108 protein-coding genes, 1 tRNA gene and 1 riboswitch (1 of these 110 running past the window's edge) are annotated in these 115343 nt (G+C 58.7%); of the genes, 39 read left to right on the forward strand and 70 right to left on the reverse strand.

Going from position 1 to position 115343, the window contains the following annotated elements:
• Positions 1-250: 250 nt before the first annotated feature.
• The 10 genes from ACR0AL_RS18515 to ybgC all read right to left on the reverse strand — a co-directional run bounded on the left by ACR0AL_RS18515 (position 251) and on the right by ybgC (position 9716).
• The gene (locus ACR0AL_RS18515; protein ID WP_480648911.1) at positions 251-829 is read right to left on the reverse strand and encodes an MOSC domain-containing protein; all 579 of its coding nucleotides are present in this window, start codon (positions 827-829) and stop codon (positions 251-253) included.
• A gap of 105 nt (positions 830-934) precedes the next feature.
• Positions 935-2851 (reverse strand): ATP-dependent zinc metalloprotease FtsH, encoded by a 1917-nt coding sequence (gene ftsH, locus ACR0AL_RS18520; RefSeq protein ID WP_170362401.1) that lies wholly within the window; start codon positions 2849-2851, stop codon positions 935-937.
• Positions 2852-2927: 76 nt separating this feature from the next.
• A complete protein-coding gene (tilS, locus tag ACR0AL_RS18525) occupies positions 2928-4181 on the reverse strand; it encodes a tRNA lysidine(34) synthetase TilS (RefSeq protein ID WP_170414251.1) in 1254 nt (417 codons plus the stop codon).
• Positions 4178-5008: a tol-pal system protein YbgF gene (ybgF, locus tag ACR0AL_RS18530; protein ID WP_170399274.1), complete on the reverse strand. Its 831-nt coding sequence runs from the start codon at positions 5006-5008 to the stop codon at positions 4178-4180. The genes tilS and ybgF overlap by 4 nt, the downstream gene beginning before the upstream one ends.
• Positions 5009-5012: 4 nt before the next feature.
• Positions 5013-5522 (reverse strand): peptidoglycan-associated lipoprotein Pal, encoded by a 510-nt coding sequence (gene pal, locus ACR0AL_RS18535; protein ID WP_170351705.1) that lies wholly within the window; start codon positions 5520-5522, stop codon positions 5013-5015.
• A gap of 88 nt (positions 5523-5610) precedes the next feature.
• A complete protein-coding gene (gene tolB, locus ACR0AL_RS18540) occupies positions 5611-6930 on the reverse strand; it encodes a Tol-Pal system beta propeller repeat protein TolB (RefSeq protein WP_170351706.1) in 1320 nt (439 codons plus the stop codon).
• On the reverse strand, positions 6927-8027 hold the full coding sequence (locus ACR0AL_RS18545; protein ID WP_170362404.1) for an energy transducer TonB: 1101 nt from the start codon (positions 8025-8027) through the stop codon (positions 6927-6929). Before ACR0AL_RS18545 ends, tolB begins: the two co-directional genes overlap by 4 nt.
• A gap of 9 nt (positions 8028-8036) precedes the next feature.
• Complete coding sequence (gene tolR / locus ACR0AL_RS18550) at positions 8037-8513, reverse strand: protein TolR (RefSeq protein WP_170351708.1); 477 nt, start codon at positions 8511-8513, stop codon at positions 8037-8039.
• 2 nt (positions 8514-8515) lie between these two features.
• Positions 8516-9211, reverse strand: coding sequence for a protein TolQ (tolQ, locus tag ACR0AL_RS18555; protein ID WP_170351709.1), 696 nt, complete (start codon positions 9209-9211; stop codon positions 8516-8518).
• A gap of 109 nt (positions 9212-9320) precedes the next feature.
• The gene (gene ybgC, locus ACR0AL_RS18560) at positions 9321-9716 is read right to left on the reverse strand and encodes a tol-pal system-associated acyl-CoA thioesterase (RefSeq protein ID WP_170351710.1); all 396 of its coding nucleotides are present in this window, start codon (positions 9714-9716) and stop codon (positions 9321-9323) included.
• Positions 9717-9896: 180 nt separating this feature from the next.
• Between ybgC and ACR0AL_RS18565 the strand changes: the two genes are divergently transcribed.
• Positions 9897-11603 (forward strand): SulP family inorganic anion transporter, encoded by a 1707-nt coding sequence (locus ACR0AL_RS18565; RefSeq protein WP_480664198.1) that lies wholly within the window; start codon positions 9897-9899, stop codon positions 11601-11603.
• Positions 11604-11606: 3 nt separating this feature from the next.
• On the opposite strand, the gene ACR0AL_RS18570 is transcribed toward ACR0AL_RS18565, so the two are convergent.
• The 4 genes from ACR0AL_RS18570 to ruvC form a co-directional block, all read right to left on the reverse strand.
• The gene (locus ACR0AL_RS18570) at positions 11607-12230 is read right to left on the reverse strand and encodes a hypothetical protein (RefSeq protein ID WP_368040042.1); all 624 of its coding nucleotides are present in this window, start codon (positions 12228-12230) and stop codon (positions 11607-11609) included.
• A gap of 62 nt (positions 12231-12292) precedes the next feature.
• On the reverse strand, positions 12293-13312 hold the full coding sequence (gene ruvB / locus ACR0AL_RS18575; RefSeq protein ID WP_058283170.1) for a Holliday junction branch migration DNA helicase RuvB: 1020 nt from the start codon (positions 13310-13312) through the stop codon (positions 12293-12295).
• A gap of 4 nt (positions 13313-13316) precedes the next feature.
• Positions 13317-13994, reverse strand: a complete 678-nt coding sequence (gene ruvA, locus ACR0AL_RS18580) for a Holliday junction branch migration protein RuvA (protein ID WP_170351713.1) — start codon at positions 13992-13994, stop codon at positions 13317-13319.
• Positions 13991-14488, reverse strand: coding sequence for a crossover junction endodeoxyribonuclease RuvC (ruvC, locus tag ACR0AL_RS18585; RefSeq protein ID WP_170351714.1), 498 nt, complete (start codon positions 14486-14488; stop codon positions 13991-13993). The genes ruvA and ruvC overlap by 4 nt, the downstream gene beginning before the upstream one ends.
• Positions 14489-14817: 329 nt before the next feature.
• Between ruvC and ACR0AL_RS18590 the strand changes: the two genes are divergently transcribed.
• Positions 14818-15030 carry a DUF1127 domain-containing protein gene (locus ACR0AL_RS18590; protein WP_170351715.1) on the forward strand — a complete coding sequence of 71 codons (213 nt, stop codon included), beginning with the start codon at positions 14818-14820 and terminating at the stop codon, positions 15028-15030.
• 100 nt (positions 15031-15130) lie between these two features.
• Here the strand turns inward: ACR0AL_RS18590 and ACR0AL_RS18595 are convergent, their stop codons facing one another.
• The 4 genes from ACR0AL_RS18595 to ACR0AL_RS18610 all read right to left on the reverse strand — a co-directional run bounded on the left by ACR0AL_RS18595 (position 15131) and on the right by ACR0AL_RS18610 (position 20025).
• Positions 15131-15475, reverse strand: coding sequence for a hypothetical protein (locus ACR0AL_RS18595; protein WP_170351716.1), 345 nt, complete (start codon positions 15473-15475; stop codon positions 15131-15133).
• A gap of 98 nt (positions 15476-15573) precedes the next feature.
• Positions 15574-16452, reverse strand: a complete 879-nt coding sequence (locus ACR0AL_RS18600) for a 50S ribosomal protein L11 methyltransferase (protein ID WP_480664200.1) — start codon at positions 16450-16452, stop codon at positions 15574-15576.
• Positions 16453-16518: 66 nt separating this feature from the next.
• Positions 16519-17751, reverse strand: a complete 1233-nt coding sequence (locus tag ACR0AL_RS18605; protein ID WP_170399256.1) for an MFS transporter — start codon at positions 17749-17751, stop codon at positions 16519-16521.
• Between the two features lie 78 nt (positions 17752-17829).
• Complete coding sequence (locus ACR0AL_RS18610; RefSeq protein WP_170351719.1) at positions 17830-20025, reverse strand: primosomal protein N'; 2196 nt, start codon at positions 20023-20025, stop codon at positions 17830-17832.
• A 90-nt stretch (positions 20026-20115) separates the two neighbouring features.
• Here ACR0AL_RS18610 and fsa point away from each other — a divergent pair, with 90 nt between their 5' ends.
• From fsa to ACR0AL_RS18630, 4 genes are all read left to right on the forward strand, one after another.
• The gene (fsa, locus tag ACR0AL_RS18615) at positions 20116-20769 is read left to right on the forward strand and encodes a fructose-6-phosphate aldolase (protein ID WP_170351720.1); all 654 of its coding nucleotides are present in this window, start codon (positions 20116-20118) and stop codon (positions 20767-20769) included.
• Positions 20770-20967: 198 nt separating this feature from the next.
• On the forward strand, positions 20968-21675 hold the full coding sequence (locus tag ACR0AL_RS18620) for a DUF484 family protein (RefSeq protein ID WP_170351721.1): 708 nt from the start codon (positions 20968-20970) through the stop codon (positions 21673-21675).
• Positions 21672-22592: a tyrosine recombinase XerC gene (locus ACR0AL_RS18625; protein ID WP_170351722.1), complete on the forward strand. Its 921-nt coding sequence runs from the start codon at positions 21672-21674 to the stop codon at positions 22590-22592. Before ACR0AL_RS18620 ends, ACR0AL_RS18625 begins: the two co-directional genes overlap by 4 nt.
• Positions 22593-22675: 83 nt before the next feature.
• On the forward strand, positions 22676-23389 hold the full coding sequence (locus ACR0AL_RS18630) for a CDP-alcohol phosphatidyltransferase family protein (RefSeq protein ID WP_170351723.1): 714 nt from the start codon (positions 22676-22678) through the stop codon (positions 23387-23389).
• On the opposite strand, the gene ACR0AL_RS18635 is transcribed toward ACR0AL_RS18630, so the two are convergent.
• The 10 genes from ACR0AL_RS18635 to ACR0AL_RS18680 form a co-directional block, all read right to left on the reverse strand.
• Positions 23374-23841 carry a hypothetical protein gene (locus tag ACR0AL_RS18635; RefSeq protein WP_170351724.1) on the reverse strand — a complete coding sequence of 156 codons (468 nt, stop codon included), beginning with the start codon at positions 23839-23841 and terminating at the stop codon, positions 23374-23376. The two genes, ACR0AL_RS18630 and ACR0AL_RS18635, sit on opposite strands and share 16 nt — an antisense overlap.
• 75 nt (positions 23842-23916) lie before the next feature.
• Complete coding sequence (locus tag ACR0AL_RS18640) at positions 23917-24372, reverse strand: methylated-DNA--[protein]-cysteine S-methyltransferase (protein WP_170351725.1); 456 nt, start codon at positions 24370-24372, stop codon at positions 23917-23919.
• 75 nt (positions 24373-24447) lie between these two features.
• Entirely contained in the window at positions 24448-27360 is a 2913-nt protein-coding gene (gene ileS, locus ACR0AL_RS18645) for an isoleucine--tRNA ligase (RefSeq protein ID WP_480664202.1), read from the reverse strand.
• A 165-nt stretch (positions 27361-27525) separates the two neighbouring features.
• On the reverse strand, positions 27526-30213 hold the full coding sequence (locus ACR0AL_RS18650; protein ID WP_480664204.1) for a DUF2339 domain-containing protein: 2688 nt from the start codon (positions 30211-30213) through the stop codon (positions 27526-27528).
• 93 nt (positions 30214-30306) lie between these two features.
• Positions 30307-30786: a DUF2269 family protein gene (locus ACR0AL_RS18655; RefSeq protein WP_480648935.1), complete on the reverse strand. Its 480-nt coding sequence runs from the start codon at positions 30784-30786 to the stop codon at positions 30307-30309.
• Complete coding sequence (locus tag ACR0AL_RS18660) at positions 30786-32093, reverse strand: SDR family oxidoreductase (RefSeq protein ID WP_480664206.1); 1308 nt, start codon at positions 32091-32093, stop codon at positions 30786-30788. Before ACR0AL_RS18660 ends, ACR0AL_RS18655 begins: the two co-directional genes overlap by 1 nt.
• Positions 32094-32186: 93 nt before the next feature.
• The gene (locus ACR0AL_RS18665) at positions 32187-32897 is read right to left on the reverse strand and encodes a VIT1/CCC1 transporter family protein (RefSeq protein ID WP_480664208.1); all 711 of its coding nucleotides are present in this window, start codon (positions 32895-32897) and stop codon (positions 32187-32189) included.
• Positions 32898-32951: 54 nt separating this feature from the next.
• The gene (locus ACR0AL_RS18670; protein WP_480664210.1) at positions 32952-33941 is read right to left on the reverse strand and encodes a YcjF family protein; all 990 of its coding nucleotides are present in this window, start codon (positions 33939-33941) and stop codon (positions 32952-32954) included.
• Positions 33934-34389 (reverse strand): GNAT family N-acetyltransferase, encoded by a 456-nt coding sequence (locus ACR0AL_RS18675; RefSeq protein ID WP_170362419.1) that lies wholly within the window; start codon positions 34387-34389, stop codon positions 33934-33936. The genes ACR0AL_RS18670 and ACR0AL_RS18675 overlap by 8 nt, the downstream gene beginning before the upstream one ends.
• On the reverse strand, positions 34386-35798 hold the full coding sequence (locus tag ACR0AL_RS18680; protein WP_480664212.1) for a YcjX family GTP-binding protein: 1413 nt from the start codon (positions 35796-35798) through the stop codon (positions 34386-34388). Before ACR0AL_RS18680 ends, ACR0AL_RS18675 begins: the two co-directional genes overlap by 4 nt.
• Positions 35799-35905: 107 nt before the next feature.
• Here ACR0AL_RS18680 and truA point away from each other — a divergent pair, with 107 nt between their 5' ends.
• Entirely contained in the window at positions 35906-36673 is a 768-nt protein-coding gene (gene truA, locus ACR0AL_RS18685) for a tRNA pseudouridine(38-40) synthase TruA (protein ID WP_480664214.1), read from the forward strand.
• On the opposite strand, the gene ACR0AL_RS18690 is transcribed toward truA, so the two are convergent.
• The 3 genes from ACR0AL_RS18690 to ACR0AL_RS18700 form a co-directional block, all read right to left on the reverse strand.
• Complete coding sequence (locus tag ACR0AL_RS18690) at positions 36670-37617, reverse strand: nickel/cobalt transporter (RefSeq protein ID WP_480664216.1); 948 nt, start codon at positions 37615-37617, stop codon at positions 36670-36672. The genes truA and ACR0AL_RS18690 overlap by 4 nt on opposite strands.
• Entirely contained in the window at positions 37602-38249 is a 648-nt protein-coding gene (locus tag ACR0AL_RS18695; RefSeq protein WP_170379019.1) for a DUF1007 family protein, read from the reverse strand. Before ACR0AL_RS18695 ends, ACR0AL_RS18690 begins: the two co-directional genes overlap by 16 nt.
• 73 nt (positions 38250-38322) lie before the next feature.
• Positions 38323-39129 carry a thioesterase family protein gene (locus tag ACR0AL_RS18700; protein ID WP_480664218.1) on the reverse strand — a complete coding sequence of 269 codons (807 nt, stop codon included), beginning with the start codon at positions 39127-39129 and terminating at the stop codon, positions 38323-38325.
• A 152-nt stretch (positions 39130-39281) separates the two neighbouring features.
• Between ACR0AL_RS18700 and ACR0AL_RS18705 the strand changes: the two genes are divergently transcribed.
• The gene (locus ACR0AL_RS18705) at positions 39282-40217 is read left to right on the forward strand and encodes a 2-hydroxyacid dehydrogenase (protein WP_480664220.1); all 936 of its coding nucleotides are present in this window, start codon (positions 39282-39284) and stop codon (positions 40215-40217) included.
• 7 nt (positions 40218-40224) lie between these two features.
• On the opposite strand, the gene ACR0AL_RS18710 is transcribed toward ACR0AL_RS18705, so the two are convergent.
• The gene (locus ACR0AL_RS18710) at positions 40225-40581 is read right to left on the reverse strand and encodes a hypothetical protein (protein WP_170351738.1); all 357 of its coding nucleotides are present in this window, start codon (positions 40579-40581) and stop codon (positions 40225-40227) included.
• A 363-nt stretch (positions 40582-40944) separates the two neighbouring features.
• On the opposite strand from ACR0AL_RS18710, the gene ACR0AL_RS18715 reads away from it, so the two are divergent.
• The 4 genes from ACR0AL_RS18715 (at position 40945) to ACR0AL_RS18730 (ending at position 48488) form a co-directional block, all read left to right on the forward strand.
• Positions 40945-41268: a hypothetical protein gene (locus tag ACR0AL_RS18715; RefSeq protein WP_170351739.1), complete on the forward strand. Its 324-nt coding sequence runs from the start codon at positions 40945-40947 to the stop codon at positions 41266-41268.
• A gap of 54 nt (positions 41269-41322) precedes the next feature.
• The gene (locus tag ACR0AL_RS18720; RefSeq protein WP_480664222.1) at positions 41323-42309 is read left to right on the forward strand and encodes a type I glyceraldehyde-3-phosphate dehydrogenase; all 987 of its coding nucleotides are present in this window, start codon (positions 41323-41325) and stop codon (positions 42307-42309) included.
• A 294-nt stretch (positions 42310-42603) separates the two neighbouring features.
• Positions 42604-44409, forward strand: a complete 1806-nt coding sequence (locus ACR0AL_RS18725; RefSeq protein ID WP_170351741.1) for an autotransporter assembly complex protein TamA — start codon at positions 42604-42606, stop codon at positions 44407-44409.
• Complete coding sequence (locus ACR0AL_RS18730) at positions 44406-48488, forward strand: translocation/assembly module TamB domain-containing protein (protein ID WP_480664224.1); 4083 nt, start codon at positions 44406-44408, stop codon at positions 48486-48488. Before ACR0AL_RS18725 ends, ACR0AL_RS18730 begins: the two co-directional genes overlap by 4 nt.
• Here the strand turns inward: ACR0AL_RS18730 and ACR0AL_RS18735 are convergent.
• From ACR0AL_RS18735 to ychF, 7 genes are all read right to left on the reverse strand, one after another.
• The gene (locus tag ACR0AL_RS18735) at positions 48485-48997 is read right to left on the reverse strand and encodes a thioesterase family protein (protein WP_170351742.1); all 513 of its coding nucleotides are present in this window, start codon (positions 48995-48997) and stop codon (positions 48485-48487) included. The genes ACR0AL_RS18730 and ACR0AL_RS18735 overlap by 4 nt on opposite strands.
• The gene (locus ACR0AL_RS18740) at positions 48990-49778 is read right to left on the reverse strand and encodes a cyclase family protein (RefSeq protein WP_170351743.1); all 789 of its coding nucleotides are present in this window, start codon (positions 49776-49778) and stop codon (positions 48990-48992) included. The genes ACR0AL_RS18735 and ACR0AL_RS18740 overlap by 8 nt, the downstream gene beginning before the upstream one ends.
• Positions 49779-49890: 112 nt before the next feature.
• Positions 49891-52674 (reverse strand): formate dehydrogenase subunit alpha, encoded by a 2784-nt coding sequence (fdhF, locus tag ACR0AL_RS18745; protein WP_480664226.1) that lies wholly within the window; start codon positions 52672-52674, stop codon positions 49891-49893.
• 13 nt (positions 52675-52687) lie between these two features.
• The gene (locus ACR0AL_RS18750; protein WP_480664228.1) at positions 52688-54391 is read right to left on the reverse strand and encodes an NAD(P)H-dependent oxidoreductase subunit E; all 1704 of its coding nucleotides are present in this window, start codon (positions 54389-54391) and stop codon (positions 52688-52690) included.
• An 85-nt stretch (positions 54392-54476) separates the two neighbouring features.
• The gene (locus ACR0AL_RS18755; RefSeq protein ID WP_170399292.1) at positions 54477-55358 is read right to left on the reverse strand and encodes a LysR family transcriptional regulator; all 882 of its coding nucleotides are present in this window, start codon (positions 55356-55358) and stop codon (positions 54477-54479) included.
• Between the two features lie 95 nt (positions 55359-55453).
• Complete coding sequence (locus ACR0AL_RS18760) at positions 55454-55912, reverse strand: hypothetical protein (protein ID WP_480664230.1); 459 nt, start codon at positions 55910-55912, stop codon at positions 55454-55456.
• 217 nt (positions 55913-56129) lie between these two features.
• Complete coding sequence (ychF, locus tag ACR0AL_RS18765) at positions 56130-57227, reverse strand: redox-regulated ATPase YchF (protein WP_170399188.1); 1098 nt, start codon at positions 57225-57227, stop codon at positions 56130-56132.
• 198 nt (positions 57228-57425) lie between these two features.
• Here ychF and ACR0AL_RS18770 point away from each other — a divergent pair, with 198 nt between their 5' ends.
• The 7 genes from ACR0AL_RS18770 (at position 57426) to ACR0AL_RS18800 (ending at position 63437) form a co-directional block, all read left to right on the forward strand.
• Positions 57426-57911, forward strand: coding sequence for an acyloxyacyl hydrolase (locus ACR0AL_RS18770; protein WP_480664232.1), 486 nt, complete (start codon positions 57426-57428; stop codon positions 57909-57911).
• A 79-nt stretch (positions 57912-57990) separates the two neighbouring features.
• On the forward strand, positions 57991-58782 hold the full coding sequence (gene trpA / locus ACR0AL_RS18775; RefSeq protein WP_170378995.1) for a tryptophan synthase subunit alpha: 792 nt from the start codon (positions 57991-57993) through the stop codon (positions 58780-58782).
• 138 nt (positions 58783-58920) lie between these two features.
• Positions 58921-60102, forward strand: a complete 1182-nt coding sequence (locus tag ACR0AL_RS18780; RefSeq protein WP_480664235.1) for an alpha-hydroxy acid oxidase — start codon at positions 58921-58923, stop codon at positions 60100-60102.
• Positions 60103-60331: 229 nt separating this feature from the next.
• The gene (locus ACR0AL_RS18785; protein WP_480664237.1) at positions 60332-60988 is read left to right on the forward strand and encodes a 50S ribosomal protein L25/general stress protein Ctc; all 657 of its coding nucleotides are present in this window, start codon (positions 60332-60334) and stop codon (positions 60986-60988) included.
• Between the two features lie 138 nt (positions 60989-61126).
• Positions 61127-61807 carry an aminoacyl-tRNA hydrolase gene (gene pth / locus ACR0AL_RS18790; RefSeq protein WP_480664239.1) on the forward strand — a complete coding sequence of 227 codons (681 nt, stop codon included), beginning with the start codon at positions 61127-61129 and terminating at the stop codon, positions 61805-61807.
• 82 nt (positions 61808-61889) lie between these two features.
• Positions 61890-63053: a serine hydrolase domain-containing protein gene (locus tag ACR0AL_RS18795; RefSeq protein WP_480664240.1), complete on the forward strand. Its 1164-nt coding sequence runs from the start codon at positions 61890-61892 to the stop codon at positions 63051-63053.
• 9 nt (positions 63054-63062) lie between these two features.
• Positions 63063-63437: a DUF2237 family protein gene (locus ACR0AL_RS18800; protein ID WP_170351755.1), complete on the forward strand. Its 375-nt coding sequence runs from the start codon at positions 63063-63065 to the stop codon at positions 63435-63437.
• A gap of 42 nt (positions 63438-63479) precedes the next feature.
• Here the strand turns inward: ACR0AL_RS18800 and ACR0AL_RS18805 are convergent, their stop codons facing one another.
• The 8 genes from ACR0AL_RS18805 to rpsA all read right to left on the reverse strand — a co-directional run bounded on the left by ACR0AL_RS18805 (position 63480) and on the right by rpsA (position 70403).
• Complete coding sequence (locus ACR0AL_RS18805; RefSeq protein ID WP_480664242.1) at positions 63480-64625, reverse strand: slipin family protein; 1146 nt, start codon at positions 64623-64625, stop codon at positions 63480-63482.
• Positions 64626-65098: 473 nt separating this feature from the next.
• Positions 65099-65171 (reverse strand) — tRNA-Gly (locus tag ACR0AL_RS18810).
• A 293-nt stretch (positions 65172-65464) separates the two neighbouring features.
• Positions 65465-66712: a tryptophan synthase subunit beta gene (trpB, locus tag ACR0AL_RS18815; protein WP_480664244.1), complete on the reverse strand. Its 1248-nt coding sequence runs from the start codon at positions 66710-66712 to the stop codon at positions 65465-65467.
• 67 nt (positions 66713-66779) lie between these two features.
• Positions 66780-67115: a hypothetical protein gene (locus ACR0AL_RS18820; RefSeq protein WP_170351758.1), complete on the reverse strand. Its 336-nt coding sequence runs from the start codon at positions 67113-67115 to the stop codon at positions 66780-66782.
• Between the two features lie 47 nt (positions 67116-67162).
• Positions 67163-67804: a phosphoribosylanthranilate isomerase gene (locus tag ACR0AL_RS18825; protein WP_170351759.1), complete on the reverse strand. Its 642-nt coding sequence runs from the start codon at positions 67802-67804 to the stop codon at positions 67163-67165.
• Between the two features lie 9 nt (positions 67805-67813).
• On the reverse strand, positions 67814-68167 hold the full coding sequence (locus ACR0AL_RS18830; RefSeq protein ID WP_170351760.1) for a lipopolysaccharide assembly protein LapA domain-containing protein: 354 nt from the start codon (positions 68165-68167) through the stop codon (positions 67814-67816).
• Positions 68168-68170: 3 nt separating this feature from the next.
• Entirely contained in the window at positions 68171-68455 is a 285-nt protein-coding gene (gene ihfB, locus ACR0AL_RS18835) for an integration host factor subunit beta (protein ID WP_037310872.1), read from the reverse strand.
• Positions 68456-68726: 271 nt separating this feature from the next.
• Positions 68727-70403, reverse strand: coding sequence for a 30S ribosomal protein S1 (rpsA, locus tag ACR0AL_RS18840; protein WP_010438032.1), 1677 nt, complete (start codon positions 70401-70403; stop codon positions 68727-68729).
• A 308-nt stretch (positions 70404-70711) separates the two neighbouring features.
• On the opposite strand from rpsA, the gene ACR0AL_RS18845 reads away from it, so the two are divergent.
• A complete protein-coding gene (locus ACR0AL_RS18845) occupies positions 70712-72175 on the forward strand; it encodes a sulfatase family protein (protein ID WP_254429618.1) in 1464 nt (487 codons plus the stop codon).
• 187 nt (positions 72176-72362) lie between these two features.
• Here the strand turns inward: ACR0AL_RS18845 and ACR0AL_RS18850 are convergent, their stop codons facing one another.
• Together ACR0AL_RS18850 and ACR0AL_RS18855 are read right to left on the reverse strand one after the other, a co-directional pair.
• A complete protein-coding gene (locus tag ACR0AL_RS18850; RefSeq protein ID WP_170351761.1) occupies positions 72363-74048 on the reverse strand; it encodes a tryptophan halogenase family protein in 1686 nt (561 codons plus the stop codon).
• 220 nt (positions 74049-74268) lie between these two features.
• Positions 74269-74793 carry a hypothetical protein gene (locus ACR0AL_RS18855; RefSeq protein WP_170378974.1) on the reverse strand — a complete coding sequence of 175 codons (525 nt, stop codon included), beginning with the start codon at positions 74791-74793 and terminating at the stop codon, positions 74269-74271.
• 218 nt (positions 74794-75011) lie between these two features.
• On the opposite strand from ACR0AL_RS18855, the gene ACR0AL_RS18860 reads away from it, so the two are divergent.
• Positions 75012-75491: a YHS domain-containing (seleno)protein gene (locus ACR0AL_RS18860; protein WP_170351763.1), complete on the forward strand. Its 480-nt coding sequence runs from the start codon at positions 75012-75014 to the stop codon at positions 75489-75491.
• A gap of 18 nt (positions 75492-75509) precedes the next feature.
• On the opposite strand, the gene ACR0AL_RS18865 is transcribed toward ACR0AL_RS18860, so the two are convergent.
• The 10 genes from ACR0AL_RS18865 to miaB all read right to left on the reverse strand — a co-directional run bounded on the left by ACR0AL_RS18865 (position 75510) and on the right by miaB (position 86040).
• Positions 75510-76127, reverse strand: coding sequence for a (d)CMP kinase (locus ACR0AL_RS18865; protein ID WP_480664246.1), 618 nt, complete (start codon positions 76125-76127; stop codon positions 75510-75512).
• The gene (gene aroA / locus ACR0AL_RS18870; RefSeq protein WP_480664248.1) at positions 76124-77470 is read right to left on the reverse strand and encodes a 3-phosphoshikimate 1-carboxyvinyltransferase; all 1347 of its coding nucleotides are present in this window, start codon (positions 77468-77470) and stop codon (positions 76124-76126) included. Before aroA ends, ACR0AL_RS18865 begins: the two co-directional genes overlap by 4 nt.
• 68 nt (positions 77471-77538) lie before the next feature.
• Entirely contained in the window at positions 77539-78249 is a 711-nt protein-coding gene (gene trmB, locus ACR0AL_RS18875; protein WP_170351766.1) for a tRNA (guanine(46)-N(7))-methyltransferase TrmB, read from the reverse strand.
• Positions 78250-78381: 132 nt separating this feature from the next.
• The gene (gene metK / locus ACR0AL_RS18880) at positions 78382-79563 is read right to left on the reverse strand and encodes a methionine adenosyltransferase (RefSeq protein WP_480664250.1); all 1182 of its coding nucleotides are present in this window, start codon (positions 79561-79563) and stop codon (positions 78382-78384) included.
• Between the two features lie 5 nt (positions 79564-79568).
• Positions 79569-79617, reverse strand: a riboswitch (SAM-SAH riboswitch).
• Positions 79618-79659: 42 nt separating this feature from the next.
• Positions 79660-81156: an apolipoprotein N-acyltransferase gene (gene lnt / locus ACR0AL_RS18885; protein ID WP_170351768.1), complete on the reverse strand. Its 1497-nt coding sequence runs from the start codon at positions 81154-81156 to the stop codon at positions 79660-79662.
• Entirely contained in the window at positions 81153-82043 is an 891-nt protein-coding gene (locus ACR0AL_RS18890) for a hemolysin family protein (protein ID WP_480664252.1), read from the reverse strand. The genes lnt and ACR0AL_RS18890 overlap by 4 nt, the downstream gene beginning before the upstream one ends.
• 35 nt (positions 82044-82078) lie before the next feature.
• On the reverse strand, positions 82079-82573 hold the full coding sequence (gene ybeY, locus ACR0AL_RS18895; protein ID WP_170351770.1) for an rRNA maturation RNase YbeY: 495 nt from the start codon (positions 82571-82573) through the stop codon (positions 82079-82081).
• A gap of 33 nt (positions 82574-82606) precedes the next feature.
• Positions 82607-83629, reverse strand: coding sequence for a PhoH family protein (locus ACR0AL_RS18900; protein WP_170351771.1), 1023 nt, complete (start codon positions 83627-83629; stop codon positions 82607-82609).
• Positions 83630-83773: 144 nt separating this feature from the next.
• A complete protein-coding gene (locus ACR0AL_RS18905; protein ID WP_480664255.1) occupies positions 83774-84538 on the reverse strand; it encodes an outer membrane protein in 765 nt (254 codons plus the stop codon).
• Between the two features lie 182 nt (positions 84539-84720).
• Entirely contained in the window at positions 84721-86040 is a 1320-nt protein-coding gene (gene miaB, locus ACR0AL_RS18910; protein WP_480664257.1) for a tRNA (N6-isopentenyl adenosine(37)-C2)-methylthiotransferase MiaB, read from the reverse strand.
• Positions 86041-86160: 120 nt separating this feature from the next.
• Here miaB and ACR0AL_RS18915 point away from each other — a divergent pair, with 120 nt between their 5' ends.
• Entirely contained in the window at positions 86161-87024 is an 864-nt protein-coding gene (locus tag ACR0AL_RS18915; RefSeq protein WP_480664259.1) for a hypothetical protein, read from the forward strand.
• 7 nt (positions 87025-87031) lie between these two features.
• Here the strand turns inward: ACR0AL_RS18915 and ACR0AL_RS18920 are convergent, their stop codons facing one another.
• Positions 87032-87829: a phytanoyl-CoA dioxygenase family protein gene (locus tag ACR0AL_RS18920; protein ID WP_480664261.1), complete on the reverse strand. Its 798-nt coding sequence runs from the start codon at positions 87827-87829 to the stop codon at positions 87032-87034.
• An 87-nt stretch (positions 87830-87916) separates the two neighbouring features.
• Here ACR0AL_RS18920 and ACR0AL_RS18925 point away from each other — a divergent pair, with 87 nt between their 5' ends.
• A complete protein-coding gene (locus tag ACR0AL_RS18925) occupies positions 87917-88807 on the forward strand; it encodes a LysR family transcriptional regulator (protein ID WP_480664263.1) in 891 nt (296 codons plus the stop codon).
• 2 nt (positions 88808-88809) lie between these two features.
• Here the strand turns inward: ACR0AL_RS18925 and irrA are convergent, their stop codons facing one another.
• Positions 88810-89226 carry an iron response transcriptional regulator IrrA gene (gene irrA, locus ACR0AL_RS18930; RefSeq protein ID WP_170517682.1) on the reverse strand — a complete coding sequence of 139 codons (417 nt, stop codon included), beginning with the start codon at positions 89224-89226 and terminating at the stop codon, positions 88810-88812.
• 188 nt (positions 89227-89414) lie between these two features.
• Between irrA and fabA the strand changes: the two genes are divergently transcribed.
• From fabA to ACR0AL_RS18950, 4 genes are read left to right on the forward strand one after another with little or no spacing between them, the layout of a single operon-like run.
• Positions 89415-89924, forward strand: a complete 510-nt coding sequence (gene fabA / locus ACR0AL_RS18935; protein WP_480664266.1) for a bifunctional 3-hydroxydecanoyl-ACP dehydratase/trans-2-decenoyl-ACP isomerase — start codon at positions 89415-89417, stop codon at positions 89922-89924.
• A 31-nt stretch (positions 89925-89955) separates the two neighbouring features.
• On the forward strand, positions 89956-91185 hold the full coding sequence (gene fabB, locus ACR0AL_RS18940; protein WP_170351778.1) for a beta-ketoacyl-ACP synthase I: 1230 nt from the start codon (positions 89956-89958) through the stop codon (positions 91183-91185).
• 5 nt (positions 91186-91190) lie between these two features.
• The gene (locus ACR0AL_RS18945) at positions 91191-91982 is read left to right on the forward strand and encodes an enoyl-ACP reductase FabI (protein ID WP_170378949.1); all 792 of its coding nucleotides are present in this window, start codon (positions 91191-91193) and stop codon (positions 91980-91982) included.
• Between the two features lie 59 nt (positions 91983-92041).
• The gene (locus tag ACR0AL_RS18950) at positions 92042-92227 is read left to right on the forward strand and encodes a hypothetical protein (RefSeq protein WP_480648986.1); all 186 of its coding nucleotides are present in this window, start codon (positions 92042-92044) and stop codon (positions 92225-92227) included.
• A 23-nt stretch (positions 92228-92250) separates the two neighbouring features.
• Here ACR0AL_RS18950 and ACR0AL_RS18955 read toward each other — a convergent pair whose 3' ends face one another.
• A complete protein-coding gene (locus ACR0AL_RS18955; protein ID WP_170351781.1) occupies positions 92251-92679 on the reverse strand; it encodes an FKBP-type peptidyl-prolyl cis-trans isomerase in 429 nt (142 codons plus the stop codon).
• Positions 92680-92806: 127 nt separating this feature from the next.
• Between ACR0AL_RS18955 and ACR0AL_RS18960 the strand changes: the two genes are divergently transcribed.
• The 9 genes from ACR0AL_RS18960 to ACR0AL_RS19000 all read left to right on the forward strand — a co-directional run bounded on the left by ACR0AL_RS18960 (position 92807) and on the right by ACR0AL_RS19000 (position 100979).
• Entirely contained in the window at positions 92807-93493 is a 687-nt protein-coding gene (locus ACR0AL_RS18960) for a haloacid dehalogenase type II (RefSeq protein ID WP_480664268.1), read from the forward strand.
• Positions 93493-94320 (forward strand): alpha/beta fold hydrolase, encoded by an 828-nt coding sequence (locus ACR0AL_RS18965; RefSeq protein WP_480664270.1) that lies wholly within the window; start codon positions 93493-93495, stop codon positions 94318-94320. Before ACR0AL_RS18960 ends, ACR0AL_RS18965 begins: the two co-directional genes overlap by 1 nt.
• The gene (locus ACR0AL_RS18970) at positions 94317-95291 is read left to right on the forward strand and encodes a threonine ammonia-lyase (protein ID WP_170351784.1); all 975 of its coding nucleotides are present in this window, start codon (positions 94317-94319) and stop codon (positions 95289-95291) included. Before ACR0AL_RS18965 ends, ACR0AL_RS18970 begins: the two co-directional genes overlap by 4 nt.
• Positions 95292-95350: 59 nt before the next feature.
• A complete protein-coding gene (pcaD, locus tag ACR0AL_RS18975) occupies positions 95351-96139 on the forward strand; it encodes a 3-oxoadipate enol-lactonase (protein ID WP_170351785.1) in 789 nt (262 codons plus the stop codon).
• A 12-nt stretch (positions 96140-96151) separates the two neighbouring features.
• Positions 96152-96874: an alpha/beta fold hydrolase gene (locus tag ACR0AL_RS18980; RefSeq protein ID WP_170351786.1), complete on the forward strand. Its 723-nt coding sequence runs from the start codon at positions 96152-96154 to the stop codon at positions 96872-96874.
• Positions 96875-96945: 71 nt separating this feature from the next.
• Positions 96946-98145, forward strand: coding sequence for a TCR/Tet family MFS transporter (locus ACR0AL_RS18985; protein ID WP_480664272.1), 1200 nt, complete (start codon positions 96946-96948; stop codon positions 98143-98145).
• An 81-nt stretch (positions 98146-98226) separates the two neighbouring features.
• Positions 98227-99321 carry a Zn-dependent alcohol dehydrogenase gene (locus tag ACR0AL_RS18990; protein WP_480664274.1) on the forward strand — a complete coding sequence of 365 codons (1095 nt, stop codon included), beginning with the start codon at positions 98227-98229 and terminating at the stop codon, positions 99319-99321.
• Positions 99322-99345: 24 nt separating this feature from the next.
• Positions 99346-100578, forward strand: coding sequence for a mandelate racemase/muconate lactonizing enzyme family protein (locus ACR0AL_RS18995; protein WP_480664276.1), 1233 nt, complete (start codon positions 99346-99348; stop codon positions 100576-100578).
• Positions 100579-100691: 113 nt separating this feature from the next.
• Positions 100692-100979, forward strand: a complete 288-nt coding sequence (locus ACR0AL_RS19000) for an ArsR/SmtB family transcription factor (RefSeq protein ID WP_170351829.1) — start codon at positions 100692-100694, stop codon at positions 100977-100979.
• Here ACR0AL_RS19000 and ACR0AL_RS19005 read toward each other — a convergent pair.
• Complete coding sequence (locus ACR0AL_RS19005) at positions 100976-103972, reverse strand: ABC transporter transmembrane domain-containing protein (protein WP_170553786.1); 2997 nt, start codon at positions 103970-103972, stop codon at positions 100976-100978. The genes ACR0AL_RS19000 and ACR0AL_RS19005 overlap by 4 nt on opposite strands.
• A gap of 244 nt (positions 103973-104216) precedes the next feature.
• Between ACR0AL_RS19005 and ACR0AL_RS19010 the strand changes: the two genes are divergently transcribed.
• Complete coding sequence (locus ACR0AL_RS19010) at positions 104217-104576, forward strand: DUF3307 domain-containing protein (protein ID WP_425081593.1); 360 nt, start codon at positions 104217-104219, stop codon at positions 104574-104576.
• 13 nt (positions 104577-104589) lie between these two features.
• On the opposite strand, the gene ACR0AL_RS19015 is transcribed toward ACR0AL_RS19010, so the two are convergent.
• From ACR0AL_RS19015 to ACR0AL_RS19045, 7 genes are all read right to left on the reverse strand, one after another.
• Positions 104590-105321, reverse strand: a complete 732-nt coding sequence (locus ACR0AL_RS19015) for a hypothetical protein (RefSeq protein ID WP_170351791.1) — start codon at positions 105319-105321, stop codon at positions 104590-104592.
• A 52-nt stretch (positions 105322-105373) separates the two neighbouring features.
• Entirely contained in the window at positions 105374-106678 is a 1305-nt protein-coding gene (locus ACR0AL_RS19020; protein ID WP_480664278.1) for an NAD(P)/FAD-dependent oxidoreductase, read from the reverse strand.
• On the reverse strand, positions 106675-107349 hold the full coding sequence (locus ACR0AL_RS19025) for a TetR/AcrR family transcriptional regulator (protein WP_170351793.1): 675 nt from the start codon (positions 107347-107349) through the stop codon (positions 106675-106677). Before ACR0AL_RS19025 ends, ACR0AL_RS19020 begins: the two co-directional genes overlap by 4 nt.
• Entirely contained in the window at positions 107350-108903 is a 1554-nt protein-coding gene (locus ACR0AL_RS19030; protein WP_480664279.1) for a trimethylamine methyltransferase family protein, read from the reverse strand.
• Positions 108903-111305: a GcvT family protein gene (locus ACR0AL_RS19035; RefSeq protein WP_480664281.1), complete on the reverse strand. Its 2403-nt coding sequence runs from the start codon at positions 111303-111305 to the stop codon at positions 108903-108905. The genes ACR0AL_RS19030 and ACR0AL_RS19035 overlap by 1 nt, the downstream gene beginning before the upstream one ends.
• 110 nt (positions 111306-111415) lie before the next feature.
• Positions 111416-112045 (reverse strand): glutathione S-transferase family protein, encoded by a 630-nt coding sequence (locus tag ACR0AL_RS19040; RefSeq protein WP_170351796.1) that lies wholly within the window; start codon positions 112043-112045, stop codon positions 111416-111418.
• A 16-nt stretch (positions 112046-112061) separates the two neighbouring features.
• Positions 112062-112517 carry a class I SAM-dependent methyltransferase gene (locus ACR0AL_RS19045; RefSeq protein WP_254428615.1) on the reverse strand — a complete coding sequence of 152 codons (456 nt, stop codon included), beginning with the start codon at positions 112515-112517 and terminating at the stop codon, positions 112062-112064.
• A gap of 275 nt (positions 112518-112792) precedes the next feature.
• Here ACR0AL_RS19045 and ACR0AL_RS19050 point away from each other — a divergent pair, with 275 nt between their 5' ends.
• Positions 112793-114565, forward strand: a complete 1773-nt coding sequence (locus ACR0AL_RS19050; protein WP_480664283.1) for an ABC transporter ATP-binding protein — start codon at positions 112793-112795, stop codon at positions 114563-114565.
• A protein-coding gene (locus ACR0AL_RS19055; protein WP_480664285.1) for an ABC transporter substrate-binding protein crosses the window boundary here: on the forward strand, positions 114558-115343 show its beginning. Its footprint extends 1125 nt past the window's final position; 786 of the gene's 1911 nt are visible here — the first part of the coding sequence; it begins with the start codon at positions 114558-114560; its stop codon lies off the right edge, out of view. The genes ACR0AL_RS19050 and ACR0AL_RS19055 overlap by 8 nt, the downstream gene beginning before the upstream one ends.

Consider the following 115343-nt stretch of genomic DNA (forward strand, 5'->3'; position numbering starts at 1 on the left):
ACTGGAGATGCCAATTTTCGCACCGATTTCCTGAATCGGCTTCTTGTTCGCCTCACGGGCGATTTCGATGTCGGATTTGTAGCTCATTGGGCAGGGTCCCTGATTGAATGCCGTGCGTGCCGACGCAATACGTCGGTGCTGATCAATCCATACCGTCGTGTACAATCGCAATGGATATGAATTCCGACATAATCATGGCGTGAAACGGCGTTGACCCAGTTCTGGCGCTGTTAGCGCAACATTCCGAGGCTTATGAGGGTTCCCACGCGCGCTGATCCGGCACAAAAAGCGAGACGGAGTCGTTCAGCTTCAACGTTCCCGGACGTTCGATCCAGGCCGTGACGCCGCGACGGCCCCTGGCGGCGGGTTTGAACGTCTTGCCATAGCCTGGAATGTCAGATTCGATTTCTTTCCCTGGATAGATGCAAGGGCGGTTCTCCATATCAACGGTCATCGTAAGCCCATCGAGGGCCTGCAGCCGCGATGAGGGCGGAATATGGGTAAAATCCGGTATTCCCTTTAGCACGATTGACGCCCCCAAATAGGTGGGGTCGAGCGTTTCCAGCCCCATTTCACTTGCGATCTCGTCCATTTCTTCGGACGACAGAATCGTCAACTGACGCACATTTCGAATTTCAGTATCTTCGGGGTACAGGTTCTTCATACGCATACATGAGGCTCGATTGACCCCTGCGTGACGGGCGCCTGTTTCCCCGGCAAAATCAAGATCCAACCGATCGACCGGACGGGCGCGCAGCGAGCCACCTGACGGTACATGCCCCAACCAGACAACCTGCGCCGAATACTCGGTTTTTCGCATCACCGGCATGTGGGGCCTCGCTCCAAATTCCTGACAACGGCTCTTCGCACCGTACGTATCCCGACTGTGAAGTGAAGCAAAAAAGACCCGGGACAATGCCCGGGTCTGATGTACTTAAGCTGAAGGTTCCGGCTCCATCCCGCCATCGGGCGGAGACTTCTTGACCTTTGTCTTGGGAATCGCCGTCACGCTGGGCGCGCTGCCCTCGTCGGGATTGTCACCATCATCATCACCCTCGCTGGGCGATTCACCGTTCATGACGCGTTTGATCTCGTCCCCGGTCAGCGTCTCATATTCCAGAAGACCCTGTGCCAGACGCTCCCATTCCTCGTTCTGTTCGGTCAGAATCTGGTGGGCGCGCTCGTAACCCTGCTGGATCAGACGCTTCACCTCTTCCTCGATCAGCTCTTTGGTATGGGCCGAAACCGAGAAACCGGCGGTATTGCCAGAGTATCCATCATGCGCCTCGGCATAGTCGATATTGCCGACCTTGTCCGACATTCCCCAGCGCATCACCATGGCGCGCGCCAGTTGGCTGGCCTGCATGATGTCACCGGCAGGACCGTTCGAAACGTGGTCTTCGCCGTACTTGATCACCTCTGCGGCTTTGCCCGCCATGGTCATGGCCAGCTTCTGCTCACATTCGTCACGGTGATAGTTCAGGCGATCCATTTCCGGCAGCGAAACAACCATGCCCAGCGCACCACCGCGCGGGATGATCGTCGCCTTGTAGACCGGATCACACAGCGGCAGAGTCAGGCCGACAACGGCGTGACCGGCCTCGTGATAGGCGGTCTTTTCTTTCTGATCCTGGGTCAGCACCATCGAGCGACGCTCGGCCCCCATCATCACCTTGTCCTTGGCATTCTCAAAATCTTCCATGGTGACAAAGCGACGGCCCACGCGCGCGGCCATCAGCGCGGCCTCGTTCACGAGGTTCGCCAAATCCGCACCCGAGAAGCCCGGCGTACCACGCGCGATGATGCGCAGGTCCACATCGGGGCCCAGAGGCGTCTTGCGTGCGTGAACGCCCAGAATCTTTTCGCGGCCTTTGATGTCGGGGTTGCCGACGGTCACGTTGCGATCAAATCGGCCCGGACGCAGCAGCGCAGGGTCCAGAACATCCTTACGGTTGGTGGCCGCCAGAATGATCACGCCTTCGTTGGCCTCGAACCCGTCCATCTCGACCAGCAACTGGTTGAGGGTCTGTTCGCGTTCATCATTACCACCGCCATAACCAGCACCACGATGGCGGCCCACGGCGTCGATCTCGTCGATGAAGACAATACAAGGCGCGTTCTTCTTGGCCTGTTCGAACATGTCGCGGACACGGGATGCACCGACACCAACGAACATCTCTACAAAGTCGGAGCCCGAGATGGTGAAGAACGGCACACCTGCCTCACCCGCAATGGCACGGGCCAGCAGCGTTTTACCGGTACCCGGAGGGCCAACCAGCAGCGCGCCCTTCGGAATCTTACCACCCAGACGGCTGAATTTCTGCGGGTTGCGCAGGAATTCCACGATCTCTTCCAATTCCTCCTTGGCCTCATCAATGCCCGCGACATCGTCAAAGGTCACGCGGCCATGCTTTTCGGTCAGCATCTTGGCCTTGGACTTGCCAAAGCCCATCGCGCCGCCTTTGCCACCGCCCTGCATCCGGTTCATGAAGTAAATCCAGACACCGATCAGCAGCAGGAAAGGCAGCAACGTGATCAGGAAGGACTGAAACCCGGATTGCTGCTGTTTCACGGCCTGAACGGGAATGTTCTCATCGATCAGCAGCTTGGTGACTTCGGCATCGGCGGGTTTGATGGTGACATAGGTCGCGCCGCTTTGCGTGGAATAGCGAATCTGTTCACCGTCCAGCGTCACATTTTTGACTTCGCCGCTTTCAACTGCGCTGACAAAATCGGAATAGGTTCTTTCATTGCTCTGAAGCGTTCCGCCCTGACCACTAAAGAAATTGAACAGTGCAAGGATCAGCAGAAACAGAACGACCCAGAAGGCGATGTTACGAGCGTTGCCCAAGGAATATCTCCCAAAAGATTTCGGCAGGTGGGGGTCTGCCGGTTTGCCCTATAAAATAGAGATGATTCAAGCATGTTCAATGCGATAAAAGCGAAGAGTAAAACTCGGGCCTTTGTGGGGCCATTTCGGCTGTCCAACCGTTGGAATAATCAACTAGGGGTGCAGCAAGCAGGTTTTCACCGCTCCACACGGCAGGCGAGGCCAAAAGCGCCATACGTGGTTTGCCCAATGCGCGCCATTCCGGCACCTGCGGCAAACCAGTCTCACCTAGCGCACGCACCTCGGCGCCCACGGCCCGAGGGCCGGACAGAACCCAGCGGTCATCCCAAAGCTTTTCCGGGGCGGTGATTTCTGTCGCCACGGCGTTTAGCTCTCTGCAAAACCACATTTTATCGCCGAGTGGGATCAACAAACAGCCCGCCAGAGTCAGGGTCTTTGCATCCCGAACGGCTGCCACAGCCTGATCCACGGCAGCCCCGCGCGGCGGATAGCCCGGTCCTGTAATCCACGCGGTGATTCCAACGATCAGCCGTCGTTGGATCTCTGCCGGAAGCCGTTCAAAGCCGTTGCGGTCCACGCAGATGTCCCCGCCATCAACTGCAGTAACCCGTCGTGCGGATTCCTGCGTATAACGCGCCAGTGCTTCACGCGCTTGTGCAAGATTTTCGGCCACGCGCGACAGCGATTGTGCAGAAATCCCCAGCGGTTCCAGCCCTGTCAGGGCTTCACGCGCTTTGATCCGGTCGAATTTAAAGTCCTGATTCGACGGGTCCTCGATCCAACTTGCGCCGATCCGCGACAGGTAGCCGCGCAGGGTTTGCCGAGTGATTCCCAACATCGGGCGCAGCAGCGACACGCCGTTTTGGTCCCGCACCCAAGGCATCCCTGACAATCCTGTCACACCGGCCGCCCGGCCCAACCGCATCAGAACAGTCTCGGCCTGATCATCGGCTGTATGTCCCAAAGCAATCGCCGATATGTCATTCCGGTTCGCCCAGTCGGTCAACAATCGATACCGCGCCTGACGGGCCTGATCCTGCAGATTGCCCGCACCATCCCACCCCTGCCACCGCAGCGTTTCGTGCGGGATATTCAATCCAGCGGCCTGTTCGGCCACGCAAATAGCCTCAGATGCCGATTCGGGGCGCAATCCATGATCCACGGTGGCAGCGAACAGATCGACCTGCTCGGACCGCGCGATTTCATGCAACAGATGCATCAGCGCCACCGAATCCCCGCCACCAGACACGGCGATACCCAAACGTGGCGGCAGTCGGTCAGGCAGCCGCGTGCGGAGTTCAGATCGAAGTGTTTCGGCCTCGCCCGTCAAGAACAGCCCAGCGACGCCATTTCCTGAGTGGCGGCGGATACTGTGGCCGAGGCCGGGAACCGCACGCCAACCTCTGTCAGGGTGATACAGGCCTGTTCGGTTTGTCCCAGACGCCCCAACGCGGCACCCAGTTCAAACAGGGCCTCGGGGGCAAACGCACCCTCGGAATCGCCGGTAAAGCTGGCCAAGAACGCCCGTGCGGCCTCACGCGTGTCACCCAATCCGTCCAGCGCCTGCCCGCGCTTCAAATGTGCTTCGGGCGCAAGCGGGCTGCCTGGATACGACGAATCGAACTGCGCGAACTGGTCGGCTGCGGCCTGAAAATCCCCTTCGGACAGGGCCAGCGCAGCAGCTTCGAAGTCTGATTGTTCGCCGATCGCCAGTTCCCCCTGCTCGCTTACCGAAGAGGGCGTTGGTGAAATGGGTACCGCAGAACCGACCGTAGCTCCTGAATCACCACCCAGGGTCGAGGTTTCGCCAAGCGTACTCAGATCTCCGCCTTCCAGTTCGACCAGACGGAACTCCAGGTCGCCGATCCGGTTGGTGCCATCGGTCACGACGTTCTGAACCCGCTGATTTAGCTGCTCGGTCTGGCTCGTGAGGCGTTGCAACTCGGCCTCGATCGCGTCGACCCGTTCCAGAATGGAACTGCCAGACAGGTTCGGCGCCGGAGATCCGGTCGTCGAAAACTCACGCTTTAGGCGTTGAATCTCCACGTGCAGCACTGTCAATTCCTGACGGATATCCGCCAGCGTCTGCTGATCCTGTGCTTGTGCCACACCGGCGGTCGCAATAACTGCGGCCAGAACCCATCCTGCAAGTCTCATCGTTTTACCCCAAGGTTGAACCGGTCAGCACCGTAACCGCGCGGCGGTTCTTGGAATAGCATTCCTCGGTGCTGCAAATCTCAATCGGGCGTTCCTTGCCGTAGCTGACTGTTGTCAGGCGGTTCCCTGCCACCCCGCGCGAGATCAGATAGTCGCGGGCCGCATTCGCCCGTTTCGCGCCCAGACCAAGGTTATACTCGCGTGTGCCTTGTTCATCTGCATGACCCTCGATAGTAGCCACGAAATCCGGGTTGGCCAAAAGCCAGTCTGCCTGCCCCTGCAAGACCGTTTGCGCCTGTGGCGTCAGTGTGGACTGATCCACTGCAAACAATACCCGGTCGCCAACAGTTTGCTGGAAATAGGCGGGCGAGCGCGGATCGCTGGGCGAGCCCGGCGCAATGGCACCATTTGCGCCATTTCCAAAACCGCCACCCAGTGCCGATGGATCGTTGTTGGTACAGGCGGCGATTACACTCAGCGCGCCTATAGCCAGAACTTTGCCCAATACGTTCATTTCAAGTGCCTCGTTGTTTTATCGGTTTATTGCCGTCTCTGTATCACAGTGCAGGATTTTTGTGAACTTTTCCAACCGCCTGCCCCGATCAATTCTGCAATGGCCCCCAAGACGGATCGCTGCCGCCATCCGGAGTGCGCACCGGATGCAAGTTCCGCCCCGAAATATCCACGGAATACAGCGTCGCCCGCCCGCTGGCCCCCTGCGTTTCGCGGGTAAACATGATGACGCGGCCATTGGGGGACCAGGTCGGCCCCTCATCAAGGAAGGATGAGGTCAGCAGTCGTTCTTCACTGCCATCCGTACGCATGACACCGATGTGAAAACGGCCCTTGTTTTGCTTGGTAAACGCAATCAAATCGCCACGCGGCGACCAGACCGGGGTGCCGTAGCGGCCTTGACCAAAGCTGATCCGTGTTGCCTCACCCCCATTGGCGGGCATGATATACAGCTGCGGTGTGCCCGAGCGGTCGCTTTCAAACACGATCTGCGAACCGTCCGGGGAATAGCTAGGCGCGGTTTCAATGGCCGTCGTATTGGTCAGTCGAACGCTTTGGCCCGAGGCCAGGTCCATCTTCCACAGGTCGGTATTGCCGCCCTGAATCAGCGAATAAACAATCGAGCGGCCATCGGGCGAAAAGCGTGGGGAAAAGCTCATCGTGCCTTCTTGCGTCTGCAATTCGGTTCTTTTCACTCGGTCGACGTCCAGAACATAGATGCGTGGCTGACCGGTTTCATAACTGGTATAGAGCAACCGATCGCCCGACGGCGAAAAGCGCGGGGCAAGGACGATGGCGGCACTGTCAGTCAGGTACTGCACGTTGGCTCCGTCATAATCCATGATCGCCAAACGTTTCAGGCGCTGATCCTTGGGCCCGCTTTCGGAAACAAAGGCCACGCGGCTGTCGAAATATCCGCCCTCTCCCGTGATGCGGCTGTAAACCTGATCGGCTACTTTATGCGCCATGCGTCGCCACCCTTCGGTAGTGCCTGCAAATTGCAGACCGTTGCCCAGTTCCTGACCCGAAAACACATCCCACACCCGGAATCGCACAGTCAGCCGGTTGCCGGAGACGTTCACAGCACCCGTCACCAGCGCATCTGCGTTGATGGCTTTCCAGTCGGCAAACTGGACCGGCGCATCAAAACTACTGACCCGACTGATGAATGCGTCCGATGAGATTTCGCGGAACAGCCCCGTACCGGTCAGGTCGGCGGCTACGACTCGAGAGATGTCGTTGGCATATTGCGCCGCGGCTGGCCCGTCAGGCACAAAATTCGGAACCGCAAAAGGCAAGGGTTCAATGATCCCCTGATCCAGTTCCAGACGCAGCGGTCCGCTCTGTGCGTATACCGGCGCTGTCATAATCGTCAGGCCAAGCAATAGGCTGGTCAGAAATCTCATCATTTGATCCGCATCCTCTCGGGATTGAATGTAATCTCAATATCTTGCCACTGAGCATATTTGTCAGCAGGCAGGTCGTATCCTTTGGCGCCACAGCGCAATATTGCCCGTCTGGCAGCTTCGTAAGCTTGTTTAGCAGACGCCGTTGTTCCGCCCGAGCTATCGATCATACGCAGGCTACCGCCTTCCACCTTCCCTTCACGGGTCAATGAAAATCCAACGACTACAACCGTTTGCAAGGCATCCGTGGACAATGACCCCACGTTCCAACACTGTGACACAGCCAGACGCATTGCATCTTTTTCACCGCTTGTCAGTGGAGGACCAGCAGGCTCACTACTCTCTTGCAAAGCCTCGGCCAAAGCATCTTCAACGGCGCTTTCGTCAACTTGTGTTGGTGGCGTCGACTCCTGCTCCTCAGGTTCTGCCACTACCGGATCTGCCGGTGGCGCGGGTCGGTTTGGCCGCACCTGCGGTCGCGGGGACGTACGCGGAGCGTTCTCTTTGGTTTCCTCGGCTTCGGTCACGATCTGATCCGTGGCCTCTTCCGGAGCGGTTTGATCCTGCTGTTCCTGCTGGGTATCCGCACCCTCATCCAGCGACACAGCGGGCGTTTCCACTTCGTCCGGTTCCGCCTCGGGCGGTGGTGGCGCAATGGGTTCCGGTGCAACCTTGTCAGCGGGGCGCGGCTGCGCCTCGGGGCCCGGAGCCACGGGCAGCACTTCGGTCACTGGCTCGGGCTGATCCAGTGTCGGCGCTTCGTCGACCACTTCGGGTTCTGGCGGAGCCTCGACCGGTTCGGGTACGGGATCGGGCTCGGGTTCAGCTGGGGTCACAACCTCGGGTGGGGTTTGTTCTTCTTCAACCGGTGCGGGCGGTGTCACATCTTCGGTGGGCACTTCGGGCGGTTGCAGGGCAACGGGTGTCGACACCTCAGGCGCGGTGCGCTGTGCGGTTAAAGCATCGAACTGATCAACCGAGACCACCGACACCTCCTGCACAGCCATAGGCAGGGGGTCGGACCGGAACGTGCCGCCGAAAAAAGCCCATCCAATCAAGACGACATGGGCAATAGCCGAGATCTTGGTGCCGGTATCCACCGCGCGGCCTCACTCTCCACCTTCGTCCAGGGCCGGCCCGCCGCTATCGGTCACAAGACCCACATTGGAAAACCCACCCGCATTTAACGCACCCATTACCTGCATCACCTGCGCGTAAGGAATCGCCCCGTCGGCCCGCAGGAACACGCGATCACTGCTGCGTTCTGCCGCAATGGCGCGCAGTTTGCCAATCAACTCTTCGCGCACCACGTCCGTCGTCTGGATCTGCACGCGTCCATCCGCGGTCAGTGTTACGGTCAGTGGTTCTTCGTTATCGCCGGGCAAGGCACTGGCCGCCGTTTTCGGCAAGTCTACAGGCACCCCAACGGTCAAAAGCGGGGCCGCAACCATGAAAATAATCAGCAACACCAGCATGACATCCACAAACGGCGTCACGTTGATTTCGGCCATTGGCTGCGCCCGGCCGCGACGCCGCCCGCGTCTGCGCCCGTTCCCACCACCGTTTTGCTGAACTGCCGCGCCCATCGTTAGCTGTCCAACTGTCGCGACAGGATGGTGGCGAACTCGTCAGCAAAGGCTTCGTACCCGCCAACGATCCGGTCACTATCCGCACTGAGCTTGTTGTAGAAAATGACCGCCGGGATCGCCGCCAGCAGGCCCAGACCCGTGGCCAGCAACGCCTCGGCAATACCCGGCGCCACAACGGCGAGGTTTGTGTTCTGTTGCTCGGCAATCTCGATAAAGGCGTTCATGATGCCCCAAACGGTTCCAAATAGACCAATAAACGGCGCGGTCGAGCCGACGGTCGCCAGAATAGGAAGGCCCTTTTGCAGCGTCTCAGCCTCTTTCGCGATGGCAACGTCCATGGATCGGTCGATCCGCGCCGTGGCCCCGGCGATCAGCCCGCCATCAGTGCGATGAGACCGCCGCCATTCGATCATACCGGCGGCAAAAATCTTTTCCGAACTGCCATCAGGCTGCGTTCCAATCTGTTCGAACAGCTCATCAAGGGGGTTCCCTGACCAGAAGCTTTCATCAAACACCTGGGCCTCACGTCGTGCCGCGCGGTAGTTGATCAGCTTTTGAATGATGATGCCCCAGGACCAGATAGATGCGCCGATCAGCATCAGCATCACCAGTTTGACGATAAAGGTCGCGCGGGCATACAGCCCCCACATGGAGAAATCGATCTCCTGCGCCAGCGCCAGCGTTTCAGCTTCCATGAACCTGCTCTTTGTTTTGCCTGTTGGCCGTTCGTTTGGCCTTGTTTTGTCAAACGCTAACCCAGATGGTCCTGAAAAGCCAACAGAACCACCCCAACGCCGCAATTTGTTACAGCAATGCGCGAATCTCTGCCGGAAGCCGCACCGGTTTGCCCTGTGCATTCATGCAAACAGCGGTGACAGTGGCACGAAAAATCTCGGTTTCGCCTCTTTTTACCAACTGCCCCATCGTAAGCCGAACGCCCGAGCGTGAAATGAAATGAGTTTCGATGGTCAACTCATCGTCGAACTTGGCCGGGGCCAGGTAATCCGCCTCAATCCGCCGGATGACCCAAACTATCCCATCATCGCGCATCGCATTTTGGTCATTGCCCAACCGGCGCACATAGTCCGACCGGGCGCGCTCGATGTATTTCAGGTAATTCGCGTGATAGACCACGCCGCCCATGTCGGTGTCTTCATAATAGACCCGAACCGAATAGATGTGCTTTTGCGGGTCGGTCATACTGGCATTCCATCCTGTTGAAATCTTTGGAACGGGGCAGGACATGCCTCACACAGATACAGGCCAACGCGCAATCCCTATAAGGTTACAAAAAATCTGGTCACCCAACACTTGGTATCGAAATTTATCCCCTAGCTGGTTAGGCTGACCAAATAGAGGTTTGAATTTAAAGGGGATCCCATGGCCACCCCCCACCGAGAAGAGGGCAAATTCCCACTGCCCATCCTGCAGGGTATCGTGCCGATCAAGCGGTCGTCCCTGCCGACTGAGGTTCTTGCCGGACTGACCTTTGCCTGTCTCGCGATCCCCGAGGTGATGGGCTACACCAAAATCGCAGGCACCCCTGTGGTGACGGGACTGTACACGATCCTGATACCGATGGCGCTGTTCGCCCTGTTCGGATCATCGCGGCATCTTGTCGTGGGGGCGGATTCCGCCACGGCGGCCATAACTGCGTCTGCTCTGGCGGGTATGGCGGTGTCAGGATCTTCGGAATATCTGGCGCTGGCCTCTCTGCTGGCGCTGATGGCAGCAGTGCTGTTGATTGCCGCGCGCCTGATCGGCCTTGGCTTTCTAGCCGATTTCTTATCTCGGACAGTACTGGTTGGCTTTCTGACTGGCGTAGGCATTCAGGTGGCCACGGGAGAGGTGCCCGGAATGCTGGGGATCGAGGCGTCGGGCCACGGAACGCTGGCCAAACTTCAGGGCTTGATACAGCACTATGACCAGACAAGCTGGCCAACGATCGCGGTATCCTTGTCCGTTCTGGTCGTCGTCATTGGGTGCAAAAGTTTATCGCCCAAAATACCCGGCCCGCTGATCGCAATTTTGGGCATCATCCTTTGCAGTTGGACTTTCCAGTTCAGCGCGGCGGGCGTCACCGTGCTGGGCGCAGTTTCCGGTGGCCTGCCCGCCCTTTCAATCCCGGATGTGGATTGGAACTGGGCTCTGTTCAAGCAACTGACCCCTACCGCCCTGTCGATCTTTGTGGTGATCCTTGCCCAGAGCGCCGCAACCTCGCGCGCTTATGCGGCCCGGTACGAGGACAAGTTCAGCGAAAACACCGATCTTGTCGGGTTGGGTTTGGCCAATCTCGGCGCGGCCTTTACTGGCACTTTCGTCGTCAACGGCAGCCCCACCAAAACCGAGATGGTGGCCAGCGCCGGAGGCCGCAATCAAATCGCGCAACTGACGACGGTGGCGATTGTTCTGGTGGTGATCCTGTTTCTGACCGGGCCGCTTGCGTTCCTGCCCAATGCCGCGCTGTCCGCGGTAGTTTTCCTGATCGGTGTAAAGCTAATCGATTTGAAGGGCCTTGCTGCCATTTATCGTCAGGCACGGTCAGAATTCTGGATCGCGGTGGCCACAGCAGGTGTTGTGGTTCTGATCGGGGTCGAGCAAGGGATCATCTTTGCCATGGTTCTGTCGCTGATCGACCACACGCGCCGGGGATACCACCCCAAGAACGCGATCATCGCCCAAAGCCCTGATGGCGGCTGGCAGATAAGTCCCGTCACCACGTCAAACCAGTTCAAACCCGGCCTGGTGATCTATCGCTTTTCCCACAGCCTCTATTACGCCAACACGCAACGGCTGTCGGACGAGGTCGCTTCAATCGTCAATAGGGCCGACCCCAAGTTGCGGTGGTTCTGCATCGAAGCTTCTGCCATTGATGATGTGGATTTCACCGCAGGTTACTCATTGCGAAATATCCACAACTTGCTGCAGTCCAAAAACATTCGACTGGTTTTTCTGCTGGTCGAACCGGATGTCCGCAAAGAACTGGACCGCTACGGTGTCACCGATCTGGTCGGGCCTGACGCATACTTTGACACCGGCAGCGATCTAATTAAGGCGTTTCAGCACCAGAGCAAACCACTTGCCTAGGCTTTATTGCGGCGCTTGTAGCCGCGCAAACAGCCTCAGCGCGTGTGACGCATCCTGCGCAGCCCCGGGCAGGATCGGGTCATAGGCCGCGCGGATCACCTCGGCGATTTCGGGTCGCAGAACGGTTGTTTCCCCGGCAACAGCCAATGGGGATTGGGTCCGAAATGCGGTGTCCGACCACAGCAAGATGGTCTGCACCACCTGGCTAAGCGCGAGTGTTTCCGCCGGAACCTTGGACAGTTCCTTGTCCATTCTCAGAAAAACAAAAGCCGCGCGGATCGCTCCGTCTTCTTCAAAGCGGAAAATCCGGTACTGGTTGGCATCCGCAGCCACCAGACGATCCACCAGGGGTGCCAGATCGGGGATCAGCCGATCCAGATCGGGAACCTCCAGCAACTCTTGCCAGTCGCGGAAAAAGAACACCATGCAATTGGCGCCTAGTTCCGGATCCGTTTCGGCCATCTTGTGCCCGGCCAATGCCACCACGGCCTCGATCGCGCCTTTGACGGTTGCCAGTGTTTCATCCTCAACACCAAAGACAATCGGCACGATGGGGCGCCCCCAACGGGCAAACAGAAACTCACCACTTTCGCGCGTAAACAGCGCCTCGATCTGATCGGGTGTCACGCCCTGCCCCTTTTCTGAATCAAATACGGCCGCCGGTGGCATAAAATCTAATGGTGCGTACTTCAACCAAACAGATCGCTCTGTCCCTTCGGTGCAGCCATGCCCAGATGCGTCCATGCCTTTTGCGCCAACATCCGGCCGCGCGGGGTGCGTTGGATTAGACCCTGTTGCAACAAGAAGGGCTCGATCACCTCTTCCAGCGAATCGCGGCTTTCCGACAGCGCCGCCGACAGGGTCTCAATCCCCACCGGACCACCTGCGTAATTCTCGGCAATCAGCTTCAGATAGCGCCGGTCTGCGCCATCCAACCCCAGATGATCCACGCCCAGCCGCGTCAAGGCCCCGTCCGCCAGTTCGCGCGTGATCCGGCCGTCGCCTTCGACAATGGCGAAATCGACAACCCGCCGCAGCAGCCGCCCAGCAATCCGCGGTGTTCCGCGCGAACGTCGCGCAATCTCACGCGCACCGTCATCATCCGCAGGTGCCCCCAGTTTTCGGGCGTTGCGGGTGACAATCTCATGTAACTCGTCGACCGTATAAAACTGCAGCCTGGTCGGTATCCCGAAGCGGTCGCGCAGCGGCGTGGTCAGCAGACCCATCCGCGTGGTCGCACCGACCAGCGTAAAGGGCTGCAATTCAATCCGAACGGTCCGGGCGGCAGGGCCTTCGCCGATCACCAGATCCAGTTCGAAATCCTCCATCGCCGGATACAGCACTTCTTCGACCGCTGGGTTCAGACGGTGAATTTCGTCGATAAACAGCACGTCCCGCGATTCAAGATTGGTCAGGATCGCCGCCAGATCCCCCGCCTTGGCCAGCACCGGCCCCGAGGTCATGCGGAAATTCACCCCCAACTCACGCGCCATAATCTGCGCCAGAGTGGTTTTCCCCAGCCCCGGAGGGCCGTGAAACAACGTGTGATCCATTGCCTCGCCCCGCTGACGGGCGGATTGGATGAAGATACGCAGATTGGCGCGTGCCTCGGCCTGACCGATGAATTCGTCCAGACCCTGCGGACGCAGGGCGCGGTCATTATCCTCGGGCATCGGCTCGGGCCGCAGGGTGGGATCTGCATCTACCATTCAATCACCCCTTCGGAGCAAGCAGTTTCAGCGCTGCTCGGATCAGATCAGCCTCACCCGCGTCAGGCAGGTTGGCTGCCGCTTCGGCCACGGCGGATGCCGCGTCAGACGGCCCATACCCCAGATTTGACAGCGCCGACAACGCCCCTGCCGAGGCCGCCGCAGCCCCCGAAGCCTGCTTCACCGCTCGCTTCGGCGCAGGTGCCGGTTCCGCCAGTTCGACAACCTCTAGCTCTGGGCCGTCCATTGCCTCGGTTACGGTTCCGCCCATGGCCATCACACCCGGCGCCTTGTCCTTGAGGTCCAGCACAATGCGCTGCGCGGTCTTTGGTCCGACACCCTTGGCCGCCTTAACCGCGCCCCAGTCGCCCAGAGCAATTGCACGGCTGACCCCATCGGGGCCCAATGCCGAAAGGATAGCCAAAGAAACCTTGGCCCCAACCCCCTGCACCGAGCACAGCAGCCGGTGCCATTCCTTTTCGACCAATGACAGAAAACCATAAAGCTGCATCAGGTCTTCGCGCACCACCATGTCGGTGTAGATCGAGACAGCCTCACCCACCCCCGGCAGCGCCGCCATCGTCCGATCCGAGCAATAGACGAGGTAACCCACGCCGCGCACGTCGATCAGCACGTGATCCGCCGCGCGATAATCTAGCCGCCCCGTCAGTTTCCCAATCATGCCCGCACCTCTTTCATGCGCGCCTGTGGCGCTGTGCCGTAATACGAATGACAGATTGCAATCGCCAGCGCATCCGCCGCATCCGCCCCTTTGGGCTGACACCCAGGCAGCTGTAGTTTGACCATGTGAAGTACCTGCTCTTTTTCGGCATGACCGACACCCACAACCGTTTTCTTGACCCGGTTGGGTGCATATTCCCCCACCGGCAATCCGGCCTGCGCCAGTGTCAGCAAGGCCACTCCGCGCGCCTGACCAAGCTTTAGCGTTCCGGCCCCATCTTTGTTGACGAAGGTCTGTTCGATAGCTGCCTGATCAGGTTGATGCTCGGCGATGACCTCGACGATCTGATTGTGCAGTGACAACAACCGCTCACCCAGATCATCCCCGTCCGACTTGCACAAACCGTTGGCAACATGGGTCAGACGGCTGCCATGTGATTCGATGACGCCCCATCCCAGGGTCCTTAGCCCCGGATCAATGCCCAGAATTCGCATGTCGTGCCTCGGCCTGCTCGGGTTTTTTGTGATCTTTGTTTCCGATTAGCACGAAGCGTGAACATTTTCCAAGCGAATTGACGCGAAGTCTGAAAACGACACACCTAACCCACCCGCGACAGCGCGGCCTGTTTGCGACAGCGAAATGCCTGAATTCGACACGTTTCATGACCGTTAAATGGCTAATAAATTAAGGCTTTTTTAGAAATAATCACCCTTGCAAAAATTGCATAGGACACATGCAATTTCTGCTCTTGCGCGGCCAAATCCACGTCACTAGATGCCCGCTTAGTATCAAAACTGTAACACCAACCAGAAGGAAACAGGATATGGCTGCATTGGACACCACCCGCGCCACCACTGGCTCATTCGGCCTCGTCGGCCGTATCGGCGCAACTTTCGCATCGGTCGTAAACGCCGTCGCAGAATGGAATGACGCCCGTGTAACCCGCAACACGCTGAGCGGTCTGACTGATCGCGAGCTGGAAGATATCGGCCTGTGCCGCGGCGATATTGACGTCGTGGTGGAAGGTCGTCGGTAAGACGCAACCATCACTCATTCGCCCCTTTCCTCGCTCAGGGGCACAAAAGAACGCCGCGCATTTCACGATGCGCGGCGTTTCATTTCAAAGCTGACCGAATTCAGCGAATGAGGCTATTGATATTCGTCGCCAAAAACTCTGACACGGGGTCAATCTGCATGACCCAGGCGCCGGCCTGTTCAACCGACGTACCCTGCGCCAGACTATCAACGCGATATTGATAGGCCGAAGCGCCAAGGCTGGTTAGCAAAAAGGTCTTGAATGCAAACAGCCCAGCAAGACAGATCAAAAGCAGCTTAGCCGGAACCGCAGATTTGACTCGCTGCGGTTTCATCACCACCAGGCCATCTTTGCGCATCGTGGCGCGATAGCCCCGGCTGAGCTTGGCGTGTTTCTTGTTCAGGCGATGAACGCGCTGACCAAATTCCAGTTGTTTTCCCGTCATGGCAGCCTCCAATAAACCGCCCCCGTAACCACGTCCTGACGGTAGTTACAGATTGCGACAAAAAAGAGGCAAGAATCCATGAAACTCCTGAAAATGGTCTAAATTACGCCCTGTTTGCTTAAGATTAGCGTTGTCCATTCACCAATCTCATCTCTTTTAGTCAAATTGAACCCGTTTTGTAGATAAACCGAGATCACATCATCGGCCTGCTCATTGAGGATTCCCGAAAGAACTGCATATCCTCTGGCCCGCAGATTCGCTCCGATTTCGGGGGACAAGGCAACCAGTGGGCCTTTAAGAATATTGGCAAAAATCAGGTCGTAAGGGGCGTGCGACTGCAGATCCGGGTGATCGAATCCAGCGGCTTCGATGCATTGAACCCTACCGGCCATATCGTTGGCTTTCAGATTGGCTTCGGCCACATCTACCGCAACCTGATCTATGTCGCTGGCGATGATATCACCGTCCCAAACCCGCGCGGCGGCCATGGCCAAAACGGCAGTCCCGCAGCCGATATCGGCAACTTTGGATGCCGTGAATCCATCGTCCAGCAGGAAATCCAGCGCCTTGAGGCAACCCAAGGTCGTGCCATGGTGACCGGTGCCAAAGGCCATCGCGGCCTCGATCAATAGCGGGATGCGCCCTTCGGGCAGCTTATCGGCATCGTGGCTGCCATAGACGAAGAACCGCCCTGCCTCGACCGGGGCGAGTTCGCGGCGCACATGGGCAACCCAATCGGTTTCGGGCAGTTCCGAAACCACAAACGGCTTGGCCTCGAAGGCCGCGGCCAGAACGGCCAATGCGGTGTCATCGGGGGCTTCGGTAAAATAACCACCAACTTCCCACAGGCCCGAGCCGTCTTCGACCTCGAACACGCCGACACCGGTGGGTTCCGGTTCTAGCCGCTCCATCGCTTCGCCCAGACCTTCGGCGGCTTTCCTGCCGGTCAGAGTGGTAAGCGCAGTGAATGTGGGCATGGGGGCCTCCTGTCTCAGTTGAAACAGCGCCTAGGGCGTGGGCCCGCCAAGGTCAAGCAGTTGCACTTATTCTGCTGGGGCCGGGGCGTATTTCGACAGGATGGTTTCGTTGCCAGCCTCAGGATGGCGCGGGATCAGCAGCGATAAGCCCAGCGACACCATCGCCATCGCGGCGGCCAGTGCAAAGACCGCTCCAGGCGAGGCCACCCAAAGCAGGCCCAGCAACGCAGGCAGGAACACTGCCGCGATGTGGTTGATGGTAAAGGCCACAGCCGCCGTGGGCGCGATATCGGCCGGATCGGCGATCTTCTGGAAATAGGTCTTCAGCGCCAAAGCCAGCGCAAACAAAACGTGGTCGATCACATAGAGGGTTGCGGCCAGTATGACGCCCCAGCCAAACCAGTAGATGCCGCCATATGCGGCGAACACGATGGCCAGACCGGCATATTCAAAGATCAGCGTACGCCGTTCACCGAACCGTGCCACCGCCTTGCCCAGCAACGGGGCGGCCATCATGTTGATCATCAGATTGATCAGATAGAGGCTGGTCAGTTCATGCACTTCAAATCCGAACTTCTCGACCATCATAAAGCCTGCGAAGACGACGAAAATCTGCCGCCGAGCGCCAGCCATGAACTGCAAGGCATAATACAACCAGTACCGGCGACGCAGGACCAGTTTCTTGGTCTGCGGCGTAGGCGCATCAAATTGTGGGAAAGCGAACAAGCAAAACAGCGCCAGAAGGGCCGTTGCTCCACCTGCCGCCATAAACACGAAGTTATAGGACAGATCGAACCGTTCCCAGGTCAGCACGATCAAACCATACACAACCGCCGTAGCTGCCGAGCCCATTGCAACCAGCCAACCCAGTACCTGCGGTGCGCGGTCCTTAGGCAACCATTGCAGTTGCAGCGATTGGTTGACGGTTTCGTAGTAGTGAAAGCCTATCGAACTGAACAGGGTAACGAACAGCAGCCCGCCCAAACTTGGGAACCACGCCGTCACCGCCGTTGCCACACCCAGCATCATCAGCGAGATCATCGCCAGCACTTGTTCGCGGATAAAGATGATCACCGCGATCACGCCGATGGCAAGAAAGCCAGGAATCTCACGAACCGTGTGCAACAGGCCGATATCTGCACCGTCGAAATTGGCAACTTCGATCACGAAGTTGTTCAACAGCGCGCTCCACGCGTTGAAGGCAATGGGCATGGTCAACGCCATTACGAACAAGAGCGTCACCGGGCGGCGCCAGAACGGAAGGCTCTGTGCCTCAGCAAGGGGCATGGGTTTCAGCATGAGACCCCTCTACGCCCATTTATGCTGCTTGGCGAGAGGAAAGCTGCACATGCACAATCGCTCTGCGCCAGTGCAGAGTCAGTAAAAGCTCTGCGGGTCGATGTCCACAGTCAGTCGGATGTCGCCTTTCAGGCGCAATGGGGCGATCCAACGGGCGATAGCGTCTTGAATAGGCGCACCTTTCGGGGCTTTGACCAGCAGGCGTACACGGTGTCTGCCCCGGATACGCGCGATGGGCGCGGGGGCCGGGCCGAACACGTGCGCCCCAATCTCGCGCAGCGGTGCATCGTTTCGGGCCATGGCATTGCCGATATCAAAGACAGGGCCGACCTCGGGCCCGGACAAAACGATCCCGGCCATGCGCCCGTAAGGCGGCACGCCAGCCGCCTGCCGCCCTGCGGCCTCGGCCTTCCAGAAACCTTCCTCGTCACCCGACAGAATGGCGCGGATCACCGGATGTTCTGGCTGAAACGTCTGTAACAACGCCTGCCCCGGCTTGTCCGCGCGCCCAGCCCGACCTGCGACTTGTCGCATCAACTGGAACGTGCGTTCGGCGGCGCGCAGGTCGGCGCCATGCAGGCTGAGATCAGCATCAATAACTCCCACCAAGGTCAGTTTGGGAAAGTTATGTCCCTTGGCCACCAGCTGCGTGCCGATAATGAGGTCGGCATCCCCCTCGGCGATCTCCTCGATCTTGGCCTTCAACGCCCGCGCCGATCCGAACAGATCAGAGCTGAGCATCGCGATCTTAGCTTCGGGGAATGTCGCCTCGGCCTCTTCTGCCAACCGTTCGATCCCGGGCCCGACCGGGGCCAGCTTGCCTTCGACACCGCACGAGGGGCAGGCGCCAGGCATCGGTTTGGTCTCACCACATTGATGGCACATCAGACGCTTGAGAAACCGGTGTTCAACCATCCGCGCATCACAGTGATCGCAGGCAATCTGTTCGCCGCATGCCCGACACAACGTCACCGGCGCATAACCGCGGCGGTTGATGAACAAAAGCGACTGCTCGCCCCTTTCGATCCGCTGCCCCACCGCCTGCCGCAAGCTTGGAGAAATCCACGTTCCCGGCTGCATCTGCTCGGCCCGCATGTCGATCGGCTTCATCTCAGGCAGTACTGCCGCCCCAAACCGCGATGTCAGGTCGAGCCGCTCATACTTCCCCGCCTCGGCATTGGCCCAGCTTTCCAGCGACGGCGTGGCGCTGGCCAGAATCACCCGTCCTCCGCAAATGGCTGACCGCAGAACCGCCATGTCACGGGCGCTGTAATGTACTCCGTCTTCCTGTTTGTACGAGGTGTCGTGTTCTTCATCGACCACAACCAAACCCAAATCCCGAAACGGCAGGAACAACGCCGAACGCGCGCCCACGACCAGTTGCGCGTCACCCTGCCCGACCATCCGCCAAACCCGGCGGCGTTCGGTCATTGTCGCACCCGAGTGCCACTCGGCCGGGCGCGCGCCAAACCGCGCCTCAACCCGCGTCAGGAATTCGGCGGTAAGGGCAATCTCGGGCAGCAACACCAGCGCCTGCCGACCCATCCGCAACGCCTCGGCCACAGCTTCCAGATAGACCTCGGTCTTGCCTGAGCCGGTCACCCCCTTCAGCAATGTCGTTCCATAGTCGCCGGTACGCTGACCGGTCTGCAACTTAGCAACCGCTGCCGCCTGATCCTCGGTCAGGGTCTTGCCCGGCAGATCCGGATCCAACTGTGGATAGGGCAAATCGCGCGGGCTGTCCTCCTCGCGCACGGCACCCTGTTTCACCAAGCCTTTGACAACTGACGATGTCACACCAGCCTGTTCCGCCAATTCCTTCAGCGTAAATGCCAACCCGCCATAGTCCTGCAGAACCTCCAGAACGCGGGTCCGTGCGTCGGTCATCCGGTCTGGCTCACCTTGTCCAAGGCGGTAAATCTTGCGCATTGACGGTGGATCACCCAGTCCAGGCGCGCGCGTCGCCAACCGCAGCATTGATGGCATCGGCGTCAGCGTGTAGTCAGCCACGCGCCCCAGAAACACGCGCATCTCTTCGCGCATCGGCGCAACCTCAAGCACGCGGATCACCGATCGGGCCTTGCTTAGATCAAAGCCGCCCTGCCCTGGCCCCCACACCACGCCTAGAACCTTGCGCGGGCCCAGCGGCACCTCGACAAACGCGCCCAGAAAACACCCGCCCTCGGGCGCCTTGTAATCCAGCGTCCGGTCCAGCGGCTGTGCGGTCAGCACGGCCACCAGCTCACCTTGGTCGAAATACTCCTGAGTGCTCAATGCATATCCTTGGGCCAGGGGGTTTCAGCATGGGTCTCTTTGAGGTAAAGGCATCCGCGACCAAGGCCAACCCATCAAAGGACTGCCCTCATGAAATTCTTCGTAGACACCGCCGAGATCGACGCCATCGCCGAACTGAACGATCTGGGCATGGTGGACGGCGTAACCACCAACCCCTCGCTGATCCTGAAATCGGGACGCGACATTCTGGAAGTGACCAAAGAGATCTGCGATCTGGTCGACGGCCCCGTGTCCGCCGAAGTGGTTGCGACCGAAGCCGACGATATGATCGCCGAAGGGCGCAAGCTGGCCAAGATCGCGCCGAATATCGCTGTCAAAGTACCGCTGACATGGGCCGGCCTGAAGGCCTGTAAAACGCTGACCGACGAAGGCCAGATGGTTAACGTGACCCTGTGCTTCTCAACCAATCAGGCGATTCTGGCTGCCAAGGCGGGTGCAACATTCATCTCGCCCTTTATTGGCCGTCTGGATGACATCAACCTCGACGGCATGGACCTGATTGCCGACATCCGTCAGGTCTATGACAATTATGGGTACGAGACCGAGATTCTGGCGGCTTCGATCCGCACCGTGAACCACGTGACAGATAGCGCCCGCATCGGTGCAGATGTGATCACCGCACCACCCGCCGTGATCAAAAAGTTGGCGGATCACCCGCTGACGGACAAGGGTCTTGAAACCTTCCTGGCTGATTGGGCCAAGACCGGTCAGAAAATCCTCTGATCCTGTAACGCACCCGCGCGGCGCCTTCAGGCGTCGCGCCCGGCCCAACTGCAGAATCTGATCTTCTGATCAGTGTATTGCAGGCGGGAGCTTTTCCGACACAGCCCAAGTTTAATTCTACTTTTGCCTGTATTTTTTCCAAGGCAAATGCACCAACCCGTGTTATAAGCCGCTCAACAAAAAAAGACCGGACGGGACATGAGCAGCAACACCAAACTCAAGGATAATCTCCGCGCCGCGATTCTGGCTGAACCGGACGCTGTGCTGGACGACAAGGATCTGATGCAGGCGCTGGTCGCAGCCAACGAACAGGCGCGCGGTGACAATGTCATCGACCTGCGCGGCATCGCCATGCAACGGCTTGAGGCGCGGCTGGATCGGCTTGAGGACACGCACCGTTCGGTCATTGCAGCGGCATACGAAAACCTTGCGGGCACAAATCAGGTGCATCGCGCCATCCTACGCCTGCTGGAACCGGTCGAGTTCGAAGATTTTCTGCGCGCGCTAGGCAGCGACGTGGCCGAGATTCTGCGCGTCGATCACATCACGTTGGTTCTGGAAACAACAGTGATGCAGGAAGATCAGGCAATCGAAAAACTGGGCGGCGTGCTGACCGTGGTCGAGCCGGGCGCAATCAACGCCTATCTCAGCCAAGACCGCGGCGGCCCCGCACGCGAGGTTGTTCTACGTCAGGTTCCAAACCCAAATCCCCGGATTTTTGGGGCTACGGCCAATCAGTTCAGGTCCGAGGCCTGTTTGAAATTGAATTTGGGCGATGGGCGCTTGCCCGGCATGATTGTCATGGGATCCAAAGACGCCAACCATTTCACTCCGCAACTGGGCACCGATCTGCTGTCGTTTTTTGCCAGTGTGTTCGAACGATCAATGCGCCACTGGTTGTCATGAGCCTGATCTCTCCGGCCTGTCGCGATGCGTTGCAGCATTGGCTGGACAGTCTGGGGGCGTTGGCCGGACGGTCTGAGAATACGCAGACCGCTTATCGCGGCGATATTACAGATTTCCTGTCCTTCATGACCCTGCACCACAGCGAGCGGCAGGGTCTGGCGGCGTTGGCGCGGATCACGGTATCCGACATGCGCGCCTGGATGGCCGATCAACGCGCATCTGGCGTGGGCGCACGCTCGCTTGCCCGCAAACTTTCGGCCGTCAAAAGCTTTTATCGCTGGCTGTCCGAACGTGAGGGGTTTGAACCCACGGCCGTGCTGTCGACCCGCGCGCCAAAGTTTACCAAGAAACTGCCCCGGCCACTGGCCGAAGACGCCGCCCGCGCCATGATCGAAACGGTCGAGCTGCAATCGACAAGCGATTGGGTCTCGGCCCGTGACGTGGCGGTGGTCACGCTGCTCTATGGCTGCGGCCTGCGCATTTCCGAGGCGCTCTCACTGACCGGCGCAGATGCCCCCCTGCCGGAGACCCTGCGCATCATCGGCAAAGGCGACAAAGAGAGAATCGTCCCGGTTCTGCCCGTGGCCCGCGCAGCGGTGGACCACTACCTGCGACTTTGTCCGCACCTGCAGGCCAAGGACAAAGCACTGTTTCGTGGCGTGCGCGGCGGCCCACTGAATCCACGCGCGATACAGGGGGTAATGGCCAAGGCCCGAATGCAACTCGGCCTGCCGGCAACAGCCACACCGCACGCGATGCGACACAGCTTTGCCACACATCTTCTGTCCGCCGGAGGAGACCTGCGCGCCATTCAGGAATTGCTTGGACACGCATCGCTTTCGACCACACAGACATACACTGCTGTGGATACAGCGCGGTTGATGGAGGTCTACAACCGCGCCCATCCCAAAGCGTGATGTCTCTACATCGTAACGTTGGGTACTCACTCTAATCTTGCTTTTGGTTTGCATCTGCCGAATGCATCGTACATGAACCCTTCATGACTCTTAGATTCAAAGCCCTTTCCGTCCATCTGTTCACTGCCACAGGTGCTGTTTTCGCAATGCTGGCCATGTTGGCGGCCGTCGAGGAAAAATGGAGCCTGATGTATCTGTGGCTGGTGGTCTCGTTTATCGTGGACGGGATCGACGGGCCGTTGGCGCGGCACTACCATGTCAAAAAGAATGCGCCCGAATTCGACGGGGTGCTGTTGGATCTGATCATCGACTATCTGACCTATGTATTCATTCCGGCCTTCGCGCTGTTCAAATCCGGGCTGATGGATGGCTGGACCGGTTGGTTTGCCATCATTGTCATCACTTTTGGTAGTGCGATGTATTTTGCAGACACTCGCATGAAAACAAAAGATAATTCATTTTCTGGCTTCCCCGGTTGCTGGAACATGTTCGTGATCGTCATATTTGCGTTAGAGCCCAATTTCTGGGTCATCCTGCTGCTGGTGTCGCTGTTGTCCCTGGCGATGTTCCTGCCGCTGAAATTCATCCACCCGGTGCGGACCGAGCGGTGGCGTGCGGTGTCGCTGCCGATGGCTTTTGCCTGGACATTCTTTGCAGGCTGGGCGGCCTGGGTCGATTTCCACCCCGAAAGCTGGGCGCACTGGGGTCTGGTGATAACTAGCTTGTATCTGGTCTTCGCAGGAATAGCGCAACAGATCGTCCCGCAGCGCAAAAGCGCAGGCTACAAGACCTCTTGAACCTCGAACTCGGTGCCGTTGTGGGTGAACACGTCACCCTCTTGCAGGCCGACCATGGCCAGATAAATCGGGCTTTGTGTTGAGATGCCCATGTAGGTTTTGCCGTCCACATCGAACCGCGTGGTCGAAACGCAGACCACGAAGCGGCGATTGTTGAACTTGACGACGGCCCCTGGCTGCACCCTATCGGTGATATTGAAATCGGTGTTTTCAATCACATCAATCTTGGCGTGATGGGCATGCACAGGGGCATCAAAAGCCGCCGCCAGATCCGCGTTCTCGCGCGAGGCCGCGATATCGTCCTTGTCATGCCCTTCCCGGTCATCCAGCTGAGAATCCTTCAGGAAAGCGTCGTAATGGGCCTGTGCCGTCGCCAATTCCTGTGCTTCCAATGACATCAGTTTATCAATGATGGCCTTTTTTCGGACGGCCGGGTCTGTTGAGGCAGTCATGCAATGCGATCCCTTGAATTCTCTATCTGATACAAGTTGAGCCTCAACCAGCCGGATTGCAACAGATTTCCGTGATCAGATCAGCAGGCCCGCTGCCCGTTCATGGCGCAGCAGGGCGACTTTGGTCTCAATCCCGCCATCCCCCGAAAAGCCACCCAGACTGTTGGCAGCCAGTACCCGGTGGCACGGGATAATCACCGGAATCGGGTTGGATCCGCAGGCCTGCCCCACCGGTTGAGGCGGTTGGCCCAGTTCCTTCGCGATATCTCCGTAAGTCCGTGTTTCGCCCAGCGGGATGGCAAACATTAGATCGCAAACCTGCTTTTGAAAATCGGAACCAGTTATGCGGTATGGCAGGTCAAACTGGTCCAGTTTCCCCTGATCATAGGCCTTCAGCTGTGCGGCGGCCTCTTGCAGCAGCGGGGTCTCGAGTCCTTCATCCCGCCCATTCCACACAAGACGTGTGACGGCGCCATCAGTTTCTTCGACGCCAAGTCGACCAAACTGGGTTTCAACGGCAATCATCGGCATGACGGCAGCGTTTCAGATCGCCAGGCTGGGCGCAAGAAGAGAAAACCCCCGGCGTGTGGGCCGGGGGGTCAAATATTAGCTCAGCGCCTCGTCGCAGCGTCCGCAGACGCCTTCATGGGCGTGGCGGCCCACATCGGGCAGGATTTTCCAGCAACGCTGACATTTGTCGCCCTCGGCCTTTTCGAACAGCACCGCGACGCCTTCGATTTCCGGCACGCGGAACGCCTCGGCCGGGGCCGGGTCGCCAGTGACGGTCAATCCGGATGTGATGCACATGTCATCCACGTCGAAGGTTGCCAACAAGTCGCGGGTATCGCCATCCTCGACGTGCACGATCGGGGCCGCTTCGAGGCTAGAACCGATCACCTTGTCCTGACGTTGGATTTCCAGCGCGGCGGTTACAGCCCGGCGCACACGGCGAACCTTGGCCATGTTGGTTTCCAGCTCCGTATCGCGCCACTCGGTGGGAGTATTCGGGAAATCCACCAGATGAACCGAACTGTCGTCGCCGGGGAATCGCTCCAGCCAGACCTCTTCCATGGTGAAGACCAGAACCGGGGCAAGCCATGTGGTCAGGCGATGGAACAGGATATCCAGCACAGTGCGCGCAGCGCGGCGGCGCAGCGTGTCGCCGTCGCAGTACAGCGCATCCTTACGGACGTCGAAATAGAACGATGACAGGTCAACGGTGGCAAAAGTGAAGACCGCGCTGAACACGCCCTGGAAATCGAAGGACGCATAGCCCTTGCGAACCTGCTCATCCAGATCGGCCAGACGGCTGAGAACCCAGCGTTCCAAACGTGGCATATCCGCCGGATCAACCCGATCCGCTTCGGTGAAGTCAGCCAGCGAGCCCAGCATGAACCGCATGGTGTTGCGCAGGCGGCGATAGCTGTCGGCGGTGCCTTTCAGGATTTCCGGCCCGATCCGCTGGTCAGCGGTATAGTCGGTCTGAGCCACCCACAGGCGCAGGATATCGGCACCGTATTGTTTGACGACCTCTTCCGGCACGATGGTATTGCCCAGCGACTTGGACATCTTGTTGCCTTTGGCGTCCAGCGTGAAGCCATGGGTTACCACATTGCGATAGGGCGCACGGCCCTTGGTGCCGCAGGCCTGCAGCATTGACGAATGGAACCACCCACGGTGCTGGTCAGTGCCTTCCATATAGACATCGGCGATACCGTCCTCGGTCCCATCTTCACGGTCTCGCAGAACGAAAGCGTGGGTTGAGCCGGAGTCAAACCACACGTCCAGCACGTCGAACACCTGATCGTAGTCGTCGGGGTTGGCGATACCGTCGAGGATTTTCTCTTTGAACCCGTCGGTGTACCAGATATCCGCGCCGTCTTTCTCGAACGCTGCTTTGATGCGGGCGTTCAGGTCATCGTTACGCAGCAGATAGTCCGCGTCAGTCGGTAGCGCGCCCTTCTTGGTGAAACATGTCAGCGGTACGCCCCAAGCACGCTGGCGAGACAAAACCCAATCCGGGCGCGCTTCGATCATGGAATACAGGCGGTTGCGACCGGTCTGCGGCGTCCATTTCACCAGTTCGTCGATGGACCGCAAGGCACGTTCGCGGATGGTGTCGCCCATCTCGCCCATGCCGTCATCCAGCTTGCGGTCGACCGAGGCAAACCACTGCGGCGTGTTGCGATAGATGATCGGAGCTTTCGAGCGCCACGAATGCGGATAGCTGTGCTTGATCTTGCCGCGTGCCAGCAGACCACCGACTTCGACCAGCTTGTCGATCACGGCCTTATTGGCGTCACCTTCGCCACCCTTGCGGGACAGGATGTATTTTCCACCAAAGAACGGTAGATCGGCGCGGAACGAGCCGTCATCCATTACATTGTAGGTGATGACCTGCTCAAGCATGCCCAGATCGCGGTAAAGCTCGAATTCCTCCATCCCATGCGACGGCGCGCAGTGGACGAAGCCTGTACCCTCGGTATCGGTCACGAATTCAGCCGCGCGGAAGTCGCGGATGTCATCCCATTCGCCGTCGCCACCTTCGGCACCGGCCAGCGGGTGGGTCAGTTGAACATTGGCCAACTCATCCGTCGTCACGTCGCGGACGCGGGTCCACTGATCGTCGTTCAGACGGGCGCGGCCCAACACGTCAGCGGCAAGGTTGTCTGCCAGCAAGAACTTGTCGCCGACACTGGCCCAGCATTCCTCAGGTGCGCCGGTGACTTCGTACAGGCCGTAGGAGATATCCTTACCGTACACGACCGCCTTGTTCGACGGCATGGTCCATGGAGTCGTCGTCCAGATCACGACAAAAGCATCATCCAAGTCGCCTGCATTCACGACTTTGAACTTCACCCAGATGGTGAAGCTTTCCTTGTCGTGATACTCGACCTCAGCTTCGGCCAGCGCGGTCTTTTCGATGGGCGACCACATCACGGGTTTCGAGCCCTGATAGAGCGTGCCGTTCATCAGGAACTTCATGAACTCGTCCGCGATCACGGCTTCGGCATGATAATCCATAGTGATGTAGGGATCGGGCCAGTTGCCGGTGATGCCCAGACGCTTGAACTCTTCGCGCTGGATGTCGATCCAGCCTTCGGCGAACTTCCGGCACTCCTGGCGGAAATCGACGATGTTCACCTCATCCTTGTTCTTGCCCTTCTTGCGGTATTGTTCCTCGATCTTCCACTCGATCGGCAGGCCGTGGCAATCCCAGCCGGGCACATAGCGCGCATCATGACCCATCATCTGATGGGACCGGACGATCATGTCCTTGATCGTCTTGTTCAGCGCGTGGCCGATATGCAGGTGGCCGTTGGCGTAGGGGGGGCCGTCATGCAGGGTAAAGGGCGTGCGGTTCTCTTTTTCACGCAAGCGGTCATAGACGCCGATGGTCTCCCACCGCTCCAGCCATGCGGGCTCGCGTTTGGGCAGGCCGGCGCGCATGGGGAAGTCGGTTTTGGGCAGGTTCAGCGTGTCTTTGTAATCTGGTGTCTGGATCGTGTCGGCGCACATTGGGGGCGTCCTTTGGATGATCTGGTCGTCTTATGGCTCGAAGCGGTCGGTGCGAAGTCTCAAACACCTTTGCCCGGCGTCTCAATGGGTCAGAGCGCCGGGGATATAATTCGAATAATGATGGCCATCCGGTCATACATGGCCGCGCTTATAGGACGCCCGCCCTCAATGGTCCAGAGGTTCCGGGTCCTGCGGCGAATGGCGCAGCTTGGCCCATCGGTTCAGCCATGCCAGCCCTGCCAATGCCAGGCCCAGCGCCAGCAGCGAGAACACCCGGATCAGCCCACCCAGGCCAGCGATATCGATCAGGAACACCTTGGCCACGGCCAGTCCGATCACCACCAGACCCGCCTTGCGCATCAGGTCGGATCGGCGCGCCAGCGATTGGTAGAACAGCACCGCACCAATCGCCAGCAGAGCCATGGTGTAGGTGTAAAGTTCGGGCTGTGTCACGCCGTTGCCTTCATACATCCCAGCGGCGCCCTGCCAAACATGGCGGATCATCAACCCCAGCCAAAGGGCGGCAAGTACACTGGTCAATCCCCAACTGGCACGCTTTAACCAAAGCGGGGTTGCGTAAATGCGCCAGACCGAGAAACCGATAATCAGCGCAGGCAGCAGATAGGCTACCGCCAGCGTATTCAGAACCGGCGGTCCCAGAACCGGTGGCACGGCTGTGCCGAGCAGCGGGTTCGCCTCGACCACCGCCTGCGCCAGACGCAACAAGCCGTGGCTGGCAAAGAACGCGGCCAGCAGATAGCGGACGTAGTTCAGCTTACCCCCCAGTTCCAACCGCTGGACTTGCGCGAAGGCTAGAAGCAGCCAGATGATCGCCAGCAAGCCCAACCCCCAGTGGCTGTTGGTGGCGTTGCCTTCGCCAAAGCTTTGCAGCCAGCGCTCCAAAAGCAAGGACAGCAGAATGCCCCCGGTTGCCCAAGCCGCGCTTTCCAACAACAGGCTCGCCACCGGGCGATGCATCGGCCGCAGTAGCAACCACCCGATCACAAATCCCAAAGTGGCCCCGCCATACACCAGCGCCATCTCAGGCACCGGTGCATAGCTGGCCCAGGCAAGGCCCGGTGTCAGAACCAACCGAACGGTAACTGTGAATACGCCTGCCCAGATGAACCAAGTCATCGGTGGCAGATTGAATTGGCGGTCCAGCGCCGCTGCCATCACGACCATCACAACCAGCGCAATGGTTAACGCGGCCGAGCTAAGAACAATGATGCAGGCAAAACTCAGGCAGGACAGGGCTGATATCGTAGCCAGCGCCGGACGCATCCGGCCCTCGCCATCCGCGCGTGCAAAGCGTTCCGCCAGAACGACCATCAGCACGCCCAGCGCAATTGCGTGCAAGGCCCAGGGGTATGCCCCGATGACGTGGGCCGGATGCCAGCCGACCTCAAGCGCGATGGCCAACGCGGGGGTAAACACCGCCGCTGCTCCGGCCCAGATTGCCGCGTATCTTTGCGCATTCATCGACCGCCATGCCGCAGTGATCGAAATCACCACGCCAAGGGCGATGAGAATGGTTACCACCCAAGGAAAGTCAGCCTCGGGCGTTTCTGCAAAGGTCTCGGCAAACTGGCGCAAAACGATCCCGTTGTCCAAGCCATGCATCAGGACAAACCAGACGAGACCAAGCGCAGGCAGTGCCGTAGCATCCTGCAACGCTTCGGCCCGCTGTGCCCACAACATCAATCCAAGGGTCATCCCGGATAGCAGAACAACGCCCAACCAGAACTCATCAACACTGTCCGCCCAGTGCAGCGACACAATCGCCGAGCTGACAGCGACCGCGCCAAAGCCCAGTCGGGTCGGGAATTCTGGCCATGCATCGCCCTTTTTCCGCCTAACGATTTCGCAGATCATCGACCCGCCATGATTGGGCCAAACGCGCCGGACCGGAATTGCGATGGCGATCACAGCCAATGCCGTCACGCAAATCAAGTATGCGGCCTCGGTCAGGGGCGAAGACAACACCAGCAGTAGGCAGGTTGTGTAGGCCCCAAACAAGGTCAGGACCGAAATCCATGCCCATCGCCGCACCGTGTCGATTCCCAGACCCAGAACAGCGATGACAACGAAATAGGCATACAGCCAGCTTGGGTTCTCTGACGTGCCACCAACCACGAAGGGGGCAGAAAACGCACCCATTAATCCGACAGCGGCCAGCAAAGGGCCGTGAAACCAGCCCAAAACCAATCCCACCAGCGCAACCGCGACCATTGCGGTCAAAGCGACCTCGGGGCCGATCAGGTCATAAAGCTGCCGCGCGGCCAGAACGCCTCCGAACAGCGTGACCAGCCCAGCACCGGAAAAGACCGACGGCAGATAGGCAGTCGCTGTGCTTTCGTCATCACCATATCTGCGCCGGATGACCTCGCCAGCAACAATCAGCACTGCACCGAAAAGCAACGCCGCGATCACCCGAGCGAATGGCGGCAACAGCCCGCTTTCAACGCCGTACTGAACCAGAAATATCCCCGCCAGTGCCAGCGACAGGGCCGAGACCGCATAGAACCAGTTCTCGCGCAGCCAGATTGTCAGCGCGGCCAGACGATCCTCGCGGAAGACAACGGCTGCGGGTGGCGTTTGCTCGGCCACAGGTTTGACCGATTGCGCCTTGGCTGCAGACCATAGGGCAGGTTTTGATGCCCTGTCCGGCTTTTCGGTCGGTTTGCGCGGCTCAACCTGCTGCGGTTCCGGCGCATCGCTGCCAAGGGACAGTATTTGGCGCTCCAGATGCTCAACCCGTCGACGTAGGCGTGTATGGTTGACTAACAGCACAATGATGGTGACCGGAATGGCCAGCACGATCAATCCGACAAGGACAAGAAGGGATTCCAATGGGTTCTCCGGGCGGTTTCGATGTCAGGCTACCCGAGGCGCACAGTCAGCAACAGCCAGAATTCCCGATAAATTGTTTGTCGGTCTTTAGGGCTACGCCCAACCAATCGACGGACGGGCGATCATCAGCCAGATGATAATCAAAACCGACGCAAAGGCAGGAAATCCGCAAGCGAACCAGATGCGGAACAGACGGTGATAAGCCCAAGGCAGCGGCGCGTCCGCATCTGCAGAGGCCTGCGCCAACCTGCGCATTCGAACCTGTATCCACACCACCGGCAACCAAAACGCCCCCGCAACCGCATAGAGCACCAGCGAGGCCAAAACCCAACCTTCGGTCAAATGCCAGCCCAACCGCCACGCCAGCAATCCGCCTGTCATCGGTTGCAGTACAACCGCTGTTGCCGTGAACAGCAGATCGGCCAGCGCCACGGTTCCTGCGGTCTGCGCGATGAACCTGGCGTCACCAGAACGATGCGCGATCAGCATGAAAAACGCGATGCCTGCCCCCGTGCCCAACAGGACGCAGGCGCCGATAACGTGTAACCAACGCAGGATCAGGTCAGGGTCCATCAGCGGCTCTGCAACAGGGGCCAGGCGATAAGCGACAAGGTCATCGCCGGCAGGATTTTGATCAACGGGCCAAGCGGATCCAGCCACAGGCCGGGTACGGTGAAACTGGCCGCCAGCAAATAGAACAAGGCCACCGCGACCTGCGCCAGACAGGCGCGCGCAGCCCAGGGTCGCCACAGGATCGCAAGCCCCAGAAAAATGTCGACCAATGACCAGAACAAAACGCTGGCAACGGCCATTCTGGTGCTCCACCCGGCCACGGTCAGAACCGATGTAGCCTTAGGCAGACCAATCAGCCCGAAAAGGCCGGACAGCAGCCAGAACAGGCTGAGCGCGGCGACGACCAGTGGCATCAGCAAGGACATTCGCGCAACCAGCCGATGTTCACGGGCGCAAGTCAGGCCCGCATAAACCTGGAGCAAGGGTGCCAGTGACCGGCCTGTTGCGGCGCGATATGGTTCCGGATCACCAACCACACCCTCGCCCATCACGGTCATCGCATTGCTGCGCAGAGGCGAGCGCCAACCCAAATGGCCCAACGCATCAGCGCCGCGTGCGATTATGGCTGTAACAACCGCCGGCATTCTCACAGTGAGTCGCGCTGCGGGAAAACCCATCCAGCGCCGTGTCTCGGCCAGGACCTCAGATAGTGGGGCGGGCGTGTCTTCGACCAGATCGTAAGTGCCCTGTGGGACCTCATCGGCAACGGCTGCGGTCACGGCACGGCACAGGTCCGACATGCCGACGCATTGAACCAAAACATGCGGATACGCGATGGGTTGTACCATAGGAACCGCTGCCAGCATGCGCAGCAGCGCTGTTCCGCCATAATCGGATTGCCCGATCACCAGACCGGGTTTGAAAATCCAAAGCGGCAAATCACAGGCCCGCAGCGCAGCGTCCCCAGCCGCCTTGGTGCGCATGAAATCCGTTTCTGCATCGAGGTCGGCACCAATGGCCGAGATTTGAACCACCGCAATGCCCCTTTGCGCGCAGGCTTGCCCCAAGGACGCAATGGCGGTGTGATGCACAGCCTCGAGATCATCGGCGGGACCATCCTGCAATGCTCCTGCACAGTTCACGACACAGTCAACGTGCTCCAGATGCGCGACCCAGTCCTTGGGCTGCAGACAAGCCCGCAAATCGCCTTGCACCTGCGTGACATCCGGCAGAACCTGCACCCCGGTTTTCAAGTTACGCACAAAGGCCGCCACATGCGCGCCCTCGGCTTGCAGAGATCGCGTCACCGCAGCGCCGATAAAGCCATAAGCCCCTAGAACCAGGACGTTTTTATTCTCAATCCGCAATGGTTGCTCAACCCGATGAACCTGTCTGCGGCAGCGTAACCGTTGGCCAACAATTGACCAGCCCCATGGGACCCACTGCGACAATCTTGGCCGTCAGGGGTGAAACAGCGAGCCGACAAGATAAGCGATCAAGGCCGCTGCACCGCCGATCAAAAAGGTCTCGAGCCCGGACCGCCACCACGGGGACAGCGACCAATGGGCTTTGAAGGCCCCAATGGCAAAGAAAACACCCATCGTCATGCAGACCGAGATGGCAAAGGCATGATCGACCGATAAAAGGAATGGCAGCAATGGCACCATGCCCGCGACAAGAAAGGCGATAAAGGTCGCCATGGCAGCTTTGAACGGATGGGGGTCAACGCTGCCCAACCCGTATTCGCCTTCGACCATCAGGTTGATCCAATTGTCGTGGTTGGCGGTGATTGCATCGGTGGCCTCATCCAGAACGTCGCCCGACAGGCCCTTTTGGGCTAGTATCTCGCGCACCTCGCGGCGCTCGCCCTCCGGGTAAAGCCTGATGTGGCGTTCCTCGATGGCGCGGATGCGGCGGATGTTGTCCAACTCGGCCTTGGTGCCCGAGTAATTTCCGGCAGCCATGGAAAACCCGTCGGCCAGAACATTGGCAAGCCCCAGCGCCACGATGATGAACGGCGAAAGCCCCGCTCCGGCAACCCCGGCCACGATGGCAAAGGTGGTGACCGATCCGTCGATACCGCCATACACCACGTCCCGCAGCACCCCTCGCCCCGGAGGCGCATTGATCCGCGCGGCAATTTCCTGCTGGCTGTGTCCGTGATCGGTCATGGCTGGCTCCGGCTTTGTTATGCACACCAGCGGGCCACAGGACTTTGCGTCAGGTCAAGTTTTGAAAAACAACCCGCTGAGCGCGCGTTTGATCATCCCGCGCGTAGATGGCTTGTGCCGGTCGGAAAACGGCAGTGGTCGGCAAACCTCCATCGCAGCCACACCAACCCGCGCGCTGAGCGCGCCGTTCACCAGCCCCTCGCCAAACCGGCGCGACAGTTTACTAAGGACCGATCCGCCCAGAATAGGTTCCAGCAGATCATCACCCACGGCCACGGCCCCTGTCGCCACCAGATGCACGAACACTGCACGGGTCAGGCGCCAGCTGCCCAGAAATCCAGCGCGTCCGCCATAAATCTCAGCAACCCGACGGATCATCCGTAATGAGGCCGCAAGCGCGGTCACCACATCGGCCAACGCCAAGGGCACCAGCGCCGTCACCGTTGCGACCTGCCGGGCGGCGGCCTCGACCTCGCGGCTGGCGGCGGCGTCCAGAGGGGCCAGCAATTCGTCCTCGGCCAAGGTCAGCAGGGTTGTGGCGTCGAATTGCTCTTCCATCCGTTCAGCCAGACGGTCACGGCCCCACCGGGTTTCTTCGCGCCCTTTGTAAAACGCGATCAGGCGGTTGGTGACCGCACGGGCCTGTGCCAAATCCGCCTCAGCCAACGCGGCATCTGCGGCGCGGCGCATCCCATCCACGCGGGACAAGCGCCCGATGGCTGCCAGCTCCCGTAGGGCGATGATCAGGGCGACCAGAACCAACGCACCGATCAGACCAGTTACAACCCAGCCCAATATCGGTGACCGCAACAACAGCGAGGTGGCGAAATCCCATGCGGCAACAGAAACCACCGCGCCAATCACGGCCAGCGCCAGACCCCAAAACCATCGTGACAGAACCGAGGGTTTCCGCGCAGCCAAGCGGGCTGCCGCTTGCATCGCCTGACCTTGAGGTGGCTCAATATCGGGGACCGGCGGAGCCTGTGCTACGTCGGCGGCAGGTTCTTCCGTATCGAGATCAATCAGTACCGGACCTTTAGCCATCCGCCACCCCTTTCCGCCGCCAGACATATTTGATGTCTGGTAGATTTTCATCGTTATCGGCCCCGTCGCTGCGGGCAACTTCTGCAAAACCGTTGCGCTCATAGAACCGGCACGCCCCGTGGTTGGCCTGAAACGCAAAAAGGGACAGTTCGATCTGATCGGACTTGGCGTGGTCCAACAAGCGCTGTCCAATGCCTTGTCCACATTCTGGCGGTGTCAAATACAGGGAATGAACTTCGGTTTCATTGAGCGCAAGAAATCCCACAACGCCAGTATCGGTTTCGGCCACCGTGACCCACCCTAGATCGATCATCCAACCGCAAAAGGCGATGGTTTCAGCGCAGGTATGTAGCTCGGGCATCCAATCGTTTTCGCGCGAAAAGCCGTGCAGGATCTCTCCGATCTTTCCGGCATCCGTGGTACGAGCGGGGCGGAGAGTCACGGTCACAGGCGGTCTCCGATCAGAAACTGCGTGGCACGGTCCAACCGGATATGGGGCGGGCCATCGCCCGGACGCAAGGTCAGATGCGCTGGGGCAAAGGCCATAAACCCAAAATCCTTGTCCAACCAGTTTTCAGCCCCGTTACGGGCCGGACCCAGTAAATGCGCCGGGTCATCTGGCAGATCACCGGGATAAAAGGCCGCCTGTTTGCCGTTCAGCAACGTCCCACGCACACAAGGCAGATCCGCCCCGTTATGCGTCCGGATTTCCTCGGTCGTGGCACGCAGGGCGGCCAGCGACAGCGCCGCCGTCTCGGCCCCGGCAAAGCTGGCCCGGTCGCGGGCATCGCGGGTTAGAGCCTCCATGATATGGGTTAGGCGAGGATGCTGCGTGTGGTGCAGGTGATCGGCCTTGGTGGCTGCGAACAGGATACGTTCAACCCGCTTGCCCAACAGCAACTGGCTGAGCCACGCATTGCGCCCCGGTCGAAAGGCCGACAGGATATCGGCCATCGCGCGTCGCATATCCTCAACCGCTTGCGGCCCCTTGTGGATTGCACCCAGCGCATCGACCAGAACCACCTGACGGTCGATCCGCGAGAAATGATCGCGAAAGAAGGGTTTCACCACTTGCGATTTATACGCCTCATACCGCCGCGCCATTTCGCGGTGCAGGCTGCGGCGCGGTGCGTGGCCCTCCACCGGCAATGGCGCAAAGGTCAGCACCGGAGAACCCGCCAGATCGCCGGGCAGTAGAAACCGCCCCGGCGTACAGTCGTAAAAGCCTGCATCCCGTGCGGCGTTCAAATACGCAGCAAAGGCTTTGGCCAACGCCTGAGCCGTGGGTTCGTCATGAACATCCGCAGGGTTTGCCACCCGGGCCTGCGTCAAATACGCGGCCGCTTCGGTCCGCGTTTCGATACGGTTTAAGGTTTCGGCTGACCAGACCTCATATGATTTGTCCAGTAGTGCCAAGTCCAGCAGCCACTCACCCGGATAGTCCACAATATCCAGATGAACCGTGCGCGGCCCCTGCAGACCCGCAAGCAACCCTGCCGGACGGGCCTTGAAGGAAAGGCGCAGCTCGGACACGGCGCGCGTGCTATCTGGCCAATGAGGCTGCGGCCCGGTCAGCGCCGCCAGGTGGTTTTCATAATCAAAGCGCGGCACCGTATCGTCCGGCTGGGGTTGTAAGTAGACCGAATTGATGCGGCCCTCCTGCTGCGCGACCAATCCTGGCATACGCCCCCGGTCCAGCAGATTCGCAACCAGGGATGTGATGAACACCGTCTTTCCCGACCGCGCCAACCCGGTAACGCCCAGACGGATGACCGGTTCAAACAGAGTTTCAGACACGCGGTCGCCCACGGATTCAACACCGCGCACAAGACTGTCTGCCAGGGATGAGATGACCAAACTGTCGCCCCGCTTTTATCGTTTCGCTCAAGATAGGTAGAGGGCGCCGTACATGCCAGAGCTTTCCCACCCTTGCCCCCTTTCGCAGGGCGGGTTACCAGCGGCCCATGCCTAGATACGCGCTGAAAGTCGAATACCAAGGGGAACCGTTTGCCGGATGGCAGCGGCAAAAGGAATTGCCGTCTGTGCAAGGAGCAATCGAACAGGCCTTGTCGCGAATTCAACCCGGTGATCACACCATTGCTGCAGCGGGCCGCACCGATGCGGGCGTTCATGCGCTGGGTCAAGTCGCCCATTGCGATCTGGTCAAGGATTGGGACCCTTTCCGCCTGTCTGAGGCGCTGAACTATCATCTCAAGCCGCAACCGGTGGCCATCGTCAAAGCCGCACAGGTTGACGATGACTGGCACGCCCGGTTTTCCGCGTTAGAGAGGCAATACCTGTTCCGAATCCTGATGCGTCGTGCGCCTGCGACCCATGACGCCGGGCAAGTCTGGCAGATCAATCACCAGCTGGATGTCGATGCCATGCAGGCCGGGGCGGATATGTTGATCGGGCGGCATGATTTCACCACCTTCCGCTCATCCATCTGTCAGGCCGCCAGCCCGGTCAAAACGCTGGATGAGTTGCGGGTTGAACAGGTCGATGGTTTCTCGGGACCTGAGATACATTTCCACGTCCGCGCCAGGTCGTTCCTGCACAATCAGGTGCGCAGCTTCGTCGGGACGCTGGAGCGTGTCGGTGCGGACGCGTGGACGCCCGAAGATGTGTGCCACGCGCTGCAGGCCGCTGATCGCGCCGCCTGTGGGCCGGTATGCCCGCCGCAGGGCTTGTACCTAGCGCGGGTCGGGTATCCGGAACCGGTCTTCGGTTAAATCGTGCGCAGAAGCAAACCGCTGGCAATCACCGCTATCGTCAGCCCCGCCACCAATTCAATGGTCGGGGCCAGCACAGATGCAAACCTTGTGGCCGAGGCAGAGGCCAGCAATCCCCCGCGCAACCCGAACGACGTCCACCCGACCAGGGTCGTGACCATCGCCGTACCCAACGCCATGGCAAACGCCCCAGCGATGCCAACCATCGCGATCCCCATCTGCCATGTCAGGATCAGCACAAACAGCGCCCCAGTACAGGGTCGGGCCGCGATACCCGCAATCAGCAACAACGCCTCGCGCAGGCTGCCGACCTGCGCAACCTCTTCCACCGAGGGGCCGTGACGATGGCCGCAATCTGAACAGACATCGTGGTCGTGATGATGGTCGTGATGATGGTCGCGACCATGGTGATGACCGTGGTCGTGATGCGCTTGCGCTGTGTTACTGCGGTGTCTGCGGGCAAAGCCGCGAATGGCGCGAAACACCAGCCACAGACCGATCGCGGCGATGGCACCATAGCTGATCGGGGCCATGACCTGTTCGGTTGTTCCCACAAGGCTTTCGCGTGACATCTGAAACACCAAAACGCCAGCGTAAACCAGCACGACTGCTGTCACTGCCTGCCCCAGACTGGACAGCACGCTGATTGCGGATAACCGCCAAAAGGCGACCCGACGACCCAGCCCGTACCCGCCGATCAGCACCTTGCCGTGACCTGGACCGATGGCATGAAAGAACCCATAGGCGAAACAAACCGTCAGCAGGGTGGCGACGGCCTCGGGCTGTTCCGCCCGTGCGGCGCGTAAGGATCGGGCGATCTGGTTCTGAAACTCGCGCTGCTCACCCGCCGCCCACGCGGCCAGACTGTCAAACCCACCGCTGCCCCAAAACCACAGAAGCAACGCAATGGCGATGGCAACCGGAACAATCAGGTATTTGGACATGAAACGAAAATCTCGGTCGCAAAGTTTTCCCCGACCAGCGGGATATCGTTTTCCTCAAGGTCGTAATCGGCGTCCAATGTCAACAAAAAGGCCTGCATCTGCGCCAGCTGACCATCGATATCGGGGTCGATCCGATCCATCTGACAGGACGCAGGGCCACTCACCGTCACCGGGCGGGTCAGTTCATAGGCAATATAGAAGGTCTCATCAAAAGCCTTCGCCGTCAGCGAAGATGCAGACACCGCGTCGCCATCAACCGCGCGCAAATGGGTTGTCACGATACGACCATCTTCGGTGGTTGCTGTCGGTTCCAATGGGCCGGACAGCGACACGGGCACGCCATCTGCAAAGACAACCAGATCGCCATTGTACCCTTCGATCCACTGTGCGTCGAAACCGGCCAGGAATTTCTCTTCATTTTCAGTGAGAACTCCGTCGAAATCCTGATCCAATTTCATGTCTTCAAGTTGATACAACGAGTAAAGTTCATCATAAGCCCAGGTCACCCGCACATGGGTCAGTTGGCCGGCGTCATCCACAATGAATTCCAGCCCGGTGTCGATAAAGACATGCGGGTGCGCCATGGCCGGGATCGGCAGGCAGCAAGTCAACAGGGTTACAATCCAACGCATGCGTGAAAGATAGGGCCTGCGTCCGCGCGCGGCAATGCGATTCAATCAGCGCCCGCAGAAACCGGCCAAAGGGTCATTTTGGCGGGAACAGAACCAGCGTTTGCAGGGCCGTACCGACAGGGCCTTGCGTGTCATACAATACGGACTGGGACATTCCGATCCCCGACGGTTGCCAATGGCACAGCGATTCTGAGGCCAGCCAATCCGACCCCGGCTCGCGATGGATTTGCACGGTCAGATCGGTGTTCATGAACCCCATCTCGGTCGTCGGTGCGTTCCACGAGATGCCGTTGCCACAATCGGCAAGCGGGCACAGTGCCTGAATCGGCGAAGGGTCCTCGCCCTCAAGCAAAGCCGGGGTGCGCATCCAGACCGTCTTGGGACCGGCGCCCTGATTGCCGTCTTTCGGGTACAGCACTTCTGAGTGGTTGGCGAAGCCCGGCAGACCGTGGCGTATCTCACCGATCGGAAATGGCCCCGTCACCGCATCTTCCAGCCGGGGTGGAGCAACCGTGACATTCGGGACCGGTCCCAGGTTACGGCGGGCCAAGTGCATCGTGGTCGCGGTGGCGCAGAGCGTGTCGTCCAGATCGTGAACCGTTACCCGCGTGGTCGCCAGCGTCTTGGTGTGGCGCGTAGTCTCGGCAGCCACGCGCAGCCCTGCCAAGGGTTGTGGGCGCAGCAGATCGACCGTCAGGCGGGTCAGCATCTTTTCCGGTCCCACCTCGGTTTCTGCGGCACGCACGATCAGACCGCTGACAGGCCCGGCGTGGCAGTGATCGGCCGACCACGGCCCCCGGGCGGAGTCATTGCCCACAAAAGCGCCATCAGGGCGCAGATGAAAATAGGCCTGTTGGCTCAGGTCTTGTGTCCCGTTCATACGCTGCCTCAAAAGTTTTCTGTGCGTGTCTGGTCATCCGATCCGATGACCGGGCTTTACCTTGGGACAAAGAATGACTTAGCTGCGGCAACGATGTCCAGTTCAGTGACGGCACGTCATCACTGGCAAATTGAAGCAGAGGGGGGCGCGACATGGCGTTGCTGATCGAAACCGGGTTGTCCGACTGGATAAGCGACAACGACATCGCCCAAGACATTCGGCGGCTGCACCCGGACATGGATGTACGCACGCCTGAAACCCTTGGTGATCCGACCGAAATCACGATGGTCGCCGTCGTCGTGCTGTGCAACGATCACCCCAAGCGGCTGCCCAACCTGAAACTGGTGCAAAAGCTGGGCGCCGGGGTAGAGACCATCGTCAGCAATCCGCACCTGCCCGCGCATGTGCGTATAACACGGCTGAAACCGGACGCCCCCGCGCAGGGTATTGCCGAATGGTTCGTCGCTTATGTTCTGCGCCATCAACGACACATGACCTTTCATGAAAAGGCACAAAACCGCGCGGAATGGGCCCCCAGAGCACCACTCTATTCGCCAGACACCGTGGTAGGTGTGCTGGGTCTGGGCCATATCGGTGCCCGCAGCGCCAAAATGCTGCGTGCGGTCGGGTTTCAAGTGATGGGTTGGAGCCGCTCAGCCAAGCAGATCGATGGGGTTACCTGCCTGCATGGCGACGCGGCTCTGCCGGAACTGCTGGGTCAGTGCGACCATGTCTGCGCGATCCTGCCTTCGACCCCGCAGACAATCGGTTTGTTCGATGCAGGGATGCTGTCGGCAATGAAGCCAGGTAGCCAGTTACTGAACGCGGGTCGCGGGGATCTGATTGAAGAAACCGCCCTGATCGTCGCGCTGGACCATGGTACACCCGGTCATGCGGTGCTGGACGTGACTTCGACCGAACCACTTCCGTCCGACAGCCCGCTCTGGACACATCCCAGTGTCACCATCACGCCGCACGTGTCGGGCTGGCATCTGGGCGAAGCGCTGGCTGATGTGGGCGAGAATTTCCGCCGCCTGAGCGCCGGAGGCCCTTTGCTGCACGAAGTCGACAGGGCCCGCGGTTACTAGACCCAGATCAGGGTGTCAGGATCCAGTTTCCGCCTGCGTCGCGACACCGGCGGGTTCTGACCTCGCGAGTCTGATCCGATCCTTCGGGTCGAATGAAATGCTGCAGGTGTACGCAGTTGTCACGTACGTCGCGGACGCGAATCGTGCCTTTCGAACCGGTGGCTTCGTTCACCCAGGAACTTTCCTCACCCACCCGGGGTGTCGCGCCTGACAGCATCGCGTCAGCGGCTGTGTTCACAACCTCGAAATCTGCAGGTGTCAGCCCCATTTCTGCGATGATTCGGGAAAGCGGCTTGGCCTGCACGGTCGGGATTGCAGCCAGAACAACAACAGCTACCAATGTAGAAGAAATCCAGGCTTTCATGATCGCCTCACCTTGCTGAAATAGATTTGCATTCAAGACTATACCGGCAGCGAACGGGGGCCAAGCCCTGTTGGGCAAACGCTAAAACTATCCAGAATAATTCTTTTGACAGTCTAAGGCCGCTACTGGCATGGCATTCCATTCCTGGCGTTCGCCCGGCACAACTGAGTTACCCCGCACGAATGCCCCCTAAGGTGCGTGGGCGGACCGAAACAACCACGATCAACTGTGCAAAGACGCGAACCAGCAACCACCCCGTAACTGGCTAACCACTTACGCCGATTCAGTTTTTCCCGCGCAGGGGTTCACAGAAGCACTTGAATCTGGTGAAATAGCACCGTTTTTAGCACTGGAGATTGTTCAATGGTACTGCGCGGATCCCTGCTGGCACTGGCAGCTGTAATTGGCCTGACGGCCTTAGAGGCGACCCCTGTAGTCGCCAAAGAGGAAACCAAATCGGTCTTCGTTATGAGCCGCACATGGGCCGTTACGCAGGTTTCGGATGCTCCGGTCGTGTACCGCGCCACGCGTGACAACAACAATCTGAACCCGTTCGGTCCGCCACCGCGCCTGCGCACCATTCAAGCTATGGCCGCCATTCAGGCAGCCACCGGATGCAAGCCTATCCGGGCCAGCATGTATCAAAACATCTCAGGCCAGTTCTTTTCGCAGGTCAGCTGCAATTGATCTTGCCGCGAAACGGGCATTGAGGTCAGCGCGGCCCACTGCCATAGCTTGCGCATGAAACTTGCAATCAATGGATTCGGCCGTATTGGCCGCACGATCGTGCGGCAGCTGCTGGCTTTGCCGTGGGGCAAGGATATTGAGCTGGCGCTGATCAACGATATCGCACCGCTGGAAACCTGTGCCTACCTGTTCAAATACGACAGCACGTTCGGCCCCTACTCTGGGCCTGTCGATACCGGCGACGGAACCCTTGTCATCGACGGCCACACAATCCCGGTGACCCACAGCCCCGACCTGTCCCGCGTCGACCTGAGCGGCGTGGATGTCCTGATGGATTGCACCGGCGTCGCCCGTACCTCGGATGTTGCCAGCCAGGGGCTGACCGCCGGGGCGGGCAAAGTGCTGATTTCGGGCCCCTCGCCCGCAACCGAAGTCACGATCGTTCTGGGCGCCAACGAAGCGCAGTTGGGCAACGCCCGGATCGTTTCGAACGCGTCCTGCACCACCAATGGGCTGGCCCCACTGATCAAGGTGCTGGATGGAATCGGCGGCATCGCCTCGGCCCATATGACGACCATCCATTGTTATACCAACAGCCAACCCATGATTGACGCCCCGCGCGGCGATCTGGCCCGGTCACGCGCCGGGGCGCTTTCCATGGTGCCCACCACCACCAGCGCCACGCACTTGATTGATGAGGTCATGCCGCATCTCGCGGGTCGCATCTCGGGCGCGGCGGTGCGTGTCCCCACAGCCAGCGTGTCTGCGGTGGATTTGGTCGCAACACTTGAGCGCGGTATGTCCGCCACTGACTTTGAAGCCGAGCTGCGCAAGACGGTCGCGCAGTCTCCCGTTCTGGGATGGACCGATCACCCGCTGGTGTCGTCAGATTTGCGTACACGACCGGAATCTTTGGTCATTGCAGGCCCCGAGACGCGGATGGTCGGCGACCGGCAGGTTCGCATTTTCGGCTGGTATGACAATGAATGGGGCTTTTCAGCACGTATGCTCGACGTCGCCCGCCTGATGGCACAGCCTTGAATTCGCGGAACCGCAGCGCGCGGGCCTGCCCGGGCGCTGCCCGGCCCAACGGGTCACGAGCATCCTTGATGCGATGTGATCGGGCGGGAGGAGCCCGTCAATGCGTTCATGGGTTGGCGCCACATTACCGCCCCGCAAACGGGGCTGACGGGGCACACAAACCGGTAATTTGGCATCTCATTCGATAAGTTCTTTCCCTGTGTGGAAACTGATGCTCTAACATGAACGGTATCAGCCGTTGTTTTTCATAAGACGGTGAAATTGATTTCGACTTGGGGCAGTTGGAGCCATTCGATGCGGGGAAGCAGGCCACAGGCCTTTGTGAAATATTGTCTGCTTGGCGTTATTGCCGCCGCTCTGCCCTCATCTCTGGCCGCGCTGGAAACATCCCTGTCCGCGCCCGGTGCGCCCCAGGGAGTGGTTGAACGTATCGAAGAAACCTCCTCGGTCTTAACGGCGGATGAACGTGGCTTGGATACACCGCTCGAGGTTCTGTCTGCCGCCCTGTCAGATTACCGCACACTCGTTCAGATTCTGTATGACGAGGGCTATTTCAGCCCCGTCGTCAGCATCAAGCTGGATGGCCGGGAAGCGGCTGACATCAGCTCACTAACCGTACCCAACACGATCAACCGAGCGGTTATCACGGTAAATACCGGACCGACCTTCACTTTTGGAACGGCTATCGTCGCCCCTGTTACGCCGGAGACAATCCTGCCAGAGGAATTCGCTCCCGGAAAACTGGCCACGACCGGTGCCATCCAACAGGCGGCCTCGGCCGGGGTACAGGGCTGGCGGGACGCGGGTCACGCCAAAGCCCAACTTGAAGACCAAACCGTTATCGCTCGCCATGCGCAGAGAAAGCTGGATGCTGAAATCGACCTTGAGCCCGGTCCGCGCCTGACCTTCGGCAAGATGTTCATCAAAGGCGATACAGATGTACGCCACCACTCGATCAACAAGATCGCCGGCTTTCCCTCGGGCGAGGTTTATTCGCCAGCGGAAATCCAGAAGGTCGGCACCCGCTTGCGTCGGACAGGCACGTTCAGCATCGTTTCAATCGAAGAACATGAAACGCCCAATCCCGATGGCACGTTGGATTTCGATGCAACTTTTGAGGACATGCCCAAACGCCGCCTGACCTTCGGGGTCGAGCTGGCCTCGAATGCCGGGCTGGACGTCACCGCGACCTGGACCCATCGCAACGTCTTCCGCCGCGCGGAACGGCTGCGGTTCGAAGCCGCTCTGCGCAATATCGGCGGAACCGAGGATTTGGACGGCCGCATTGGTTTGCGCCTTGATCAACCCGACCGGCTGGGCCCGGACGACAACACCTTTTGGAGCGCCCTGCTGGAGCGGCGGAATACCGAGAATTACAACGTATCCGTGGCCTCGCTGGCCTATGGTGCGCGTCGCACCTTTTCCGACCGGCTTTATGCCGAAGCCTCGGCTGGATTTCAGTGGTCGGATGCAGATGACGCCTATGGCAGCGGCCGCAAGTTCCGCTATTTCATTATCCCAACCCGGTCTGAATGGGACGAGCGTGACAGCAAGGTCAGCGCGACTCGCGGATTCTATCTGGATGCGCAAATCATGCCCTTTGTAGGTTTTTCCGGCACAGACACGGGCATCAGGCTGTTCGCCGACACACGCGCCTATACCAGCCTGGGCACGGGCGGGCGGCTCGTTTTGGCTGGTCGGGCTCAGATAGGATCGATAATCGGTCCTTCCCCAAGCAATGTGACACCGGATTTCCTGTTCTTCTCGGGTGGTGCCGGCACAGTGCGTGGGCAGCCGTTCGAAAGCCTCGGCATTCCAGTCAACGGTGGTGAAGCAGGCGGCAAGTCCTTCCTCGGGCTGTCGGGAGAAGTCCGTGGCAAGATCACCGACACGATATCGCTTGTCGGGTTCTATGATTTCGGTACTGTGGACACTTCTTCTTTCATCGGCAGCGGTGCAGAATACCATTCCGGTGCCGGGCTTGGGGTGCGGTATGATCTTGGGGGGTTCGGCCCTCTACGCGTTGACTTAGCCCTGCCGGTTCAGGGCGACACTGGCGATGGTCTGCAATTCTATATCGGGATCGGACAAGCGTTTTGATACGGCAGTTTTCATATCCGGTTGTGACAACTGTGCTGATCCTGACAGCGCCGCCCGTACTCGCGCAAGAGGATGACGGCGGCGGCAGCATGCTGGAACGTTTTCTGCAGGACACCCTGTCGGGGGATGATCAGAACGTCACCGTTAAAGGCTTGCAAGGCGCGTTGAGCGCCCGCGCGACGATTGAAGAGATCACCGTATCGGACGACGAAGGTGTCTGGCTGACCATCAAAGACGCTCAGCTGGACTGGAACCGGCTGGCCCTGATCCGGGGTCGATTTTCCGTCAATGCCCTGACCGCGCAGGAAATCGACATCGCCCGCACGCCGGGCACAACCACCAAGGACACGCCTGCGCCGACAGCCGAAACCAAACCGTTCGAACTACCGGAACTGCCCGTTTCCATCGAGATCGGTGAAATCAGGATTGATGAGCTGTCACTGGGTGAACCTCTGATCGGGGTTGCCGCCGATCTGGCGGTGACGGGGAACCTGTCACTGGCCGATGGTACATTGGACACCAACCTGGATGTCACCCGCCTGGACCGCGGAGGGGATGAGGTGACACTGACCGCCGGGTTCCAGAACACCTCGCGCGAGATCAATCTGGACCTGCAGGTGAAAGAGGCCGCAGGCGGCGTGATATCAACTGCGCTGAATATTCCCGACAGCCCACCGATCGGCCTGTCGGTCACAGGCTCGGGCCCAGTGACCGATTTCACTGCTGATATCGCCCTGAGCAGCGACAATCAGCAACAGGTCACAGGGCAGATACAGCTGCGCGCCGCTGAAACCGGTGCGGCAGACGGGATCGCCTTTACCGCCGATCTGGGTGGCGACCTGACTCCCTTTATGGCCGAGGATCTGGACCCGTTCTTTGGCCCGAAAACACGCCTGTTCGTGGACGGCCAAACCAAACCGCAAGGCGCGCTGGACATCCCCGATCTGGAATTGACCACCCAAGCCCTGGACCTAAAGGGTGAGTTGCAATTGGCCGAAGGCGGCACGTTACAATTGGCGGCCTTGCAAGGCCGGATCACCCCGCCCGACGGAACAACGGTGGTTTTGCCGGTCAAAGGCGGCGAAACCTCGATTGAAGCGGCGCAGATTTCCGCTTTGTTCGATCAGAAAAACGGCAATTTGTGGGATCTGAGCCTGACGGCGAATGCGTTTCAATCTCTGCAAGCGAAACTGGACACGGCCCGCATCACCGCGCAGGGCACGTTAGAACAGGGCACTTCATTCAGTGTAATGGGAGACCTTCAGGCCATCGTCGACGGGATCGATCTGAATGATCAGGCCCTGAACACGGCCTTGGGAGAGAGCATCACGTTGGATGGGCAGTTCGATTACGGCAGCGATCAGTCTCTGAACCTGTCGGGGTTCGAACTGGTGGGAACCGACTATACCCTTGGGCTGGATGCGTTGATCGACGGATTGAATAGTGGACTGACGGTTGACGGTTCGGCCACGCTTGAGGCATCGGACCTGTCGCGTTTTTCGGACCTGGCGCAGCTTGATCTGGGCGGTAGTGCCTCGGCCCGCGTTGACGGCACAGGCTCACCATTGGAGCGTAGCTTTGACGGCAAACTGGTGCTTGAGGGCAGCAATCTGGTCACCGGGCGCGACGATATCGATCCCGTCATCAAAGGCGAAACCACCATCACCCTGGATGCCAGCCGAGGCAGCGACGGCATCACCATTCGCGAGTTTGACCTGAACAGCGAAGCTGCGCAGGCAAAGGCCAGCGGCGAGGTCACGACACCTGACGGCAACCTGACCATTGACGGCAAGGCCCGCGTGAATGCGTCTGACCTGTCGGTCTTTTCCGGTCTGGCCAAGCGTGAACTGGGTGGCGCCCTGCGGGCGGAAATGGACGGCAAAGGCACCGTGCAGACTTTGGAATTCGACGGCACGGCCAGCGTGATCGGACAGGATATACAAACCGGAATGTCCGACATCGATCCGCTGCTGACCGGCAAGACCACGATCACCTGGGACGGGGCACGCACGACAGATCGGATTGAAATTCGCGAAGCGACGGTCAACGGTACCGCCTTAACTGCAAAAGTCGCCGCAACGGTGGATGACCCTACCGGAGAGCTTTCGGTTGACGGCACCGCCCGTGTGAACGCCCCGGATCTGTCGCTGTTCTCGGGGTTGGCCAAGCGGGATCTGGGCGGCTCGGTCACCGCGAATGTGCAGGGCAACGGAAATCTCGCCAATCGTGTCTTTGACGTTCAGGGCAATGTGGACGCTGAAGACCTTCGGACCGGGATTGATTTGGTCGATAAATTGATCCAGGGCCGCACGACCCTGAACATTGATGCCGACAAAGACGACGATGGCATGGAAGTCCGTAAGTTTAGCCTGAGGGGCACTGCCCTATCGGCTACAGCATCGGGCAAACTGGACCGAGAGGCGGGTGGCCTGACCTTCTCGGCCCAGCTTGACGACCTGTCCCGTGTCATGACGTCGATGTCCGGCCCGCTGACGTTGGACGGGAATGTTGCCCCAACGGGATCGGGACTGGAAGGGGACATGCGCCTGAGCGGCCCGGACAGTTCCTATGCAGCCCTGACCGGAACAGTAGACACCGATGGTTCGGCCGATTTGGATTTCGACGCCAAGTTGAACAGGATCGAACGGTTCGCGCCCGAATTCCCTGGCACCGTTGCGGCAACCGGCACGGCCAAGCGCGTCAATGGCGTCTGGACCATTGACGGGTCAGCCAATGGCCCGGCCGAGATCAACAGCACTATCGCTGGAACCTTCGATGAAAACAGCGGCGAGGCCGATCTGCGGGCGCAGGGTGGCATCAACCTGGGCGTCGCCAACATCTTTATCTCACCCAACAAGATCGAAGGATCGGCCCGGCACAATCTGCGGCTCAAGGGAAAGCCCGAGCTAAGTTCGCTCAGCGGTTCTATCACCACTTCGGGCACGTCAATTGCGATCCCTGAGATCGGACAGACAATAACCGGCATCAGCGGCTCGGTCGAATTGGCGCAGAGTCGCGCCAATATCTCGTTGAATGGTGGCATGCGCGCGGGCGGCACTTTTACCATCTCGGGGCCATTGGACCTGACACCGCCGCTGAACGCGAACATTGTTACGCGGCTCAATCAGTTGGTGCTAACAGACAAGCTTCTGTATGAGACCACGCTGAACGGTGAGATCGCCATGACCGGAGCGCTGGCGGGCAACAGCGCCATTTCCGGTCAGATCACGTTCGAGGAAACCAATATCAACCTCGCTGCCGCGGCTGGTGCCGTGGGCGCTGCACCGATCCCCGAGATCAGGCATGTCAATGAAAGCGCGGCTGGTTACCTAACACGGGAACGCGCGGGCCTTGTTGTCGAGGAAGGCGCGGAAAAAAGCGATTCACGTATCGCGCTGGATGTCAGCCTGCTGGCGCCCAAGGCGGTTTTCGTGCGCGGCCGGGGTGTGAACGCCGAACTGGGGGGGCGGCTGAATATCGGCGGCACGACCACCGCAGTTATCCCATCCGGCCAAATCGAACTGATCCGGGGAAATTTCGACATTCTGGGCCGCAGGCTGGCCCTGACAAAAGGCATCGTGACACTGCAAGGCGACCTGACGCCGTATATCGAGTTCGCCTCATCCACCAGCACGTCCGATGGCACCGCCACAATCGAAATCGCGGGCCCGTTGGATGCGCCGGAGGTTGACGTTTATTCCGACCCTGAACGCCCAGCCGAAGAGGCGCTGGCCATGCTCTTGTTCGGCAACCGGTTTTCCGAAATTTCACCCTTTGTCATCGCCCAGATGGCGGCGTCTCTGGCGCAGCTCAGCGGTGCCGGGGGAGATGCAACCAAAGGGCTTCGCGATTCGACCGGCGTTGACACGGTGGATATTGGCGCGTCCGAAGGCGGTGCTGGCCGACTGGGGGCCGGCGCGTATCTGAGCGACAATCTCTACACCGATTTCACCGTCAATACCGAAGGTGACACCGAGGTGAACCTGAACCTTGACGTGTCGGACAGTTTTACTGTCCGCGGTTCAGTCGACGGGCGCGGAGAAACCGGGGTTGGCGTGTTTTTCGAACGGGATTATTAATCGCTGCGGCGGATGCCAATGGTGTGCCCAACCTGCGGTGCGGGGTCCAATGGTGCATGATCTTGAACCATCCGGGCCAACCGCGCTACCGCCCAGTCCGGATATGGAGTGGAACGCCCGGTCGTATGACTGACGTTCATGAACAGCGCCTCTTGCGTCGCACAGAGTTCACCATCATCGGACAGCATCTGTGCAAAGTAATGCCCCCGTTTCTGATCGGAATCCAACATCCGAAAGCGAAACCAGAACGGTTCGTCCTGCCTAATCTCGCGCAGAAAATTCATATGCGACTGCAGGATGTAAGGCCCCTGCCCCAATGCGTCGACCTGCGCCTCGCCCAGACCCAGATGATCATCCATCAAGTGATCCAGCGCGCGGTCGAAGGCCACGCCATAGAACCCCACATTCATGTGGCCGTTATAGTCGATCCACTCGGGCAAAACTCTAAACCCTCGTATTTCAATCGGGGCATCATAGGGCCCATCGTGACCGCTGAGGGGGTTAGTCATCTGGATCCTCCTCGAATATTGCGACGGCGCGCACAAAACCCGCCGAGGCGCCCTTGATCTTGAACGGAAAACACGAAATTTCGAAACCCGTTGGTGGTAGGTCTTCCAGATTGGTCAATTTCTCAATGTGGCAATAACCGATATCCATCGACGCCCGATGGCCCTCCCAGATAATCGACGGGTCGCGCGTTTCGGCATATTCCTGGGCCGTCAGCGCAAAGGGTGCGTCCCAGCTCCAGGCGTCTGTGCCAGTGACCCGCACCCCGCGTTGGGTCAGGTACAACGTCGCCTCGCGCCCCATACCGCAGCCTTTCATCAGGTAATCGGCCTGTCCGTATTGCGTACCGGCTGAGGTGTTCACGACCACGATATCCAACGGCTGCAAGGTATGCCCGATCCGCTTCACCTCGGCCTCAACATCGGCGGCAGACACCACATAGCCGTCGTCGAAATGGCGAAAATCCAGTTTTACGCCGGGGTTCATGCACCATTCCAGCGGCACCTCATCGATGGTGATCGCCCTCTCGCCATTATTCATGGTCGAGTGGTGGTGATACGGCGCGTCCAGATGGGTGCCGTTATGCGTGGCAATTTGCAGCCGCTCAATGGCCCAGCCTTCGCCGCCCGGTAGGTCCTGTTTTTGCAAGCCGGGAAAGAAGGACATGACCTGTTCTGCGGTCTGATCATGGGTCATGTATTCGATTTCGGGCAGCATGATTGGCGGGTCCGAAACGATCCCGGTTTCCAACGGAACGGACAGATCGACGAAACGGCGGGTCATGTAAAACTCCTGCACCAGTGACGCCGACAGGGTTGGCTGCAAGTAACTTACTGTCAAGGAAAGAAAAAAGGCGGCCCAATCGGCCGCCTTTCATGCTGCGTACGCAACAAGGTTATTCTGCCGCGACCGCGTCTTCGATTTTTTCAACCCGGATAGCCGAGAACTTGAACTCGGGGATTTTGCCAAACGGATCGATTGCCGAGTTGGTCAGGATGTTCGCCGCCGCCTCGACATAGGCGAAGGGGATGAACACCATGTCCTCGGCAATGGCCCGGTCCGCGCGTGCCATGATCTCGATCGAACCACGCCGTGTGGTCAGACGGATCATTTCGCCCGGTTCGATCCCCATCAGCTTGAGCGTTCGAGGGTTCAATGAACAGTTCGCTTCCGGTTCTACGGCATCCAGAACCTTAGCACGGCGGGTCATGGACCCGGTGTGCCAATGTTCCAACTGACGGCCGGTCGTGGCGATCATCGGGTATTCGTCATCCGGCGCTTCGTCCGGTGGGATGACGCTGGCAGGGGTAAACCGCGCACGGCCATCGGCACGCGGGAAACCATCGCCAAACACAATCGCCTGACCCGGATCGGTTTCGCTGAGCGACGGGTAGGTGATCGTTTCTGTTTCCAGACGCTCCCACGTAATGTTATCCAGCGACGCCATGGTCAGCTTCATCTCGGCAAAGACCTGAGACACATCCGTGTAATCCCAGTTCAGACCGATGCGCTGCGCCAGTTCCACCGTGATCTTCCAATCCTCGCGCGCCTCACCCGGAGGCGTCACAGCGGGGCGCACCCGCTGCACCTGACGGTTGGTGTTCGACACGGTGCCGTTTTTCTCATACAGCGCCGAGGCGGGCAGGATGATGTCAGCATAGTTTGCCGTTTCGGTCAGGAAGATATCCTGTACGATCATCAGATCCAGCTTGGCCAGTGCCTCGCGCGCGTGACCCACATCCGGGTCGGACATGGCCGGGTTTTCACCCTGAATGTACATCCCCTTGATGTTGCCCGCGTAAGCCTGATCAATGATCTCGGTAACCGTCAGGCCCTTCTCGTTCGAGAAATCCTCAGAGTTCCATACGTTGTTGAACTTGGCGCGGATGTTGTCGTCAGTAACCGACTGATAATCCGGCAAGAACATCGGGATCAGACCCGCATCAGAGGCGCCTTGCACGTTGTTCTGACCGCGCAGCGGGTGCAAACCCGCGCCCGGCTTACCAACATTTCCGGTCATCAGTGCCAGCGAGATCAAGCAACGCGAGTTATCCGTGCCGTGGATGTGTTGGCTGACGCCCATGCCCCAGAAGATCAGACCGGCCTTGGCCTGCGCGAATGTGCGGGCGACGCGGCGCAGCTGGTCCGGTTCAATGCCGCAGATCGGAGCCATCGCCTCGGGGGTGAACTGGCGCAGATGCTCTTTCTCGGCCTCCCAGTTCTCGGTCCAGCGGTGGATGTATTGGCTGTCGTATAGCTCTTCTTCGACGATCACGTTCATGATCGCGTTGAGCATCGAGACATCCGCACCGGGGCGGAATTGCAGCATCTCATCCGCGAACTTGCGCATTCCAACGCCGCGCGGATCCATCACGATCAGCTTGCCACCGCGCTTGGTGAACTGCTTGAAATAAGTCGCTGCAACGGGGTGGTTTTCGATCGGGTTGGCCCCGATGATGATCGCCACATCCGCGTTTTCGATCTCGTTGAAGGTCGCGGTCACCGCGCCCGAACCCACGTTTTCGATCAGCGCCGCTACTGACGACGCGTGGCACAGACGGGTGCAGTGGTCAACGTTGTTGTGGCGGAAGCCCTGACGGATGAACTTCTGGAACAGATAGGCCTCTTCGTTGGTGCATTTGGCCGAGCCAAAGCCCGCAACGCTGCGCGGGTCCTCGTCGCGCATCGCCTTCAGCTTGGTGGCCGCCAGATCCATCGCCTCTTCCCAGGTCGCTTCGCGGAAATGGGTCGATAGGTTGCCGGGATCGACATTCAGGCCCTTGGCAGGCGCATCCTCGCGCCGGATCAGCGGTTTGGTCAGGCGGTGCGGGTGGTGGATATAGTCGAAGCCAAAGCGGCCTTTGACGCACAGACGGCCTTCGTTTGCGGGGCCGTTGATGCCTTCGACATACTTGACCTTGCCATCCTTGACCTTCAGCGAGACTTTGCAGCCAACACCACAGAACGGGCAGACGCTTTCGGTTTCAGAGTCGTAATCCTTGCTGTCCCCCTGTTGCTGATCGTCCAGCACGGTGGCCGGCATCAAGGCACCCGTCGGGCAGGCCTGAACACATTCGCCACAAGCTACGCAGGTCGAAGTCCCCATCGGGTCGTTCTGATCGAACACCACCTGCGAGGTATGTCCGCGACCGGCCATTCCGATCACGTCGTTGACCTGCACGTCGCGGCAGGCGCGGACACAGAGGTTACAGTTGATGCAGGCGTCCAGATTGACGCGCATCGCAACGTGGCTGTCATCCAGCAGCGGGATCTTTTCGGCCTCTTTGGCCGGGAAGCGGCTGTCGCTGACATCGTTCAGCTTGGCCATGTCCCAGAAGTGGCTGGACACATCATGCGGCTGTTCGGGCTGGTCAGCGACCAGCAGTTCCATGACCATCGCACGCGATTTTTCGGCGCGGTCGGTGTCTGTCTTGACAACCATACCTTCCGAGGCAGGGCGGATGCACGAGGCGACCAGAGTGCGCTCGCCTTCCACCTCGACCATACAGGCGCGGCAGTTACCGTCGGGTTTGTAGCCCGGTGCCGGTTTGTGGCACAGATGCGGGATTACCAGTCCACGGCCGTTGGCCGCGTCCCAGATCGTGGTGCCTTCGGGCACGGTGACGTCGTCGCCGTTAAGGTTGAAGGTGACGGTCTTGGTTGGGCTTGCATCAAGCATGGCTCTGTCTCCCTCAGATTTCGTCAGCGAAGTGTTTCATGACAAGGCGGATCGGGTTTGGCGCCGCCTGCCCCAGACCGCAGATGGACGCGTCGCCCATGACTTGACACAGATCCTCCAGCAGGTCCTGATCCCACTTGTCGGCCTGCATCAGCTTGACCGCCTTTTCACAGCCCGCGCGACAAGGCGTACATTGGCCACAGCTTTCATCCTCGAAGAACCGCAGCATGTTCAGCGCCGCGTCGCGGGCGGTGTCCTTCTCGGACAGAACCACCACGGCGGCCGAGCCGATAAAGGTGCCATGTGGTTGCAACGTGTCAAAATCCAGCGGGATATCGTCCATCGATGCAGGCAGCAGACCCGAAGACGGTCCACCCGGCTGATACGCCTTGAAGGTCTGACCCTCGACCATGCCACCAGCGGCCTCAATCACATCCAGAATGGTCGAGCCTGCGGGCAGCAAGTAAACGCCAGGCTTCGCTACGCGGCCCGAGACCGAATAGCTGCGCAGGCCCGTGCGACCGTTCTTTTCAGTGCTGTTGAGGCATTCCGGCCCTTCACGGCACACTTTGGTGACCCAATACAGCGTCTCAACATTGTGCACCAAGGTCGGGCGGTTAAAGACCCCAACCTGCGCCACGAACGGAGGACGATGACGCGGCAGGCCCTTTTTGCCTTCGATCGACTCGATCATCGCGGATTCTTCACCGCAGATGTAGGCGCCAGCCCCCCGGCGCAGGTCGATATAGCCGGGCTCAACGATCCCGGCCTCTTCCAGCGCTACAATCTCACGGCGCAGGATTTCCAGCACTGCCGGATATTCGTCGCGCATGTAGACAAAGCAGGTCTGGGCCTCGACCGCCCATGCGGCGATCAGCATGCCCTCAAGGAAAACATGCGGCGTGCGTTCCAGATAGTAACGGTCCTTGAACGTGCCGGGCTCACCCTCATCGCCGTTCACAGCCAGATAGCGCGGACCTTCGTTCATGCGAACGAAGCCCCATTTCTTGCCGGACGGGAAGCCAGCGCCACCCAAACCACGCAGGCCCGAGGACAGGACGTCTTCCTGCACCTTCTCCCAATCGCCACCGTCGCGCAGCTCTTTCAGTTTGGCATAGCCGCCATTTTCGGCATAGGCAGCGAAGGTTTCATAGTCGGGTAAATGGGCGTGGGTATCACCGGCAGCAATCGCGGCCTGCACCTTTTCCGGCGTCGCATGGTCGATATGGTTGTGACCGATCTCAAGCACGGGGGCCGTATCGCAGCGCCCCATGCAAGGCGCGCGGACAACGCGAACCTCGGACGCGTCCAGACCATCCTCGAGCGCCTTTTGCAATTGCTGGGCACCAGCCATTTCGCAGGACAAAGAATCACAGACCCTGATCGTCAACGCGGGCGGAGGGGCCTCGTCTTCTTTCACTACATCGAAGTGGGCATAGAAGGTTGCCGTTTCATAGATCTCTGCCTGCCCCAACCGCATTTCGACCGCCAAAGCGGCAATGTGGTCGGCGCTGATATGGCCGTGTGCGTCCTGAATTAAATGCAGGAATTCAATCAGCAGATCGCGACGGCGTGGGCGGTCGCCCAGCAGACGTGTAATTTCCGCCTGTGCCTCATCCGTGAATTGGCGGCCTTTGGGCGTGTGCCGCCCCTTGCCTTTACCTGACTTCCAGACGCCCTTGGGTGCGCCTGATGGCTTGGTGTCTAATGGTGCCATGATGCCCTCCGATTGAGGCTCCGTGTCTCATCAGAATAGCATATCGTCAAATCGCATATTTCAATCGCACGATAACGACAGTTTATCACCGTAAAGACGTCACCACGGCACGCAGCGCTTCGACTGTTGGCAATTCGGGATCCCGTGTAAGGGTCGCAAGACAAATCGGCTTGCTGACAACGGGATCGACCAGTGGCAGCACCTTTGTTCCCTTAAGATCACCCAGCGCTCGCACCAGCACCCGAGGGACCACGGTGGCCGCCAACCCCTCGCGCGCCATGACCATCGAAGCGGTAAATCCGCTGGTTTCGGCGACAACATCCGGGTGCAGGCCCTGTTCAGCGAAAATCCGGTCGAGGATGCGCCGGTTCTGCATCTGTGGCTCTAGCAGGCTGAGCGGGAATTCGGCCACACGTGCCCATGGTATGGGGCCGGTTTCATCCGTCATATGCGACGGCACCAGCAAGACATAGGTCTCTTCGTACAAAGGTTGCACCTGCCGCAGATCGGTTCCGATGCTGTCCCCATAGGTAATGCCCGCGTCCAGACTGCCCTCGTCCAGACGGTGCTGAATGGCTGTGGCAGACATTGTCTCAATGCGCGTAATGATGCGGGGATGCGCATCCCGCAACCGTTTGGTCAGCCGCCCGGTAAAGGCAATCGCGGTCGGGATCACACCCAGTATCAGGGTGCCGGTGATCTCACCCTTGGCGGCCAGCACCTGCTGTTCCAGCGCCTTGGTATCATCAAGGATACGCCGTGCCCGCTGGACGATCATCTCGCCCTCTTCGGTCAGGCCCTGAAACCGGTTGGCGCGGCGGACAATCGACACGCCCAAGCGATCTTCGAGGTTGCGGATACGCATTGAAAAGGCGGGTTGCGATATCCCGCATTCCTCGGCCGCTTTGGCAAAATGACGGTGCCGCGCCAAAGCGCTGAGTAGCTGGAGGTCGCGAATTTCGATCATTTTGGGATGTCTCAAAGAACGGATCAACCCTATAATAGATAGGATTTCGACGTATAGGAACTCGTCGCCAGGCTGGGAACATTTTGAACTAAACCTCAGCGATCCTTGAGTTCAATATGCACATTGAAACACCGGAAAACCGCATCTGAAATTTTATGTGAGAAGTGGACATGCGTCTCAGGATTTCCAGAGTCCACAAATTGCATATCTCTGCTGGTCGTCCGGTGATCAATGGTTACGCCGTCTGAACCTTCCGAAAGGAGAGCGGAAGCACCTGGAGTGTCCGGCAAACTTGAAGCCTCAACGTCGCTGCCCTGATAGATACGGCAGGCAATCACTTGGCCAAGAGAAGTGTTTGGGATCACGACCTGATAGGGGTGAGCCATAATGAGCGGGAATGATCTGACTTCGAACTCGTAAATTTCATCATACGTCACGACCGCCCGCGGGTTATAGGGGCTACGACCCGTGGACCCGGCAATCGATGCGAAAGGTAGAGAGGCGAATAGCAAGACTGGTAGCAACTGGTGTGCAATTTTCTTAGGTCGCGTCATATCTAACTTGCTTCAATTCTGGCTGTTGCCTCAGAAAATCTTAGGCTTAAGCCTAAGATTAAGAGCACCACTTTGACAAAACTTCGACCCGAGTGGCGGATTTATTTTTTCCTCAAACGGCAGAGTCCACTGTTGCAACACCTGCGACCTCAACCGCAGGGCAATCAAGTTCCTGCAATAAACACACCGAACGCTTGCCCGGCGAAGCTTTTTAGGATCAGGTATTGAACAAAAAGTGCATTACGTCGCCGTCCTTGACGATGTAGCCCTTGCCCTCAGCCCGCATCTTGCCGGCCTCTTTCGCGCCCTGTTCGCCATTTGCCGAGATAAAGTCGTCATAAGCGATGGTCTCGGCGCGGATAAAGCCTTTTTCGAAGTCGCCATGGATCACACCAGCAGCCTGTGGTGCGGCGGTGCCTGTGCGGATGGTCCAGGCGCGGGCCTCTTTCGGGCCGACGGTGAAATAAGTCTCAAGCTTCAACAGGTCGTAACCAGCTTTGATCAGACGGTCGAGGCCGGGTTCCTCCAAACCCATCTCTTCCAGGAACATCTGCGCTTCGTCTTCTTCCAACAGGCTGATCTCTTCTTCGATCTTGGCGCTGATGATGACATGGGCATTGCCCTGCGCCGCGGCCATCTCGGCGACTTTCGCAGAGTATTCATTGCCGTCAGCTGCTTCTTCTTCGGACACGTTGCAAACGTATAGCACTGGCTTGGTGGTCAGCAGTTGCAACATCTTCCACGCTTTGGCGTCTTCGTCCGAGACCTCAACCAGACGCGCCGGTTTGCCATTTTCCAGCATCGCCTGCGCCTCGGCCAGCAAGCGTTCCTGCTGCTGTGCTTCCTTGTCGTTGCCTTTCAGCTTGCGCACCAGATTGGCGCGGCGCTTTTCGATGCTTTCCAGATCGGCCAGCATCAGTTCCGTCTCGATCGTGTCGGCATCGGCCACGGGGTCGACGCGGCCGTCCACATGGGTCACGTCACCATCTTCGAAACAGCGTAGCACATGGGCGATGGCGTCGGTCTCGCGGATATTGGCCAGAAACTGGTTGCCCAGCCCTTCACCCTTGGACGCGCCTTTAACCAGACCAGCGATGTCCACAAAGGTCATCCGTGTTGGGATGATCTGCTTAGAGCTGGCAATCGCCGCCAGCTTGTCCAACCGGTCATCAGGCACGGCCACGTCCCCCACATTGGGCTCAATGGTACAGAACGGGAAATTTGCTGCCTGAGCGGCTGCGGTTTTGGTCAGCGCGTTAAAGAGGGTCGACTTGCCCACATTCGGCAGACCCACGATTCCCATTTTAAAACCCATAGCGGCCTCCTGATGCCATTCGAGGGGTGCTTCTATGCAGGTCCGGATCAATGCGCAAGCCAGACTGCGGAAACGAGGAAAAGACCAATTTACAACATCACGAAATCGTTCGTCATTCGTGAACTTGCCCGGATTGAAATTGGCACACTAAGATCACCACGTAAGGTGTTGCAAACAAACATATAGTGAATGTGTAATATGAAGTTTACCTCTGCAATTTTTGCGCTGCTTTTGGCCGCACCAGCAGCGCAAGCTCAATCCCTTGTCTTTGGCGCAGGATTTTCAGATTTCTCGGATAGCCAATCCGAGGACGAGGCTGTGTTCTCGCTCGAGTATCAGCATCGCCCCTTTCACGAGGCCTCCCGTTTTGCCGCTTCATGGGGTAGTGCCCTGACTGTGGATACCGCAGGTGATATTCATATCGGTATCGGCCTGATCGGAACCTACGGGTTTGCCGAGCGTTGGTTCGTCGAAGGCAGTGTCATGCCGGGGTATTTCTCAGAGGGCGAAGGCCGCAACGATCTTGGGGGAGAGTTCCAGATTCGCACCCTGTTGGGTCTCGGATACACCTTAGAAAGTGGTAACAAAGTGTCCTTGGCAATCACCCACAAATCCAATGCCAGCACACAGGATGACAACCCGGGTGTTAATTCGGCGCTGGTGCGATATCATTTCGCATTCTGACGGTATCCCGCGGGACCGGGATTGATTTTCGCGCAAAGTTTCTGCACATCAGGTCCAAACCTGACTGCAAGGACATCCGATGACCCGTATCGACGCCAAGTTCGCCGCCCTGAAGGCCGAAGGGAAAAAGGCTTTTGTCGCCTATATTATGGCGGGGGACCCCGACTATGAAACTTCGCTTGAGGTGGTCAAGGGCCTGCCGGGCGCTGGTGTGGATGTGATTGAGCTGGGCTTGCCGTTCACCGATCCCATGGCGGATGGCCCGACCATTCAGGCCGCAGGGCAACGGGCATTGGACGGCGGCATGACTTTGCAGCGGACGCTGGATCTGGCCCGCGCCTTCCGTGAAACCGACGACACCACTCCGATTGTTCTGATGGGTTATTTCAATCCGATTTACAGCCGCGGCGTGGACACCTTTCTGGCCGATGCGCAAGCTGCCGGTATCGACGGACTGATTGTCGTCGACCTGCCGCCGGAAGAAGATGAGGAACTGTGCCTGCCGGCCCAGGCCGCCGGTCTGAATTTTATCCGCCTGGCGACGCCGACCACCGATGACAAACGCCTGCCCCGCGTTCTGCAGAACACTTCCGGCTTTGTCTATTACGTCTCGATCACCGGCATCACCGGCGCTGCCGAAGCGCAAGCCACGAATGTCGGCCCCGAAGTGGCCCGGATCAAATCCGCGACCGACCTGCCCGTGATCGTGGGCTTTGGCATCAACACACCCGAGAAATCCAAGGCCATCGCCAGCGTTGCCGACGGCGCGGTTGTCGGCTCGGCCATTGTCAGCCAGATCGGAGCAGGAAAGCCCGTGGCCGAGGTTCTGGACTTTGTAAAAACACTATCCGACGGCGCCCATTCGGCCTGATCGACCAATCACAAGATCCAATAAACAAAACCGCAGCAAGCCTCCGGCCTGCTGCGGTTTTTTTCGCGCCTCAGCCAATTGCGCCCTTGATGTTGCGCCAGTAGAACTACCTGACCGACCAATCAAAGGCGCTGCCTCATGCCCATAATCACCACTATCGAAGATCTTCGACGTATCTATGAACGACGGGTGCCTCGGATGTTCTACGACTATGCCGAAAGCGGTAGTTGGACCGAACAAACGTTTCGCGACAACAGTTCGGATTTCTCGGATATCCGCCTGCGTCAACGGGTGGCCGTGGATATGGCGGGACGATCCACCGCTTCGCAGATGATCGGTGAAGATGTGGCGATGCCGGTCGCGCTGGCACCGGTTGGCTTAACGGGCATGCAACACGCGGACGGCGAAATGAAGGCCGCCAAAGCCGCCGAGGAATTCGGTGTGCCTTTTACCCTGTCTACCATGTCGATTAATTCAATCGAGGATGTGGCCGAGCACACGTCAAAACCGTTCTGGTTTCAGCTTTATACGATGAAGGATCAGGACTATGTCAGCCGCCTGATCCAACGGGCCAAAGATGCGAAATGCTCGGCCCTGGTCATCACGCTGGATTTGCAGATTCTGGGCCAACGGCACAAGGATTTGAAAAACGGCCTGTCTGCACCGCCAAAACTGACCGCGAAAACGATTGCGAACCTGATGACCAAGTGGTCCTGGGGCATCGAAATGCTGGGGGCGAAACGGCGCGAGTTTGGCAATATCGTCGGCCATGTCGAGGGTATCTCGGATGCGTCGTCCTTAGGCGCGTGGACGGCTGAACAGTTCGACCCCAGCCTCGACTGGGCAAAGGTCGAAAAGCTGATGAAACAATGGGGCGGCAAGGTCATCCTCAAGGGTATTCTGGATGCCGAAGACGCCAAAATGGCCGCGAAACTGGGGGCCGATGCCATTATCGTCTCAAATCACGGCGGGCGTCAGCTGGACGGTGCACTTAGCTCGATCCGGATGCTGCCACAGATCATGGATGCAGTAGGTGACGACATCGAGGTACATCTCGACAGTGGTATCCGCTCGGGTCAGGACGTTTTGAAGGCGCTGGCTCTGGGGGCCAAGGGCACCTATGTCGGTCGCGCTTTTGTCTATGGGCTGGGCGCAATGGGTCAGAAAGGTGTCACCACTGCGCTGGACGTCATTCAGGCAGAGCTGGACACAACGATGGCGCTATGTGGTGAGCGCAATGTTGGGGATTTGGGACGTCACAATCTGCTGGTTCCCGAGGATTTCGGCGGCCGCTGGCAAAATACACCAACTGCGAGCTGACCCGCGGCTGGGCTGCGGACTTTACGGCCGCCTCCACTGTGTCATTGAGGCCAGATGAACTTGGAACCCCCTGTTCATCTGGCCCAAAATACCTCGGAGCGCGAGGCAGAGCCTCGCTAAAAATTATTCGGGTGAACCCCTTTCCAAACCCAATGAATCGAGATAAGGACGCGGCTTCACGCGGGCATACAGCCTTGGAGGATGCCCGCCCTAACATTGGAGAATTATCATGGCTGGAGAGATTCCTGATCTCGTAGCTCTGGAACGGACGGGGACAGGCAAGGGCGCCGCTCGTCAAGCACGCCGAGACGGCATGGTTCCGGGCATTGTTTTTGGTGGCGATAAAGAGCCGCTGCCAATTCAGATCCCGTTCAACGTCCTGTTCAAGCGCCTAAAAGCAGGCCGGTTCAAGTCGACCCTGTGGAACCTGAAGGTTGAAGGCCACGAAGACGTTCGTGTCATCTGCCGCGACGTTCAGCGTGACGTTGTCAAAGACCTGCCGACTCACCTGGACCTGATGCGCCTGCGTCGGACCACTAAGATCGCGCTGTTCATCCCGGTTGAGTTCATCAACGAGGAAGAGGCCCCCGGCATCAAAAAGGGTGGCGTTCTGACCGTTGTCCGTCCGGAAGTCGAATTGATGTGTACCGCAGGTGACATTCCTGAAAAGATCGTTGTCGACGTGACCGGCATGGAGATCAACGACGTTGTCACCATCTCGGCCGTGGACCTGCCCGCAGGCACTAAGCCGACCATCGATCGAGACTTCGTGATTGCGAACGTTTCGGCACCGACCGGTCTGGCGACCGACGACGATGAGGAAGAAGGCGAAGAAGTGGCCGTTGACGAAGTTGAAGTCGTCGGCCAGGAAGAAGCAGAAGAATAAGTCCGGACCCAACAATTCGGATTTGGAAACGGGGCCTTGATCGGGCCCCGTTTTCTTTTGGCGCACATGGGCTGGAAAACCGGTGGCATTCCGTGCCATCAACCACCTGCTCATGTCGCAATGCACAAGGACGAGACTATGAAATTGTTTGTCGGATTGGGGAACCCGGGGTCGAAATATGCCCGCAACCGGCACAATATCGGCTTTATGGCTGTTGATCGCATTGCCGAGGATCACCGCTTTGGCCCGTGGAAATCCAAGTTTCAGGCCGAGATCTCCGAAGGTCGGTTAGGCCGCGAAAAGGTACTGCTGATCAAACCGCAGACCTTCATGAACCGTTCTGGTCAGTCCGTGGGTGAGGCGATGCGGTTTTACAAGCTCGACTCGACCGATGTGACGATCTTTCATGATGAGCTGGACCTCGCCCCCGGCAAGGTGCGCGTCAAGGCGGGCGGCGGGCATGCCGGGCACAACGGGCTACGTTCAATCCACGAACATATCAGCCCCGCCTATGATCGAGTACGGCTGGGGATCGGGCATCCGGGCCGGAAGGAAATGGTCTCTCCTTACGTTCTGGGCGACTTTGCCAAGGCCGATTCCGACTGGCTTGACGACGTGTTGCGCGGCGTGTCGGACGGTGCATGCTATCTGGCCGACGGGGATGGCGGCAAATTCATGAACGCCGTCGCCCTACGCACAGCCCCGCCCCGGTCGTCAAAGTCACCGGCCGAGGCGCCCAAAGCAACCGCCAAACGTGCTGCAGAACCAGAGGTCGATACGCGCTCGGCCATGCAGAAGCTACTGGACAAGTTCAAATAAGACGGGTGACCTTGCCGCAACGTCCCAATTGCACAACGGCTTTTGGCGCGTTCCAATGCAGCATGGATCGGGGAGGCGACATATGAGATCTATGTTGAAATGGGTGCTGCGCATCGTGTTGATGCTGGTGCTGGCAGCGGTCGTTGTCGGGTTCTGGAAACGCGAAGAACTGCAACGCCTTATGGCCGTGAACTCGTTGTTTTCCGAGGAAAAGATCGTTCACAACTTCTCTCATATGAACGACGCTTTCCTGACGGTCGACTTGCCCCGTGGCGACGGGCCGACCTGGGAATTGCCTTACGGACCCGGCTTTGATCTGCCCGAGGATACCGATGCGTGGATCGAAGATCGCGCTGTCACCTCTCTTCTGGTGATGCAGGACGGGCAAATCCGGTTCGAAGAATACTATCTGGGTACCACGCCCGAGGATCGTCGAATTTCGTGGTCGGTGGCTAAAAGCTATCTGTCCGCGCTTTTCGGCATCCTGTTGGCCGAGGGTGCAATCGCCTCGCTGGACGATCCCGTGGTGAAATATGCGCCGCAGTTGGAGGGCACCGCCTATGACGGCGCGACGATCCGCAATGTGCTGAACATGGCCAGCGGAGTTACTTTCGATGAGGATTATTTCGACCCCAATTCGGACATCAACCGAATGGGTCGTGTCATCGCCTTGGGCGGAGAGTTGGACGATTTCGCGGCCTCACTGCAGGATACGTTCGCCACGCCGGGCGAGACCTGGCAATACGTGTCGATCGATACCCATGTGATTGGAATGGTCATCCGCGGGGCCACGGGGCGCAGTGTGACAGATTTGTTGGTCGAAAAGATCATTCAGCCGTTGGGCCTGGAACACGACGGCTATTACGTGACTGACGGTGCCGGAGTTGCTTTTGTGTTAGGTGGATTGAACTTCACCACGCGCGATTTCGCACGCTTTGGTCAGATGATCCTGCAAAATGGCGTCCATGACGGCCAGCAACTGGTCCCGGCCGACTGGATCACCGAATCCGTCCTGCCCAGCGCGCCCACTGCGCCCGGCAAGATCGGCTATGGTTATCAATGGTGGATTCCCCTCGGTGCGCACGAAGGCGAGTTTCTAGCCCGTGGCGTGTACGGCCAGTACATCTATTTCGACCAGCCGCGCGGCGTGCTGATCGTCACAACCGGCGCAGATCGCCAGTTCCGCGATCCCGGCATTAACGAAGCAAACATAGAAATGTTCCGCAAGATCTCCCAAAGTCTGTAAGGTGATCCTATGCAAAAACAAGATAGTATTAATGTATTGGGCGGCGTTCTCAGCCCCTGTTCCCGTGATCCGCTGACTGGTTTCTTTCGGGACGGGGCCTGCAATACCTGCCCCGAAGATCAGGGCAGCCACACGGTTTGCGCGGTGATGACGGCCGAGTTTCTGGCCTTTTCGAAATACGTTGGAAACGACCTGAGCACCCCGCGCCCGGAGTTCAACTTTCCGGGTCTGAACCCCGGTGACAGTTGGTGCCTGTGCGCCGCGCGCTTCCTGCAGGCCCATGACGAAGGTTGCGCGCCCAAGGTGCATCTTGAAGCCACCCATCAGCGGGCGCTTGAGATCATTCCGCTACGCCTTCTGAAAGAAAACGCCGCTTCAGAGTAAGCGGACCGGCCCAGAAACCCCCGGACCGGTCCTTATTCGGGATCACTCCCGCAGTTTGACAAGGTCAGACATCAGCCCTTCAGTCCCGTTATGGACCGTCAGCCGCTCGACCTTCCCGGCGATGGTTTCCAGAGCTTCCAGCTCTTTCAACCGCAGCATCACCGGGTTTTCCGCCATCACCTTCGCGGTGTTCAGTAGGGACCGCGTGGCATTGGTTTCTTCCCGCCGCCGGATGACGTTGGCCTCAGCCTGTTTCTCGGCGGCGACCACGGCGGTCAGGATCTCCCGCATCTCCCCGGGCAGGATGACGTCTTTCAACGCGATCTCCCCCACTTCGATACCGATCCCGGCCATCTGTGTCCGCACCCGATCCGCGGCTTCGGTGTCGACGGTCACTTTCTCGGCAAGCAGCCGGTCCAGCGTCATCGCCCCCAAGGTCTTCCGGAACGTCAGTTGCAGCGCCCGGTGCAAGGCCTGATCGAAGTCCTTGACCGACCCTACCGCCGTGACCGGATCAATGACCCGGTAATCGGCAGACAGGTTGACCCGGATGGTAACCCGGTCCTTGGTCAGGATCTCTTGCCCTGTCACCTCATGGGTCCGTTGCCGCAGGTCGATCTGTTTAACCTCGACGTTTCGCCCCACTTTCCAGAAGGCATGCGCCCCAGGGTCCAGTTGATCCACCAGTACCCCGTCAACCGTCAGCAGCCCGGTATGCCCTTCGGCAACCTCGACCTGCGTCAGGTTCAGCCGCAGCCCGGCCCGAACCAACCGCTGAGCCGCCACTTTGGGAACAACCATGGTCTCGGTCAGCGCGTGATGCTCGACCTTCCACGGCCCTGCGGCCTTCCAGACCAGCGCCCGCGCTTCGGGGTTCAGCACCCGAACAGGGACCCCATCCCGCAGCAGAACCAGAACCTCGTCAGGCCCAGCCCGGAACTCGGTCAGATGCTTGGCGGCCAACTCGGGCCGGTTCTGCATCAGTGCCCGTTCATAGGGCGACACGAAAAAGAGCTTCTCCAGATCGTGCAACTCGGTCAGCACATCCTTGCGCGGCAGCCGGTGTTTCCCGGCACCCAGGATTGCATCGAACACCCCGTTGCGCAGGACCAGCATCCGCTGGGTCTCGGTCAGGGTCAGCCGCCGATGGCCGGTCAGCCGGTCAATCAGATCTTGGAACAGTGTCATATCATTTCTCCTTTTCGTCTCGCTCTATCGTCGTCGCAAATGCGAACTCCTTTTCATGTTTTCAGTGGGTTGCACCCCGAACGGGTGACAGGTGTGAGGCCTTCGGACGAAGGCAGGAAAGATCCGAGCATCCCCCGCGCCATGCCCCTGCGCGGGAAGGTCAGAGAGAGGGGCGCGGGACCGATGCGCCGCCTTGCCCAAAGGGCTAAGCGGGGCACCGATCCGGCGGCACCGTCATCTGCCCTCCGGCCCAAGACCAGAGCAGCGAAGACCCCTGCCCCGCCCGGCCAAAGCCTGACGTTGCGCGGTGTCACCCCTGCTGGGGAACACCCGGACCCTTATGATTTTGGACCGTTTTCACGGGCCGGCGTGGAAGGCCGGTGCTGACTTAACAGCTTTGTCAAATGACGGGATTCGAACCCGTTACACATCGATTTGCGGTCGATTGCTCTCACCAGAATGAGCTACATTTGGAGCTTTGGAAGGAATTGAACCTTCGCCTACAGATGGGAAACCTGCCGCTCTATCCAACTGAGCTACAAAGCGTACCAATCCCCGGTTTCGGCCCTGGCATACGGTTTCGGCAGCGCCGTCCGCACCGAGAGAGTGATCACCTCTGCCCGCTAGGGTCCGGCCCGATGTGACCGGTAACGGCGGGTTTAGGCGAAAGGTTTGGATTCGCTCAATAAATTTCTGAAGGTCAAAATCGCACCTGTGGCGGTCACGCAACAAAGTTACCCAGTTGCGCAATATTCGAAAAGCTCAGGGCTGAAATTTAAAGCGGCACACCCGTTTCAGGCGCGCCGCTCTTGTCAAAAATTTCAAATTTTACCGCTTGGTCAGTCGGCGCTGCGGCCTTCGGTATCCGACATGTCGAAGTTCAGATATTTGGCCACGGTCTGTACGTCCTTGTCGCCACGCCCGCACATATTCATGCAGATCAGGTGATCTCTGGGCAGCTCGGGCGCGATTTTCATCACATGTGCCAGCGCATGGCTGGGCTCGAGCGCCGGAATGATACCCTCGGTCGCGCAGCACAGCTGGAACGCCTCCAGCGCTTCTTTGTCGGTGATAGCCACATAGTTGGCGCGGCCAATATCGTTCAGCCACGAGTGCTCGGGACCGATACCCGGATAATCCAGACCGGCCGAGATTGAATAGCCTTCCAGAATCTGTCCGTCGTCATCCTGCAGCAAGTAGGTGCGGTTGCCGTGCAAAACGCCCGGACGCCCGCCGGTCAGCGAGGCGCAGTGCTCCATCTTCTCGTTCACGCCTTTGCCGCCGGCCTCAACGCCAATGATGTTGACGTCTTTGTCGTCGAGGAACGGGTAAAACAGGCCCATTGCGTTCGATCCACCACCAATGGCGGCAATGATCGTGTCGGGCAGACGACCTTCGGCCTTCATCATCTGTTCCTTGGCTTCCTTGCCAATGATCGACTGGAAATCCCGGACCATCGCCGGGTACGGGTGCGGACCAGCGACGGTGCCTATGCAATAGAACGTGTCGCGGACATTGGTTACCCAGTCGCGCAGCGCGTCGTTCATCGCGTCTTTCAGCGTGCCACGGCCAGAGGTCACCGGGATCACCTCGGCGCCCAGCAAGCGCATGCGGAACACATTCGGAGCCTGACGCTGCACGTCATGCGCGCCCATGTAGACCACACATTTCAGACCGAATTTGGCGCAGACAGTCGCGGTGGCTACGCCGTGCTGCCCTGCACCGGTTTCCGCAATGATCCGGGTCTTGCCCATGCGTCGCGCCAGAATGATCTGGCCCAGAACGTTGTTGATCTTGTGCGCGCCGGTGTGGTTCAGCTCATCGCGTTTCAGGTAGATTTTCGCGCCGCCCAGATGCTCGGTCAGGCGTTCCGCGAAATACAGCGGTGACGGGCGGCCCACATAATTCGCCCACAGGTCGTCCATCTCAGCCCAGAAGGTGGGATCGTCCTTGGCCTTTTCATATTCCTCTTCCAGCGACAGGATCAGAGGCATCAGCGTTTCGCTGACGAACCGCCCGCCGAATATGCCGAAACGGCCCTTTTCGTCAGGTCCGGACATGAAGGAATTGAAAAGATCGTTGGCCATGGGTGTCTCCCTCGTCGTACCCGTTGTTCATAGGAGGTGACGACAGGATTTGCCATGGCAAAACGTATCATTCCGCCGCTTGAACATGCTGTGCCCAAACCTGTAACGCCTGCTGGTTGCTGGGCACGGCAATACAGGGAAAGTGATAGAACTGATTCACATCTGCCAGTCGATTGGCCGCTAGAACGACCTGGCGGTGGGGACCCGACTGAGCAAAGGTTAACATGGCTTCGAGGTCGTGCCAGACGCTTAGCGAGAAATACAGCCCCTGGTGTGGGAACACGCCAGCATGCATGCACAAGGGGTCACCGCGCGCTTGTAGCAATGCCTGACGGGCGCGCCAGAAGAACTCTGGCCCATAGTACCATCGTTTCAATGAAACTCCGCCGATCGCCGCCAGCATGATTACGTCCTCCCCTATCGGGGATACGCAGGTGTTTGCCGATCAGATCACCGGGTCGCGTCGATAAAGGCCCGGACCAATGCCGAATCCTTGACGCCGGGTGCGCCTTCGACTCCTGACGAGACATCCACCTGTCGCGCGCCGGTCATGCGGATCGCCTCGGCGACGTTCTTGGGCGTCAGCCCCCCGGCCAGCATCCACGGACGTTGCCAGTATTTGCGTCCCGCTAACAGACGCCAGTCAAACGCCAGACCATTGCCACCCGGCAGTTCCGCGTTACGTGGCGGCTTGGCGTCGATCAGCAGCTGGTCGGCAACTTCGGAATAGAGATCAATCGCAGCAAGGTCTTCTGCCTCGGCCACGCCGATAGCCTTCATCACCGGCAAACCAAATCGGTCGCGAACCTCGGCCACCCGATCCGGGCTTTCCTTGCCGTGCAGTTGCAACATGTCCAGCGGTACATTGGCGACGATCCGGTCTAATTCCTCATCCGTCGCATTCACCGTCAGGGCGACCTTGGCAACCCCGGCGGGCACCAAATGGGCCAGTTCTGCGGCGGCCGGGACCTCAAGATGGCGGGGCGATTTGGGAAAGAAGACAAACCCGATATAGCGTGCGCCAGCATCCACCGCTGCGCGCACGTGATCAGGGGCGGTCAGACCGCAGATTTTGACGGAGACATCAGACATAAAAGGGCCTCAGCTGGCCTCGTCCAACAGCGCCAGAACTTCGTCCTGACCTTCGTTCTGCTTTTTCTTGAGCTTCTTAACCTCACGCTCAAGCTTGCGCACTTCGCTCTTCTTTGCAGTCGCATCACGGCGATGCTTATGCTCGCGCAGCCATTCCCACAGGAAACCGATGATCAGGCCCGCAACCACACCGCCCAGCACCACGACAAACAGCGGCAGCGACGTGCTGAGGTTAAAGCCCAAAAGCTCGGCAAAAGCTTCGGGCATCAGGGTCAGTTCAACCGTTTCGCGATTGGCCAGCGAGACGGAGATGAGAACGATCCCGAGGATCGCCAGAAAAGCATATCGAAGGTAGCGTATCATGCCCTAGGCTTTACCGTTCAATCGGTCCCTTAGCAACTTGCCAGTTTTGAAAAATGGAACACATTTTTCTTCGACCTGAACAGTTTCCCCGGTGCGCGGATTGCGGCCAACGCGCGCGTCGCGCTGTTTTACCGAAAAGGCACCAAAGCCACGTAGCTCTACGCGGTCACCGCGTGCCATGGCATCCGTCACTTCCTCGAACACGGTATTCACGATCCGCTCGACGTCGCGTTGATACAGATGCGGGTTTTCGTCGGCGATTTTCTGAATCAGTTCTGAACGGATCATAAGCGTTACCCTCCCAGGCGACCGGTTAGCCATCTCTATTTATTTGGACAGTATAGGAAAAAACCGTGATCGGGGGAACGTAAACTCTGTGTGCAAAGCCTTCATTTTCGCGCCAAGTCACGCGTTTTTTTGCTTGCGAGCGTGAAATTCACCGCAAAAGCGTGAACGACAGCCGGAATAAGCCCAAATTTTGGAACATATTGATTCGCAACAAAAACGGCCCCGCGCGGATACGCGGGGCCGTAAATTCGGCTAAGGCTGAGGCCCGGGCTTAGTCGCCCGATTTCAGCGCTGCACCCAGGATATCGCCCAGCGATGCGCCCGAGTCGGAGGAACCATACTGTTCCACGGCCTCTTTCTCTTCGGCTATCTCGCGTGCTTTGATCGACAGGCCCAGACGGCGGGTCTTGCTGTCGACGTTGGTGACGCGGACGTCGACCTTGTCACCAACCGAGAAACGCTCGGGGCGCTGTTCGGCACGGTCACGGCTCAGGTCCGAACGGCGGATGAAGGACTTCATGCCTTCGTATTCCACCTCGATGCCGCCATCTTCGATTGCGGTCACTTCGACGGTCACGATCGAGCCACGCTTCACGCCGCCCACGGCTTCGGCAAACTTGTCACCGCCCAGGGCTTTGATCGACAGCGAGATACGCTCTTTTTCCACGTCAACTTCCGAGACAACGGCTGAAACCATGTCGCCTTTGCGGTAGTTCTGGATCGCATCCTCGCCACGCTCGTCCCAGGACAGGTCCGACAGGTGAACCATGCCGTCGATGTCGCCTTCGAGGCCAATGAACAGACCGAATTCGGTGATGTTCTTGACTTCGCCTTCGACCTCGGTGCCCTCGGGGTGTGTTTCTGCAAACACTTCCCATGGGTTGCGCTGAGTCTGTTTCAGGCCCAGAGACACGCGACGCTTGGCGCCGTCGATTTCCAGAACCATGACGTCGACTTCCTGGCTGGTCGAAACGATCTTGCCGGGGTGGACGTTTTTCTTGGTCCAGGACATCTCGGACACGTGCACCAGACCTTCGACACCGGCTTCCAGCTCGACGAACGCGCCGTAGTCGGTGATGTTGGTGACGCGACCCTGATGGACCGAGCCCAGCGGATACTTGGCAGCAACCAGATCCCACGGATCTTCCTGCAGCTGTTTCATGCCCAGGCTGATGCGGTGGGTCTCTTTGTTGATCTTGATGACCTGAACCTTGATGGTTTCGCCGATCGTCAGGATCTCGGACGGGTGGTTCACACGGCGCCATGCCATGTCGGTGACGTGCAGCAGGCCGTCAACGCCGCCCAGGTCAACAAATGCACCGTATTCGGTGATGTTCTTGACGACACCCTCGACGGTCTGACCTTCGGACAGGTTGCCGATGACTTCGGCACGCTGCTCGGCACGCGATTCTTCCAGGATTGCGCGGCGCGAAACAACGATGTTGCCACGGCGGCGGTCCATTTTCAGAATCTGGAACGGCTGCTTCAGACCCATCAGCGGGCCAGCGTCGCGCACGGGGCGAACGTCAACCTGCGAGCCGGGCAGGAACGCGACTGCGCCACCCAGATCGACGGTGAAGCCACCTTTGACGCGACCAAAGATTGCACCTTCGACGCGCTGGTCGTCGGCATATGCTTTTTCCAGACGGTCCCATGCCTCTTCACGGCGGGCCATCTCGCGCGAGATGACAGCTTCGCCGCGGGCGTTTTCTGCGGCGCGCAGGTAAACTTCGACCTCGTCGCCTACAGCGATTTCAGGGGCTTCGCCGGGATTTGCGAATTCTTTCAGATCAACGCGGCCTTCCATTTTGTAGCCTACGTCGATGATGGCTTGGCCGGCTTCGATCGCCAGAACCTTGCCTTTGACAACAGAACCCTCTTCGGGTGTGTCCATTTCGAAGCTTTCGTTCAGGAGGGCTTCGAATTCCTCCATGGATGCGTTAGCCATGTGGCGTTGTTTTCCTTTACATAACGTTTTTACTGGCCGAGCGGTTGTTTCCGCCGGTCTTGTTTCATGATGCCTTCAGGCGTGATCCGGGGCGCATCTGACTACACAAACACAAAGGGCCGAGGTAACCCGGCCCTGCTCAGATACGTCATCCGGACGTTGACCGCCCTTGTTCAGACGCGTGCTCTATAGCGAGTCTGCTGAAGCACTGCAAGTCAAAGCCGGAAAGCGACCCAGTTGTCGCAAGTTAAAGTCCTCCGTCGGCGAAACGATGCTAGGCTCAATCCAGCGATCAAGGAGCAGACGATTTGAATTTTCTGGTCATTATTTCCGACGAACACCGTAAGGACGCGATGGGATGCGCTGGCCACCCGATCGTCAAAACCCCCAATCTGGACGCCTTGGCGGCGCGGGGTACGATGTTCACCTCGGCTTATACACCGTCGCCAATGTGCGTTCCCACCCGCGCCGCGTTGGCTACCGGAGAGTGGGTGCATACCACTGGTCACTGGGACAGCGCGACACCCTATGCCGGGCATCCGCGCAGTTGGATGCGTCAACTGCGAGACACGGGGCGCGAGGTCGTCTCGATCGGCAAGCTGCATTTTCGCTCGGCCGAGGATGACAACGGTTTCTCGCAGGAAATACTTCCCATGCATGTCGTCGGAGGAATTGGTTGGGCCGTCGGCCTGCTGCGCGAGAACCCGCCCGCGTATGATTCAGCCGCCGAACTGGCGGGTGATGTCGGCACCGGGTCCAGCACCTATACCGACTATGATCTGGATATTACCGCCGCATCTGAGGTATGGCTGACCGATCCGAAACGTCACGATGCACCATGGGCCGCCTTTGTGTCCCTGGTCAGCCCGCATTATCCGCTGACTTGCCCCGAGGAATGGTACGACCATTATGATCCCGCGGATATGGACCTGCCGGTGGGCTATGGCCACGGCCTCCCTGATCACGCAGAGCTGCAAAACATTGCGTCGTTCTTCAACTACGATGACTATTTTGATGAACAAAAGATGCGCGAAGCCAAGGCCGCATACTACGGGCTAACATCCTTCATGGACGACTGCGTGGGGCGCATCCTGACAGCTCTGACCCAAAGTGGTCAGGCCGAAAATACGGTCATTGTCTATGTTTCAGACCATGGCGACATGATGGGCGATCAGGGGTTCTGGACCAAACAGGTGATGTATGAGGCCAGCGCCGGGGTTCCGATGATCCTCGCCGGGCCCGGTATTCCCAACGGCAAGCAAGTCTCAACCTGTACAAACCTAACAGACATTGCAGCAACCGCACGGGACGTCTGCGGTGTTCCTGATGATGCAGGCAATGCCGATCAACCGGGCGTTTCGCTTATCGATCTGGCCACGGCACCGGATGATCCCAACCGAACCGTGTTCAGTGAATATCATGACGGGGGGTCAAAAACCGGCAGCTTTATGGTGCGCTGGGATAAGTGGAAATACGTCTATTACGTTGGGCATGACCCCCAACTATTTGATCTTGCATCGGACCCGAATGAACAGACCAATCGCGCCACGGACAGAGTTAACGACCCCGAAGTTCAAGCGGCGTTGGTCGAAGGCGAACGCCGTCTGCGCGAAATATGTGACCCCGAAGAGGTCAACGCGCGTGCCTTTGAGGATCAGCGTAAGAAGATTGCCGAGCTGGGCGGAGAAGAAGCCTGTCGAACGGCATTCGTCTTCAACCACACTCCAACCCCGTCCGAGCAAGAAAAGCAGCGCGAAGGATCCGCGCTCTAGTTCAGAATTCCTCGCCTTTTTTTGAGAAGCTCGTATCAGCTCACGCTGTAGGTCACCGTACCCGAACTGATGTGTGCCGCCGCAATCGCGCGCCCAGAGCGTCAAAGACCCATTCTGAGGGTAGAGAATATAACACTCCACCCTCAGCTTCACCTCAAGCGCCCTCAGTAGCGAACGCAAAGAAGGTCTAGAACAGTTGCAAATCCTTCGCGCCGCTTTGGATTTCGGCAAAGTTCGGCATGTTTTGGATCGGTACGGATGATGGCGCCGCGCCCGGCATCGTAACTGTCGGCTTCGTCGCCATTGTCTTGCCGAATGCTGGTCGCTGCAACTCCCCTCGGATATCATGCAACAGCATTTTGTGATCCGGCATTTTTGTGAGGATCTGCGCAAGATGTGCTTTCGCAGTCTTCATACCCTGGAACCAAATCTGTCGCTTTAGTGGCCGCAGACGATCACGGATGCCGGTCCCGTAACCGGTATCATAAACCTGTTTGCCCAATAGAACCGTTTGGTAAACGCGAAAGTTGAACAACGTCGCAAATTCGATGTCATGTTCCATTGGCAGACGATGCTGCCATAGCTCCAGGTTTTCCGCCAACCGATCCGGTATCTTCATCTCTGTCCGCGCATCGATCCAATACTGATCGTCAGTGCGGTTACCCAATCGATAGTGAAGACAGATGAACTCCAGAACCTCATCATAAAGCTTGTTCATCTGCCGGTTATACCGCGTCCGCAAGGATGGCTCGATGTCTCGCGTGGGCAAGTGTTCCGCAAACCACCGCACCGCATGATCGACCATATGTATCGCCGTACTCTCTAGCGGTTCAATAAACCCGCCGGACAGGCCGATCGCCAAACAGTTCTTAACCCAGGCATTGCGCACACGCCCGATGCGCATGGGGATCACGCGCGGCGTCGCGCCCTTGCCGCTGTCACCCAGCCATTTGAGGTATTCATCCGCCGCCTGATCATCCGTGCGATGCGCGGATGAGAACACATAGCCCGTTCCCACACGGTTATAGAGAGGCACCCGCCAGGTCCAACCTGCGCCGAGAGCGGTCGAGCGCGTGACGCTTTCAATCTTCTTTGGGTTGGGATGCTCGATCTGCAACGCCATGGCACGATCATTTGGCAAATAGTCCGAGTAATCCATAAACGGTTCGCCAAGCGCTTGGTTGATGATCAAGCCGCGGAACCCTGTACAGTCTATGACCATCTCGATGTCATGGCGGCCCTGGCGTTCCAACATCAGATGGCTGACATTGCCCTGTTCATCCAGTTCGACCGATTTCACCTCATCTTGAATATGCTCCACACCGCGCTTGGTGCAGACTTTGGTGAGCATGCCGGCAAATTTCACAGCATCCAGATGATACGCATAGCCAAACCGCTGTTCGTATTCAGGCTGCCCCAACTGCCGTGCGCCTTTGCACAGACGGGCCAGATCATCATGTGGTGAGATGGACCGCGTAAAATCCCGATCCCCATTGCCAAAGCGCAAGAAATACTCGGCTGTTTCCAACCCTTCCAACAATTGGCCATGCGCAAAGGGGTTCACATAATCGATGCGATTGCCTTTGCGGTCCTTGTTCCAGTTGCAAAACTTCACACCCAGCTTGAACGACGCGTTGGTTTCGCGAAAAAAGTCCCGCTCGGAAATACCCGCCTGACGGAGCGTGACCGGCATGCGCGGCACTGTCGCCTCGCCCACACCCACTGTCGCGATATTGGGGCTCTCGATCAGGCATATGCGAGGGCGATCCTTTTCCGCTGACGTGCGTGAAAGCACCATTTCCAGTATCAGCGCGGTCATCCACCCTGCTGTGCCGCCACCGACGATGGTGATCTTGCGCAAACGATTATTCATGTTTTTTTGTCCCTGTTGGCTCAAGGGATATTATAGCTACGTGCCCATTTTTTGTGTTTTGGACTTAGATCGCAGCTTTCCCTTATGGCGTATCGAAGACTATAACAGCTTTATTGCGTCCAGCTAGGGCCTATAGCACTGGGAATTTCAGGCCTATCGTACAGGATTGAGATCTGTGGAGTGGGCAGGTATCAGCACAGGCTCGAATCCTAAACGCTCGTCAAATCTCCTCACCTTTCTTCAGAAGATCTTCGATCAATTGTCGCTGCAATTCGTTGCTGTCACCGCCACCAAATTGAATCGCCCCACCGGTGTAGGACGTGCCGTAAGTTGCAGCGATATTCACTGTCTGTGCCAAGCCAGAGATCAGTTGGTCCTTCTTCAAAGACGAAAGCGGATGAATGAATGTTGCCCAAACGATTCCGTTGGCAATCGCATAGCGCGCATCCAAAGCGGTGTCGAAATTGGCCTGCATCATTCGGTGCAATTCCTCTTTTGACAGTTCATCAGCACTGCGGACTGCCACCATCGCACGCATGCGATCAGTGCTGATATCCGTGACGACCAGAACAGGCACATCCGACAGTGTCAAAGCAAAGCCCGGCCCCTGCGGCTGTGCCTCGGGATCAAGCGCAAAGAGGATCTTGCCCAGACGTTCATAGTCCATCGGTGGCTCGGTCTCAGGCGCATCTTGGGCCGCCAGACCTCCGGCCAGAAAAATCAACACTAGGGCTAGTCGGATCATGGCATCTCTCCTGCAGGCTACTCCCTTACAATAGGTACCTGCCTGCACCCTGACCAAACAAAGCTTAGTGAAGAGTATGTCGTGCGCCGCCATAAGTTTGAACGATCTGCAAGGTTTGCCGATCTTACTGCGATAGCCCGTTCAAAACACTGCCCCTAACTTTGTTTCAGCGGTTGGCTCCCCCGCCGACCCGAACCTGAACAGGAAAGGAAAACACAATGAAATCTCTGGTTCTGACAACCCTGATCGCCACCTTGCCCCTGATCGCCGCACCGGCCTTTGCAGCGGACGAGATCAATGTCTCGAACGGCATCTCGGCCGCGGGCGCGCCCTTGGCAGCACATGGCGTCGATCTGGTGGCCCTGGTCAACGAAGGCAACCCGGTCGAAGGGTTTGCCACCCATTCCTCGACCTACGACGGGGCATCGTACTACTTCACCAGCGCCGCCAATCTCGAGGCGTTCGAGGCCAACCCCACCGCCTATCTGCCACAGCACGGCGGGTTCTGTTCCTTCGGCGTGTCTGTCGGCAAGAAATTTGATGGCGACCCGGACCAGTATCTGGTCACAGACGGCAAGCTGTATCTGTTCCTGAACGCTGAAACTCGGGCTGCGTTTCTGAAAGACGTGCCAGCCACAGCAAAAACCGCTGATGATCAGTGGGCGCAGATCAAATCCGTCGCCGTAGGCGAGCTGTAATTACCTCTCCCCGCGGCGTTAGGACGTTGCGGGGCGTTTGCTTTCGACAAGAGCTACGGCCTGAGCCAAAGCAGCTTCGATACTCAGATCAGACGTATCCAACAGCACAGCATCTGCGGCAGGCTTCATCGGCGCAGCACTGCGTTCGGCATCCCGCACGTCGCGTTCGCGCACATCTGCAAGCACAAACTCTCGGGTCACATCAGCGCCCTTTGCGCGCAGTTCCAAAAAGCGGCGCTCTGCCCGAACCTCGGCGCTGGCGGTGACAAACAGCTTTACCTCTGCCTCGGGGCAAATCACTGTTCCGATATCGCGCCCATCCAGCACAGCCCCCCCTGCCCGACGGGCAAAGGCGCGCTGGAAATCCACCAACGCCGCGCGCACCTCGGGGATCACTGCCACTTTCGAGGCCGCCTGCGCAATCTCGGCCGTACGCAAATCGCCTTGTTCCAGTTCTTCCGCAGTCAATGCCTGCGCCGCCTCGATGGGGTCAGTCCCGTCCAGCGTTCGGCGCCCGACCGCGCGATACAGCAGCCCCGTATCCAGATGCGCAAAACCGAACAGCGCCGCCACCCCTTTCGAGATCGTCCCCTTGCCCGCCGCCGCAGGGCCGTCGATGGCGACGGTGAAACTCATGCGCGTTCGACCTTGGCACCCAGGGCGGCCATCAGCGGCTCGAAAATCGGGAACGAGGTCGCGATTGGCCCGCCGTCATCCACGGAAACCGGAGACTTCGCACCCATCCCCATGACCATGAACGACATGGCAATGCGGTGATCAAGATAGCTTTCGCAGGTGCCACCACCGGGGACGTTACCGATGCCCAACCCTTCGACCGACCACCATTCTTCGCCCTCGTCCACGGTCACACCATTGGCCCGCAACCCGCGCGCCATGGCGTCAATCCGGTCGCTTTCTTTGACGCGCAGCTCTTTCACGCCGCCCATCATCGTGGTGCCGTTGGCATTGGCCGCAACCACAGACAACACAGGATATTCGTCGATCATCGAGGCCGCGCGTTCGGGCGGCACATTGATCCCCTTCATATTCGGAGAGTATTTCGCGCGCAGATCAGCGACGGGTTCGCCGCCCTCTTCCCGCTCATTTTCGTACGTCAGATCCGCGCCCATTTCGCGCAATGTGGTGAACAGCCCCGCGCGGGTCGGGTTCAGGCCGATGCCCGGCACCAACACGTCAGAGCCCGGCGTGATTAGTGCCGCACATACCGGAAAGGCCGCACTGGACGGGTCGCGCGGCACAGCGATGGCCTGCGGTTTCAACTCAGGGCGGCCGGTCAGCGTGATCACCCGGCCTTCATCCGTATCCTCGACGTTGATTTCGGCCCCGAAACCGGCCAGCATCCGTTCCGAGTGGTCACGGGTGGCCTCTTTCTCAATCACAACGGTCTTGCCCGGCGCGTTCAGACCGGCCAGCAGCACCGCGGATTTCACCTGCGCCGACGGCACCGGCACCTCATACCGCACCGGTACAGGCTCTGCCGCACCCACGATGGTCATCGGCAGCCGCCCGCCCGAGCGCCCAACCGATTGCGTTCCGAACAGTGCCAGTGGATCGGTGACGCGGGCCATCGGTCGCTTGTTCAGGCTTGCATCACCCGTGAAGGTCGCGGAAATCGGGCAGGTCGCCATCGCGCCCATGATCAGCCGCACACCGGTACCCGAGTTGCCGCAGTCAATCACCTGATCGGGCTCGGCAAATCCACCAACGCCCACGCCATACACACTCCATTCACCGTCGCCGTGATCCGTAACCTCAGCCCCAAAGGCACGCATGGCCTTGGCGGTGTCCAGAACATCCTCACCTTCCAACAGGCCCGAGATTCTGGTCTCACCCACCGCCATTGCGCCCAGGATCAGCGACCGGTGCGAGATCGACTTGTCACCGGGCACTTCTGCCGTGCCGGTCAGCGGGCCGCAGGGATGCGAGGTCATCGGGATGGGCGTGCCGTGTCCGGACATGGGGGCTCCTGTTTTCGCTATCAGTTCAAGGCGGATTAGCGAATTGGAGCCGGTTGGTCCAGCGGCAATCAGTCTTTGCGCCGGAAGGTCAGGTAATGTGGCGTCCGGCCTTCACGCAAAGCCTTTTGTTCATAGCGGGTGGAAATCCAGTCATCCCACGGTTCGCGCCAATCAGCGGGGCGTTCGGCCAGCCATTCAAACCCGGCACGTGGAACCTCCTCCAACGTCTGGCGGACGTAGTCGGGAATGTCGGTGGCAACGCGAAAAAACGAACCGGGCTTTAGCGTGCGGGCCAGTGGCTCCAGATGTTCCTGCGTCACAAAACGCCGACGGTGATGACGCGTCTTGGGCCATGGATCAGGATACAAAAGAAACGCCCGTGAAATGCTGGCCTCGGGCAGCACATCGAACAAATCCCGCGCATCGCCGGGATGAACGGCCAGGTTTTCGACCCCGGCCTTGCGGATCTTGCCCAGCAACATGGCGACGCCGTTGATATACGGCTCGGCCCCAATGATACCGATATCGGGGTTGCTGGCGGCCTGATGGACCAGGTGCTCACCACCGCCAAAGCCGACCTCAAGCCAGACATCTTTACCGCCGAACAGTGCCTTTAGGTCCAGCGGATGACGTTCAGGATTCGCGTCCCAGTCCACCGCACCAGGCGACAAAGCATCGAGGTCTTCGTTCAGATACGTCTTTTGACTCTGCTTCAGGGCCTTGCCCTTAAAGCGGCCATAGAAGTTTCTGCGGGGGCGTTGGGGAGTCTGGGTGCTCATGGCGGTGCCCATACTGCGCAGGCGGGGTCAAAGCAAGGGGCGGTCGCGTCAGATCTGCCGACACGCCGCCCCAAATTGCATTTCCTACAATGGAGCGCGCCCGCAAGGGCGCACCATTTCATTGTGGAACGGTCAGACTGCCGACTTCAGAGCGTCGGTCAGATCCGTACGCTCCCAGCTGAAACCGCCATCCGCATCAGGCTGACGACCAAAGTGGCCATAGGCCGCCGTACGCTGGTAGATCGGCTTGTTCAGTTGCAGATGCTCACGAATACCGCGCGGTGTCAGATCCATCACCTTATCAACGGCTTTCTCGATATCCGCATTCTCCACCTGACCCGTTCCATGCGTATCCGCGTAGATCGACAGCGGCTTGGACACACCAATCGCATAGCTCAGCTGAATGGTGCAGCGCTCTGCCATGCCCGCAGCAACCACGTTCTTGGCCAGATAGCGCGCAGCGTAGGCCGCCGAGCGATCCACCTTGGTCGGGTCTTTGCCCGAAAACGCGCCGCCCCCATGCGGTGCGGCACCGCCATAGGTGTCCACGATGATCTTGCGCCCGGTCAGACCGGCGTCACCATCAGGTCCGCCAATCACGAACTTGCCGGTGGGGTTCACGTGCCATTCGGTATCAGCGTTCAGCCAGCCGTCGGGCAGGGTTTCAGTGATATAAGGTTCGACAATGGCGCGGATGTCGTCCGAGCTCAGCGACTCATCCAGATGCTGGGTCGACAGCACGATCGAGCTGACGCCGACCGGCTTGCCATCCCGATAAATCACGGACAGCTGCGATTTTGCATCCGGGCCCAGCGCGGACTCAGACCCGTTCTTGCGCACCTCGGCCAAGCGCCGCAGGATCGCATGGGAATACTGGATCGGCGCGGGCATCAGCGCGGGGGTCTCGGTGGTGGCATAACCGAACATGATGCCCTGGTCACCGGCGCCCTCGTCCTTGTTGTCCGAGGCATCCACACCCTGTGCGATATGGGCGGATTGTTCATGCAGCAGGTTCGTCACCTCGACGGTTTCATGGTGAAATTTGTCCTGCTCGTAACCGATATCCTTGATACAGGCGCGCGCGATCTCGTCGATGCGGCCCATATAGTCGTGCAATTTTTCCTGATCAGACAGACCTACTTCGCCGCCAATGACGACACGGTCGGTGGTCGCAAAGGTTTCGCACGCCACGCGGGCTTCGGGTTCTTCGTTCAGAAATGCGTCAAGTACAGCGTCCGAGATTCGGTCACAAACCTTATCCGGATGCCCTTCGGATACGGATTCCGAAGTAAAAGTGTAGTTCTGTCGAGACATGAAAGTGCTCCATTAAGATTTCCCCATCACGCCAGGAAGCCGTTGTGACGAGCATGCGAGGGGATACGCCCACACAAACACAGGGTCAATCGGTAATTATGCATGCGCGCGCCGGGCGTTGCGCCAAAACAGCGCGAAGAGAGCCGCCAGTAGGACAAAGACCGGAACATCCCCATTCCTAGAATACACCGTTGAGACAAACGGAGCAGGCATTTTTGCATCGAAATATCCAGCCTGACCCAATGGAAGCGCCTGCGTGATGCGCCCCAAAGGGTCAATCATCGCCGACACGCCGGTATTGGCTGACCGCATCATCGGCAGGCCTTGCTCAATCGCGCGCATCTGAGCCTGGGCCAGATGCTGATAGGGTCCAGACCGTGTGCCGAACCACGCATCGTTGGTGATCTGCAACAGAAAATCCGCGCGCCCCGGCGCGGACAAAACATCCTGCGTGAACACTGCCTCATAACAGATCAACGGCAGCGCCTTGCCCAGCTTGCCCGCATCCATCAAAGCTGCCCCGGGCCCAGCGGTGAACCCATTGCCGTTGGTCGCCGCCATGCCATAGATACCAAATTTTGCCATCACCTCGCCGAACGGTACATATTCCCCAAACGGGGCCAGGTGGTGCTTGTCGTACAGACCCTGCTGCTGGCCCTTCTCATCCAGATAGATCATCGAGTTATAGATACGCGGTCCGTCACCACGCTGAATGCCCAAAAAAACCGGCGTGCCCTGCGCCGCATCGGCAATGGCATCCAGATAGGGCTGCGCGCTGCTCAGCCAGGCAGGTACCGAGGTTTCGGGCCAGACAATCAGATCGGGCCGAGGCTGCGCCGCAGTAAACTCTATCTGGCGTGCAAAGAACAAAGGCGCGTATTCGGGATCCCATTTTTGATGTTGCGGCGCGTTCGGTTGGATCAGGCGCACGACATGATCGGTTTCCGTAACCGCCGGACGCGCGGTGCCATAGCCCAGCGCCAAACAGGCCGCGCCTACTGTCAGTCCAAGCGGTAATGCAAATCCACCGCGTTGCGCCAGCGCCGCCCCCAAGGGCAACGTCGCCAACAGGGTCAACGCGCCCAAACCATAGGGTCCGACCAATGACAAAAGCTGGGCCACCGGAGAGCCGACCCAGACCTGCGCCAGCCCCGCCCATGGAAATCCTGTCAGCACATAGCCGCGGGCCATTTCCGCCAGCGACACGGTCACAACCAGAAAAACGGCTTGTGTGTTTGCGTCACCCGCAGGCCGCCGCGCGATCCAAAAGGCCAGCGCCCAGAACAACGCCAACCCTCCGGCCATGAAGATCAGGGCAAAGGGTGCCATCCAGGCGTGACGTTCCGCGTCCACCAAGAACGGCTCGACAATCCAGCTGAGACCATGTGCGAAATACCCGGTGGCAAAAGCCCAGCCCAGCCAAGCGGCCCTGCCCCTAGTCTCGGTTGACAGAAACAACGGCGCCAGCAGCACCAGAGCAACCAGCGTTGCCGCCCACACACCAAACGGGGCAAGGCCAAACGCCGCCAGCGCACCCAGCAGCGCCGCCAATGCACATTTCAGCCAAATGGACCAACCCTGTGCAGGGTTCATACAACGAGATCCGGCAACATGACGCGCAGACGCTTGATCCGGCGTGGATCGGCGTCGATCACCTCGAATTCAGGGCCTTCGGGATGCAAGACAACCTCACCCCGTGCGGGCACCCGGCCTGATAGCATAAAGACCAGACCGCCCAGAGTGTCGATTTCTTCCTCATCCACGTCCTCGTGACTGGTCAGCGAGCGCCCGATTTCAGCCTCGAACTCTTCCAACGGGACGCGGGCCTGAACGATGTAACAACCCGGCTTGTCCTGAACCCAAAGCTGATCTTCATCCGCGTCATGTTCATCCGCGATTTCACCCACGACCTGTTCGATCAGATCCTCAATCGTCAGCAGCCCGTCGACACCACCATATTCGTCGATCACCAACGCCATATGTCGACGTTCCGTCTGCATCTTGGTCAGCAGAACCCCAATCGGCATCGAAGGCGGAACGAACAGCAACGTCCGCAGCATCTTGACCAGATCGAATTCACTGGACCCACCGTTGAATCCGTGGGTTAGGGCAAAGTCCTTTAGGTGGACGAACCCCAAAGGCGTGTCCAGCGTGCCCTCATACACCGGAACCCGCGACAGACCGCTTTCGCGGAACACCTTCGCCAGCTCATCCTTGGTAATCGTTGAAGGAACCGAGATGATCTCGGCCGTTGGGATGGCCACGTCCTCAACCCGCATCCGCCGCAGGTTGATCATGCCGCGCGGCTGTGCCTTGTCGACCTCGTGACCGTTGGTCACCTGGCTTTCCTCATCCTCGCCCTGCGGCGAAAACGCATCCACTATTCGAGAAAAGAAACCGGCTTTCTCTTTACTATCTTCACCGCTGTTCCTGGTTTGCGCGCCCTGCGCCGCCATAGAACTGCCGTCTGTCTCGCCCATAATCCTATTCCAAATAATCGGCCTTGATGGCCCGTCTACATATTATATGGGTCATCGATACCCATTTTGCCAAGTATAGCGACCTCAACCGTTTCCATCAAAGTGGCGTCGGTGTCACGAATGTGATCGTAGCCCAGCAGATGCAAAGTCCCGTGAATGATCAGGTGCATGACGTGATCATTCATTGATTTCCCTGCCTCATCCGCCTCGCGCGCGCAGGTGTCGTAGGCAATCGCAATGTCCCCCAACGGGATTTCACCGGTGAAGTCCGGCTCAGGCGGCGTCGGGCTCTGCCCCGGTTCCTCGGCTGCCAAATCCTCGGCGGGCCAGCTGAGCACATTGGTCGGTGTGGGCTTTTCCCGAAACTCCGCATTCAGTTCGGCGATGCGCGCATCATCACAGGCCAAAAGGCTGACTTCACACAGGTCAGAGTCCAAACCGCAATAGTCCAACACCGCCTGAATGGCACGCGTGGCCAAGGGTTCCAGCCCCTGCCAACGTGCGTCTTCAATTGTCAGTTCAAGGTTCATGTCACCACGTCCAAAGCCTTCGGCTGCGGACGATTACCCCGTCTCACGGCCCGAGTCGGCCTCATACGCTTCGATAATGGCGGCGACAAGCGGGTGGCGGACCACATCTTTCGAGGTGAAGTAGTTAAAGCTGATATTCGGGATCGTTTTCAGCAAACGTTCCGCATCTTTCAGCCCCGACTGAACCCCGCGCGGCAGGTCGACTTGCGAGCGGTCACCTGTGATCACCATGCGGCTGCCCTCACCCAGACGGGTCAGAAACATTTTCATCTGCATGGTCGTGGCGTTTTGCGCCTCATCCAGCACTACAAATGCATTGGCCAGGGTTCGCCCGCGCATAAAGGCCAGAGGAGCAATTTCGATTCGTTTTTCCTCGATCAGCTTGGCCAGTTGTTTGCCGGGCAAAAAGTCATTCAGCGCGTCATACAACGGCTGCATGTACGGATCGACCTTGTCCTTCATGTCACCGGGCAGATAACCCAGCTTTTCACCGGCCTCGACCGCGGGGCGGCTGAGGATAATCCGATCCACATGCCCACCGATAAACATCGACACGCCAGCGGCAACAGCCAGGTAGGTCTTACCCGTGCCTGCGGGACCGATCCCAAACGCAAGTTCATTTTGGAACAGCGACTGAACATAGGCCTTTTGCGCGTCTGTGCGCGGCTCGACCAGCTTTTTGCGGGTCTTGATCTCAACCGTGCCGCCCTTGAACATCTCAAGCTGATCACCGTCGCGGCTGCCGGTTTCCTGTTCCGATCCGCCCATCCGCAATTCGCGATCCACATCGGCGGCCTCAACATCGCGCCCACCTTCCAGACGGGTGTAAAGGGCCTGCAGCACCTCTATCGCCTGCTTCTGAGCGTCTTCGTCACCCATGACAACCAACTGATTGCCACGGCGCACGATCTGGACAGACAGCTTCGTTTCGATTTCGGTCAGGTTGCGGTCATACTCGCCGCACAAATCAATCAACAACCGATTGTCAGGGAATTCAACAAACGCCTCACTTTGGGGCATGTCATCTTGCGGTGGGGTAAGGGCACCGATGGCCAATCCGTTCTCCTGTCTTGGCGTTTATACCCCGAGCGTAGACAACATTTCTCGGTGGGCGCAAGCCACAGTTTCATTTTTTCCCAAACAGATGGTAAAACCGCCGAAATCAGACGCAGCCGAGCACCACCCCAATCGCGGACAGCTTCAGAAGGTGTAATTCAATCCAAAACGCAAACCACGGTAGCGAGGGGTGGATTTTGTTGAGAACCCGTTGTCGAATTCAACCTCGCGCGAGTCGAATTGCACGTATTCAAACTCACCCGTGATCGACCAGTTGTCGTTCAGACTGTGTTCTGCACCGATACTGGCTGAAAACCCATTTCGAGAGTCACTGTCTTCAAAGGATTGAACCGTGCCGCCCGTGGACAGGCTGCTTGACGTTGTGATGTCACCCTGCACGTACCCGACCGAGACAAAATACAGAACGGTGCCGCTCTTGTTGGTCAAACCGTTGCGAAAACGTAGGGAAATAATGTCCGAAACCTCAGATCCGCCAGTAACAGCTACAGTGCCAATATCCATCGACACCTCATCGTCGATCTTTCCGAAGTCATAGCCGAGTTCGAACCCATAAACATAATCCCGGCCGCCGATTGCCGGTAGAACACCACGCCAACCGCCACGGATACCACCGTAGCCGCCACTCAGGTCCAGCTCTCCGATTTCGAAAAGATCCGTCTGGGTGCGCAGTCCGAATCGGTCCGTGCCACCCGATGCGTAGGCCCCGCTCAGGCCAAGATAGAACGCGCTAACGTCGCTGGCCAAACGCTTGGGACTGACAACCGGGGGATCCGTCACCCCCCGTTCAAGGTTACCCGCCACCGTTGCGCTGGAAAAAAGTGAAAGCACCAGCACCGCCGGAAAAACAAACCGGCCGTTTGTCCCAAAGAAACGTGTTAGGAATTTCACTCGTACCCTCCATCGTCCTGGCCCGAAAACAGGGTCAGCACCGACCTGAAATTTAGGAAACAGAAACCCTTTTCCCCAAATACGTCCGGCTTTTGTCCGAACATAGTTACCGGCGATAAATCAAGGGTTAATTTTTGGAACAATTACCCACTATGGCTTTCAAACAGCACTTTGGGGGGGCATCAGATCAGCGCACCGGCCAGCGAATTTGCCCCTGAGGCGGTGATTTGAACACCTCGCAATTCTCCGACCGCGACATCGGCGTCAGACACGTGAACCGAATGTAAATACTCGGATTTCCCGACCATCTGGCCTGGCAGCCGTCCAGATTTTTCAAACAGAACCTTGACCTTGCGCCCTACCATTGCGTCCTGAATTTCCCGCTGATGCCGCGTGATCAGGGCCTGCAGGCGCTGAAGACGGTCATCCGCCGCATCAGGATCAACCTGAGGCCGCTCGGCTGCAGGCGTTCCCGGACGTGTCGAGTATTTGAAGGAATAGGCATAGCCGTATTTGACCTCTTCCACCAAATCCATGGTGGCCTGGAAATCCTCTTCGGTCTCTTCAGGGAAGCCAACGATGAAGTCCCCAGACATCACGATATCGGGCCGCGCAGCGCGGATACGTTCGATCAGGCGCAGATAGCTTTCGGCGGTGTGGCTGCGGTTCATGCGTTTGAGGATTCGGTCCGAGCCTGACTGCACCGGCAGATGCAGATACGGCATCAGCTTCTCGCAGGTTCCGTGCGCCTCGATCAGGTCGTCGGCCATGTCATTGGGGTGCGAGGTGGTAAAGCGGATGCGCTCCAACCCATCAACCTTGTTCAACTCCCAAATCAGCCCGGCCAGTGTCATGTCTCCGTTTGCACCAGCTCCGTGATAAGCGTTGACGTTCTGCCCCAACAGAGTGATCTCACGCACGCCGCGTTCAACCAGGTCTTGCGCCTCGCGGATAATACGATCTGCGGGTCGGCTGACTTCGGCACCGCGGGTATATGGCACCACGCAGAAGGCACAGAACTTGTCACAGCCTTCCTGCACGGTCAGAAACGCCGTCGGGCCACGCTTGGCCTTGGGACGGTTTTTGAGCTTTTCGAACTTGTCCTCTTCGGGGAAATCCGTGTCCAGCGCCTTGGCACCGGTGCGCGTCTTCGCCTCCATCTCGGGCAGGCGATGATAGCTTTGCGGCCCTACGACCAGATCAACCAGCGGCTGACGGCGCATGATCTCTTCGCCTTCGGCCTGTGCCACACACCCCGCCACGCCGATCTTGAGGTCAGGCTTTTCCGCCTTTAGGCCCTTGAACCTGCCAAGTTCGGAATAGACCTTTTCGGCGGCCTTTTCCCTGATATGGCAGGTGTTCAGCAAGATCATGTCGGCATCATCGGGGCTTTGCGTTTCCACATAGCCCTGCCCACCCAGCGTCTCGGACATGCGTTCGCTGTCGTAGACGTTCATCTGGCAACCGTAGGTTTTGATATACAGCTTTTTGGGTTCCGACATGGGTATGGCCTTTGCGCTGACGGGATCGGCGTCATCTATACCCTACGAACGCCGCTTGCAATGCCGGGGCGGATACCCGATTTTGACAGCAGATTCCAGCAAAGTGGAACCGGACAGGCAATGCAATACGACTCTCTCGACGATTTCCTCACCTCAGGCAAATCCGCCCTGGCCAAGGGCCCTGTCGCGCTGATCTTTGTTGAAGACAATGTCGAGGTCGACAGCACGCTCCGGCACCATCTGCATCTGGGCTTTAAGTCCGTGATTGCCTTCATGCCGCAGGATTTCGCGCTGGGTTCTGAATTGTCTGACCGCATCCACAGGGTCACCCTGACCTGTATACCCAGCACAGTTGCATTCGACACAATCAACAGGATCATTCAGGCCGCGCCGGGTATCTGGATGTATTATTGCTATAACGCCGAGTACCTGTTCTTTCCGTTTTGCGAGACCCGCACGGTGGGCGAATTGCTGGCCTTCCACGCCGAGGAACGCCGCGACGCGATGCTCAGCCATGTCGTCGACCTTTATGCTGATGACCTGAACACGTTTCCAAACGGCGTCGCCCCGGATCACGCCATGCTGGACAGCACAGGGTATTACGCCCACACCCGCCATGACGCCGAAGGCCACCCGGTCGAGAGGCAGCTCGACATGTCCGGCGGCCTGCGCTGGCGGTTCGAAGATCACATCCCTTATGAACGCCGCCGCATCGACCGGATTGCTCTGTTCAAATCGCGCAAGGGGCTGGAATTGCGGCCAGACCACACCTTTAACGAGCCGGAATACAACACCTATTCCTGCCCTTGGCATCACAATATGACGGCAGCCGTGTGTTCGTTCCGCGCCGCCAAAGCGTTGAAGACCAACGCGGGGTCCACCTTCGACATTCCAAGTTTCTGTTGGCACAACTCGGTGCCATTTCAGTGGAAATCCGGCCAATTGCTCGAACTCGGACTGATCGAATCGGGCCAGTGGTTTTGAGCCCGTTCTAGCGTCTTAGCAGCACCGGGAACCAATCCTCGCGCAGGCGTTGACCAGGCGTCATGCCATGGCCAGGGTACGGCGGTGAAGTCCGGCCTGGACGCTCCACATACCGTGCATCATCCCCGACCAAACGCAGCGAAAACGCCCGACGGCGGCTGTCTGATTGGTTACCGCGCGCGCCGTGCAGCGTGCGATAGTTGAACGCCACTGCATCACCCGGCTCCATTTCGAATTCCACAACCTTCATGCCCTCGGCATCCGGATCCGGAACGGGGATGTACTGGCCTTCGTCGGGGAAGAACCCTTCTTCCGATACCCAGCGGGTCGGCAACACCTCTTTCTCCCAACGGTGTGACCCCGCCACGCAGCGCAGCGTTGCTTTTTTAACCGGGTCGAGCGGCGACCAGAAGCTGATGGTCTGCTGCCCCTCGACAAAGTAGTATGGACCATCCTGATGCCACGGTGTCGCCATTGAGGTGCCGGGCTCTTTGACCAGAACGTGATCGTGAAACATCTGCACGGTTTCGGACTGCATCAGATCCGCAGCAACCTCGGCCACCGGAGAGTTTTCGATCACATCCCGGAACTGATCAATCCGCGACCAGTTGCAGTAATCGTCAAAGAACAGACCGGTCTCGCCCTGTTTCTTGTTTTCTGACGCGTACGGGCCGGGTTCTGCCATATTCGCGGCAACGCCTTCGCGCAGCGCTTCGACGTGACCGGTATAAAGTCCCTTGATCAGGACCACGCCGTCCTGCTGGAAAGTGTCGATCATCTCTTGCGTGACCAGAGGGTGCGTCATGTCAGTCTCCGTGCCGTAGGGTTGTGTGATCTGCACATGACAAAGTCCTCTGTTCAAGTAATATCTTTCAAAGGTAGACTTAACTTCATGTTATATATTTCCCTGCGCCAATATGAATATGTCTGCGCCATCGGGCGGCATGGCAGCCTGTCCGCCGCCGCACTGCACCTGAATGTCTCGCAACCTGCGCTGTCCAACGCATTGACGCGGGTCGAGGAACAGCTGGGTTATCCCCTGTTCGCCCGCAGGCGCGGAGCAGCCATGGCGCTGACACCACAGGGCCGCAGTTTCATTGATGAGGCCGAGGCGCTGCTGGCCAGTGCCGCCCGGTTGGAAAATGCCACTGATAGAGACGTGGGTAAGACCCGGTTGCGGCTGGGGTGTTTTGTTGATCTGGCGCCCTTCCTGCTTTCACGCGCCTTGCGCCAGTTGCGTGTGCAGATGCCGGACGTTGCAATCACCTACAGGGTAGACAGTTTCGAAGGGCTGATCTCGGGCCTGATTGACGGGCGGATTGACCTTGCCCTGACCTATGGGCTCAGCATGGATGCAGGTTTTACCCAGCAGACGCTGTTCACAAGCATGCCGCATGCTCTGCTGGCGCCGGATCATCCCTTGGCCGCACACAGCGACGTTTCCCTTCAGGACCTGGCGGCCTACCATCTGATCCTGTCAGAGGAAGGGTTGTCGGCACAGCATGTATTGGGGCTGTTTCGCCAGATCGGGGAAAACCCAACGGTCGCACATCGCGCGGCCTCGTTGGAAATTCAGCGCAGCCTTGCGGCACATGGCGAAGGGGTTGCGATCAGCTATGCCAATCCCCCCGCCCATACCAGTTATGATGGGATGCCCTTGCTAAGCCTGCCCGTTTCGGACCCATTTACGGCAGAACCCGTGGTGCTGGCACGACATGGCACTGGCCCCTCGGACACGAAGATTGCGACCGCCGAGCAGGCCCTATCTGATCTAAAACCGTAAGATTATTTTTTCCGCAGGCGGATCACGACGTCGACCGATGCGATTTCAACCCCTTCGGGTGCCTCGGGTAAGCGCTGAATCACCAATTGATCCGAGGGCGCATCGCTTAGGCGGCTTTCATCCTCCCAGAAAAAGTGGGGGTGATCATGGGTGTTGGTGTCGAAATAGCTTTTTGACCCGTCCACCGTGATTTCCTGCAGCACCCCGGCGTCGCAAAACGCGCGCAGGGTGTTGTACACGGTCGCAAGCGAAACAGCATCGCCGTTCTTCTTGGCCGCATCAAACAGGCTTTCGGCTGTGACATGACGATGTTTGCCGTCGCCCACCAGCAATTCGGCCAAGGCAACGCGCTGACGCGTCGGGCGTAATCCTGCGTCAACCAACCAGGAAGTCGCTATGTTTCGGCTCTGAGGTGTCATGAATCCGATACCTGTTCTTTTCTGAACTATATATAAGGGTTCCGGCTAGGCAATTTCAAATGAAATTCATTCGCAAAGAATGCCCTGAACACAACATGATGTGGGCGACCGCTCTTGCAGGACCTTGCATACGGGTGCTAGGTGAGGCCAGATTAGATAAACGGACCCCTGGCAGGAGAGGCGGCAGAATGGCCCAATTCCCGAGCAGCTTTGACAAAGACGATCTGCTGAAATGCGCCCGTGGCGAGTTATTCGGCCCCGGTAACGCGCAGCTACCTGCTCCGCCGATGCTGATGATGGACCGCATCACCGACATTTCGGAAGATAGCGGTGCGCACGGAAAAGGCCATGTGCTGGCCGAATTCGATATTACCCCGGACCTGTGGTTCTTTGACTGCCACTTCCCCGGCAACCCAATCATGCCTGGCTGTCTTGGGCTGGACGGTCTGTGGCAGCTTACCGGCTTCAACCTGGGCTGGCGTGGCTGGCAGGGGCGCGGCATGGCCGTAGGCGTGGGCGAGGTCAAACTGACCGGCATGGTGCGCCCGGACCGTAAAATGCTGACCTACAAGATTGATTTCAAGAAAGCGATCCAGACTCGCCGCCTGACGATGGGCGTGGCAGATGGTATCGTCGAAGCGGACGGCGAAATGATTTACGACGTCAAAGATATGAAAGTCGTTCTGTCCGAAGCCTAAGCCGGACTAGCTTGAAATAAGGAGCACGCACATGCGTCGAGTAGTTGTCACCGGTCTGGGGGTTGTCTCTTCCATCGGGAACAATGCCGAAGAGGTTCTGGCCTCACTCAAGGCCGGTAAATCCGGCATCGTGGCCAATGAGCAGATGGTCGAACATGGCTTTCGCAGCCAAATCGCCGGATCGCTGGATATTGATGTATCCGAGCATGTAGACAAGCGCACCCTGCGCTTCATGGGGCCCGGCGCGGCCTATGCCCATATTGCCATGACCCAGGCAATTGCAGATTCAGGCCTGACCGAGGATCAGGTTCAAAACCCACGCACCGGGCTAGTCGCCGGATCGGGCGGCCCGTCGACCAGCGCCATGCTGACCGCGCATCAGACGGTGCTGAAAACCGGCGCAACCAAGCGCATCGGCCCCTTTGCGGTTCCAAAATGCATGTGCTCGACGATTTCCGCGAACTTGGCAACCGCGTTTAAGATCAAGGGCATCAACTATTCGATCACCTCGGCCTGTTCGACCTCGCTGCATTGCATCGGCAACGCGGCCGAACAGATCATGCTGGGCAAACAGGACGTTATGTTCGCCGGCGGCGGTGAAGAACTAGACTGGACCCTATCCTGCCTGTTCGACGCGATGGGCGCAATGTCCTCGAAATACAACGACTCGCCCGACAAAGCCTCGCGCGCGTTCGACCAGAATCGCGACGGGTTCGTGATTTCGGGCGGCGGCGGCATCGTCGTGCTTGAGGATCTGGAGCACGCGCTGGCCCGCGGCGCCAAGATTTATGCCGAAGTGACCGGCTATGCCGCGACCTCGGACGGCCACGACATGGTAGCCCCGTCTGGTGAGGGTGGCGAACGCGCGATGCGTCTAGCCCTGTCGACACTTCCCGAAGGCCGCAAGGTCGGATACATCAACGCCCACGGCACCTCGACCCCGGTCGGCGACGTGGGTGAGGTTGAGGCCGTGCGCCGTATCTTTGGCGAAGGCAACGTGCCCCCGATTTCATCGACCAAGTCGATGACGGGCCACGCACAGGGTGCTGCAGGCGCGCTTGAGGCGGTGTTCTGCCTGCTGATGCTGCACCATGATTTCATTACTCCGTCGATCAACGTCGACACACTTGCCGAAGGCATCCTGCCCGGTGAAATTGCAACTCAAGTAGTTGAAAACGCAGGCTTGGACAGCGTGATGACCAACAGCTTCGGCTTTGGTGGCACCAACGGGTCCATGGTTCTGTCAAAGTATAACGGGTGAATACGATGTCGGATACTCTCAAGGGCAAACGCGGCCTGATCATGGGCGTGGCAAATGACCGCTCGATTGCATGGGGCATTGCCAAGGCCATGCACGAAGCCGGCGCAGAACTGGCGTTCACCTATCAGGGCGAAGCGTTCGGTAAGCGGCTGGAGCCATTGGCGCAAAGCCTGGGCAGCGATTTCATGGTGGATGCGGATGTCACCGACGACGAATCTTTGGACCGTGCTTTCGATGAGCTGGGCGCGCGCTGGCCTAGCATCGACTTCGTAGTTCACGCGATCGCCTATTCGGATAAATCCGAACTGACCGGCCGGTTTCTGAACACCACGCGGGCGAATTTCAAACACTCCATGGATGTGTCTGCCTATTCGTTTATCGAGGTTGCGCGCCGCGCTTACCCGTTGATGAAGGACAATGGCGGTTCACTGCTGACGCTGACCTATCAGGGTTCGAACCGGGTCGTGCCGAACTACAACGTCATGGGCGTGGCCAAGGCGGCGCTGGAATCGGCGACCCGCTATCTGGCCAATGATCTGGGCCCCGAAGGCATCCGAGTGAACGCCATCTCACCCGGCCCAATGAAAACGCTGGCAGGTGCGGCCATCGGCGGCGCGCGCAAGACCTACAAGTTCTGCGATCAGAACGCACCGATGCGCGCGAACGCAACGCTCGAAGCCGTCGGTGGCACTGCAGTTTACCTGACTTCGGACGCGGGGTCTTGCACCTCGGGCGAGATCATTCGGGTGGACGGTGGCTTCCACGTTCTGGGCATGCCACAACCCGATCACATGTGACCTGATCTTTCCCTGTCCGCGCCAAGATTTAACCATCTTTTCCGGGCAGTGATAGCGGCATGAGCAAAGCAGAACAAATCATCGCCACCACCACACGGGCATCCCGGCGCAAATCGGGTTTTCTGGGGCAACGCGGCCGGATCGCATTGCTGGCCCTGACCACGCTGCTGATGCTGTTTGTGTTCTTCACACAGGCAGAAGTCCGCAGCACTCTCACATCCTGGACCAGCCTGATTTCAGGCTGATCCAACACGCTGGCCCACAGTTGTCAGTTGATTGAAACAACCTCGATATCAAAAATCAGATCCTGACCGGCCAACGGGTGATTGGCGTCCAGCGTGACGGTTGCGTCATCCACCTCCACCACCGTCACAGGCAGCGCTTGCCCATCCGGTGTCTGCATCTGTAGCTGAGTGCCGGGCTCAAGCGGGATGTCATCTGGTATCCCTTCGCGGGGGATCTGCTGCCGCATCGCCGGATTGATCGGGCCATAGGCATCCACGCAGGCAATCTCGACTCGTTTTTTTTCGCCCGCTGTCAGACCGGGCATGGCCGTATCCAGACCGGGAATGATTTGACCGGACCCAACCACAAATTCCAGCGGGTCGCGCCCTTCGGAACTGTCGAACACGTTTCCGTCCAGCAAAGTACCCTTGTAATGGATGCGAACCGTGTCGCCTTGTTTGATCTCGGTCATAGGTGGCCTCCGGCCGTTAAGAAATTGAGCGGCCAACCCTAGGGGGTAACGCGCTATTGTAAACCCTCCCCCCTTTTGTGCCTGCATCACTTGTGCCAACCTGCGCGCGAATGAGGGAGGGGAATTGATGCCGATCACCACTTGCGTATTCGATGCCTACGGCACGCTGTTCGACGTTGCCGCCGCCGCGCGGCAAGCCGCATCCGAGTCCGGGTTCGAGAAGTTGCAACAGAAATGGCCCGAATTGGCAAATCATTGGCGGCTGAAACAGTTGCAATACACTTGGCTGCGCGCGATCACCGTTGCCCATGCCGATTTCTGGGATGTCACGCAAGACGGGCTGGACTGGGCGTTGGACGCCACCGGGCTTGAGGGCGATCCCACCCTGCGCCAACGTCTGCTGGACCTGTATTGGGAATTGCAGGCCTATCCGGAAGTGCCCCAGATGCTGACCGCCCTGAAAGAGGGCGGTCTGAACACCGCGATTCTGTCCAACGGGTCGCCGCCCATGCTGGATGGTGCGGTGCAATCGGCAGGAATCGGCGGCGTACTGGACGACGTGCTGTCAGTCGAAAGTGTTGGCGTCTTCAAACCTCATTCCAGTGTTTACGATCTGGTGCAGCAGCGTTTCGACTGTGCCCGTAACGAGGTACTTTTTGTCAGCTCGAACGGGTGGGACGCCGCCGGGGCCAGCGGGTACGGGTTCGTAACCGCCTGGGTTAATCGTGCAGATGAGCCAATGGATCGCTTGCCATGGACGCCCGCACATGTTCTGTCCGACCTGACAACGATCCCTCAACTGGCCGGAGTTTAATGGCTTTTTTCACCACGTCTGATGACAGGCGCCTTTTCTTCGATGACATCGGTGCCGGTACTCCGGTGCTGTGCCTTGCTGGGCTGACCCGCAACAGCCAGGATTTCGCGTTCCTGGCGCCACATATCACCGATGTGCGGATGATCACGATGGATTACCGGGGGCGCGGGCAATCGGATCATGACCCGGACTACATGAACTATAACATCGTTCGCGAATCCCTTGATGTGATCGAACTGCTGGATCATCTCAGATTGGACCGTGCGGTTGTCTTAGGCACTTCGCGCGGTGGGTTGATTGCCATGGCGCTGGCCGTCAGTCATCCCGAACGGCTGTCCGGGGTGATTCTGAATGATGTCGGCCCTGTGATCGACCCTGTAGGTATAGCCAAGATCATGGATTATGTAGGCAAACAGCCGACTTCAAAAACCTATGACGAGGCCGCGAAAATCTTACAGCAGGTGATGGAACAGCAATTCTCCGGGGTTTCGCTGGACCGGTGGCGGCAGCAGGCGGAAATCCAATTCGAACTGACCGACGATGGCCTGACGTTGCGCTATGATCCGGCCTTGCGCACTGCATTATTGGAACAAACCGCTGCCGGCAAATTTCCGGATTTATGGATGTTCTTCGAAGCCTTGCGCGATATTCCGACAGGTGTCATTCGGGGCGCAAATTCGGATGTTCTCGGCAAGGATACGCTGGTCGAAATGCACAAACGTCACCCCGATCTTATCTCGGCAGAAATACCGGATCGCGGCCATGTGCCGTTTCTGGACGAACCGCAGTCTTTAGCCCTTATGCGCAAAGTATTGGATACCGTATGAGCACTTTGGAGATGATCGAAGCCGCCGCCGATCGGCTGCGGGGTCACGTTCGGGAAACACCGCTGCTCACCTCGCCGTTCCTGGATGACCTGGCCGGTCGTCGGGTGCTGGTAAAGCCCGAATGCCTGCAACATACGGGCAGCTTCAAGTTCCGTGGCGCGTGGTCGGCGATCTCGGCGCTGAACGCACAGGACCGACAGCGCGGCGTGATCGCCTATTCCTCGGGCAATCACGCGCAAGGCGTGGCTTTGGCGGCAGCGCGGCACGGCATTTCGTCAGTGATCATCATGCCCTCGGACGCGCCCCAGTTGAAGATCGACAACACCCGCGCGCTGGGGGGTGAGGTCGTCCTGTATGATCGCACAAACGAAAGCCGCGAAGAGATTGGCGAATCCCTGGCCACCGAACGCGGCCTGACCCTGATCCGCCCTTATGATGAACCGCAGGTAATTGCCGGTCAGGGCACCACCGGGCTGGAGCTTGTTCGGCAGGCCGCCGAAATGGGCGTTAAGCAAGGCGATGTTTTGGTCTGCTGCGGTGGCGGCGGGCTGACTTCAGGGATCGCTCTGGCGTTGGAAGGTCACGCACCCGGTCTGCGCGCCCGCCCCTGTGAGCCCGAAGGGTTCGACGACGTCAAACGCTCATTGGCCAGCGGTCAGATTCAGGCCAATGCTGAAACTGCGGGCAATATCTGTGACGCGATCCTGACGCCGCAGCCCGGACAGATTACCTTTCCAATTCTCAGCCGCTTGTGTGGTCCGGGACTGTCGGTCACTGAAGAGGAAGCCATGCGTGCGATGGCTCTGGCCTTTCTGCGTTTGAAAATCGTGCTAGAACCGGGCGGCGCGGTATCGTTGGCTTCTGCCCTTTTCCACAAGGAAAAAATCGAAGGCGACGCGGTGATCGTCGTGGCCTCGGGGGGAAATGTGGACCCGGAAGTCTTTGGAAAAGCGCTGGAATTCCTGACCTGACATTGATCAATGTTTGGGTCAACCTGATTCCTTAAAGTATGACGACAGGGGATTGTGTCATGCAGATCGCAGATATTGGAGAAGTGCAGCTGCACTATCGCGTCGATGGTGATCCAAACGGCGCACCCATTGTTTTTGCCAACTCGCTAGGAACCGACCTGCGCCTTTGGGACGCGATGCTGCCGCTTCTGCCTGCCGGTTTACGGATCATTCGCTATGACAAGCGCGGGCATGGCCTGTCGTCACAACCGCCTGCCCCGTATTCCATGGGCGCGCTGGTGCGCGATGCCGAGGCATTGCTGGATCTGTTGGACGTTCGCGATTGCGTCTTTGTCGGCCTGTCCATCGGCGGTTTGATCGCGCAGGGATTGGCGGTAAAGCGTATGGATCAAATCCGCGCGCTGGTCCTGTCGAACACCGCCGCCAAGATCGGCATCCCTTCAATCTGGCAGGACCGTTTGGATGCGGTGCGCCAAGGCGGTATCGAAGCGCTGGCCGATGCGACGATGGAACGGTGGTTTTCCAAAAGTTTCCGCTCAGAGCCGGAACACTTGCTGTGGCGCAACATGATGGTGCGACAGCCCGTTGACGGTTATCTGGGTTGCTGCGCGGCGATTTCGGGCACGGATTTCTACACCCCCACCAGCGGTTTGCGCCTGCCGACGCTGGGCATTGCCGGCAGCGAGGACGGCTCGACCCCTCCGGATCTGGTGCGCGAAACCATTGAACTTATCCCTGGCTCGAAATTCGAATTGATGCGCCGGGCCGGTCACCTGCCCTGTGTTGAACAACCGGCGGAATACGCCGCCCTGCTGCGTAATTTTCTGACCGATATTGGACATATTTGAAGGAGCACTGTTTTGGCAGATTTTCTGTTGATCCATGGATCGTGTCATGGCGCATGGTGCTGGCGTGATGTCATTCCCGCCCTGACGGCACTGGGTCACACGGCGCGCGCAATTGACCTGCCCAGCCACGGCTCGGACCCGACACCGATTGCCGATGTCACGCTGGACAGTTGCCGAGATGCAGTTCTTTCGGCTTCGACTCCAAAAACGATCCTCGTTGGCCATTCCTGGGGCGGCTATCCCATCAGCGCCGCCGCCGAGGCGGCCCCGAACGCAATGCGGGCCCTGATCTATCTGTGCGCATATGTTCCGCAAGACGGCCTTTCGATGATTGAGATGCGCAAAAGGGCCCCGCGCCAACTGGTCGTTGATGCCGTCGAAAAATCCACCGATTGCCTGTCCTACACGTTCAGGCCAGACATGGTGCAAGATTTGTTTTATCACGATTGCGCACCTGAAACCGTACCCTATGCCCTTGCGCGCATGTGCCCTCAGCCCATCGCACCGCAGGAAACCCCGCTGTCCGTTGCAGATAATTTCGCGCGCGTCCCCAAGGCTTACATCACCGCGACGGACGACCATACGATCCCAAGGGAATACGAAGAACAGATGAGCCACGTCGCGCCCGAAGATTTGCGGACAACAATCAACAGCTCGCATTCTCCGTTCTTCTCTCATCCCCGCCTTCTGTCCGAAATTCTGGACGATCTGGAACAAAAATTACCGGCGGCATGACCTGACGTTACAGGTGCTTCACAGGTGAACGAAGCGTGATAGGGTCCGGGCGAATCTCGCGAGCGGTTTCTATGCGTCTACCTTTTCTCTTCGTACTCGGCACGGTGATGATCGACGCCATGGGCATCGGTCTGGTGTTGCCCATCATGCCAGAGCTGATCATCGAGGTTCAGGGCGGCACTTTGGCCGACGCAGCGATCTGGGGCGGTGTGCTCAGCACCGCCTTTGCCGCGATGCAATTTGTATTTGGGCCAATTCTGGGCAACCTATCCGACGCCTATGGCCGGCGCGCTGTGCTGTTGGTGTCCTTGTTCGTCATGTCGCTGGACTATGTGGTGATGGCGATTGCCGGCAGCATCTGGTTGCTGTTGGTCGGGCGCATCGTGGGTGGCATCACCGCGGCCACCCATGCCACGGCGGCGGCGTTCATGGCGGATGTCTCGAAACCGCACGAAAAGGCGACGAATTTTGGCCTGCTGGGTGCCGCCTTCGGGGTGGGGTTTGTGCTGGGCCCAGTTATCGGTGGGTTGCTGAGCGAATACGGAACCCGCGCGCCTTTTTGGGCGGCAGCCGCCTTGTCCGCGTTGACTTTTCTGGCGGGCCTTCTGGTCATGCCGGAAACGGTGACCGACAAAACCCGCCGGGCCTTCAGCCTGCGCCGCGCCAATCCGGTCAATTCTTTGCGTGCCATCGCATCCTTACCCGGCATCCGCCCGATGCTGTGGGTCTATTTCCTCTACTCGGTGTCCATCTACGTTTACCCCGCAATCTGGGCCTATTTCACAACCGAGCGCTTTGGCTGGTCACCCCAAATGATCGGTCTGTCACTGGGCGTGTACGGGATCGGCATGGCCGCTGTACAAGGTGGCCTGATCCGCCCCGCGACCCGGTACCTGGGTGAGAGGGTAACGATCATCTACGGTATGGCTTTCGAAGTTGTCAGCTTTCTGCTGTTGGCTTTCCTGACCAATGGCTTCATCGCTCTGATGCTGATCCCGATTACCGCAGTCGGTGCGGTGGTGACCCCTGCCCTGCAGGCCCTGACATCCCGCGCAACCCCGGATTCGCAACAAGGTGAGTTGCAGGGTGTGCTGACCTCGCTGCACGCGCTGTCGATGGTGATTTCGCCACTGGTGATGACTAGCGTGTTCGCTCATTTTGCCAATCCTGACGCGGCGATCTACCTGCCCGGCGCGCCATTCCTGCTGGCCCTGGTTTTGATGGTCGTCGGATTTGCCTTATTTTTGCGATCGCGCCCTGTCGTGGCGTAACAACGACGCCTGGATGACGGTTTCCGTCTTGCGACATGCAGTTTCCCGCGCCACCGTGATCAAAAGGGAGTGAAGGACCACATGCAAACCATCAAAGCCGCCGTCTGCCGGGCGTTTGACGAACCTCTGGTCATCGAAGACGTCTTGCTGGCACCGCCGGGCGCGGGCGAGGTCGAAGTGACACTTGAGGCCGTGGCGATCTGCCATTCCGATATCACCTTTGCTAGCGGGGCATGGGGTGGGCATTTGCCTGCCGTCTATGGCCACGAAGCCGCCGGAGTGATCACCGCGATTGGCAACGAGGCTGGGGGTTTCAAGGTTGGCGACCCAGTAGTTGTTACCCTAATCCGCGCCTGCGGGTCCTGCCCGTCTTGCGCAGGCGGCCAGCCAACCATCTGCGAAACGCCTTACGACACCGTCAAAGGACCGTTGCAGACAGTGGACGGTGGTCCCTTAGATCAGGCGATGGCTTGCGGTGCCTTTGCCGAAAAGGTTGTCGTCAGCCACAGGCAAATCGTGAAACTTCCTGCTGAGATGCCGAAAGACGTGGCCAGCCTCCTGTCCTGCGGAGTGATTACCGGGGTTGGTGCGGCGGTGAATGCCGCGAAGCTACGCCCTGGTCAGGATGTGGTGGTCATCGGCGCGGGTGGTGTCGGGTTAAACGCCATTCAGGGGGCCCGTATCGCTGGGGCCCGTCGGATTGTGGCCGTCGACATGACCGAGGAAAAGCTGGACATCGCCATGGAATTTGGCGCGACGCATGGCGTGCTGGCCAGTCAGGATCAACCGTGGAAAGCCGCCTTCAAGGCACTGGGTGGGCGCGGCGCGGATGCGGTTCTGATCACCGTCGGTGCAATTCCGGCCTATGATCAGGCCCCGCGTTATTTGGGTCGGGGCGGCCGGGCGATCATGATCGGCATGCCGCATTCGGGCGATATGTCCAGCTATGAACCAGTGGTTCTGGCCGCGCTGGGTCAGGGCATGGTGGGTTCGAAAATGGGCGACGTGGTCATTCAGCGCGATATCCCGTGGATGATCGACCTGTATAAACAGGGGAGGCTGAAACTGGACGAGCTGATCTCGGGCCGGTGGTCCCTGGATCAGATCAACGAGGCAATCGAAGACACCAAAACCGGATCCGCCAAGCGCAACGTGATCCTGTTCGACAGGGGCTGACGCCATCCAAGGGGAGGACACCGGATGAAACTGCAGGACCTCGACATCATCGTTACCGCCCCACCTGCGCCGGGCTGGGGTGGACGGTACTGGATTTTAGTCAAAGTGACGACAGATACCGGGATCACCGGCTGGGGGGAATGTTATGCTTCATCCGTCGGTCCCGACGCGATGCAGCACGTGATCCGGGACGTGTTCGAACGGCATATGCTGGGCGAAAATCCCGAAAACATCGAGTTGATGTTCCGCCGTGCCTATTCCAGCGGCTTTACTCAGCGTCCCGATCTGACTGTCATGGGCGCGTTTTCGGGGCTTGAAATTGCCTGTTGGGACATTCTGGGCAAGGATCGTAACCGCCCGGTCTATGCCTTACTGGGTGGGGTGATGAACCAGCGCATCCGGGCCTACACCTACCTTTACCCCCTGCCGCAACATGATCTGTCCGATTTCTGGACTTCACCCGATCAGGCCGGTGAGTGCGCGGCCGAGATGGTACGGCGGGGATTCACCGCGGTGAAATTCGACCCGGCAGGCCCTTACACGATCCGCGGCGGGCATATGCCTGCGATGTCCGATATCTCAATGTCGGTCGCGTTCTGCAAAGCGATCCGCGAGGCCGTGGGGGACAGGGCCGACCTGCTGTTCGGCACCCATGGTCAGTTCAACACCGCAGGCGCAATCCGGTTGGGTCAGGCGCTGGAACCCTACTCTCCGCTGTGGTTTGAAGAACCCACCCCGCCCGACATGATCGAGGATATGGCCCGCGTCGCCCGCAACGTCCGCATCCCTGTCGCGACCGGAGAACGTATGACCACCAAGGCCGAATTCGGCGCGGTACTGCGTACCGGGGCTGCCGAAATCCTGCAACCCGCCCTTGGCCGCGCTGGTGGCATATGGGAGATGAAGAAGGTCGCCGCCATGGCCGAGGTGTTCAATGCCCAAATGGCACCGCATCTATATGCCGGACCAATCGAGTGGGCCGCAAATATCCATCTGGCCGCGTCGATCCCAAATCTGTTGCTGCTGGAGACCATCGAAACGCCTTTCCACGATCAGCTGATCAAAGGCACTTTGCGTGTCGATGATGGTTTCGTGACCGCCCCAACCACACCCGGCCTTGGGATCGAGGTGGACGAGGACCTGGCCCGTGCGCATCCCTACACCGGCGACGGGCTGCATTTGCAAATGCAGGAAGAACCTTGCGACTATGTCAACGGCAACGCCTTTCAAGGGGGTGCACCAGCGACCGAGGGGTGACAACCAAACCGGTTTCAGGGCATATTGGTCCAACCCTATTGCGAACAAACAGGCTGCGTGTGACCCCCAAAGCCCAAGACACCGAAGGCGCACATTCTGAAAACCCCGCGGACATGAAAGAAAGCGCCGCGCGGGCTGCGGCGTTTCTGAAAACACTGGCCCATGAAGGCCGGCTTATGATCCTGTGCCATCTGGGCGACGGCGAAAAATCAGTGGGTGAGTTAGAGGATCTGCTGCAAATCCGGCAGGCCGCCGTCAGCCAGATGCTGGCTCGGTTGCGGCAGGAACGGCTGGTGTCCACGCGAAGAGACGGCAAGACCATCTATTACTCGCTGCAGGACGGCAACACCGCGCAGGTCATCGGGCTGCTTTACGAATTGTTCTGTAAGCCCAAGATCTAGTTCGAAACGTACCCAGCGATCACCTGCATCAGCTTGAATGCGGTAGCGGCATCGTTTTCGACCACCGCCAGGAATTCCTCTTCCCCGATCCGCAAGCAGGACAGTTCCGTCTCGGCAATCATGCTCAGGGCGCGGGGCTCCTTGCGGATCAGCCCCAGTTCCCCCACCAGTGCCCCCGGCCCCACCTTTGTGATCAGTTGATCCGGGCCTTCCATCTGCGGCAGGTACAGCCCGGCCTCGCCTTCAAGCACCACATAGGCCCCATCGGTGGGTTGGTCATCTTTCAGAAACACAACCTCGCCCGGCTTGGCATCGAACCAGCGCGCACCAAAGGCCAGCAGGCGCAACTGCCTGCGGTCAAGACCGGAAAACAGCGGCGTCTGTTCCAATGCGCGCAGCTTGCGCGCCAGATCGGCTGAGGCGGCGCTATCCTCTTCCACGGCATCATACCCTCCGTCTGAGACCACACGACCTTGCCGGATTTCGACAAACATGTCGAATACATCCGGATTTTCGAACTGGTCGTTCAGATAGATGACTGTCGTGTCGGGCAGCAACTGACGCAGGTTTTTGTAAACAGCAACTTGTGTCGCCATGTCATAGCTGGCGAGCGCGTTTTCCAGGATCAGGATGTCCGGCTTTTTGATCGTCGCGCGGGTAAAGGCCAGTGGTTCGGCAAAAACGGCGGGCAAGTTCTGACCACCGATTGCGACCGGGACGTCATAAATCAGTTCGACCACCAGCGGGCGCGCGCCGTTTTCGTCCAGCACATCGACAATCAGCTTACGCGCCTCGTCCGAACGACCGCCTCCGATCTGACTGACTTTGCCGAACAGGGCGTTTTCCATAACGGTCAGACCCGGCGCAAATGCCGTTTTGTCCAGCGAGACGAAAACGTCATGCAACCGCCCCAGCAATTTCTCGGAATGGCTGTGACGTAGTTCGAGGATTCGGTTCTTTAACTCATCGGTAAAGGCAGGCCCAATCTGTTCCGCCGAAATCACGAATGGCACCGCCAGCAGATTGGCCAGTTGTTCGTCATCCAGACCGGATACGCCCTCATTCCTGGTCCGCTCGACCAGTTCCAGCGCGGCCTCATAGGTTTGCGCCTCAAGTCCTAGCTTGCGGAACAGCGGGTGGTCGGTGCCGTCCAGACCAAAGATCTGACGCAGCATCTCGATCACATCGCGGGTCAGACCAACCAGTGTTTCGTCCAACCCCAACTCGCGCAGTTGTCCCAAAAAGACGGTTTGACGCGCCAGCAATTCCTGCGTGACGGGCACACGCGGCGTGGCGAACAGCAGGTTTTCCACCACCGGCAAGGCCGGGTTGTAGGTGTCGCGATCAAACACCAAAGCTTGTTGTTCCAGCCCAGCCTTTTGCACCGCCTGCTGGACCAAGGGGCGCAGCTCGACCAGTTTGCTGGCCAATTCCGGGTGTTCAATCGGATCAAACACTTGCTCTGATCCACGCTGGAACAAAGCCGCCCCCGACCCCATGCCATCGATCAGGTGTAACCACCAATCGCGCAGCGCGTCGGGGCTGTCCAACCCGGCCTGAGACGGGTCAAGCCACTCGGCATCATACGGATCGGCGCTGTTGCCTGCCCGCTGTGTCTCAGCAAAATCCGGGTCGTCGGACTGCGTTGTCAGCGGCCTCTGACGCATCGGCATCATCACATTGTCGCCCAACGTCCCCTGAAACATGACCGGGCGTGACGAGGCGTAGCCGATGCGCGCGGCCACCACACTCTGGTGCAGGTTCGACAGGTTTTCGCCACCAATCTCGACCCGACCCGCGCTGGGCAGGATTTCCCGCGTCAGCAACTCAGCAACGGCGCGCCGGTCCTCTTCGCTGGGGGCCGCAATCCCAACAGTTTGTCCGCCTTTAAAGGTAAGGTTCAGATCATCCAAAACCTGATTGCCATCCATATCCCGAACCGAGACCCGATCCAGCGCGATATCCCCATTCAGATGAGGTCGCGTTTCGGGCTCGCCTTCGAACAGCTTTTCATCGGGCATTCCCGGCGGGGCAAAACGTTCGATCACCACGTCCCAGCGCAGCGACATGTCCTGCGTCTGGTTGTAGTAGGTCAGCAGCTCTTTCCAGGGCGAGCTCAGGTCCTTATACGCCGCCAACGCCGCCACCAGCGCCCCCAATGAGACCGAGCCCTGCAACACCAGAAGTCCGCCAATCAGATAGAACATGAACGGCGTCAGTTGCGAGATGAAGTTGTTGATAAACTTCATAAAGAATTTTTTCTGGTAGATCTCGAAGCGAATGCCATACAGCCGCCCCAATTGATCCGAGATCATCGCCCGGCGATAACGCCAGCCGCCATTGGCCCGCAGGGTCGAGGCCCCGGCGGCATTCTCGCCAATCTGCGCGGCCAGCACGCGAACTTCCTGAATGCGTTTCTTGTTCAGTAAGTTGATCTGACGCTGCAGCTTGGGAATCAGCCACGCCTGCAGCGGTATCAAGGCCACAGCGGCCAGCCCGAACCAGACGCTTTGCAGGAACAGGAACGACAGGATCGTGATCATCTGTCCCGCCTGCAGAACCGGTTGGCTGATCGCATCGCCCATAAGCCCACCCATAGGCTCGCTTTCGGCGGTGATCATCGACACCATTTCACCCTGGCTGACCCGCTCGAAATACGGTTGAGGGAACCGCAGGGCGCGGTTGATCAGCTGATAGCGGAACCGGCGCAGCATCCGTTCGCTCAGCACGCCCTTCATGGTATTGATGCGCATCTTCATCAGGCCATGCGCAAGCACCGCCAGTAAGAACGCGCCGCACAGAATAATCAGGAATGTGGTTTGCGGTACCTGATACCCCAGAACATCCACAATCGGGCTGGCTGCACCAATGGCATCGTTGATAATGCGCTTGGGCAATTCCAGTGTCAGATACAGCAGCGGGAACAGCGTTGACGTCACGGCCAGCAGAATTAGCTGATCGCGTTTTGAGTACTTCCAAATAAACCGGAAAATCGAACGTTCTATGGATCCTGCCCCTGTTTTGAATCACCGATCCGATCTTGAAGAAATTGCGGCGCATCCAACACGCTGAATTTACAGCATTCGTGACCACTGACGCAAATAGTTTCCAGTTTGCACATTAATTCGCCATGTGTGATCTAGTTTATTTGCGCCGCACCAGTTTAGCCCCTAGAGTTCGCTTTAGGACGATATCGGGAGAAACAATTTGACCGCCAGCTTGGGCGCAGTGTTGTTGATGCTCTGCTTGTTGCAGATCAAACATATGTTCGCGGATTTCTACCTTCAGACACCCAAAATGCTATCGGGTCGTGGTGAGTATTTTCACTGGGGTCGCGCGCAACATGCCGGCGTACATGTTATCGGATCCGTTATTGTCTTTGTGCTGTTCGGTGCGCCTTGGGCTTTTATTCTTATAATTGCCGCCCTGGAATGGTTCGTACATTTCAACATCGATTTTGCCAAAGCCAGTTATTCTGACAAGAAAAAACTGATGCCAACACAGGCTGCTTTTTGGCGCGCTGCGGGTCTGGACCAGTTGATGCACAACCTGACCTATATCGCGATGGTCTGGGCCTGGGCGAAATTCGCCACCTGATCTGTTGGCCGTTTCAGGCGAAATCTATCAAGGCCGACGCGCGATAGGCTGCCAGCCATTGCTGGTCCAACGCATCAAGCTTGCTAGTGTCGAACCTGTCCGCAACTTCCCAGTACCGCCCCGAAGGCACGTGATAGCCCAGCTCATTTTCAGACTGGACAATGGTCTGCATCGCGTCGGTTTCGGGTAAGTCGTCTCTTACAAGATCACCGATCCCGACAGACGGAAACAGCAGGCGGCTCTCCCCTTTTGACAGCCTGACGACCTGACATCCCTGCTCTGCACCAAACAGCGCCAGGCGCGCCGATTTAGCCTCGAGCGACCGCAAAGTGATATCCGTACGCAAAGGATCAGCCTGACCGGTTCCGTAGAAATGCGTCTTCCCGGTATCCGGGTAGATCATGTCACAGCCGAAAAAGGCCAGCACCGCAGGCCTTAGCGCCGCCAAGGCCCAATAGCCCGCGGTAAACGCCATCGTTCCGCCAGCGTAGACAAACCCACCAAACCCATTTTGCGCCGGTACATAGTCCTGCGCCGTGATGATCCGCTGATGCGGGGCAAGTCCAGTTGGATGGTTTGTTATCGGGAAATCTTCGGGGTGGATCAGAATGTCCCAATCTGGCCGGATGCGCCAGGCGTTATTGATCGCGACAATATGGGTAAAGGGATCGCGCGCCCAGCCTTGCGCGGCCAAGGCGCCGGGCGCGCTGCCCAGTATCAGAACTCGGTTCGATGGTTCAGTCATCCAGGACCCCACAAACGGTTCCTGGAAAGACTAGAGCAGTTTTGCACGCAGGCTAGCCCAGAACCGAAAAACTGCTTTCTTCGTTGATCGGACGTTTACGCGAGTAGAACCCAACATCGATCATCCGCTTGATATAGGGCAGCTCGAACTGCAATGGCTGCGCATCGTGATCCGCCCCACCCTCGCAATAGTTGATCAGGGCCGTCATCATCTTTCCTGCGATCGGCGCGTTCTTGTACTGGTTTCCACTGGTGCCGCAGGCCATGTAGAACCCCGGCAGGCTGGATTTGTCATAGATCGGAATCCAATCGGTCGACGCATCATACAGATCAACCACCCCACGGGTTTTGGACGGGATGCCAAGGCTGGGCACCCGCTGGGCATAGCGCATCGCCTGCGTTGTCCACTGGTCGGTGAAGTCGTGGTTGTAGTGTACGTCATCCTCGCACCACTGATGCGGATCGCATTCGGGATCTTCTGAACCCACGAGGATATGATTGCCATGTTCAGGGCGGCAGTAACACGCGATATCGCTGTCCGACACGATAGTACCGTCATTTTCGAAATCGAATCCCTCGGGCGCGGGGACGTGAACCACTTCCTGTCGCAGAGGGCGGGTTTCGATGGTCATGTCATCCAATACGCCAGCCATCTTGTTGATAATCGCTGATCCTGGTCCAGCGACGTTTACCACGACCTTGGCGTGGATTTCCTCGCCCGAGGCCAGTTTGACCCCGGCCACGCGACCACCTTCCGTCAGAATTTCGACCACCTCGGCCCCGGTGCGCACTTCTGACCCATGCTGTTTGGCGGCATCCATCAGGTTCTGCGCCGACAAGGCCGGGTCGGTAACGTATCCGGCCTGCGGCCAGAACACGCCGCCCTGCATCTTGCGCCCGTTCGGCTGGCCAAATTCCGGGTCCTCCATGCGTTTGGGCGGGGTGAAGCTGTCCAATGAATAAACCGGCAGACGCTCCGTGATTTTTTCAGGCGACCAATCTTCGAACGGGCAATCCAGATCCGCACTGTTTTTCATGTGCTTTTCCAGCATCCCGTTGGCTTCGGTCTTCATCACCAGACATCCGGTTTCACGAAACTTCGCCAGATTGGCATCTGCTGGCAGGCCCAGATATTCGGCCCAGTCGCGCCAATAGTGATAGCCTTCCCACGCAAAGGCCGTGCCATCAAAGGTCGAATAATGCATCCGGATGATCGCGCAGGACCCGGCGGTCGAGCCGTGACCGACCTGAGCATTGCGGTCCAACGACAGAGTTTTCCACCCGGCCTTGGCCATCTCGAACGCGATGGCCGCGCCGATGACACCCGTGCCAATGATAATTGCGTCTGGTTGACTCATTCTGTTGCTCCCTCCCAATAGCGCTTTGAATAGGCACTGAATTCTTCGACTTCTTCGGGCCTGGGTTCGACTCCGGTGAAGACGTAAAGGTAATGCGACACCAGCGACAGCCGCGTTTCCATCGGCTCATTCAACTGCGCCAGATCGTACCCGATTTGCATGTAGTACAACACGCGCGCGCGGGTTTCGGCCTCGATCTCGGGATACCCATACCGCGCGAACATGGCGTGCAACGCCTCAAGCCGCCGCGCGTCCGATTGATCCAGGGCTCGTCGCACCTTGCCTGACTTGCGTGCCCAGTCGCGCACGGCGAAATCCAGCGCCGTATCGAAGAGGTCCGTGTTCACCACGCAGCGATGCACATTGCAAACCGCAGCGGTGATGGTATCGGCAGGTTCTTCGGCCTGCGCAACCAGCGCCGCCGTATTGGTTGCCTGCCAGCGAGCCAGCAGCGCGTCCAGCAATTCCTGCCGGGACTTGAAATACCAATAGAAAGATGATCGCGACACGGCCATCCGCTCGGCCAGGTTCAGAACCTTGATCTGGTCCACCCCGTCCGAGATCAGCACGTCCATCGCCACGTTCAGCCAGTCGTCGCGCGTGACCTTGATGTTGCCGACCAGCGGTTCGGCCTTGGGATCGTCCCTATGCAGGATCGGTTTTGTGTTCATTCAACTCTCCGGCGGTGCGCCGCCTTCAGCCGTACGGCGTGCGATGAAGTCCTGCAAGTCACCCAACCTGTCGCTGTCCCCGGCAGGGGCTTTGAAATCGTTCAGGATGGTCTTCCAAAAGTCCGTTGCACGGTGATTGGCGTCGATTGATCCGCGCTCGGTCCAGGTGCCAAAATTGGCATAGTCATGCACATGGGGCTCGTAGAATTCGGTATTGTAGCGCTCCATCGTCTGGCTGGAGGCAAAGAAATGCCCGCTGGGTTCAACCTCTCGCAGGGCGGTGTCATAACCGATCTCGGCCGTGCCCGCTTGTGCGCCAGCACACAGCTCGGCCACCATATTCAGCACTTCGGCGTCACAGATCATCTTTTCGAACGAGACCGTCAATCCACCCTCCAGCCACCCGGCCGAATGGATAATCACCGTGGCCCCGGCCATCAGACACCCCCAAAGGCCAAACTGATTTTCATTCGCGGCCTGAACGTCGTTTACATTCGACGCCGACCCGGCGGCGGACCGCCACGGAAGGCCCAGATGCCGCGCCAACTGCCCCGCCGCCAGAGACGCCTGGAAATGCGAAGGCGTCCCAAACGCTGGAGCCCCCGATTTCATGTCCACGTTGCTGGTGAAGGTCCCATAACACACCGGCGCGCCGGGATTGGTTAGCTGGGTCAGGGTAACCGCTGCCAAAGCCTCGGCATGAGACAGCGTAATCGCCCCGGCCACAGTAATGGGTGCCATCGCCCCCATTAGCGTGAACGGCGTGACAATCGACATCTGACCGTGGCGGGCAAAGTCGATTAGACCTTGCGCCATAGGGATATCCAACGTCCGCGGACTGTTGGTATTGATGATCGTATAGCTGTGCGGGGTGGCGCGGAATTCATCGTCCGGCAGGCCACGCGCAGTGGTCAGCATCTCAAAACAATCCATCACCTGCGGCGTTCCGCGAGAGTAGAAGAACGGGAACTTGTCAGTCAGCTCCATCTGCGCCTGCGTGGTGAAATAGTGACGCAGGTGGGTCGGCACGTCCTGTGGTTCGACCTGCGGCGAAATCATCTGGAACACATCAAAGTGGTGCGTAAGTTTCAAAAAATCCAGATAGTCCTGCCCCGTCGCAGGGCGGCGCCCCCGTTCCAGATCAGTGGCATTCGGAGCCCCTGCCCCTGGTTGAAACACAAGACTGCCCAGTTCCAGCGTGAAATCACGACGGCGCGCGCCAGCACGGCAATTGATAGACTTGGGGGCTGACGCTATGGCGGCCTCAACGATCTCTCGACCGATGAAGACCATTTCACTGTCTTCTTCCACCCGCGCGCCTGCTTTGTCGAAAATTTGGCGCGCCTCAGGCAGCAGAACCTTGATCCCCAGCTCCTGAAGCGTCCGCAGAGCCGTTTCGTGCATATCGACGATCTGTTCCGCCGGGAATACTTCCATCAATGGAAACGGATTACGCAGCTGGCGGTAATTCACATCGCGACTTGGGGCAGGCGCGGCGTCTGCACCGCGTCCACGACGCCGCCTGCCGCGCTCGGATGTTTGCGAGATCACCATCAGCCCCTCATCGCCTTACCGTTCGGATCGTATGGGGACGGCGCGATCACACGCGCGGGACGTTCAACGCCAACCACATGCACAGACAACTCGGTGCCCGGGGCAGCCTTGTCGCGGTTGACCAAAGCCATTGCCAGCGACTTGCCGGTATAGTGCCCATAGCCGCCCGAAGTTACGAAACCCACTCGGTCTTCGCCCGACCAGATCGGCTCGTACCCGCTGGCGTCAGCGTCCAGCGCGTCTATTTCCAGCGTTACTTGCACTTGCGCCGGGCCGTTTCTGTCACGCTCGGCCAATGCGGCGTCTTTGCCGACGAAATCCTTATCCCAGTCAATCCAGCGATCCATTCCTGTCATCCCCGGCGTGTAGGCCTGGGTGAACTCCGCCGACCAGATACCAAAGCTTTTTTCCAGCCGCGTCGACAGCATCGCGTTGAAGCCGCATTCGCGAATACCTTCATCCTCCCCGGCCTCAAGCAGCATCCGGCGCAGCGCAATATGATCGCCATAACGGCAGTTGATCTCATAGCCTTTTTCGCCTGTCACCGACATACGCGCGACGCGGGCGCGAACAAGGCCGATATCGAATTCATCGCAGCCCATGAACCCAAGACCCGAGATATCCTGTTCCGCCAGTTTCTCGACCACTGCCTGCGATTTCGGCCCTACCACAGCGAAACCGCAATACTCTTCGCCCAGATCACGGATATTGACACCGTCGATCATGTGATCGTCGAACCAGCGCATATGCCAGGCGCGCAGATAATAGCTGCCCATGATCCACCAGGTGTCGTCGCCCCAGTTAAGAACGGTCAGATCCCCTTTGAGCCGCCCGTCCTCGCCCAGCATCGGGGCCAATTTGGCACGGCCCGGCGCGGGGAGTTTCGATGCCATGACCTTATCGAGCCAAACCTCAGCATTGGGGCCGCTGACCTCAAACCGCGAAAAGCCCGAGATATCCAACAGGCCGACGCCTTCGCGGATCACCTTGCATTCCTCGGCCACGATGTCGTGAGCGTTTGATCGTTTGAGCGTCGGTGTTTCCTCAAACCCTTTCGGCGCGAAATACAGCGGCACTTCCAGATCCCAGCTAACACCCCATTTGCAGCCGGCCTCTGTCATTGCGTCATGGGCGGGCGCCATCTTCAGCGGACGGCCCGCGGGCAGTTGCTCATTCGGGTAGGTCATTACGAAACGGCGGGAATAGAACTGCCCGGTGGTTTCGCGGATATAGCGTTTGTTCTGCGCGAAATCACCATACCGCGCCACGTCCATCGGCCATGCATCCGCCTCAGGCTCGCCATGGATCATCCACTCGGCCAATGTTTTGCCAACGCCGCCGCCCTGCAAGAACCCGGCCATCACCGCGCAGGCCGACCAATAACCGCGCTTGCCCGGAACGGGTCCGACCAGCGGGTTACCATCTGGCGAGAAAGTAAACGCCCCGTTTACCCACGTCTTGATCCCCACGTTCTGAATCGACGGGTATCGCTCAAAGCCCAGCGTCAGTTCGTTTTCAATCCGATCCAGCTGTTCTTGGAACAGCTCTTCGCCGTAATTCCACGGTGCGCCGTCCATGGCCCAGTGTTCGTGATCAATCTCGTAGATACCAACAAGGACGCCCTTCTGGTCCTGCCGCATATAGGTGAACCCTTCGAGGTCGACGGTCATCGGCATCTCGAAATCCGCCTGCGCCACTTCAGGCACCGTGTCGGTAATCAGATAGTGGTGTTTAAGCGGCGAGACCGGCAGTTCGATGCCAGCCATGCGGCCCACCTGTTTGGCCCAAAGCCCAGCCGCATTGACCACATGTTCGCAAGTGATCGTGCCTTTGTCGGTCACCACCTGCCAACCATCCGTGGTTTGGATCAGCTCCTCAACCTTGGTTTCTTCGTAATACTCGGCACCACGTTTTCTGGCCGCCGTTGCATAAGCCTGCACCGTGCCGGTCGTGTCGATATAGCCCTCGCGGTCCGCCCACATAGCACCCAGCACGCCGTCGGTGGACATGATCGGGCAACGGCGCTGCGCCTCTTCCGGAGACAGCAACTCGCAATCCTCAATGCCGATAGACTGAAAAATACGGTAGTTCGCCTGCAACCACTCCCACCGTTCGGGCGTTCCAGCCAACGTCAGGCCACCGGTCATGTGCATACCGATATTCTGACCCGATTCCTTTTCAATCTCACTAAGCAGATCGATGGTATACGCCTGCAGCGAGGCCATATTTGGGTCAGCGTTCAACGCATGAACCCCTCCGGCAGCGTGCCAGGAAGATCCCGATGCCAACCGCCGCCGTTCCAGCATCACCACATCCGACCAGCCGAACTTGGCCAGGTGATACAGAACCGAGGCGCCCACAACGCCGCCCCCGATAACCACAACACGGTACTGAGATTTCATCCTGCCCTCCCAACATGGCTTGGGCAGAACGCTAGACCCACTGTTCACTTCTGTCTAGACATTTCTGTACAGTTCTACCCGCACCAGATTGTTCGACGAATTTCTCTGGTTTAAAGCTGCGCGCTGGGCCGTGTGCTGACCTTTTCGAACCAAGTCAGCGTTGCCGAATTTTCCTGCGGTATTCGCGTCTTGATCACTCGGGCAAAGTCAACAAAGACAAATGTTGAGATGTCAGCCAGCGTAAACTCAGACCCGGCGATATAGGGACTTTCCGCCAATCGCCTTTCCAACAGATCGAAAAAATATCCAACCCGCGCGGCACCTCGTTGCGCCAGTTTAGGAATTTGAGCGTGATTCACCGGACCAGGAATCGCCCTGTCGGCAAAGGCGGGATGCGTGTTGCGCAAAGTTTCGGCAATGGGCGCGCCGCCTTGCTGTTCAACGATACTGTTCCACATCAAAACCAGCCCTTTTTCATCCGGGGTGCGCCCCATCAAAGGCGGCTCGGGAAATCGGGCCTCGAGATAGGCCGCGATGCCAAGGTTCTCGGTCAGTGCCGTGCCCTCATCCGTGATCAGCACAGGAAGGGTCGCGTTCGGGTTGATCGCTTTGAACGCATCGCTCAGCTGTTCGCCTTTGCCGATCGAGACCTCGCGGGTTTCGACCTCCAGCCCTTTTTCTGCGATGAACATTCGAGCCCGGCGTGGGTTCGGGGCGGTCTTGCAATCGTAGAACAGCATGGGATGCTCCTGTGTCTCAGCGGCGATAGACGAAGCACCGGCCCTGAACCGCACCGGGCGGCAAAGGCAATTCAGTCAGTTCGTCGAAATACATCCGATCACTGGAGACCATCAAACCACCTTCTGCGAGCAGAGGTTGGATCAACGGTGAAACAAATCTTGCAAAGGCGTCGTTCTTTTCTCGGTTATGCCCGCCAAGGTCCGCGTGGATCAGGCTTGCAGTGGCACCGAAACGCGTCAGCGCGGCGGGCAGCGTTTCGCGCACATCGCCCAGAATCACCCGATCCTCGGGGGGCGTTGAATCTGGGTGGGACGCCACCGCGCGTTCAAACACGTACACGGGGCGGTCTTTCACATATTGCGCCATGTGATGATAGGTCCGCCCATTGCCCAAACCCAATTCAAAGACCGGCCCCGCCATGCCACGCGATTCGGCAATGGCAAAATCCAGACAGGCGCGTTGCGACACCATGCGGTCAATGAACAGATCGAGTCGGCTTTGATCGTCGGGCACGGGGAAATCTCTCCTTGATATCAGTCGATTTGCCAGATGGGGTCGACATGGCCCGTGATCGCAAATCCTCAAGACTTTGTGTAGACAAATTGGTGTCAGTTTCACGTTTCCGCGACATTTCACCCCAAGAACGGGTTTGACTACCCCGCCCCAACCGCGCGAGACTGCGTCAAAAAACACGGGGAGTTGATCAAGCCGATGCCGACCTACGGCCCAACGGGTGGAATACCCGCATGACAGCTTTGTTGTCTGTCCGCGATTTGAGCATCGGTTTTGGTGCGGGCAACCCCGTTGTCAAAGGCGTCAATTTTGACGTCGAGGCGGGGCAGACACTTGCGCTGGTCGGCGAATCCGGTTCTGGCAAGACTATCTCGTGCAGGGCGGCGTTGCGGATTTTGCCACGCACCGCGCAAATTCGCAGCGGGACAATCATTCTGAATGATTCCAAAGGCACAGAGGATCTGACCAAGATTAGCGAAAAGCAGATGCGCGGCATTCGCGGCAACCGCGTTTCGATGATCTTTCAAGAACCGATGCGATCCCTGTCGCCGCTGCACAAGATCGGCAATCAGGTCAGCGAGGTTCTCTGGCTGCACCGTGGCGCCTCCGAGGCGCAGGCCCGCCAAGAAGTTTTGACTCAGTTCGAGCGCGTTGGCTTTCCCGATCCCCAACGTGCATATGATTCTTACCCGTTTGAATTGTCGGGTGGCATGCGCCAACGCGCCATGATTGCGATGGCGATGGTGTCCAAGCCGGAATTGTTGATCGCGGACGAGCCGACAACCGCGCTTGACGTGACGACACAGGCGCAGGTTCTGGGCCTGATCAAGGAATTGCAACGCGAAACCGGCATGGCACTGATCCTTGTCACCCATGATCTGGGCGTGGTCGCCAATATGGCAGAACAGGTCGTCGTCATGCACAAGGGCCGTGTGATGGAATCCGGGGCCGCCGCCCCGATCCTGACCTCACCCGCGCATCCTTACACGCAGCAATTGTTCAACGCCGCACCCGAGATTCCGGACGAAGACTCAGTTGGGATACCGATGCCCGACGAGGATCTGATCCTACAGATCAAGAACGTCTCAAAAACTTACACCTTGCGATCCAGCAAGGGTTGGAAGGGTGAACAACTGATCCATGCCTGCCGTGGCGTTGACATGAAGCTCGCACGCGGCAAGACGCTGGCCGTGGTCGGCGAAAGCGGCTCGGGCAAGACCACGGCTGCGCGTATCGCGTTGGGCGCCGAACTTCCCGATCCCGGCGGCGAGGTTCTGTTCCGCACCTCGCCAACCGAAGACCCTATTACCGTCCACCACATGACCCGCGCCCAGCGCACTGCGTTTCAGCGCAAGGCGCAAATGGTGTTTCAAGACCCCTACAGCTCGCTCAGCCCGCGCATGCGCATTCAGGATGCGATGACCGAGCCGTTGGAGATTCACAAGATCGGCACCGCATCTGAACAGCGTGACAAAGCCGCCGAGATGCTGCTGCGGGTTGGGCTGAACGCCGACATGCTGAAACGCTACCCTCATGCCTTTTCTGGTGGTCAGCGACAGCGTCTGTCCATTGCCCGCGCCATGATGCTGGACCCGCAGCTGATCGTGTGCGACGAACCTACATCGGCTTTGGATGTCTCGGTTCAGGAACAAATCCTGACCCTGCTGGAAGATTTGCAGGACAGTCTGAACCTGTCCTACTTCTTTATCTCTCACGACCTTGCCGTTGTGGCGCGCATTGCCGACGAGGTTGCCGTGATGCGCCGCGGGCTGGTCGTTGAACAGGCCCCGCCCGAGACCCTTTTCTACAATCCCCGCCACCCGTACACCAAGGCGCTGATTGCCGCCCAGCCAGAACCTGACATCAACCGCCCAATCGACCTGAAATTGGTTGCTTTGGGCGCAGGTTCGCCGGACAGTTGGGATGACGCCTTCCGATTTACTGACTCCGTGATACCTTCGCTGGTAGAGATGGAACCCGGCCATAAGGTACGATGCCATGTTTAAGACCACTCGCCCCCTGCTTCTGGCTGCCACGCTGACGGCTGCGTGGATGCTGCCCGCCTCGGCGGAAACACCCACCCCAAAGGAAAGCGGATTTTGGGAAAGTGAGGTGAGCGCGGGCAATCTGCCACCTGTTCAGGATCGCCTTCCCGATGAACCGCTGGTTGTCGATCTGGCGGCGAAGGGGCGTGAATTTGGAACGCCAGGCGGCACTTTGCGCACTATGGTCACCCGGTCCAAGGACATCCGCCAGATGGTTGTCTATGGCTATGCCCGGCTGGTGGGTTTCAACGAGAATTACGAACTTGTACCCGACCTGCTCGAGTCCTACGAAAGCGAAGACAACCGCAAGTTTACCCTGAACCTGCGCGAGGGGCATAAATGGTCAGACGGATCGCCGTTTACATCCGAGGATTTCAGGTACTGGTGGGAAGATGTCGCAAATAACGAGCTGCTCAGCCCGTCCGGCCCGCCCGATTTTCTGATCGTCGAAGGCAAAACGCCAACGGTGAGTTACCCCGACGAAACAACCGTAGTTTTCGAATGGGAGGACCCGAACCCGGATTTCCTGCAATCACTGGCACAGGCGCGCCCGCCCTTCATTTACCGACCGGCTGCATTTCTGAAGCCGTATCACGAGAAATATGCAGATCCCGAAGAGATGGCCGCGTTGGTTGAAGACAACCGCGTCAAAAGCTGGGCGGCACTGCACAACAAGCTGGATAACCTTTATAAATTCGACAACCACGAACTACCCACACTTCAGCCATGGCTGAATGCC

The sequence above is a fragment of the Ruegeria sp. BB1 genome (assembly GCF_056539465.1).

Excerpts from the sequence above, each read along its gene's own strand:
- fdhF (WP_480664226.1), bottom strand. The coding sequence starts at position 52,674 with ATGCTTGATGCAAGCCCAACCAAGACCGTCACCTTCAACCTTAACGGC.
- ACR0AL_RS18890 (WP_480664252.1), bottom strand. The coding sequence starts at position 82,043 with ATGGGCGAGACAGACGGCAGTTCTATGGCGGCGCAGGGCGCGCAAACC.
- ACR0AL_RS19045 (WP_254428615.1), bottom strand. The coding sequence starts at position 112,517 with ATGGTGTCGCAACGCGCCTGTCTGGATTTTGCCATTGCCGAATCGCGT.
- ACR0AL_RS18715 (WP_170351739.1), top strand. The coding sequence starts at position 40,945 with ATGGTACTGCGCGGATCCCTGCTGGCACTGGCAGCTGTAATTGGCCTG.
- rpsA (WP_010438032.1), bottom strand. The coding sequence starts at position 70,403 with ATGGCTAACGCATCCATGGAGGAATTCGAAGCCCTCCTGAACGAAAGC.
- ACR0AL_RS18965 (WP_480664270.1), top strand. The coding sequence starts at position 93,493 with ATGGCTTTTTTCACCACGTCTGATGACAGGCGCCTTTTCTTCGATGAC.
- ACR0AL_RS18825 (WP_170351759.1), bottom strand. The coding sequence starts at position 67,804 with ATGTCTGATGTCTCCGTCAAAATCTGCGGTCTGACCGCCCCTGATCAC.
- ACR0AL_RS18795 (WP_480664240.1), top strand. The coding sequence starts at position 61,890 with ATGAGATCTATGTTGAAATGGGTGCTGCGCATCGTGTTGATGCTGGTG.
- trmB (WP_170351766.1), bottom strand. The coding sequence starts at position 78,249 with ATGAGCACCCAGACTCCCCAACGCCCCCGCAGAAACTTCTATGGCCGC.
- ACR0AL_RS19025 (WP_170351793.1), bottom strand. The coding sequence starts at position 107,349 with ATGAACACAAAACCGATCCTGCATAGGGACGATCCCAAGGCCGAACCG.
- ACR0AL_RS18850 (WP_170351761.1), bottom strand. The coding sequence starts at position 74,048 with ATGAATAATCGTTTGCGCAAGATCACCATCGTCGGTGGCGGCACAGCA.
- ACR0AL_RS18735 (WP_170351742.1), bottom strand. The coding sequence starts at position 48,997 with ATGACTAACCCCCTCAGCGGTCACGATGGGCCCTATGATGCCCCGATT.
- ACR0AL_RS19000 (WP_170351829.1), top strand. The coding sequence starts at position 100,692 with ATGAAAGAAAGCGCCGCGCGGGCTGCGGCGTTTCTGAAAACACTGGCC.
- fabB (WP_170351778.1), top strand. The coding sequence starts at position 89,956 with ATGCGTCGAGTAGTTGTCACCGGTCTGGGGGTTGTCTCTTCCATCGGG.
- ruvB (WP_058283170.1), bottom strand. The coding sequence starts at position 13,312 with ATGGTAGATGCAGATCCCACCCTGCGGCCCGAGCCGATGCCCGAGGAT.
- ACR0AL_RS19030 (WP_480664279.1), bottom strand. The coding sequence starts at position 108,903 with ATGGTGATCTCGCAAACATCCGAGCGCGGCAGGCGGCGTCGTGGACGC.
- ACR0AL_RS18695 (WP_170379019.1), bottom strand. The coding sequence starts at position 38,249 with ATGCGTTGGATTGTAACCCTGTTGACTTGCTGCCTGCCGATCCCGGCC.
- ACR0AL_RS18740 (WP_170351743.1), bottom strand. The coding sequence starts at position 49,778 with ATGACCCGCCGTTTCGTCGATCTGTCCGTTCCGTTGGAAACCGGGATC.
- ACR0AL_RS18705 (WP_480664220.1), top strand. The coding sequence starts at position 39,282 with ATGGCGTTGCTGATCGAAACCGGGTTGTCCGACTGGATAAGCGACAAC.
- lnt (WP_170351768.1), bottom strand. The coding sequence starts at position 81,156 with ATGAACCCTGCACAGGGTTGGTCCATTTGGCTGAAATGTGCATTGGCG.
- trpA (WP_170378995.1), top strand. The coding sequence starts at position 57,991 with ATGACCCGTATCGACGCCAAGTTCGCCGCCCTGAAGGCCGAAGGGAAA.
- ACR0AL_RS18955 (WP_170351781.1), bottom strand. The coding sequence starts at position 92,679 with ATGACCGAGATCAAACAAGGCGACACGGTTCGCATCCATTACAAGGGT.
- tolQ (WP_170351709.1), bottom strand. The coding sequence starts at position 9,211 with ATGGAAGCTGAAACGCTGGCGCTGGCGCAGGAGATCGATTTCTCCATG.
- ACR0AL_RS18600 (WP_480664200.1), bottom strand. The coding sequence starts at position 16,452 with ATGCCCACATTCACTGCGCTTACCACTCTGACCGGCAGGAAAGCCGCC.
- tolR (WP_170351708.1), bottom strand. The coding sequence starts at position 8,513 with ATGGGCGCGGCAGTTCAGCAAAACGGTGGTGGGAACGGGCGCAGACGC.
- irrA (WP_170517682.1), bottom strand. The coding sequence starts at position 89,226 with ATGACACCTCAGAGCCGAAACATAGCGACTTCCTGGTTGGTTGACGCA.
- ACR0AL_RS18805 (WP_480664242.1), bottom strand. The coding sequence starts at position 64,625 with ATGACACTGTTCCAAGATCTGATTGACCGGCTGACCGGCCATCGGCGG.
- ACR0AL_RS18860 (WP_170351763.1), top strand. The coding sequence starts at position 75,012 with ATGAAATCTCTGGTTCTGACAACCCTGATCGCCACCTTGCCCCTGATC.
- ruvA (WP_170351713.1), bottom strand. The coding sequence starts at position 13,994 with ATGATTGGGAAACTGACGGGGCGGCTAGATTATCGCGCGGCGGATCAC.
- ACR0AL_RS18595 (WP_170351716.1), bottom strand. The coding sequence starts at position 15,475 with ATGACGGGAAAACAACTGGAATTTGGTCAGCGCGTTCATCGCCTGAAC.
- ileS (WP_480664202.1), bottom strand. The coding sequence starts at position 27,360 with ATGTGCGCCGACACGATCCAGACACCAGATTACAAAGACACGCTGAAC.
- ACR0AL_RS18605 (WP_170399256.1), bottom strand. The coding sequence starts at position 17,751 with ATGCTGAAACCCATGCCCCTTGCTGAGGCACAGAGCCTTCCGTTCTGG.
- ACR0AL_RS19040 (WP_170351796.1), bottom strand. The coding sequence starts at position 112,045 with ATGCTGTTCTACGATTGCAAGACCGCCCCGAACCCACGCCGGGCTCGA.
- ACR0AL_RS18655 (WP_480648935.1), bottom strand. The coding sequence starts at position 30,786 with ATGGACCCTGACCTGATCCTGCGTTGGTTACACGTTATCGGCGCCTGC.
- ACR0AL_RS18800 (WP_170351755.1), top strand. The coding sequence starts at position 63,063 with ATGCAAAAACAAGATAGTATTAATGTATTGGGCGGCGTTCTCAGCCCC.
- ACR0AL_RS19010 (WP_425081593.1), top strand. The coding sequence starts at position 104,217 with ATGCTCTGCTTGTTGCAGATCAAACATATGTTCGCGGATTTCTACCTT.
- pal (WP_170351705.1), bottom strand. The coding sequence starts at position 5,522 with ATGAACGTATTGGGCAAAGTTCTGGCTATAGGCGCGCTGAGTGTAATC.
- ACR0AL_RS18635 (WP_170351724.1), bottom strand. The coding sequence starts at position 23,841 with ATGACTGCCTCAACAGACCCGGCCGTCCGAAAAAAGGCCATCATTGAT.
- ACR0AL_RS18780 (WP_480664235.1), top strand. The coding sequence starts at position 58,921 with ATGCCCATAATCACCACTATCGAAGATCTTCGACGTATCTATGAACGA.
- ACR0AL_RS18755 (WP_170399292.1), bottom strand. The coding sequence starts at position 55,358 with ATGATCGAAATTCGCGACCTCCAGCTACTCAGCGCTTTGGCGCGGCAC.
- ACR0AL_RS18770 (WP_480664232.1), top strand. The coding sequence starts at position 57,426 with ATGAAGTTTACCTCTGCAATTTTTGCGCTGCTTTTGGCCGCACCAGCA.
- ACR0AL_RS18970 (WP_170351784.1), top strand. The coding sequence starts at position 94,317 with ATGAGCACTTTGGAGATGATCGAAGCCGCCGCCGATCGGCTGCGGGGT.
- aroA (WP_480664248.1), bottom strand. The coding sequence starts at position 77,470 with ATGTCCGGACACGGCACGCCCATCCCGATGACCTCGCATCCCTGCGGC.
- pcaD (WP_170351785.1), top strand. The coding sequence starts at position 95,351 with ATGCAGATCGCAGATATTGGAGAAGTGCAGCTGCACTATCGCGTCGAT.
- miaB (WP_480664257.1), bottom strand. The coding sequence starts at position 86,040 with ATGTCGGAACCCAAAAAGCTGTATATCAAAACCTACGGTTGCCAGATG.
- ACR0AL_RS18990 (WP_480664274.1), top strand. The coding sequence starts at position 98,227 with ATGCAAACCATCAAAGCCGCCGTCTGCCGGGCGTTTGACGAACCTCTG.
- trpB (WP_480664244.1), bottom strand. The coding sequence starts at position 66,712 with ATGGCCAACGATCTTTTCAATTCCTTCATGTCCGGACCTGACGAAAAG.
- ACR0AL_RS18710 (WP_170351738.1), bottom strand. The coding sequence starts at position 40,581 with ATGAAAGCCTGGATTTCTTCTACATTGGTAGCTGTTGTTGTTCTGGCT.
- ACR0AL_RS18820 (WP_170351758.1), bottom strand. The coding sequence starts at position 67,115 with ATGCTGGCGGCGATCGGCGGAGTTTCATTGAAACGATGGTACTATGGG.
- truA (WP_480664214.1), top strand. The coding sequence starts at position 35,906 with ATGCCTAGATACGCGCTGAAAGTCGAATACCAAGGGGAACCGTTTGCC.
- ybeY (WP_170351770.1), bottom strand. The coding sequence starts at position 82,573 with ATGAACCTTGAACTGACAATTGAAGACGCACGTTGGCAGGGGCTGGAA.
- ychF (WP_170399188.1), bottom strand. The coding sequence starts at position 57,227 with ATGGGTTTTAAAATGGGAATCGTGGGTCTGCCGAATGTGGGCAAGTCG.
- fsa (WP_170351720.1), top strand. The coding sequence starts at position 20,116 with ATGAAATTCTTCGTAGACACCGCCGAGATCGACGCCATCGCCGAACTG.
- ACR0AL_RS18995 (WP_480664276.1), top strand. The coding sequence starts at position 99,346 with ATGAAACTGCAGGACCTCGACATCATCGTTACCGCCCCACCTGCGCCG.
- ACR0AL_RS18945 (WP_170378949.1), top strand. The coding sequence starts at position 91,191 with ATGTCGGATACTCTCAAGGGCAAACGCGGCCTGATCATGGGCGTGGCA.
- ACR0AL_RS19015 (WP_170351791.1), bottom strand. The coding sequence starts at position 105,321 with ATGACTGAACCATCGAACCGAGTTCTGATACTGGGCAGCGCGCCCGGC.
- fabA (WP_480664266.1), top strand. The coding sequence starts at position 89,415 with ATGGCCCAATTCCCGAGCAGCTTTGACAAAGACGATCTGCTGAAATGC.
- ACR0AL_RS18690 (WP_480664216.1), bottom strand. The coding sequence starts at position 37,617 with ATGTCCAAATACCTGATTGTTCCGGTTGCCATCGCCATTGCGTTGCTT.
- ACR0AL_RS18665 (WP_480664208.1), bottom strand. The coding sequence starts at position 32,897 with ATGACCGATCACGGACACAGCCAGCAGGAAATTGCCGCGCGGATCAAT.
- ACR0AL_RS18920 (WP_480664261.1), bottom strand. The coding sequence starts at position 87,829 with ATGACGCACCCTCTGGTCACGCAAGAGATGATCGACACTTTCCAGCAG.
- ACR0AL_RS18750 (WP_480664228.1), bottom strand. The coding sequence starts at position 54,391 with ATGGCACCATTAGACACCAAGCCATCAGGCGCACCCAAGGGCGTCTGG.
- ACR0AL_RS19035 (WP_480664281.1), bottom strand. The coding sequence starts at position 111,305 with ATGAAATCTCAGTACCGTGTTGTGGTTATCGGGGGCGGCGTTGTGGGC.
- ihfB (WP_037310872.1), bottom strand. The coding sequence starts at position 68,455 with ATGATCCGTTCAGAACTGATTCAGAAAATCGCCGACGAAAACCCGCAT.
- ACR0AL_RS18830 (WP_170351760.1), bottom strand. The coding sequence starts at position 68,167 with ATGATACGCTACCTTCGATATGCTTTTCTGGCGATCCTCGGGATCGTT.
- ACR0AL_RS18565 (WP_480664198.1), top strand. The coding sequence starts at position 9,897 with ATGGCCACCCCCCACCGAGAAGAGGGCAAATTCCCACTGCCCATCCTG.
- ACR0AL_RS18640 (WP_170351725.1), bottom strand. The coding sequence starts at position 24,372 with ATGCCGATGATTGCCGTTGAAACCCAGTTTGGTCGACTTGGCGTCGAA.
- ACR0AL_RS18785 (WP_480664237.1), top strand. The coding sequence starts at position 60,332 with ATGGCTGGAGAGATTCCTGATCTCGTAGCTCTGGAACGGACGGGGACA.
- pth (WP_480664239.1), top strand. The coding sequence starts at position 61,127 with ATGAAATTGTTTGTCGGATTGGGGAACCCGGGGTCGAAATATGCCCGC.
- ACR0AL_RS18855 (WP_170378974.1), bottom strand. The coding sequence starts at position 74,793 with ATGATCCGACTAGCCCTAGTGTTGATTTTTCTGGCCGGAGGTCTGGCG.
- ACR0AL_RS18950 (WP_480648986.1), top strand. The coding sequence starts at position 92,042 with ATGAGCAAAGCAGAACAAATCATCGCCACCACCACACGGGCATCCCGG.
- ACR0AL_RS18625 (WP_170351722.1), top strand. The coding sequence starts at position 21,672 with ATGAGCCTGATCTCTCCGGCCTGTCGCGATGCGTTGCAGCATTGGCTG.
- ybgC (WP_170351710.1), bottom strand. The coding sequence starts at position 9,716 with ATGACCGACCCGCAAAAGCACATCTATTCGGTTCGGGTCTATTATGAA.
- ACR0AL_RS18700 (WP_480664218.1), bottom strand. The coding sequence starts at position 39,129 with ATGAACGGGACACAAGACCTGAGCCAACAGGCCTATTTTCATCTGCGC.
- ACR0AL_RS18620 (WP_170351721.1), top strand. The coding sequence starts at position 20,968 with ATGAGCAGCAACACCAAACTCAAGGATAATCTCCGCGCCGCGATTCTG.
- ACR0AL_RS18630 (WP_170351723.1), top strand. The coding sequence starts at position 22,676 with ATGACTCTTAGATTCAAAGCCCTTTCCGTCCATCTGTTCACTGCCACA.
- ACR0AL_RS18760 (WP_480664230.1), bottom strand. The coding sequence starts at position 55,912 with ATGACGCGACCTAAGAAAATTGCACACCAGTTGCTACCAGTCTTGCTA.
- ACR0AL_RS19050 (WP_480664283.1), top strand. The coding sequence starts at position 112,793 with ATGACAGCTTTGTTGTCTGTCCGCGATTTGAGCATCGGTTTTGGTGCG.
- ACR0AL_RS18960 (WP_480664268.1), top strand. The coding sequence starts at position 92,807 with ATGCCGATCACCACTTGCGTATTCGATGCCTACGGCACGCTGTTCGAC.
- ACR0AL_RS18590 (WP_170351715.1), top strand. The coding sequence starts at position 14,818 with ATGGCTGCATTGGACACCACCCGCGCCACCACTGGCTCATTCGGCCTC.
- ACR0AL_RS18865 (WP_480664246.1), bottom strand. The coding sequence starts at position 76,127 with ATGAGTTTCACCGTCGCCATCGACGGCCCTGCGGCGGCGGGCAAGGGG.
- ybgF (WP_170399274.1), bottom strand. The coding sequence starts at position 5,008 with ATGAGACTTGCAGGATGGGTTCTGGCCGCAGTTATTGCGACCGCCGGT.
- ACR0AL_RS18985 (WP_480664272.1), top strand. The coding sequence starts at position 96,946 with ATGCGTCTACCTTTTCTCTTCGTACTCGGCACGGTGATGATCGACGCC.
- ruvC (WP_170351714.1), bottom strand. The coding sequence starts at position 14,488 with ATGCGAATTCTGGGCATTGATCCGGGGCTAAGGACCCTGGGATGGGGC.
- ACR0AL_RS18915 (WP_480664259.1), top strand. The coding sequence starts at position 86,161 with ATGCAATACGACTCTCTCGACGATTTCCTCACCTCAGGCAAATCCGCC.
- ACR0AL_RS18670 (WP_480664210.1), bottom strand. The coding sequence starts at position 33,941 with ATGGCTAAAGGTCCGGTACTGATTGATCTCGATACGGAAGAACCTGCC.
- ACR0AL_RS18720 (WP_480664222.1), top strand. The coding sequence starts at position 41,323 with ATGAAACTTGCAATCAATGGATTCGGCCGTATTGGCCGCACGATCGTG.
- metK (WP_480664250.1), bottom strand. The coding sequence starts at position 79,563 with ATGTCTCGACAGAACTACACTTTTACTTCGGAATCCGTATCCGAAGGG.
- ACR0AL_RS18725 (WP_170351741.1), top strand. The coding sequence starts at position 42,604 with ATGCGGGGAAGCAGGCCACAGGCCTTTGTGAAATATTGTCTGCTTGGC.
- ACR0AL_RS18925 (WP_480664263.1), top strand. The coding sequence starts at position 87,917 with ATGTTATATATTTCCCTGCGCCAATATGAATATGTCTGCGCCATCGGG.
- ACR0AL_RS18515 (WP_480648911.1), bottom strand. The coding sequence starts at position 829 with ATGCCGGTGATGCGAAAAACCGAGTATTCGGCGCAGGTTGTCTGGTTG.
- ACR0AL_RS19020 (WP_480664278.1), bottom strand. The coding sequence starts at position 106,678 with ATGAGTCAACCAGACGCAATTATCATTGGCACGGGTGTCATCGGCGCG.
- tolB (WP_170351706.1), bottom strand. The coding sequence starts at position 6,930 with ATGATGAGATTTCTGACCAGCCTATTGCTTGGCCTGACGATTATGACA.